Below are 115343 nucleotides of genomic sequence, written 5' to 3' on the forward strand. Positions count from 1 at the left end.
TTCGAGAAGACGTGCAGCGACTTCGCGTTCGCGGCCCGTGAGCTCGGCCTTGACGGGGCGGTGGGCCGAGAGGTCCTCGAAGCTCCAGATGCCCGAGGCATGGGGATCGTTGCGGTCCAGCGTGCGGCCGCTGACATGACACCAGAACACCTCGCCATTGGCGCGCTTCATGATGCGGTTGTCGGAATAGATGCCTGTGGTGTTGAGAATCGGGGCAATGCGCGCGCCCAGGCGCTCGTATTCGTCAACGCTGGGGTATAGCACCTGAAAGGTCTGTCCTATGAGTACTTCGCGCGATGCATGGAACATTTCACACAATTGCCGATTACAGTCAATCATGATGCGGTTGCGCGAGATGACGAGACCTACAGGGGCGGCGTCGAACGCCAGCCGGTAATCCACAACCATGGTACTGCTCTTTACGAAAAACTACTTACTCAAGTACGTAGTATCGTAGCGCATCCAATTTCAAGGAGACATGTGTGAAAAAGCTCTACCCATCCGCAGAAGCGGCACTGCAGGGCGTGGTGGCCGACGGGCAATTGATGGCCGTTGGCGGCTTCGGCCTGTGCGGCATCCCCGAGGCCCTGATCGATGCGGTTTGCGCCAGCGGCGTCAAGAACCTCACGGTGGCATCCAACAACGCCGGCGTGGACGGCTTTGGTCTGGGCAAGCTGCTGGACACCCGCCAGGTCAAGAAGATGATCTCCAGCTATGTGGGCGAGAACAAGGAGTTCGAGCGCCAGTACCTGGCTGGTGAGCTGGAGCTGGAATTCACGCCTCAGGGCACGCTGGCCGAGAAGATGCGCGCCGGCGGTGCGGGCATTCCCGCCTTCTTCACCAAGACCGGTGTGGGCACGCTGGTGGCCGAGGGCAAGGAATTGCGCGAGTTCGACGGCGAGACCTATGTGATGGAGCACGCCATCGTGGCCGATGTGTCCCTGGTCAAGGCCTGGCGCGCGGACAAGAGCGGCAATCTGCAGTTCCGCCTGACGGCGCGCAACTTCAACCCTGCGGCAGCCACCTGCGGCAAGGTCTGCGTGGTGGAGGTCGAAGAACTGGTGGAAGTGGGCGAGATCGCCCCCGACGACATCCATCTGCCCGGCATCTATGTGCACCGCATCGTGCACAACGCCAATCCCGAAAAGCGCATCGAAAAGCGCACCGTGCGCGAAGCCTGAACCATGGTGGATTCGTCCCATTCGCCCGAGGCTGCCGCCCAGGCCGACCTGCCAATCTTTCGTGCGCTGGCTGCGCAGGAGCTGGAGCAACTGGACCGCGAGCGCTTGCTGGTGTGCCAGGTCGCGGCCCGTGAACTGGGGCTGAGCGACTGGAGCATGGACCGCTCTGGCCTGGCGCAGTTGCAGCAGTTGCTCGATCGAGGCCTGGTATCGGCCGACAACCTGTTGCTGGCCCGAGGACTGGGCGTGGTGCTGGGGGACGCGCTGAGCTGCGAAATGGACGATATGGACTGGCATATGGTGAGCGACGAGTGGGGAACCGACCCCGTTGTGCGCTACCGCGAAACCAGCATCCAGGTGGGGGCTCGCGACATGGTCCTCAAACGGCTCGAAGACGGCCAGAGCGTCGATCTGCTGCACTTGCTCGATGGTGTGATTTCGCACCTGCAGCCCATGATCGATTCCGGCGACTACCAATAACGTCAATCAAGATTTATTCAGGAGGCTCTTATGCCCTGGACCCAAGACCAGATGGCCGCGCGCGCGGCCCAAGAACTCGAAGACGGTTTCTACGTCAACCTCGGTATCGGCATTCCCACACTGGTGGCCAACCACACGGGCGACAAGGAAGTGTGGCTGCAGTCCGAAAACGGCATGCTGGGCATCGGCCCCTTCCCGACCGAAGACCAGGTCGACGCCGACCTGATCAATGCCGGCAAGCAGACCGTGACCACGCTTCCCGGCTCGGCCATCTTCGGCTCCGACCAGTCGTTTGCCATGATCCGCGGCGGCAAGATCAATCTGTCCATTCTGGGCGCCATGCAGGTGTCCGAAAAAGGCGATCTGGCCAACTGGATGATTCCCGGCAAGATGGTCAAGGGCATGGGCGGAGCCATGGACCTGGTGGCAGGCGTCAAGCGCGTCATCGTGCTCATGGAACATGTGGCCAAGAAAAAGGACGGCACGACCGACCTGAAGATCCTGCCCAGCTGCACCCTGCCGCTGACGGGTCTGGGCGTGGTGGATCGCATCATCACCGATCTGGGCGTGATGGACGTGACACCCGAAGGCCTGAAGCTGGTGGAGCTGGCCGAGGGCGTGAGCTTTGACGAGATCCAGTCCAAGACGGGTGTCACGCTGCTGAAATAAGCGGCGCTGCGCTCCCGGGCAAGAACCGCTGCGGCGGTTCTTTTTTTATGCCTTTTCTGCGAAATCAGCAGAATTAATAGCTGCCAGGGTTGATGAGACAAGCGATGTAAGCTGTTTTTGCTTTAATTGTGGCCCACAAATTATTGCAATCTGCAACAATTGAGTTTGATTGAGCAGACAGAAAAAGAGCGCTTTGATGAGTGAGAACGCTGGTGCGCAGGGGCACGAGACCGATGTACATTTTTTGCGCGCGGTCACCGATATGGCCGAGCATACGGAGGTCATGACAGGCGATGCAATCTATACCGACAAGGGCATGAAATTGGTGGACAAAGGCACACGTGTTGACAGCCGTCTCTATGACCGTCTGGTCATGCACAAGCTGCGTGACCCCATCGATGCCAACCTGATCACGGGCGACCTGGTCGACGTGGCATCCCTGGTCGCTCTGGCGCGCCAGCAATGCGAGCAGGTCGATCTGCTGCACCGCATGGTGGCGTCCATCGGTGATATCGAGCGTCTGCTCGCGCCGCTCAAGAGTTTGCTGTTGCCTCAGGCCATTGCCTTCAAGCTCACCGTCATGCGCGAGCAGCGCTCCGACCTCTACCACCACAGCCTGCAGATGACGTTGGTGGCGATCTTTCTGGCGCTCAAGAACGGCTGGACCGAGCGCGAATGCGTGCCACTGGCCACGGCTGCGCTGCTGCACGATGTGGGCATGCTCTATATGGACCCGGTCTGGACCGACCCGGACCATCGCTTGAGCGGCGAGGAACGCAAGCATCTGGTCGCGCACTCCGTCACCGCCATGCTGGTGGTGCGCAGCACCGAACTGTATTCGCGCGCCGTGGAAATCGCCGTGCTCGAGCACCATGAGCGCATGGATGGCTCCGGCTATCCGCGCGGCATCAAGGGCAACGCCATTTCGCCCATGGGGCAGGTGCTGCTGCTGGCCGAGGTGGTCTCGGCCTTCTTCGAGAAATTCACGGACATGCCGGGTCAGCGCCTGTCGCTCATGCTGCGGATGAACCACAAGAGCTATCCGGCCGATCTGGTGCACCTGATTTTGCCGCTGCTCTACGACGAAATCAGTCCCGGCAAGCCGCTGGCGCCGCTTCAGGCTGAGTTCTCTCACAGCATTGCGGCCCTGGAGGCTGCGCTGCGCAAATGGAGCGAACTCAGGCGTGACTTTCCCGAGCACTGGCAGCAAATGCCCGACGCACAGGCGGCGGTGGCCGTGGAGGCCAGTCTTGCGCAATTGCAGAAACAGCTGGCCGAGGCAGGCTCCCACCCCAGCCAGCAGCTGGATGTGTTGAGATTCTTCAAGGATGATGCGATGGGCATGAGCGAGCTGGCCCTGGTCAACCGCGAGGCCCTGTGGCAGCTGCAGGCGATCATGAACGACTGCCTGCGCCGTTGGCCCACGCTGGGGCAGGGTGGCTCCACGCTGGAAGTCGCCGTGGCCGAATGGTGCGAGGCCTGTGCTCAGCTGATGCCGCAGGCAGGCCGCACTTCGGCCATGAATGTCGACACGCAGTCGCTCAATTGACGGCATTGACCACGAGCTTCGCTCGAAACGGCTGTCCTCAAGTTTGATAGCTGCAGGCGCTTTATCGACGGGCGCTACATGGGTATTTCTTCAATATTCTGTGCATCACGCCGCGGCGCGGCGTGCTTTGCCGTGTCTGCTGGCGGCATTTTGAAAAAGTATTTTTAATAGCGTGCGATGCCCGATCAACAAAGGCTGGCAGCATCTTCTACCAGTCTTAGGGCTTTGTTTTGCGCAGAAACTCAGATAACTGTATATTTGTACAGTATCAAAGAGTTTTCGCATGCACATCCAGTCCCAGACATCCTTGGCCCGCCCTGGCTCACAGCCAGGCATGACGGCGTCCGTCCGGCAGCAGGTTGGTGCAGAGCAGGGCGTGCAGCGGGGTCTGCAAGCTGTGGGCCACCCGCATTTGTCCGCCATACAGATTCCCGGTGTCTGGCGCGGCACGGACTGGCAGCAGGATGCCTGCGGCAATGTCTGGCCCAGCGGTCATGCAGCGCTGGATTGCGAGCTGCCCGGTGGTGGCTGGCCCGGCAACGCCTTGATTCAGCTGCAGCAACCCGCGCACTGCCATGCGGAGTGGGCCTTGCTGTTGCCCGCGCTGGCCGCAGGAGTGCGGCAGCATGCGGCTTCTCGCGGGGATGCGCGGATGGGGCAACTGGTGCTGGTGGCTCCGCCCTATCTGCCCTTCGCCCCGGCCTTGCAGGCCGCCGGCATTGACGCAAAGCGGCTGTGCGCGGTGCAGCCGGGGCGCAGTGCCCAGGATCTGGCCTGGGCCTGCGAGCAGGCGCTGCATTGCCGGGATGTGCTGGCGGTGCTGGCCTGGTTGCCTGAACTTCCAACGTCCACGCTACGCCGCTTGCAGCTGGCTGCCGCGTCGCAGGGCCGGCCTCTGTGGCTATGGCAGGAGTTGCAGGCCGAGCCGTGCAGCTCTCCCGCCGCATTGCGGTTGAGACTGGAGAGAGTCACGGCAGACTCCGCTGCCCAGCAGGCGCCGGGTTTGCAGATACAGATACTCAAGCGCCGTGGGCCTTTGCTGGAGCGCCCCATACAGCTCCCGCTTTCAAAGTGGGCCTGGCAGCCCGTGCTGCAGGCACAGGCACAAAGACATGCGCGCCAGAGCGAAGAGGCCGCCATGCTCATGCAAGGGCGCATGACAGCCGCAGCTCCTGCAGCGGCCTCGCCTTGGATGACGGAGGCATGAGATGGACAGTGCAGAGCACTGGATGGCCTGGCCTCTGGCCTGCCTGAGCAAGTCAAGCCCGGTGCCCGAGAGTGCCTGCTGGTGGGCGCTGGAGTTTTCGCCGCGTGTGGCCTTGCTCGAAGACGCCTTGCTCATGGAGACCAGTATGGTGCAGCGTCTTTGGGGCGGGAGAGAGGTCTTGCTGACACGGCTGGACAGTGCTTTTGCCCAGGCCTGTCAGGCCGCTGTGTCCGGCCCGCCGGAGACCGGGGGCGGCGATGCGGCAGTGCAGCCGCTGCGCGGACAGGGCGGCACGGCCTGGCAGGCGTTGGCACGGCTGCGGCTGCAGCAGGGGCGACCTTGTGGCTCCATCCCTGTTTCCTTGACCATGCCTGAGACATCGCTGCATGCCGATGCGCTGCCGCTATGGACGCTGAGCGCTCTGGAGCAGAACAGCGCCGTGCTGCTGCGCCTGGGCTGCCGGTGCTGGGGAGATGTGCGCGCACTGCCGCGCGCGGGACTGTCGCGCCGTATTGGAGCCAAGGCCTTGCGTGCGCTCGACGAAGCCTATGGTCTGCTGCCCCAGCCACTTGACTGGCTGCAACTGCCTCAGCAATTCGAGCTGCGCCACGACCTGGGTTATCCGGCCCACCATGCCGATGCCGTGCTCCATGCCGCGCAGCCGCTGTTGCGCGCGCTGCAGTGCTGGCTGCAGGCCCGTCACCATGCGGTGCTGGCACTGCAATTGCGCTGGCACCATGATCTGCGCCGTATCGACGGCCAGGAGCTGCCGGCCTGGGAAGCGCTGGTCATCCGCACGGCCCAGCCCACGCAGGGCATGGCGCATCTGCAGCGCCTGCTGCGTGAGCACCTGGGCCAGCAGCGCTGGCGCGCACCCGTGGACATGCTGGAGTTGCAGGCGCTGGAGACGGCTGCCTGGGCGGCCGAGCCGCTGAGCTGCCTGCCTGCCGCCCAGGGCCAGAGCCCGTCGGACAGTCTGGCCTGGCATGAATGGGTGGAACGGCTGAGCGCCCGCTGGGGTGAGGAGGCCGTGCAGATGGTGCAGCCGCTGGCCGACCACCGCCCCGAGCGCATGCAGCGCTGGCAAGCTGCTGCGCCCTTGCTGCAGAGCAAGAATCCGGCTGCGGCAAGAGACGCTACCCAGGCTGGAGCGGGAGCGCAGCTCAGGCAGCAAGGCACGCAACGCGGCCGTCAGCCCGGATGTGCCGACCCCTGGCAAGCCCTGTGGCCGCCCTGGCTGCTGCCCCAGCCCCAGGCCTTGCCCGTGCAGGGCAATCGTCCCCAATGGCATGGGCCGCTGCAGCTCAGGGCTGGTCCCTACAGGCTGGAGTCCGGCTGGTGGGATGCTGCTGGCGATGCCCAGGCTGCTGCACCGAGCGGCCTCGCCGAGCGTGACTATTTCGTGGCCTATAACGCCGTCGTCGGACATGTCTGGATCTACCGCGAGCGCGTCCGTAGCGAACACCTGATGGGCATGACCGCCAGCCCTGCCAGCTGGTTCGCGCAAGGCATGTATGGCTGAGCTGATCATGGCCGAGCCGCCCGCTCCCTCTCTGCGGTTGGCGGGGCCGCCGCCTGCCGCGATACCGGCCAGTCCCGTGGCTCAGGGCATGGGCAGAGGGCCGCTGGCCTATGCCGAGCTGCACTGTCTCTCGCATTTCAGCTTCCTGCGCGGTGCTTCATCGCCTGCAGAGCTGGTGCACCGGGCCAAAAGCCTGGGCTATGCGGCGCTGGCGCTGACCGACGAATGCTCGGTAGCCGGTGCCGTGCGCGCCTTTGAAGCGGCGCGGGACTGCGGCCTGCATCTGATCCATGGCAGCGAATTCGCCTGGGGCCCGCTCAGGATCGTGGTGCTGGTGCGTGATCTGCCAGGCTGGGGCAATCTCTGTGAATTCATCACCGCTGCACGCAGCCGGGCTGACAAAGGGAAGTACCTGGTCGACGAGTCCAGCCCCTGGCAGCTGCTGAATCAAGGCTGCGAGTGCCTGCTGCTGCCGCAGCGTGGGAAGCTGGATGCATCGGATTTGATAGCTGTAACCGCTTGCTTGGAAGGCGTTTCAGGCTATCTTGATGCTGAAAACCTCTGGCTGGGTGTGGAGCTGCACCTGGCGCCCGACGACAGCCTGTGGCTGCAGACCCTGCAGCAGGCGGGCGCGGCGCTGGGGTTGCGCTTGCTGGCCTGCGGGGATGTCCATATGCATGCGCGCTCGCGCAAGCCGCTGCAGGATGTGGTCACGGCGATCCGCATGGGGCGCACCGTGGCCGAATGCGGCTTTGCGCTGCAGCCCAATGCCGAGCGGCATCTGCGTTCGCGTCTGCGGCTGGCTTCGCTCTATCCCACGGCCATGCTGGAGGCAACACTGGAGCTGGCCGGGCGCTGCTGCTTCACTCTGGACGAGATCCGCTACCGCTATCCGAAGGAGAGCGTGCTGCCCGGCATGACGGCGACGCAGACCCTGGCATGGTTGACCTGGGAGGGCGCGGCGGGACGCTATCCCCAGGGCATTCCCGAGAAGGTGCGCGATCAGCTGCACAAAGAGCTGGCGTTGATCGAGGATCAGAAGTACGAGATGTACTTTCTCACCGTGCATGACATCGTGCGCTATGCGCGCAGCGTCGGTATTCTCTGCCAGGGGCGCGGCTCGGCGGCCAATTCTGCGGTCTGCTACTACTTGGGCATCACCGCGGTAAACCCGGATGGTGGCAATCTGCTGTTCGAGCGCTTTATCAGCAAGGAGCGCAGCGAGCCACCCGATATCGATGTGGACTTTGAGCACGCGCGGCGCGAAGAGGTCATCCAGTACATCTACGGCAAGTACGGGCGCGACCGCGCCGCGCTCACGGCCGTGGTCAGCTGCTGGCGCAGCCGCAGCGCGCTGCGCGATGTGGGCAAGGCGCTGGGCCTGCCGGCCGATCTGATCGATGCCCTGGCCAAGGGGCAGTATTGGTTCAGCGAGCATGCCCAGGCGCAAGCACAGACGCATGCAGAGGCGGCCGATTCGGTAGAGGAGGATCAGGCGCCCGAAGCCTTGCCCGAAGACTGGGTGCAGCGCAAGCTACAGGAAGCCGAGGTGCTGGCACGCGAAATGCATTGCGCTGTGGGCGCGCACCGGCTGCGCCTCTGGATAGAGCTGGCCTGGCAGCTCAAGGACAGCCCGCGTCATCTCAGCCAGCATGTGGGTGGTTTTGTGCTGACCGAGGGCAAGCTCACGCGCTTGGTGCCCGTGGAGCCTGCCACGATGGCCAGGCGCTCCGTCATACAGTGGGACAAGGACGATCTCGATGTCGTGGGTCTGCTCAAGGTCGATGTGCTGGCCCTGGGCATGCTCACCATGTTGCGCAATGCCTTGAACGAGCGTGCCCGCTGGCGTGGCGAGCCATGGGAGCTGCACCAGATTCCGCAGGAGGATGCCGCGACCTACGAGATGATCTGCCAGGCCGATACCGTGGGTACTTTCCAGATCGAAAGCCGTGCCCAGATGAGCATGCTGCCGCGTCTGCAGCCGCGCACCTTCTATGACCTGGTGGTGGAGGTCGCCATTGTGCGCCCCGGCCCGATTCAGGGCGGCATGGTCCATCCCTATCTGCTTGCGCGCGAGCGTGCACGCCGGAAGCTGCCACTCAAGCTTGAAAAACCGGAGCTTGAAAATGCCTTGCTGAGAACCCTGGGTGTGCCCATTTTTCAGGAGCAGGTGATGCAGATCGCCATGGATGCTGCCAAGTTTTCGGCCGGCAAGGCTGATGAGCTGCGCCGCTCCATGGCGGCCTGGAAGCGCAAGGGCGGCGTACACAAGTTCGAGCGCCCGTTGATCGACGGTATGGTGGCGCGTGGTTACAAGCTGGAATTCGCTCAGGCCATTTTTGCGCAGATGCTGGGTTTTGGCGAATATGGCTTCCCCGAAAGCCATGCCTACAGCTTTGCGCTGCTGGCCTATGCCAGCGCCTGGCTCAAGCGCCACGAGCCGGCCATTTTTCTGCAGGCTCTGCTCAACGCCCAGCCCATGGGTTTTTACTCACCCTCGCAACTGGTGCAGGATGCGCGCCGCCATGGCGTGCGTGTGCTGCCGGTCGATGTCTGCCATAGCCACTGGCATTGCACCTTGGAAGCTCCTTTGCAAGCCATGCGCGGCGTGGCCCAGCCTCAGCCGGCCGTGCGCCTGGGGCTGAACCGGGTTGCCAGGCTGGGCAAGGCCGCAGCGCTGCGGATCGAAGGTGAAGCTTCGCAGGCTCCGTGGAAGGACGCGAGCGATCTGGCGATCCGGGCCCGGCTGGACAAGGCAGATATGGAAGCCCTGGCCGCAGCCGATGCGCTGCGCAGCCTGGCCGGTCACCGCCGCCAGCAGATGTGGGCTGCTGCTGCGCAGGCCAGCCTGCCGCCCATTTTTGCGCAGGCCGCCATTCATGAGCCGAGGCTTGAGCTGCCCCAGGCTGCCGAGGGCGAGGAAATCATGTTCGACTATGCCGCCACCGGCCTGAGCCTGCGCCGCCATCCGCTGGCCTTGCTGCGCCCAAGGCTGGCGCGCCATGGCCTGAAAACCGCAGCCGAGCTGCGTCAGATGCTGCCAGGCCAGAAGGTACGTGCCTGCGGCATCGTGACCGTGCGCCAGCGCCCGCCTACCGCCAACGGCACGCTGTTCATCACGCTGGAAGACGAAACCGGCGTCATCAACCTGGTGGTCTGGAGCCAGACCTTTGCGCGCTGGCGCTCTGCATTGCTGGCCTCGCGTCTGCTGGCCGTGGAGGGCATCTGGCAGCGCAGCACGGCCCCGCAACTGGAGGCGTCGGAGTCAGAGGGGGATATGCCTGCGGCCCAGACAGGGCAGGAACCTGCGGTTCGTCATCTGGTCGTGATGAAGGCCAGGGATGTGACTCGTTGGCTGGGGCGGTTTGCCGAGGTCGGACTGAACAGCCGGGATTTTCATTGAACGTCAAGGGGGCTGCGTCGGTCGTATTGCAGAGTCCGTGCTGCAGAAAACGCAATCTCATTTTATTGATATGTCATAACGGATTCACGATCGCTTACCAAGATTGCGAGCTTTTCCGTCCTTTGAGATTGGCTTGCGTATGCAGACACCCGTTCATTTTTCCGCACACAAGAAAACATTTGTGCTTCGTGCCGTCGCCCTGGCAACAATATTGACTCTGGCTGGCTGTGGCGGCGGTGACAGCGGCAATCAAGACCAGGTGGCCGATTACGTGATTCCCGGCCCGCCCGCGGGGCTGGGCACCGAGACGTTCAACGTTACAGCGCAAGGTGCGACCAGCATGCCGGTGTCGCGCACTGATGTACCCAGATACCGCGAAGATGCCACCGTCTTCAACTCCGGCAGGCATGATGCAACGGCCAATGGCAACAACTCCTGCTACGCCGATCACACCACCAACAGCACGCTGCGTATTCTTTCGGGCTTCCTCGATATCTGGGAGCCTTCCGAGCGAAAGATGAACGGCTTCAAGAAATCCGATTTCGCTGGCATCTTCGCGCCTGGTGCGACCACACCGGATACCAATGTCGCCGGAAAGCAGGGATGTGAGGCTTTCGCTCTGACCACATGGAACGGTGTCTGGCATGTGCTTACAGCAGACAACACCAATAGCACGCCAGGCCAGGCGCCGGCCGCAGGGACCACGGGAACGATCAGGAAGAGCGAGCTATTCCTGCAGAACATGGCGTACTCGTCCAAGCTGACCACACAGACGATTTACACCGATGCGCAAAAGGAGGACATCAAGCTCGACGATACCGGCAACAAGGTCACGCGCACGGTTATGGGAGGCTCGCTGGGGCCGCTGGGCCAGGCCTGGGATGATCTTGCAAAGAATCCCAGCGCTGGCTGGGGCGACACCAATATCCAGACCAACCCCGAGTTCGGCGCGGTGCTTCAGTTCGTTGACAATGCCACGGTCGGCAATATTGCCTCGGACAACGGGCCCAAAGGCTTTTACAAATTCGCCCGTCCGTACCGCTGGTCGGCTGCCGACAGCAGCCTGCCGGTCGTCAAAGTGCTCCCAGAGCTGATGTCGCGTCGCGCAGCAGGTGATGATGCGGCTGCTGCGCAGGTCAAGGCACAGCAGGACTCCGACTTCCCCAGCGGCCATACCGCCGAATTCGTGCGCTATTCAATGGCTATTGCCTACATGGCACCGCAGCGTTTCCATGAAGCCATGGCGCGCGGACTTGAGGCCGGTGAAAACCGCATTCGTGCCGGCATGCACTCGGCGTTGGGCGTCATGGGCGGGCGCATGCTGGGCTCGTCCGTATGGATGCCTTTCCTGAAGGGCGCTGGCGATCGAGGTCTGAGCTATACCGAAGCACAGCGTCAGCTCGTGTTTCAGCAAGCACAGGCGCAGTTGCGCAGCAAACTGGGCGTGAATACCGGCGTGGAGCTTTGGAACGTTGCGCACTCGGCCAAACCCGGCGAAGACCGCTTTGCGGATTTCGCGACCACCAAGGCTGAATATCTCAGGCGGCTGACATTCGGTTTTGCACAAGACAAGGCCAAGGCTGGCAAGCCTGCCGTTGTACCTAAAGGAATGGAAACCCTGCTGGAGACCCGCTTTCCCTATCTGACAGCAGACCAGCGGCGAGCAGTGCTCAAAACCACGGCCATCGATTCCGGCTACCCAGTGCTTGACGATGAAGAAGGCTTTGGACGGCTGAACCTGTTCGACGCGGCCAGCGGCTACGGCAGACTGGAGGCAGATGTGACCGTCACCATGAACGGCAGCATCGAAGGCTTCTGTGCTTCGGGCTTCTGCACTTTTGACCGTTGGCGCAACGACATCAGCGGCGCAGGCAAGCTGACCAAGCGTGGAAGCGGCACTCTGGCATTGACAGGCGCGAATACATATAGCGGCGGCACCGTGGTTTCCGCAGGCACCTTGCGTGCCGACTCTTCCACTGCGATAGGCATCGGCGCTGTATACGTCGATGGCGGTACTTTGGCGACCAACGGCAACCAGCTCCAGGTGAGAGGCTCTTACACCCAGAAGTCGGGGGAGTTGAACTTGGCGCTTTCCAGCAGCACTGCCGGTACGTTGGCGGTGGCCGACCATGCTGCACTGGCCGGTGCTTTGAACGTGAGCTTTATCGGCGACTACAAACCCAAGGCGGGTGACAAGATTGTGGTGCTGACCGCCAAAGGCGTGCACAACAAGTTCACCAATGTGGTGGTGGACGGTTATGCAAAATCCACCGTGAGCTATGGCGATACCAGTGTGACCATCACATTGGCCAGTTGATCGGGCTTGGGGTAGAAGGCCTGCGCGATTTTGTGGCGCAGGCCTTTTTGCGTTAGCAAAAGAGGCCCGGACTTTCCAGGATGAAATGACTCAGCAGCCTTTCCGGGCCGTGGCAGTGATTCATCGATGTGACGAGATTTCGGCCAGTGGTCTGCTCGAAAGCAATGGTCTTGCTACTTGCTGATACGAGTAGTTGAGCCGCCGAGGTGATTTCTACAAAGCCTCTTCAGTCGTTGGTCAGCTAGCTCAATCCAACGACGTAATCCCTTGATAATACCAATTACATTGTGTTGCGATTTGCGCTATGCGAGTGACGCAGCAAGCGGCTTTGCCGGGTCGGCCCCATTTCATGTATCGGAGTGGCCGCTTTGCCGGCTATTTACTTTTATATGGAATGGATGAAAGCGATGAGATTGACCAAGCTGAACATTGGTGCCCGACTGGGCCTGGGGTTCGCAGTGGTGTTGGCATTTGCCGTGGTGATCACGGTTATCGGCATCTGGCAACTGCACTCGGTGGGCAAGGCCACGCAGCAGATGATGCAGGAGCCGCTGACCAAGGAGCGCTTGATCAGCGACTGGAACAGTAATGTCAGCGTGGCCGTGGCACGCACCACGGCCATCGCCAAGAGCAGCGACGCAAGTCTTGTGCAGTTTCTGGCAGCGGATGCGGCCGCCACTACCAAGAGCACGGCCAATGTGCTCAAGCAGATCGAGCCCCTGATCTCCGAGCCTGCGGAGCGCGAGATCCTGGACAGGATCATGCAGGTGCGCAAGACCTATCTCGCCAGCCGCGACAAGGTCAGTCAGCTCAAGGCCGAAGGCATGGCCGAAGAGGCGGAGTCCACGCTGATCAACAGCTATGTGCCAGCCGCCCAGGGCTATCTGAAGCTGCTCGGCGAGCTGCTGAACCTGCAGCGCGCCAGCTTGGATGCCAAGGCGGCAGAGGTGGAGCAGATCGAGAGCAGCAGCCGGACTTACTTCCTGGTTCTGGCCTTGCTGGCTCTGGCCATCGGCACTGTCAGCGCCTGGCGCCTGACGCAAGGCATCACCGCTCCGCTCAAGCATGCTGTCGGCGTGGCCCGCCGCGTGGCCGATGGTGATCTCACGGCACAGATCCATGTGAACAGCAGCGATGAAACCGGGCAGCTCATGCAGGCCTTGCACGATATGAATACCAGCCTGGATAGGCTGGTGGGGCAGGTGCGTCAGGGCACGGACAGCATTGCCACAGCGTCGGGTCAGATTGCAGCGGGCAACCATGACCTGTCTGCGCGCACGGAAGAGCAGGCCAGCTCCCTGCAGCAGACGGCTGCATCCATGGAGCAACTGACTTCTACCGTCAAGCAAAATGCCGATAACGCCAGTCAGGCCAATCAGCTGGCGCTGTCGGCCTCAGATGTGGCCGTCAAGGGCGGCATGGTGGTGTCGCAGGTGGTGGAGACCATGGGGGCCATCAGTCAGTCTTCGCGCAAGATATCCGACATCATCGGCGTGATCGACAGCATTGCTTTCCAGACCAATATCCTGGCGCTGAACGCAGCCGTGGAAGCGGCACGCGCAGGCGAGCAAGGCCGCGGCTTTGCCGTCGTGGCATCGGAAGTGCGCTCGCTGGCTGGCCGCAGCGCTGAAGCGGCCAAGGAAATCAAGCAGCTGATTCAGGCCTCGGTCACCAAGGTGGAGGAGGGCAGCGAGCAGGTCAGTCAGGCTGGCCAGACCATGGATGAAATCGTCAGCAGCGTGCAGCGCGTGACTGACATCATGGGTGAGATCACTGCCGCCAGCCATGAGCAGACCAGCGGCATCGAGCAGATCAACCGCGCGGTGGCCGAGATGGATCTGGTGACCCAGCAGAATGCTGCCCTCGTGGAAGAGTCCACCGCTGCTGCGCAATCCATGCAGCAGCAGACCAGCGACCTGTCGCAGATGGTCAGCGTCTTCCGCCTCAAGAGCGTCTGATTCTGTAGAGCGATCAGGACTGAAGCCGAAAGGTTTATCCGCGGCAGTGCAGGAGGCTGTATGCCTTCTGGCTGCCGTCGATTCCCGGCATGCAAGACATGGCTGGAACAGTCCGGCACCATCTCGCCTGAAAGCATGCATGAAGCTTTCAATATTGGCACTCAAACAGATTTCTGGTCGCAGTACTGGACACAGCAAGACCCAGGGAGGCCGGACAGCGAGACTCGCCAAAGCAGTCAGAAAGCTCAACGGCAGCAATCGAGCCAAAAACAGAGCTTGCTTACGTCGATGGATGCTGCAGCAGCACACCGATTGCTGTCGTTCGAGATCCTGTAGTGAAGGTCAGCTTTTCCTGAAACCTCTCATTCCGGACAGGTCTATTGATCATTTCAGGCCGGCTGCTGCTGTGTGGTGCAGTGGATTCCGCCACCGCCAGCTGCGATCGCGTCAATGTTGAGTTGCACGATGTCGCGTCCGGGAAATTGCTCACGCAGGATCGCTTTCGTGTTGCGATCGGCTTGCACATGACCAAATTCAGGGCATAGCACCGCGCCATTGCATACATAAAAGTTGATGTAGCCGGCAGCAAAGTCCTTGTTTTCATACTGCGGCCGAACATGGTCAGGCCCTGGCAGGGTCACAACTTTTAGCGGAAGGCCACGTGCGTCCGTGGCTTTGCGCAGGATGTCGAGATGGCGACGTGTGACCGCATGCTCAGGCGACGATGAATCGCTTTCGAAACCGGCCACCACCACACCAGGAGCGCAGAAGCGGGCATAAAAGTCGGTATGACCATCGGTGATGTCTTGGCCGGCAATACCTGGCAACCAGATGACTTTCTCGATACCCAGCACTCGGTACAGCTCTTTTTCACACTGCGCCTTGCTTACGCCAGGGTTGCGATTGACATTCAGTACACAGCTTTCCGTAATGATCGCCGTTCCGCGACCATCGACTTCGATACCGCCCCCTTCCAGAACGAGGGAGCTTTCAATAACGGGAACACCCGCGCGCCCGGCGACGAAGCTGGCCACCAGCGCATCGTCCTCGTAGTCCTGCTTTTCACCCCAACCATTGAAATTGAAGCTCACACCGGCTAACGCTCCGCCAGCCCCTTTCACGAAGACTGGCCCGGTGTCGCGCATCCAGAGGTCGTCGATGGGTTGCACCACCAGCTTGACCTTATTGCCGCACAACCGCGCCGCAAGGTCGTAGTCTTCCTCGTTGACCAGCATGTGAACGGGTTCAACACTGGCAATCGCTTGTGCGATGCGTGCCAGGTTTGCCTGCGCGCCCGATTTCAGACGTTTTCCCCACACATCGTCATTGGCGCCAAAGGCCATCCAGGTGGCCGAGTGGCGCTCCCCTTCGTCAGGCATGCGCCAGCTACCGGCTGCCTGAGCTGGCAATCCATGCATGCCAGCGGTTGTGCCGGCTGTCAGGCCAATAGCGGCATTCAGGAAATGTCGTCGTTGCATATGGCTCATCCGGTCTTAGATGATTTCCTGTTGCGTGGTGCAATGGATGCCCCCGCCGCCGGCAGCGATAGGGTCGATATTGATCTGGACCACTGCGCGTCCTGGGTACAGCTGCGCATATATTTCCTTGGCAATCGAATCAGCTTTCGCATCCCCGAATTCGGGCAAGAAAATGGCGCGGCTGCTTGCATAGTAGTTGATGTAGCCAGCGGCGAAGGTGTCCGGATTATTTCCCGGGCGAATCTGGCTGGGTCCATCGACAACGACGATTTTCAGCGGCTGATTGTCGACATCGGTGGCGCTTCGCAAGATCTCCAGGTGTTGCCTGGTCAGCGAATACTCATAGGAGTCAGGGTTCATGTCGCGGTGAGCAACCACCACGCCGGAACGTACAAAGCGAGCATAGAAGTCCGTGTGAGCATCAGTGATGTCCTTGTTCTTGATGCCGGGCAACCAGATGACCTTGCGAATACCCAGCAAACGGCGTAACTCTGCTTCGCAATCGGCCTTGCTCCAGCCTGGATTGCGATTGCTGTTCAGCACACAGCTTTCCGTGATGATGGCCGTTCCCTTGCCATCAACCTCCAATGCTCCGCCTTCAAGGACCAGGCGTGTGGCAAGCAGTGGCAATTTCACATGAGCACTGACCACATCGGCTACCAGGCCGTCATGGTCAAACTGCTGCTTTTTTCCCCAGCCATTGAAATTGAACTTCACACACGCCCGCTCGCCATTGGGCTTGCGTATAAAGACGGGGCCGGTGTCGCGCATCCACAGATCGTCAAGTCTGGCGGGAATCTGCGTGACACGCGGATCAAGCAACTGCCGCGCATTTTCGAGTTCACTCTGGCGAACCAGCATGTTGACGGGTTCGTAAGCTGCAATGGCGTTGGCGATGCGCGCCAGTGCCAGTTGAACCTGCGGTACTTGCGCACGTGTCCAGATCGCGCTCGAGGCGCCATACGCCATCCATGTTGCCTTATGTGCTTCGGCCTCGTCGGGCATATGCCAGTCCTGGCCCTGATTGCTGGTGCTGCCGTTGTCCAGGGGCGGAGTGACCGGTTTTGTGTCTGGGCCGCTATCACCACCTCCGCCACACGCTGCCAGCAAACCCAGCACAGCCATCGCGCCGCCACCTGACGCACAACCACGCATGAAATATCGACGTGTATTCATCACTCAACCCTATCAATCCAAAGAATCAATGCGGGGAAATTGCCACCGCATTGCAATGGACGGCATTGTGGTAGGAGAGTCGTATGAGGGCAAATGATATGATTTCGGTAAATATATTAAGTTTTCTCATATGTCAGAGCATCGCATTCCTTCTCTGAAGTTGTTGATGGGGTTTGAGGCTGCAGCCCGACATGGCAGTTTCTCGCGTGCGGCTGACGAACTGCATGTGACACAGTCGGCAATCAGCCATCAGGTGCAGCAGTTGGAAGAGCAGGTCATGCAGCCTTTGTTCCGGCGGGCAGGGCGGGGAGTGGAACTGACCGTCGCTGGTGAAGTGCTGCTGCGCAGCGTTCAACGTACGCTGACCGTTTTGCGAAGTGGCCTCGGAAGAATCGCCACTTATCTGGATCCGGGATTGGTGGTGCTGGTATGCCCGGCACCCTTGCTGCATGGCTGGCTGCAGCCAAGATTGCGAGAACTTCAAGCTCAACTGCCCGAGCTGTGTCTGCTGCTGTCCGTGGACGAAAGTGCCCGTTTTGTTGACGAAATTGATGTCGATATCGCTATCGGCAACAGGCCTCTTTTGCAGCCTGGTTTGCAGGAAATACCACTATTTCAGGATGAGTGGGTACTCGTGGCGAACACCGATCTGGCACGGAAGTTGGCCATAGTGCCGCAGACACAGCACCATTTGCATGCGGATCTGACGTGTCTGGAAGAAAGCCTGACGAGTGACGTAACTGCTCCGCTGTTCCTGGGGCCGCTGGCACGCTTCAGGAAGCGAGCCATTTATGACGACGCTCGCCTCTTGATCGAGGCTGTTCTGGAAGGAGGCTGTATCGCTTGTCTACCGCGCCTATTGGTAGACGCCAGCCTCGCACGCGGTCAACTGCAAATACTTTCGGAATATCCGCGCTTGCCTGGCTCTACCTGGTGGTTGTCGGGGATGGAGAAGCAGGCGCGTTCGGAAATCGTCCTGCAGGTATTCAATTGGCTGCGTGCCCAGAGTACCGAGCTTCATTCCTAGGCCTGGGCATTCGAGATTTGATACATCCGTTCATTTCTTGATGACCTTCCACAATGAAGGCCGTCACTGACTCCAAGTGCGTTGACGACCGAATTGGGTCGTGCGCAGACAAGCAGGTACCAATGAGCTCCGGTTGGGAAGGCGAGAATCGGCGGCCTGCCCTTGCCTTCGTCTACCGGCTGCGTACTTGAGTCAGCAACTGCTTGCAGTTCACATCGTCGTCGGCGGCAGGCACGGTTAGCGGCACCAGAGCCAGTGCCGCTGGCGCAAAAACGGCAGCAGCCACTGCAGCACCAGCACGGGCTGCCAAGGGGCCCGGCTCCAGGCCCACATCGGGTTTGGCAAAGCTGCCGCGCACATAAAGCGGTGTGCGCAGTGAGAAAAACTTCCACTTCAGTGATTCGGGGACGATGCGCAGATTGAGCTGTTCCTGCGCCAGGTTGATCTCGCCCGTGGCTTCAACAACGGCTTCAGTCGTGGCCAGCTTCGCCATGCGTGGGCGGGCAATGCCTTGTTGCACATTGAAGTCGGCCACGGCACAACGCAGCTGCACTTCCTTGTCGCTGCCAAATAGCTTGGCGATGACGATGGAGCCAACGTTCAGTCCGGCGAGGTCCAGCAGTTGCGAGCTGAAAGTGCCGTCGCGCACAAACAGGCGTAGCGAGCCATTGCCCGTGCCCAGCCACTGTGCCAGTGACTCGCCTTGCCCGGTGAGCGCAACTGCGCCATCGAGCCGGCCCAGGCTTTTCTTCATCTTTTCAATCGTGGGAAACAGCGCGGAGAGCTTGAGAGATTGCACCTGTGTGTTGAGTTTTGCTGCAACGGGCCTGGCGTGGCTGTCCACGCTGGCGTCGATATTCAGCGTGCCTTCGGCGAGGCCGAACTTCAGTGGCGATAGGGTGAGTTTGCCGTTGTCCAGCAGCGCATGCACGCTGAGGTTTTGCAGGGGCAGAGCTTCGGGCCGCAGGATATGGCTGCTTTCATAGCGCAGGTCGAGATCCATCTTGTCCCAGTTCTCGGTCTGGAACCGAATTTGCGGCAGTACCTTGCCGTTGACGGGCTGGGGTTTGTCGGGGCTGTCGGACGGGGCTGCGCCGATGACCGGACCCAGATCCACCAGTCGCAGTTGTTTGGAGTGCAGCTGTGCTGTCAGTTTTGGCCGGGGCTGGGCGGAGCGGTATTGGAGGTCGCCGCTCAAATCACTCTGACCCAACTTGCCCTGAAACTTCTCGTATTGCCAGACGGCCTTGCCTGGCGCTAGGCTGCCGATCAGACGGCCACTGGTCTCGAACGGCGGTGTGGCGGGCAGCAGCAAGCCGCTGAGCTCGAACAGGTCGGCCATGCTCTTGCCGCGCACCTGAACTTGAAAGTCCAGTCCGTCCAGTGTCTTGGGATTGTCGAGAATCCCCTTGGCAAATGCTTGCAGGCTGCCAGCCTTGGCCGAAATGAGCAACGGAAAGCGCAGCCTGTCCTGGCGCAGATCCAGTACAGGCCCCGCCAGACCCTGGGCCTGAATTTGCGCGCGGGTCTTGCCTTGGTGCAGATAGCCAGCGAGGCCAAAGCGCACGCCATAAGGTTGATCGGCACTGACCGGTCTACGCAGCGTGTCGATACGGGCGCGCACGGCCATGTTCTTGACAGCGTCGGACCAGCCCAGAACGCCGTCGCTGATGCGCAGCTGGCCTATTTCAAAACTCCACTTCGGGCCGCTGCTTGCGGGCTTGTCAAATGTCCAGTTGCTCTCGCCCTTGTCGTTGCGGGCCAGCACCATATCTGGAGCCTGCAACAGCAAGGAGTCGAGCTGCACATGGTGCGCCAATAGTGGCCAAAGGCGCAGGCTGGCCGTGGCATTTGCTGCGGTGATCATGGTGCGGGCATCGCGTTCGGGCGGTTGCCGGCCGGCATCAGCTATGGCGTCATCGTCATCTGCGGCCGTCTTTTTCTCGTTAGCTGCCTGGCCTTGCTCGGGCAGGCGACCGGTGTTGAGCTCCTTGGGCGTCGCAGGTAATGCCGGCTGTTTGTCATCGAATTTTTCAGGCGCCTGTTGAACCAGCCAGCCCTGGGGCTGCGAAAGTGTCAGATCGCTGGCGTGCACCACCACGCCGGGCACCCAGTGACGCCAGCCCGTATCGAGAGGCTGTGGCCAGGTCCACTGCAGCTGCAGATCGCCATTGATGGCGAATTCGCGGCCCGTGGAAGTGCTGACTTTTTCATTGATCCATGGCTTGAGCTTGTTCCAGTCCATGAAGGCAATCAGCAGTGACGCCGCCAGAATCAAAGCCAGCAGCAGCGCCATCGCAAGGGCTGACCAGCGCAGCCAGTGACGTGTCAGGCGCGAATGTGCAGGAGCGGATTCAGGGGCTGAAGTGCTGGTGGGATCGACCATGGCTGTTGCATCCTTTTTTGCCACATGCTATTGCGCATACGTGAAATGCCTCGTCATCCAATTGCCTGATGCATGTATGCCCGCATGCAATGAGCTCAGACTTTGCGACCGAGCCGGGAAACGATGCTGCAGCTGGAAGAGTGCTGTTGCTGCGAATGCAAACATCTGCAGCAATGACTGCGGTGCTTCATGAAGTGCTGCGAAGTGTTGCTCCATTGTGCAAAGTCATTCCGCTCGGCGTTGAGGTGCCAGTGCCTATCCGGTGCCTGCCGATTCCATGCTGTCAAACGGCAAGATTGCCGATGGACCAGGAAACACCGGTATCAAAGTTTGCCTTCAATTCGTCCGCTGCATGTTCCAGCTCGGTCAGAAACATCTCCATGGCTGCTGCCATCGCGTAGCCGGTGCGCTGATAAGCGCAGCTGTGCAGCAGCGAACCGGCATCGTGCAACGCACGCCAGCTAAGACGCTCAGTGGCGATGTCTTCCGCCACATTGTCCGGCAGCATGAAGGCCAGTGCCTGGCCGCTTGCCACCAGGCGCCGGGCCATGGGGATGCTGCTGGTTTCCACCAGCGGCTGGATCCGGTTCAGTGCACCGTCGCCCAGACGCTCGAGCATGCTGCGCAACTCCATGTCGGGAGTCATCATGATCAGCGGATAGGCCAGGCAGTCACGCAGACGCAGCAGTCGAGGCCGCATGCGCAGAGGGTGATCAGGAGTCATCACCACGCCCAAGGGTTGTGCCCAGGAGCGCATTTCCTCGACACCGGCAGGAGGTGTTCGGCGCAGGCAATAGGCCACATCGATCTCGCCTTGCGCTACATGACGCAGAAGCTCTTCACCGATGCCGGCACGCACGCTGAAAGTGATGTCCGGATAGCGATGATGCATTGCCGCAATTACCTGGGGCACGAGGTATTCGGCCGTCGCGTGGGGTACACCCACGCTTACATGCCCGTGCCGCAAGGCATTCAGGTCTTCGACCTGGGCTAGGGCATTGTCAAAGTCGCGCTGGCTTCGCCTGACTGCTGCCAGCACGATCTCGCCGGCCACCGTCAGCTGCATGCCTCTGGGCAGTCGGTCGAACAGTGGCTGACCCACCTGCGCTTCGAGATTGAGGATTTGCTGGTTGACCGCTGCTGCGGTCAGGTGCAGGGTCGCCGAGGCCTTGCGCACCGAACCTCGGCGCGCCACCTCGTCAAAGCATCGAAAAGCCTGAGAAATTGCTGGCATGTCCTGAGTGTAAAGTTTTATCTGACACCTCTTAAAAAACAAACAGCTATTCCTGACGCTGACGAACTTCTAGAGTGGCAGCCATCAATCCCTTCTGTCACAGAAAGAACCCCATGGCTACCACCGTTGACCAGGTCACCCAACGCCGACGCGGCACAGGTCTTATCGCTCATGACAGCGCTCTGAGCGCAGGCGGCTACACATTGATCGCCCCCCAGACGGCGGATGGGCATGTCTACCTCATAGATATCCACGGCCAGGTGGCTCACGAGTGGAAGCTGCCGGTGCGCGCCGGCCGCCATGCTGTCATCCTGCCTAACGGCAATCTGGGCTACAACGGCAACCACCGTGGATCGCCGGACCTCTATGCGCCATGGTCCATGTGGCACGGCGGCGATTTCTACGAGGTCAGACCCGATGGAGAGGTGGTCTGGCGCTATGAAGATCCGGCCCATCACCATGATGCACAGTGGTTGCCCAATGGCCATTTGCTCTACGCCGCTTGCGCCCCTGTCCCCCAGGGCTTTGCAGAACGCGTGCCGGGCGGCAGCTCCCAAGGGCCGGATGAGGTGATGTATGGCGATGTGATCCGGGAAGTGGACCGCACAGGTCGATTGGTCTGGGAGTGGAAGGCCTGGGAGCATCTGGAGCCCGAGCACTTTCCCATTCACCCGGGCTTTGGCCGCTATCACTGGCCTTTGGTCAACGGCCTTGGGCTTGCGGTCGATGGAACGGTGTTCATGAGCTTGCGCACGACCTCGGGAATCATTGGCGTGGACAAGGCCAGTGGCAGCGTGAAGCTGCATATCCCGCCATCGGTGGTCTCGCACCAGCATGCTCCGGTTCCTCTGGCAAACGGCCATATCCTGACCTTTGACAACGGCAACTTCCGCACGGGAGCCCATGTCGCTTTCTCGCGTGTGCTGGAAATAGATCCTGTCTCGCATGAGATCGCGTGGAGCTACCAGGACGAGATGGTCAATGCCTTCTACACCGCCTTCATGGGCAGCGCGCAGCGGCTTTGGAACGGCAACACGCACATCACGGAGTCAGCCACGGGACGCCTGTTTGAAGTGACGCCGCAAGGCGAGGTGGTCTGGGAGTTCATCCTGCCCTGGTTTGGCGAGTATCCCGATGCCGCTGCACGACGCACAGGCCCGGGCCGTTTGAACACGGTGTTCCAGACATGGCGTTACCAGGCAGCGCAACTGCCTTGGTTGTCCCGCTGAGCCATTCCAGATCCAGCAGAAAGATCATCATGCAAATACGACGCAGACAGTTTGCAGCCTGGGCGCTGGGCGCTCCGCTGCTGCAGCAGCTATCACCGGCAAGCCAGGCTGCTGTCCAGCTCTGGCCTGCCCAGGCACTGACGGTGGTAGTTCCCTTCGCGCCTGGAGGCAGTGTGGATGTAGCCGCCAGGCTGGTAGTGCCGCGTCTGGCAGAGCGCCTGGGCCAGCCCGTGATCATCGAGAACATGGTTGGGGCATCGGGGACCATTGCAACGCAGCGTGTCATCAAAGCCAGACCCGATGGCTATACCTTGCTCTTCGGTGTGGCCAGCTCGGTGCTGGTTGCTCCCTTGATCTCGCCGGCAAAGTTTCGCTATGACGGCTTGCACGAGTTGAAGCCCGTGGCACCGGTTGCCTCTTCGGTGTTTGCGCTGCTCGCCCGCCCGGGACTTGCTGCAGGCAGTGCGGACGATCTCATTGAACTTGCGCGCCAGAAACCGGGGCGACTGACCCTGGGCACCGATGGTATCGGTACCAGCCTGCACCTGACGGGGGAGCTGATTCAGCAGATGTCCGGTATCGATCTGGTGCATGTTCCCTACAGGTCTGGCCCGCAGGTGCTGACCGAGCTGGCAGGTGGTCAGATCGACCTTGCCGTGCTGCCTGTAGCGCTGGCTCAGCCGTTTGTGCTGGAGGGCAAGGTCAAGGCACTGGGCATGACATCCCGCCAGCGTCTGGCCGCGCTGCCCCAAACGCCAAGTCTTTCGGAGACACCGGCCCTTCGCAATCTGGAGGTTGAGGCCTGGCAAGGCTTGCTGGCTCCCGCTCATACGGATGCCCGTATCGTCAAGCGTCTGGCCGATGAAATCGCGGTCTTGCAAGCGGACCTCGAGATGAGCAGAAAACTGACGGAAGCCGGCTTCAAGCCCATGCGAATGGGGCATCTCCAGTTCCTGGCCTATCTGGAGCAGGAGAAAAGAGTTCTGGAGAACACCATTCGCAAAGCCAATATCCGAACGGATTAGCCAGCGCCAAGTCGCATCGTTGTCTGGCGAGGGCGCAGGCGGTCGCTGATCCGGCAGCAGCTGGTCGGAGCATTCATGACGCCCCGAGCTCAGGGGGCCATGCCGCCATGAGGTCCAGGAATCGGGTCAGCCACTAAAATTCCGCGCCATGCATAACTCCCACGATCCCAAGGTTCTGCCCGTGCGCGATGGCGTCAGCCCTAGTTGTGTGGTGTTGCCATCCCAGGGCGGGGGGCTGTTGATCGACTTCTTGTGCGAACGCCTGCCCGCCGTCGGGCGCGCAGACTGGCTGCGTCGCATGGCAGCCGGTCAAGTGGTCAGCGAAACCGGAGAGATGGCCGGCCCGGACGCTGCATTCATGCCGGGGCTGCGCTATTACTACTATCGCGAGCAGGACGGCGAGCCAGAGATTCCGTTTGCGGCTGAAGTCATCCATCGCGATGCGCATCTGCTCGTCGCCGACAAGCCGCATTTTCTGCCTGTGGTGCCCGCAGGCCAGTATCTGCAGAACACGCTGCTGGTACGGCTCAAGCGCGAGTTCGATCTGCCCGAGCTGTCGCCGATTCATCGCATCGACCGCGACACCGCGGGGCTGGTGGTGTTTTCGGTGCAGCGCGCTACACGCGGCATCTATCAGGGGATGTTCAGGGACAGGGCCATTCACAAGGTCTACGAGGCCGTGGCACCTTACCGTGCCGAGTTGAGCTTTCCGCGCGAGCACGTGAGCCGCATGGAGGAGAGCGGGCATTTCTTTCGCATGCATGAGGTCGCGGGCGAGCCCAATAGCCGCACCTTGATGGAAATCATTGAGCACAACAGTGCCTGGGCACGCTATCGGCTCAGTCCTGTTTCGGGCAAGCGCCATCAGCTGCGTGTGCATATGGCGGCGCTGGGTCTGCCGCTCAGGGGTGATGCCTTCTATCCCGTGGTCAATGACCCGGAGCCGGGCGACTATTCCAATCCCTTGCAGTTGCTGGCACGCAGCCTGGCCTTTGACGATCCTCTGACCGGACAACGCCGCGAATTCGCCAGCCGGCGCGGCCTGCAGGCGCTGCCGCAAGACTGAGTCCGGCAGCGCATTGCCCGACCCTTACCAGGGAAGGGGGAACGTTGGGTGTTGTCAATTATCGGACAAAACTGTCCGATAATTGATGACATGTCCACCACCCGTCCTCCATCCGCCGAACGCCGCGCCCAGTTGCTGGACGCGGCCGATGCCGTGTTTGCCGAGCATGGCGTGACCGCTCCCCTGGATCTCATCGTCGAGCGTGCCCAGGTAGGCCGCGCCACGCTGTACCGTCAGTTCCCGGACCGTCGCGCCATCATGGTGGCGCTGCTGGAGCGCTCGGTCGAGAAGACCCGGGCCGCTGCCATCGCCTGGCGCGACGACGACCAGGCCTTCTTCAAGCTGCTGGCTCTGGTGGGCGAGCGCATCGCTGTCTCCGCCACGCTGGTGGACTACTGGCGTACGGTGGACCAGAGTGATGCAGAGGTCATCCATGCGCGCCAGCAGATGTGGCTGGTTTTCGAAGAGCCCATGAAGCGTGCTGTGGCCAAGGGCCTGTGCAAGCAGGCCTTGAATGCCAAGGATCTGTCCCTGGTGTTCGGCATGCTGGGCGGCGCCCTGCGTGGTGAAACTCCTGCGCAACGCAAACAACTGGCGCGTCGCGCCCTGCAAATCATTCTGGACGGAATCAAGGCCTGAGGTTTATGAGTCAAGCTGCAGCACAAGCCACGGAGGCTCAAGCCAATCAAGAAGGCCCGAAATCTCCCAGCAGTCAGGCTTCAGCATCTCCCGCCATTCCTCAGGGGCCCGTCATCCTGCTGCGCCGCCCGCCGGACTGGGCCGAGCATGAAAAGCCGGCGCTGCCCGGCTCGCCGGCCATGCCCCATCACGAGCCCTGGATTCGCGTCTGCTACGGGCTGATTGCTGTGCTGGTCGGGTTGACCGGTGGCTTGGGCAATGCCTTGTTCACAGCCAATCTGCCCACGATTCAGGGACAGATGGGGCTGACCTCGGTCGAGGCCGCCTGGCTGACGGGCGCCTACGTCATGTTCAATATGACGGCCAATCTGCTGGTCTATAAATTCCGCCAGCAGTTCGGCATGCGCCTGTTCACCGAGATCGGCCTGGGTTGCTACGCGGCGCTCAGCGTGCTGCATCTGCTGCTGGGCAGCTACGACAGCCTGATTCTGCTGCGCGCGGCCAGTGGCCTGGCAGCAGCGACCTGCTCGTCGCTGAGCACGCTCTACATGCTGCAGGCCGCACCACGCACCTATGTGCTCAAGATGCTGGTGATCGGCGTGGGCGTGGGCCAACTGGCCACGCCGCTGGCCTGGATTCTGTCGCCGGGTCTGCTCTACAACAGCGAGTGGCACAACCTCTATCTGTTTGAAGCCGGCCTGGCACTGATGTCCTTTGCCGCCGTGGTGCTGCTCAAGCTGCCATCGGGCTTGTACATCAGGACCTTCGAGAAGCTGGACTTCGTCACTTTCAGCCTGATGGTGCCGGGCCTGGGTCTGTTGATCGCGGTGCTGGTCCAGGGCTATTCGCGCTGGTGGTTCGATACGCCGGGGCTGGCCTGGATGCTGGTGGCAGCGATCGCGTTGCTCAGCGTCGCGCTTTACATCGAGCACCATCGCGTCAACCCCATGTTCCACACGCGCTGGTTCGCGCAGATGCCGACGATACGTTTCGTGATCGGTGCCATTTTGCTGCGCTTCCTCACGGCCGAGCAAAGCTACGGCGTGGTGGGATTGATGCGCACGCTGGGCATGACATCCGACCAGATGCAGCCGCTATTCATGGTGATTTTGCTTGGAACGCTTATAGGTATTGCATTGTCTGCCACTACTTTCGGTGTCCCCAATATGGGCAAGCAGATTGTGGTGGCGATTGCGCTGTTCGCCGTGGCCGCGTTTCTCGATCACCACCGCAGCAGCGTGGACCGTCCTTCGGACTTTTTCTTCAGCCAGTTCCTGCTGGCGGTGGGCTCGGGCGTCTTCATGGGCCCGCTGATGCTGACCGGCATCATCCAGGGGCTCAAGTTCGGAGCCAATCACATGCTCACCGCCGTGGTCACGATTTCCATGACGCAGGCTATGGGCGGTTTGCTCGGTTCGGCCTTGCTGAGCACTTACCAGACCTACCGCGAGCAGATCTACTCCGTGGCCCTGGTGGCGCAGATGGACCCGACCGACCCCGTGGTGGCCGAGCGGCTCAAGATACAGAACCAGATCTACGGCAAGGTGACGCCCGATCCCGCCATGCGCGCCAACCAGGGAACGCTGCAGCTGTCGCAGATCGTGCGGCGTGAAGCCAATGTCAGGGCCTATAACGATGTGTTTGCGCTGACGGCCGCCATCGCCTTGCTGTATCTGCTCTGGAGTCTGGGAGCCTCGGCGCGAGTGCGCCAGGCTGCCGCCATGGTGCGCGCCATGACACGGCAAAGCGGCAACCAGGTGGCGGCAGCCGCCGGGACCGACGGTACGCCCCAGCGCGCACCTTCGGTGGCGCCGCTCGCAGAGCCTGAGGCAGCGAACGCCCATGAGCCCGATGTATCGCAGCGTGTCACGGTGGTGGTGCAGCCCACGGCCACCGATGCCTATGGCGATGTGGAAGAGGGCGCTCAGGCCGGGCCCGCCAGTCCGGCGCGGACCGTGGTGATCGAAGGCGCGCAGGCCACGCACCTGGCTGCCGCCGCGCAGGCGGCCGAGACTCGCGAGCAGGCCGTGCTGGCCAGCCGCGACCCCCTGCAGGACAACGCCCAGGCGCTCGAACTCGAGGCCGAACTGGAGCAGGAAATCGACACAAACGCCCGCAGCAGCCCTGCGGCCGACGATGGCGGCCGGGATGGCTCCGGCCCCCAGGCAAGGAACTCAAACCGATAACAGCAAGAGATTGAGCATGAGCGACAGTCAACAACCCCATTCCCCCGCAGCCTCTGCGGCGACAGCTGCCCCTTCACCCGCTGCAGCCTTGCCTCCCACGCCAAAAAAGATCAAGCCTTCTTTGCGCAGCGTGCTCATCATGCTGGTCGTGGCCCTGGCAGGCATGCTGCTCGTGTTGCGGGCCTGGAATCTGTGGCCCTTCAACAGCTCGGTGGTGACCACGGACAATGCCTATGTGCGTGGTGCCGTCACCGTGCTGGCTCCGCAGGTCAATGGCTACGTGACGGAGGTGCTGGTCAAGGATTATGAGCAGGTCAAGGCCGGCCAGCCGCTGGTGCGCATCGATAGCCGCAGCTATGAAGCGGCCGTCGCCCAGGCCCAGGCGCAACTGGCCAATGCCCAGGCGCAGCTGAGCAATTCGGAACAGACACAGGCCCAGAACCGTGCCACGCTGAGTGCCAGCCGCGCCGGTCTGGCTGCCGTGGAGGCAGAGGCCCAGCGCTCGCAGGCGGAGCTCAAGCGTGTGCAGGAGCTGGCCGAGCGAGGCTCTGTGTCTCTGAACGAACGCGACAAGGTGCGCGCCACCTCGCGCCTGGCCGCGACCAACGTGGCCAAGGCCCAGGCCGACATCGCGATCAACCAGGAAAAGATCAAGGCCACGACCGTGGGCCGTGACTCTCTCAAGGCCCAGGTGCAGATGGCTGAAGCGCTGCTGCGTCAGGCCCAGATCAATCTGGACAACACCGTGGTCCATGCTCCCAGCGATGGACAGGTCAGCGAGGTATCGGTGCGCAAGGGCCAGTACGTGGCGGCCGGTACGCAGCTCATGTATGTGGTGCCGCCCACTTACTGGGTGGTGGCCAACTACAAGGAAACCCAGACCGCTCGGGTGCAGATCGGCCAGCTCGTGAGCTTCAGCGTGGACGCACTGGGCGGCTTGCGCCTCACGGGCCATGTGCTGGAGATTGCGCCAGCCACGGGTTCGGAGTTCAGCGTGCTCAAGGCCGACAACGCCACGGGTAATTTCACCAAGGTCGTCCAGCGTCTGCCCATCAAGATAGCCATCGATGAGGGTCAGGCCGATGCGGCGCGTCTGCGCCCCGGCATGTCGGTCATCGTGCGCCTCGATACTGCACAAAAAGTAGAGCATTCAGCGCATACCCAGCAGGCGATTGATGCCGATTTGGCTCAAAAATCTCAAGCGCCCGCAGCTTCTGCATCCGAACAGGCCAAGCCATGAAGAACGCCCTTCATACCGTGCGTGCCTTGCCCCTGGCGCTGGCATTCCTCGTGGCTGGTTGCAGCGTGCCCAGTCTGACCCGGGCCCCGGACAGCGCTCAGCCTGCGGTGCCGGCCAGCTGGAGCACGGATCAGGCCGCAGGTGGTGCCAGCGTAGTCCAGACCGGTTGGTGGCAGGCCTTTGGTGATGCGCAGCTGAGTCGCTGGGTGGAACTGGCGCTTGCGCGCAACAACGATGTACTCACAGCCCTGGCCAGGGTGGAGGAGGCACGCGCGAATCTCGATGTGACGGGCTCGGCGGCTGCACCGCAGCTGTCGCTCAGCGCAACGGGCTCGGCCAACCGCAGCTTGAGCGCGAGAACCGGCCAGATGGTGCATGTGCGTTCGGCCCAGCCCGTGCTGCAAGCGAGCTGGGAGCTGGATCTCTGGGACCGCCTGGGCAGTATGAGCCGGGCCGCCGATCAGCGCCTGCAGGCCAGCCAGGCGGATCGCGACGCAGTACATTTGACGGTGGCCGCGACCGTGGCGCAGGCCTATATCGCTCTGCGCTCGCTGCAGGCCCAGCTGGCCGTGGCCGAGGATACGGTGAAGTCGCGCGAGGAAGCGGTGCGCCTGCTCACCGACCAGGTGCGTGTGGGCTATATCTCGCAGCTGCAGCAAAGCCAGGCGCTGGCCGAGCTGGAAAGCGTGCGGCAATCGGTGCAGCAGCTGTCTCTGGCGCTGCAGCGCCAGCGCATAGTGCTGATGCAGTTGGTGGGCGGCAGCGGTGACGACCAGGCACAGGCCTTGGCCCGTACCACATTGAGCGACCATGCCAGGCTCGAGTCCATGAGCTTGCCTGCCATGCCTGCACCTGGCTTGCCATCGGGCTTGCTGGAGCGCCGCCCCGATATTGCACGTGCCCAGCTGCTGCTGGCGGCCAGCGACAGCAATCTTGCGGCACAGCGCGCGTCCTTTTTGCCGCAGGTGAGCCTGAGTGCGAACTTCGGCAGCCTGTTCATCAACGCGCTGAATTACAACCCGGCCCGGGTCTGGTCGTTGGGCGGCAGCATTCTGGCCCCGCTGTTCAACGGCGGTCGCCTGCAGGGCCAGTTCGATGCGGCATCTGCCCAGCGCGATCAGGCCGCCTATGCCTATCGCGGTGTGGTCATCAAGGCCTTTGGCGATGTGGAAACAGCCCTGGTCAGTTCCCAGCAGCTGCAAGCCCAGTGGGAGCATGCCAAGGAACGCGAAAAAGTGCTTGGTCGTACCCTGGGTTTTGCCAAGGATCGGTATGAGGCCGGCTACGCCAGCTATCTGGAGGAGCTGGATGCCCAGCGCAATCTGTTTGCCGTGCAGCAGGAAGTGCTGCGCCTGCGTCAGAGCCAGCTGGAAAACGCCGTGGCGCTGTACCAGGCACTGGGTGGCGGCTGGCAGTTGGCCGATGCAACTGCCCCGCAACCTTGAATCTGAGCCGAAAGCTCCTGGAAAGTGAGCCTTCTCCGCCTGTGTTTTATGGGTTTAAAGCATCTTGAAGTAATACCAAAGGCCGACGGCAGCCAGTGCCAGCACCAGCAGCCACAGATACCGGCCTTGCCCTCTGGGGACTTCTCCCGGCGATGGCGCTCCGGGCTGAAAGCGGTTTGGTACGCTGGCCTGCACCGATTGCCGTTGCAGGATCTGCCAGTCCAGCGCAATCCCATCCATGGCCGCATCGATATGGTCCTTGGCCTGGGCAAGACCCAGGCCCGTGGCATCGCGCAGCAGCTTGATGGCCTCGATCTTGTTGCCGCGTGCCATGGCGTCTTCCACCTCGGCCCTGGTTTCTGCGGGCACTGTGTTCGCGCCGGACATCAACGCCTCTATGGCCTCTGCATGATCGCCGCTCACGGTGACGCTGGTGGTGGTCTTGCCATTGACGGTCGTGGTGGTGGTCTTGATGGAAGAGAAGGAGCTGCCGGGCACGGTGTCGGCCCGATTCAGCTGATCCAGCAGCAAAGTGGCATCCTTCATGCCCAGTTTGTCCAGCTGCTCGCGCAACTGCTGCATGGCCTGCGTCCGCTCTGCTGCGCCATGTTGGACAAAGTCCGGCTCGTCGCTGGCTTCCAGCAGGTCTTTGGCCTCCTTCAAACCCAGCCCGCTTTGCTCGCGCAGCTGTTTGATGGCTTCGATCTTGTGACCGTTTTGCCAGTGCCTGAGGATCTCTGCTGAAATTTGTGTGGGCATGAACTGCTCTTTATGGTTGTGGCTGTTGAACCCGGCGTCAGCCGCAGTCCACCTGCAAATGGCTGAAGTCCCTGGCGCGTAGCCTGGCATCCTCGATAAAGGCCATGAGGCGTGCGCCGTCCTGCCAGCACCAGTGGAACTGCTCATGCGACTGCAGCGTCAGTAGAGAGCGCCAGTGCGAGCTGCCGGGGTGTTCCTCGGCCTCGGGCGTGGGGTCGTAGCCCAGGCTGTCCCAGGAGGGGCGGCCCAGCAGATAGTCGCGAGGCAGATCGCCGCTTTCCTCAAGCCCATGGAGCCAGTCCTGGAGTTCATCGAACTCCACTGGCCAGTCCTTGCGCAGCTCCTCGTGACGAGGAAGGTCGATGCCGTTCTCAAACTGAAGCGCACGGCTGTCCGTGACCCACTGGTGGGGAGCCTGGATCTCATGCATGTCGCTGATGTCCGGCCAGTAGAAGGCCTTGAGATAGTCCTGGTCGCGCCAGAAGATGGCGTCGTCCTCGTCAAAGCCGTAGAACAGCGACAGCAGGCCGCTGGCCGGCAGCTCTGCAGGGCGGCCGGGCCCGCCCGGGAGCTCGGCAAAGTTGACCTGTCCGACAAACAGGTAGTGGCCGTCCGGATGCTCGGGCCAGGCAAAGCCCGCAGGCACCATGGGCTGGCCGCCAAAGCGGCTTTGCAGGGGCGTGCCCATTGTGTGGCCCAGGCGAATGGCCACGGCGGGCTGGGCCAGATTCAGAAAGTATTGCTTGTGCGCCTTCAGCAGTGGCGAGGCATCCAGGTGTTTTTCAAGCGTTGTGAAGTCCATGAAGCTTGGAGCAGTGAGTTTGCAGGCTATTCTGACCCAGACAGCGGCCGTGCCTTGCCAGAGACCGTCCGCCAGATGCAAAAAAACGTCTGTTCATTGCATTCCTGGACTCTGATGCTTGCAAATTCATAGCTGCATGCGAAGGTATGCATTGGACTTAAGGCGAAATCGGCTCAAAGCTTCCGAGGAATTGCTGCACGAAACCGACACCGGCCTGTCCAACTGATCGGTCCATGCCTTGTAGGTGCGCAGAGCCATGGCATGCAGCCGGTCTATGTGTTGCGGCAGCCGGTTCAGGATCTGGGCCTCGCTCTGAACGGCCGGTCCCCGGGCCTGCAGCAGCTCATCGTGGCCCTCGCCGCACCATTGGCGCACGCTGTCTGCGGTCACTTCCAGATGGCCTTGAAACGCCCATTGCCGGCCATGGACAAAGCCCTTGTTCAGGCAATGCTGTCCGTACATGGTGCGCCTGGCGGCCATCGGAATGTCGAATGTGTCGTAATGCCAGTTGAAGATGGTGGCTTGCGCGGGCAGGTTCATCAGTTGCTGGGCGCTGGGGGTGATACGGACTTCGCTCCAGCCTATGTTCGGGCAGGGGTTGCGCCATACGCGTGCGCCCATGGCGCGGGCCAGCATTTGCGCGCCGAAGCAGTGGCCCAGCACGGGGATGTCGTACTGCAGGGCACTTTGCAGCAGGCAGCGCTCTTCATCGATCCAGAGCAACTGCTCGTTGGCGCAATGGTTGCTGCCCAGCACGATGATGCCGCGATAGTCGCGCGCATTGGCCGGGGCCGCGCCTTCGGCACAGGGATCTAGCAGCACATGGGCAATGTCTTGCTGACGCAGATGGTCGAGCAGGATGCCGGGACCTTGCGATGCTTCGTGCTGGAGGATGGCGACAGGCTTCATGGGAGACGGGCTTGAAGGGCAAGCCGGTTGTTGTGAAGCCTTGAATCTAGAAAATCAGGCCTCAAGCCCTAGTATGGATTGTGGCTGCTGCTATCAAGATTGCATAAAGAAAGACAGCTCGGTCCGGCGTCATCCAGGCTTCTCAATTTCCGTCAGCGTGCCATACTGGGCTGCCGCCGCCCGGCTGCGGTGGCCTTTATCACTGCAAAAGCATGGCTATGTCACAAAGCAAACACGGGCTTCATGGGGCTGGGAGTACGGGGCAGGGCAGCAGCCAGTCGGCACTGACATTGGCGGCTTTGGGCGTGGTTTTTGGCGATATCGGCACCAGCCCGCTCTATGCCTTCAAGGAGGCTTTTACAGGCACACATGGGCTGACGGTGGGTCCCGAAAATGTGCTGGCCGCGCTCTCGGCCCTGCTGTGGGCTGTGATCGTCATCGTCGCTATCAAGTATGTGTGGGTGGTGCTCAGCCACGATAACGATGGAGAGGGCGGCGTGCTGGCGCTGACGGCGCTGGCCCACCGCGTGATGGGCGATCAGTCGCGCCGCTCCCGCTTTGTGGTCGGGGCCGGCGTGTTTGCGGCTGCACTGTTCTATGGTGATGCCATCATCACGCCGGCGATTTCTGTGCTCTCTGCCGTGGAGGGCATGAGCATTGCCACGCCAGAGTTCGAGCATTTCATCGTACCTATCACGATAGGTATTCTGATCGGACTGTTTTCCATTCAGATGAAGGGCACCAGTGTGGTGGGGAGGCTGTTCGGCCCGGTCACCATTGTCTGGTTCCTATGCATTGCCTGGGCAGGTGTGGCCAGCATTGTGCAGACGCCCATGGTGCTGGAGGCCGTCAACCCGCTGCATGCGCTTCGCTTCGCCGTGCAACACACGGACAAGGCCTTCTTCCTGCTATCGGCCGTGTTTCTGGCCATGACAGGTGCAGAGGCCCTCTATGCCGATATGGGTCACTTCGGCAGCCGGGCCGTGCGTCTGGGCTGGTATGGGTTGGTGTTCCCGGCTCTGATGCTCAATTACTTCGGCCAGGGCGCGTTGCTGTTGCGCGATGCGACTGCGGCCAGCAATCCCTTTTTCTTGCTGGCTTCGCCGTCCTGGTTGCTGATTTTTGTGGTGCTGGCCACGGCTGCCACGGTGATTGCCTCGCAGGCGACCATCTCGGGGGCTTATTCCATGACGCTGCAGGCCAGCCGTCTGGGGTATCTGCCGCGTGTGCGTGTGTTGCATACCTCCGATCAGGAGCAGGGGCAGATCTATATCCCCAGCGTGAACTGGTTGATGCTGCTGGCCGTGATCGCGCTGGTGCTGGCCTTCAAGTCCTCGGGGGCATTGGCGGCGGCCTATGGCATTGCCGTGTCGGGCACCATGCTGATCACCACCATGCTGGTGGGCTTTGTGGTCTATCTGGGGCGCAGCCGCGCAAGAGTCGCCACATTGGCAGCACTGGCCTGTTTTGCGGTGCTGGAGATAGGTTTTTTTGCCTCCAACCTGACCAAGCTGGAGCAGGGCGGCTGGCTGCCGCTGACGCTGGGCGCCATCATCTTCATTGCGCTGACGACATGGCGCGACGGCACCCAACTGGTGGCCGAACATCGCCGTCGCCTTGATATTCCCATGAGCGATCTGATGAGCTCGCCCATGAGCGGCGTGCCGGTAGTGTCCGGCACGGCCGTCTATCTGACTTCCGACCCCAAGCTGGTGCCGAACGCGCTGTTCCACAATCTCAAGCATTTCAAGGTCATGCATGAGCAGACGGTATTTCTCCACGTGATCAACGAGAACACGCCGTATGTGCATGATGGCGAGCGCCTGCAACTGAAGCCCATGTGCAATGGGGTCTGGGCACTGGACATGCATTTCGGCTTTCGCGAGCAGCCTGATATTCCGGCGGCGCTCCAGCGGATTGCACCGGATGTCGATGGCGAGATACCGAATCTGGACCCCATGACGACCAGCTTTTTCGTGGCCAGGGTGCAGGTGGTGGACGGGCCCGGCGGTCTTTCCGCCTGGCGCTGCGCTCTGTTTGGCTGGATGTCCCGACAGTCGGCCAGCGCGGCGACTTATTACAAGTTGCCAGCCAACCAGGTGGTGGAGCTGGGCACGCAGGTCGTGCTTTGAATGGTAGGGAGGCAAGCCAGCCAAGCACTGGCTACCATGTTTTTAGAGTCTTATTCGTCCAAAGCGTCCAGGGCCCGCGCCGAGTAGACCATGGCGGCGCCCGCATTCAAGGCCACAGCCACACCCAGAGCTTCGGCAATTTCCTCCCGGCTGGCACCGGCTGCCTTGGCAGCCTTGGTATGCACGGCAATGCAGCCGTCGCAGCGCGTGGTAACGCCCACGGCAATCGCAATCAGCTCGCGAGTCTTGGCATCAAGATGAGCGGTCTTCTTGCCCGCGCTGGACAGGGCCTTGTAGCCCTCCATGGTGCCTGGGCTCAACTCGGAAAACTCTCCCAGGCTGCCTGCCAATTCCTTGCGGTATTCGTTCCAGTCCAGCATTGCCTGCTCCTTGTTGAATGAAGCTTTGATTGTGTGCCACTGTCATCGGGCATTCAAGCTACAAGCGTTTCGTCCGCTGAGCAGCAATCGTTGAGTGGGTGAATCTGCAGGGATTTTCGAACTGTATGAAAATACAGGTCCCATCGTTGGCATCCACCCATCTTCTCGCCAAGCATTTTGTAATGCGTCATCGTGACCGAATCCCAAGCCGCCATTCTTCCGCCGCACCGCTTCTACTATCTGCACAACTTCCAGCAGGCGCTGGACTGGTTGGCGCAGCGCTATGGCGATCTGCTCAGCGAGCAGGAGGTTGATTTCATCGCCGGCTTTGCACGCCTGCCACAGAGCTCCAGGGCGCTGCTGGTACGCATGCTGATGCGGCGCGGGCCCTGGTTTCGCGCCAGCAAGCTGGCCTACGAGGAGATTCCAGTGACGGTTGATGCCGCAGCGCCCCTGCTTGAGCGTGGCTGGCTCAGTGCCACCGAGCCCATGGAGGTGGTCGAGCTGTTCGGCCTGCACACCAAACCCGAGCTATTGCGGATCTTGACTGGTTTTGAACTGTGTTCTTCCATGCGTAAGGCCGAGATGCTGCAGCTGCTGGCCGAGAGGCAACCCGAGCCCCGGTCTTATGCCGTCTGGTACCCAGGGGCCGTGGAGCCAGTCTGGCGCGTCATGGTGGGCGAGCTGGGAGAGCGTCTGAGGCTGATGTTCTTTGGCAATCTCTATCAGGACTGGTCGGAGTTCGTGCTGGCCGACCTCGGTATTTTCCGCTATGAGCCGGTGGCGCTGGATGCTGACTCGCGCGCATTTCAGCGCCGCGAAGATCTGGACTTCTATCTGGAGATATCGGCCCGGCGCCAGGCTCTCGATGAAGGCGTGGAGCCCGCACAACTGCTGCCTGCACTTGTTGAAAACCATAGCGAAAACCCGTGGCTGGACATGCGCAGGGCCAAGGTCCTGCTGAAGCTTGGCCAGGAGTGCGAGAGGCTGCAGGACTGGCCGCTGGCAGCTCAGGCCTATGGGGCCAGCCGCTATGCGGGTGCACGTCACCGTCATATTCGCGTGCTGGAGCGCATGCAATGCTTCGACCAGGCGCTGGCTCTTGCCAGCCAGGCGCAAGCCGCGCCTGAAAGTGAAGAGGAGCGTCAGCGCGTGGCGCGCATGTTGCCGCGTCTGAGCCGCAGCCTGGGGCTGGTGGCTGCGGGGCGCCAGCCTGCTCTGGCCCCGGCCGTGGCGGCCCTGCGCAGCGATGTGCTGCTGGACCGACCCACCCAGCCCATGGCGGTGGAGTTCGCGCTTCAATTCCATTGGCATAGAGACGATGCGCCGGTGTTCTATGTGGAGAACGCGTTGGTCAACTCGCTATTCGGTCTGCTGTGCTGGCCCGCCATCTTTGCGCCGCTGCCGGGGGCGTTTTTTCATCCCTTCCAGAGTGGGCCGTCCGATCTGGGCGCACCGGATTTTGTGCTGCGCCGCCAGCCCATGTTTGACGCCTGTCTGGCCGAGCTGGAGGACGGTCGCTATCGGGCCTCGATTTGCCGGCGTTTTGCCGACAAGCAAGGGGTCCAGTCGCCGTTCGTGTTTTGGGGCACATTGACGCAAGAACTGCTGGAGCTGGCGCTCGATTGCATGCCTGCAGTCCATCTGCGGATTTTGTTCACACGGCTGCTGCTGGATGTGAAAGCCAACCGCACCGGCTTTCCCGATCTGGTGCGCTTCTGGCCCCGGCGGTCCGATTCCGGTTCACGCTATGAGCTGGTGGAAGTCAAAGCGCCGGGTGACAAGCTGCAGGACAACCAGATTCGCTGGCTGGCCTATTGCACGGAGCAGGGCATTCCCGTGAGCGTCTGCCATGTACAGTGGCGTGACGAAGGTGGCGCGCCATGAAGCCTGCGCTTAGCGTGGCAGTACGCACACTGTGCGAGTTCACGGCGCGCGGCGGCGATCTGGATCTGCGCTTCACGCCTGCGCCCAGTGCGCTGGAGGGTATGGAAGGCCATGCCGTGGTGCAGAAACGGCGTAAAAACATCAGTGGCTACGAAACGGAGCTGGCGCTCAGCGGCCGGTTCGAAGAGCTGCAGGTTCGCGGCCGGGCCGATGGCTTCGATGCCGTCAAGCAGCAACTCGAAGAGATCAAGACGTACCGGGGCCGGCTCGACGGCGTGCGCCCTCATCACCGGGCCTTGCACTGGGCCCAGGCCAGGGTCTATGGTCATTTGCTGTGTCAGGAGCGCGGCCTTGAGCGGATCAAGCTGGCGCTGGTTTATTTCCAGATCGGCAGCGCAGAGGAGACCGTGCTGGTGGAAGAGTGCTCTGCCACCGAACTGCAAGCCTTTTTCGAGTTGCAATGTGCCCGTTATCTCGAATGGGCACGTCGCGAGGACGCCCACCGTCAGGCGCGCGATGGGGCCATGGCGCAGCTGAAATTTCCCATGCCGGCTTTCAGATCCGGGCAGCGGGAGCTGGCCGTGGCCGTCTATCGTACGGCCCATGCCATCGAAGGCGGTCGTTGCCTGATGGCCCAGGCCCCGACCGGCATCGGAAAGACCCTGGCTACGATTTTTCCCATGCTCAAGAGCATGGCAGCAGTCATGGCCAAGGGGGCCTCGGAGGCTGATGCAGCCGGTCTGGACAAGCTGTTCTTTCTCACTGCCAAGGGCACTGGCCATGGACTGGCCCTGCATGCGCTGGGCCAGCTGCAGCAAGCCTTGCCGGCATCGACATCGGCATCGGCATCGGCATCGGCATCGGCATCGGCATCGGCATCGGCATCGTTTGCGCCACTGCGTGTCCTGGACATGAAGGCGCGCGAAAAGACCTGTGAGCATCCCGACAAGGCCTGCCATGGAGAGTCCTGTCCGTTAGCGCGTGGCTTCTTTGACCGACTGCCTGCGGCCAGGCAACAGGCGCTGCAACTGCCGCTCTGGGATGGACCGGCGTTGCGGACTCTGGCCTTGGAGCATGGCATCTGTCCCTATTATCTGTCGCAAGAGTTGGTGCGCTGGGCCGATGTGGTGGTGGCCGACTACCACTATTACTACGACAGTGCCGCCATGCTCTATGCGCTGGCCTTGCAGCAGGACTGGCGTGTGGGTGTGCTGGTGGACGAGGCGCACAATCTGCTGGAGCGCGCACGCAGCATGTATACGGCACCGCTGTCTCAGCTTGATCTGGCGCAGGCTCGCCAGGGCGCGACAGGTGCTGTCAAAAAGGCACTCGATGCACTGCAGCGCCAGTGGCAGGCGCTGAACAAGGCCCAGGATCAGACCAGTTACCAAAGCTACGAGAGCATTCCTGGTGTGCTGCTGGGCGCCATGCAACGGGCCGCAGGCGCAATAGCGGATCAGCTGGCTGAGCAGGAGATAGTCGGTCATGCGGCCACAGGAGGGCAGCCTGCACTTGCCGACCATGCCTTGCTGGATTTTTACTGGGAATTGCTGCATTTTCAGGCGCTGGCTGATCAGTTCGGGCCGCATGCGCTGTTTGATATTCAACTGGCCACGCCGCTGCAGCGTGCGAGCAGAGTGCGTACGCCGACATCCACGCTGTGCATTCGCAATGTGGTGCCCGCGCCGCATTTGGCGGCACGCCATGAGGCGGCACAGGCCACGGTGCTGTTTTCGGGTACGCTGAGTCCGCCACAGTTCTATCGCGATCTACTGGGGCTGCCTGCGGATACGGCCTGGCTGGATGTTCCGGCGCCGTTCGCAGCCCGGCAGCTGCAGGTGCATATCGCACGCCATATTTCGACACGTTGGCGAGATCGCGATGCATCGCTGACCCCCATGGCCGAGCTGATCGCGCAGCAATACGCACGACTGCCTGGCAACTATCTGTGTTTTGTCAGCAGTTTTGACTATCTTCAGCAGGTTGCCGCCACTCTGGAACGTCTGCACCCGCAGCTGCCGCTATGGCTGCAGCAGCGCCGCATGGACGAAGCCGCGCGTGCCGAATTCCTGGCCCGCTTTGTCGAGGGCGGTCGGGGCCTGGGTCTGGCCGTGCTGGGCGGGGCGTTCTCCGAAGGCGTGGATCTGCCCGGCAGCCGTCTGATCGGTGCTTTTGTTGCCACGCTGGGTCTGCCCCAGCTCAATCCTGTCAACGAAGCCATGCAGCGAGCCATGGATCAGGCCATGGGAGTGGGGCTGGGCTATGACTATACCTATCTCTACCCTGGCCTGCGCAAGGTGGTGCAGGCAGCTGGCCGGGTCATACGCAGCGAGTACGATCGTGGCGTTCTGGTGCTGATGGACGACCGCTTCGCGCGCGCCGAGGTGCGTGCACTGCTGCCAGCCTGGTGGCAGATTGAAGTGGGCGGCCGAGGTTTTTGAACGCATGGTTGCAAGAAACGCTCGCTCACATCTCCGTTTGTAATCCTGCTCGAACGGCTTTCGCCTGCCTTGATACTTGGGGCAAAGGAGAAAAAGGCCATGAATTCCCGCGAAACCTACGACTCTCAAACCCACGCTAACGGGCAAGAGGGCAGCCAGGGATGGGATGCAATTGATGGGGTGCTGCAGACGGTTTATGGCGATCAGCAGCCCGTGCATTTCGGGACGCTGATCAAGTTTCGTCTAGGGGGAGAAGAGCCGCTGGACGGGGTCAGCGTCTATCGCAGCGAGCAGGGTGCGCCGCACTGGCACTATGTCAGCTATGGTTTCAGCGACCTGTATGGCGATCTGGATGATAGCTACGACATCGCTCCAGGCAAGCCCAGTGGTTATGGTTTCGAGCTGAGCTTCAGACTGATGCGTGCCGCCAGTGAGCAGGAGCCACCTAGTTGGCCTGTTAACTTTTTGCAAAATATTGCTCGATATGTATTTCGCACTGGCAATGTGCTGGCTCCCGGCCACTGGATGACGGCCAACGGTCCTATCAAGGCTGACGCCGACACGCTGCTGACCGAAATGGGCTTTGCGCTGGATCCGGAGTTGCCGGCCATTCATACGCCCTATGGCGACCTGATGTTTTTGCAGCTGGTGGGGCTGACCAGTGACGAGTTGCGCGAGGTACGCCGCTGGAATGTGCAGGGAGCGCTGCATTCCCTGCAGAGTTATATGCCGCTGTGGATCACCGACCTGGCGCGGCCCAGCCTGCATGATCTGCCCGATGTCCAGGCCGCCATTGATGCTGGTGCGGCGCGTGAAGGCTCCAAGACGGGTGTGCTCTACAACGATGTGCTTGGCTTCAGTCACCGCAAGCGCCTGCTGCGCAGCCCGCAGACAGTGATACGTCTGGGAAGCCTGGGCGTGCGCGACCTCAAGGCCATGCTGCCGGCTCGCCTGCCCCATGGCCGTCCGCTGATTCTGGCAGGTGATGGTTCCACCCTGGAGCTGGTGCCTGCCGGCGACAGCGAAGGCGGGATGTTGGACTGGCATAGCGACCATGAGCTCAAGCTTAGCCTGACCCAGGCTCAGATGCAGGCCTGGAAGCAGGCCGTCAAGGGGCGCGACGGCGAGTACACCGTGCCAGGACTCGATGGTCTGGTCTGGCAGGTCAAGAGCAGTGTGGTGACGGATAGCCAGGGGCGCGTGACCGGCAGATACGAAGAGCGCTAAGTGCCATGCCATGCATCAATTAGCTGCATGCGCTTTGGGGATGGACGCATCGGCTGTTCCAGCTCGGAAAATAAATAGCTCTTAACGCATACGCTCGTCGGAGAGTCTGCCCGGCAACTGATCCAGCCCTCTGGCAAACCAGCCTATGCGTTCTGTCTCGCGCACATCCAGCTGGGGCACATAGGGTTTGATGTCGAGCACGGGCGTGCCATCCAGCATGTCGTTACCGCGGAAATGCAGCCAGCATCCGTCCATGCCAAGCAGCTCGACAATGGACAGACCAATGCGGTTGGGCCTCGCAGGTGCCCTTGTGGCAAACACGCCGTGACTGCTGGTGTCCATGAAGGGCACGACTTCAAGCTTTTCCGTGGCTTCATGCAGGTGCGTGAGCAGGATCAGGTATTGAAACTCCTGCACATCGCGCAAGCCCGCGGCAAAAGGCGCAAAAACCTCTATCTTTCCCTCATGCTGCTGGGCAGCAATGGTCTGTATGGGCATGCCCACGGCATGCTTGAACGGGCTGTGTATGCGGCCTATCGGCTGCAGAACAATAGATTCGTTAATCAAGGCAGCACCGCAAGCACGACCTGAGAAGCCTTGAACAAGGCGGTGGCCGTCTTGCCCACGGCAAGGCCCAGGTTTTCGGTGCTCTCCTGCGTGATCATGGCCACTACCTGCAGACCCTGGGCGTCTATGGTCACTTCGGCATTCACCGCGCCGGGCTTGATTCGGGTGATCTTGCCGTTGAGCTGGTTGCGCGCCGAAAAGCGCACGCCTTCGCAATTCGTCACCACCATCACGGACGGCGCCTTGACCATGGCGATCACGGCGCTTCCGGCCTTCAGGCCCAGGCTGACGGCGCTGCCATGCGTGATGGTCGCCACCAGCTCAGCATTGTGTTCAGTACGGATCTGGACTTCATCGGTAACGATGCCGTGGCTGATATGGGAGACACTGCCCTTGAACTGGTTGCGTGCGCTGCTTTGCATGAGGGTTTCCTGAAAATCCCGGCGGGAAGGAAGCCGGATCTATTCTTATAGCACCCAGGCCTGTGCAGTTAAACGCTGCGCAGGCCACGACTGCTTGGTCCTTGCCCATAATACCGTCTCTAATTTGGGTGCCTGAGGCCAAGAAATGAGTGATCTGAACATCGTGCAATGCACGCACGAACGCCACGCCGCTGCGATTCTGGACATTTTCAACGATGCCATCGTCAACTCCACGGCGCTCTACGACTACCAGCCGCGCACGACACAAAACATGGCCAGCTGGTTTGAGGCCAAGCGTGCAGGCGGTTTCCCCGTCATCGGCATTGAGGATGCGCAAGGCCGGTTGCTGGGCTTTTGCAGCTGGGGTGGTTTTCGCGCCTACCCCGCCTATAAGTACACGGTCGAGCATTCGGTCTATGTCCATCCACAGCACCGGGGCCGAGGTTTGGGGCAGCAACTGATGGAGCTGCTGATTGCCGAGGCTAGGCAGCGTGGAGATGTGCACGTGCTCGTTGGTGCCATCGACGCCGCCAACTCGGGCAGCATTGCACTACACAAGCGTCTGGGCTTTGAGTCCGTGGGCCTGATGCCGCAGGTGGGCTTCAAGTTCGGGCGCTGGCTGGATCTGGCCTTCTATCAACTCACGCTGCAGACGCCGCTGAATCCGGTGGATGGTTGAGTTGCTCCGAAAAAGATAACTTTCAGCGGCTGCCTACAAGGCGCCGCAGTGAGTATGTCCTGAATGGATCGGGTTCCTGGATACATTTTGTGCCGCCAGAAAATGGCTGCTCCCTTGTTTTTCCTGAGAGCAGTCGCAAGCTAAGGGCTGGTGTTTTGTCGCTTTGAAGGGGTCACCGCCATGTGGAAACTGGGTCGTCTGCTGACAAGCTTTCGCAAGGAACTGCTGCTCGCATGGGCCGTGTTGCGTGACCCGCGCTCGCCCCGGACGGCCAAGTTGTTCACCGTGCTGGCGGCGCTCTATATTGTCAGCCCCATAGACTTCGTACCCGACACCATCCCCATTCTGGGCTGGCTGGACGATGGCCTGATCGGCTTTTTGCTGCTGCAACTGGCTTTCAGGTTTCTCCCGGCCGGGCTTCTGGCATCACTGCGCGAACGCGTGGGCACCAAGCTCGGTTAGGTCGCAATCACTACAACCGTAGCGACCAGCGCTGATGCATCAGGCGCTGGCCGTTTTTTCAAGTCCGCTAGACCTTGTGCCCAGAAATTGAAGCGCTGCCAAGAGCGGGAGTTCTGCCGTGGCATTACCCGAAGAGAAATGGCTCTGGTCTGCACCCAGCTCAAGCTTCATGACCTTGTCGGTTTTCAGGTCGAAGCCCAATGCCTTGAGACTCGCCCGGAAGGCATGAGACGTGGGGCAGATTTGAAAAAACACAGCTTGCGCTGGTGGTCTGACACCGTGCTCCAGGGGGCGATATGGTGGGGTGGTCGCGCGCTGATGCAGTAGGGCATGAAGATATCGCGGATCACAGGAAACACAGGCTGACTGCTCTGGTTTTCCAAAACGATTTCAGTCGTGGCGATTGCAGGCAACTGGCATACTGGGCTCTCATGATCGCAAAGCCCTTGTTTTCCTTTCTGTTACTGGCGCTGACAGGTCTGTCGGGCTGCAACTCTGGCGAAGCCCAAGCACCTCTGAGCAAGCAGGCGCAGGCCACGCGTGATGCAACGCCGGAGCAGGTCTTCAAGGGCGTGCTGGCAGGCCAGCCGGTATTCCTGTTGGTCCACGATTGCGAGGTCTTTCTTGTGGAGCCTTTGGAGAAGGGCGAAGTTCGCTGGGAAAAGGTGCTGGCACCCGAGCCATACCCGTTCTTCACCTCCTGCCAGCGTCAATCCATCCGTTATGAGGCCGGCGTGCTTCGGGTCACACTGGGGCGAATGGCCTTTGGTGCAGGCGGTTGCTGTGCCACGGGTGGTGACTATCGCTCCACTGACGGAAGAAGCTGGAAAAAGACTTCCTGAACCTCTGAAACCGAAAACAGGGGCAAGCGCGTGAATGGTCGGGGAGCTCGGAAACATGGTGTGCACAGGTGCCTCGTGGGATTGCCGAACTACGGGCAGGATGCGCGGCGCTGCTCAACCGAGAGCTGACCCTGCCAGTCGGCAATGACCGTGACAGTGCCGACTGCAGCGATCAGAGCGTTGTCAATGTCCATGTTTCAGCGGCAAAGCTCAGCTGGTGCGTCAACTTCAGCGCCCGGAGCAGCATGCTGTCGTGCGAGACGATAATCAGCGTGCCCGCGTATTGGCACAACATGTTCTCCAGCGCCTGAAGGGATGGCAGATCCAGGTGGTTGTCAGGCTCGTCCAGCAGCAGTAATTGCGCTGGCTCGTCACGGTAAAGTGCACAGGCCATGGCAGCCTTGAGGCGCTCGCCACCGCTGAGTTGTCCGCTAGGCTGATCGATATGGCGCGCATCCAGCCCGACCTGTGCCAGTCGCATACGTTGCAGCGACTCGGGCGTGCGCGGACTGGCGGCCAGCAACTGGCTCAGAACCGGTGATTCGGATTGCAACAGGCTCTGGTGCTGGTCCAGCAGCGCAAACGGCGTATTCAGGCAGCACTCGCCCGTCAGCGGCTGCAACTGCCTTGCCAGCAGTTGCAACAGCATGGACTTGCCGCAGCCATTGGGGCCGCTGACGGCCATGCGCTGGCCGGCGCGCAGCACCAGATTCAGAGGAGGGTGCGGCCCAACGTGAGGCAGTTGCACATCACGCAGCTCGGCAACGATGTGGTCTCCCTGGCTCCTCAGCTCTTGAGGCGGATGCCAGTGGATGCTGTCGGCCTGCCAGTCCACCTGGCGCTGCAGTGCCAGGGCGGCCTCGCGCACGTTTTGGTTCAGGGTTTCGCGCGCTGCGGCCTGCTGGGTCGCCAGCTTGCCGCCCGAACTCTGGGCGCGTTCCTTGCCAGCGTCCAGCAGAATCTTGGCCTGATTGCCGTTCTTTCCCAGCTTTTCACCGCGTGCCTGCCTGCGACTCTGGCGCTGCTGCAGCGTGTGCAAGGCCTGCTCGGTGCGGCTGCGCTCCAGCTTGAGGCGGGCCAGTTCGTCTTGTGCACTCTGGGTTTTCTGGCGTTGGACTTCTCTGTAAAAAGAGTAGTTTCCGCCATAGATGGTGATTGCGCTGGGGGTCAGTTCCGCAACAGAGTCCATGACCTCCAGCAAGACTCTGTCATGGCTGATCAGCAGCAGGCCGCTGCGCCATTGTTGCAGCTGCTGTGCCAGGGCAGAGCGGCTGGCAGCGTCCAGATGATTGCTGGGCTCATCCAGAATCAGAAAGTCGGCCTGGGCCAGTTGTGCACCCAGCAGCGCCACGCGCATGGCCTGGCCACCACTGAGCTGGCTGGCAGGTGTTTGCGGTGCCAGCTGAGGCAGGCCGATCCGCTCGAGCTGCATCTGAAACTGCTGACGTATGTCCCAGCGCTCGGCTAGCAGTTCGTAGTCGCTGGCTTCGCAGCTGCCCTGTTCAATACGCTCCAGTGCCAGCAGCATGTTGCTCAGGCCTGCCAGTGCAGCGATGCTCAGGTCTGGATGGGATGCCAGAGGGTTCTGTGGCAGATAGTGAATGCGGCCCGCACGGGTTACGCCGCCGCTGCCGGGAGGCAACTCGCCGGCCAGAATGCGTGCCAGCACGGTTTTGCCCACTCCATTGCGACCCACCATCGCCGTGCGCTGTGAGCCGAAGTTGCAGCAAAGATTGGAAAAGAGTGGCCGCCCATTGGGCAGTGTGTAAGAGACGCCATGCAGCGTCAGGCGAGCTTCTGTCATAAGACCATGCGATGGGTTGATGCCTAACATCCCCAGGCTGCACATGTGGACGGCAGCGATTGGGAGGAGGGGAGGTGGCCGTCAAGCAGACGGCGGCATCAATGGCGCATGGGTGAAGAGTCTCGTTGGAAAGCGAAAGTGCTCAATTCTAGGCAGTCCAGCGCTGAGGTCAAGCGAGCTGTGGCGCGCACGCCGCTGCCTGATTGCCGAACTCCGCCAGCACCGTCAGCACGCTGGCGGTCGCAGGGTTCAGCGTTGGCAATTGGCGATGGGCGATGGCCATGGGGCGCATCAAGGTGGGTGACAGATGCCGTATCTGCACGCTGCTCTGTTGCTGCTGCTCTTCCATGGCTTCCAGCGGCAGCAGGGCTGCAGCCTGACCGGCGGCTGCCAGGCTTTTTAGCGCCTCGGTATAGGTCAGTGCAATGAATGGGCGGGGACTCAGGCCTGCCTGGCCGAACCAGCCGGCAATCAGGCCGTGCATCTGCGTGGCGGAAGCAAAGCAGGCCCAGGGGCGGCTTGCCAGCCATTCGGGGCTGACCTGTTCGGGGACCTCCCAGGCTGCGGGCAACAGGGCCACCATGGGGTCGTTACGCCAGGGCGTGAGCATGATCTCAGCCGTCTCCGCCTGCGGGCTGGCGACCAGGGCGATATCGAGCGTTCCGGCCTTGAGGCGTTGCATGGAGTCGGCCGAGCCAACAGCCTCCAACTTGATGTCAATGCCCGGGCTGCGGCGACTCAGGGCGTCGAGCATCAACGGAAACAGCCGGATGTTGACCCCGGCTGATACGCCTACCTTGACCAGGCCGGCGCGACCGCTTGCATGGCGCTGAACCTGATCGATCAGGTCGTCTCCGGCCTCCAGCAGCTTGCGTCCCTTCTGCACCAGCACCAGGCCGGCCGATGTCAGTCCCGCCTGGCGCCTGCCGCGCAGCAGCAGCGTGGCATTCATGCGCGCCTCCAGTTCCTTGATGTGCAGGCTGACCGTGGGTGGAGCCAGATGCAGCGCCTGGGCCGCTGCGGCGAAGGTGCCGAGATCGGCAATGGCAATCAGCGTCTGCAACTGGTCGAGATTGAGGTTTCGCATGATTTATTCTTCAGATTTTCTGAATTAAATGGTCAGATCATTCAACTTTACAGATGTTAGGTGTCTGTAGACCATTGGCCGACCATGAAAAATCATCAAATTGAAGACCACGGCGGGGAATATGGGGTCTTGAGTGACAGGGCTGCGGCTCCGAGCCTCAACTCGCTTGAAGTGGCAAAGTCCGGGGAACTCCGCGCGTTGCAGTGGCTGGCACGAGTCCGAAACTGGCTGGAGCGTGCCGAGGCACGAGTAGGGGCAGGCTTCAGAGTGCCACCCAATGGGGGGTGAGAAGGAGGCTGCAGACATTCTCGGGAATCGATGGCTCCTGGCTGCTGCGCGGCATGCTTCCCAGGCGATTGCAGCTTCTGCATATCGGTTGCTTTTCAGCACCAGGTCAGCGCTACATTTGTGGGCCGCTGTTTTGCAGAGTCATTGAACGCTTATGTTGCTGAAGCAAATTGAATCCATCGTGCTGTTTGTGCAAGATATTGATGCCGCTGCTATCTGGTATGCCGAATTGTTTCAGTCCCAGGTGCAATACGAGAATCATCACTACGCTTTTATCCGGACGTCGGGATGTCTGATCGGTTTCCATCCGCAGGACAGCAAGTGTCCGGGGGGAGCCGGTGGGGCGACAGTCTATTGGGAGGTGGCTGATCTGCAGGAAGCGATACAGGAACTTGAACAAAGAGGGGCGGTTTTGTACCGAGGTCCCATCGTCACAAGCCTTGGTGCGGCTGCGGCAATGCTGCTTGATCCCTTTGGTTGCACCTTAGGGCTGCATCAGGCGCACCCTCATTCCGTGCGAGCGGTCCAGACACTGCCAGATGCCAGCCAGCCACCGGAGCCGATGCCTAGCGAATGAGCCATCACGTCAATGTAGAGTCATGCAGCGATTGGAGGTCTTTCACGAGGCTTCCGGATACCAGGATCAAATGTCAGAATTCCGACATTATTGACTTTTGCATCAAGGAGGATCGATGCGTGCACTGGCAGAACTTTTGGAGCGCGACGAGCCGGCCTTGCCACTGATACAAGCCTGGGCGCAGGACGCGAGCATTCCTGTCGAATGCCTTCCTCCCTCGGCTCAGAGAGACTCCGTGTTGCTTGCATTGCAGGTCACGACACGCTCGCCGCTGGGGGCCATGGCTCATGGAACCGGTGGAATTCTCATTGATGGGGGCTGGCTCAGAATGCTGGGCTCGGGGCATCCCAGGCTTACACGCGATCTCGCAGCGTGGAATCGCGCGCGCAGCAGCGGATTTTTGCTGATTGCCGACGATGCCGTTGGGGGATTCTTTGCCATCAATGGCGGGGCCCTGGGCGAGGATCTGGGGGCCGTCCATTATCTGGCTCCAGACACCTGGGCCTGGGAGTCGCTGGAGATGAGGCATACGGCTTTTGTGCAATGGGCTTTCACGGGTGGGCTGCGCGACTTCTACCGTGATTTGCGTTGGGAAGGCTGGGAAGCCGAGGTGGCCGGCATGGGCAATGATGCTTGCATGAGCTTCTATCCTTTTCTCTTCACGGAGCAGGGCTCCGTACTTTCGAGTGCGCGCAAGCCGGTACCGGCAGCAGAACACTACGCATTCATGAGCAAGGGTGGATAGAAAGAGCCTGCCTGAGCCAAGACAAAGGATGAGATATCAGGTGGCTGTGCCGCTTTCACCGCCTGCGTGCGACCGGCTCAAGCGGGTATCAGCGCTTTTCCCGTGTCGCAACCTCATGGCGTGCTGTCGCCATTTCAACCAATTGGGCAATCGTGTTGATATTTCTGGCCGTACCTTGGGCTGCTGCTGGAATCCTGAGCTTGGAACTGCCCATTCCTGCACCATAAGCCACATAGATCTCGCGCCGTCCCAACTGCAGTTGTTCGTCCTTGCGACCCTTGATCTGGGTTAGTGCGTCCGCAGGTGGTGCTTCATCGAGAAAGATGGCAACAGTGCGGTTGCCCGGGGATTCGGGAAAGGGGTTGTTGGCCAGCACCTCCTCCATTTCCCGGGCCGTGCGCACGATGACATCCACGGGCTTGCCGGCGTAACTGGCCAGGCATCGTTCCAATGCGGACTTGAGCTGCTGCTCTGTGCAATGTGCATCCAGTACTACATTGCCGCTGGCAATATAGGTCTGTACCTGTGCAAACCCTTCGGCCTCGCACATGGACTTCAACTCGGCCATGGGGAGTTTGCCGGTTCCGCCGACATTGACGGCCCGCAGCAGAGCGACATAGATGGGCATGACGGATAAATGGGCTGGATCTCGAAGGGGCTAGGCGGAGAAATCCCGCACAATGCGACGGAGCGCCAAGGCGCACAAGAGGATGCTAGCGTATCGCATCAGCCCGCGAGATTGGGGTGGCCGGGATAGTGTGGATTCAGGAGGACTTGCAGTCCACTCCACAGCGGCACCAACCGTGCTTGGCTTGGGCCAAAGCCCTAGTCTTTGCAAGGATTGCTCCTGCATTTCACAGAATCCGCCAAGGCTCAGGCTGCCCTTGTGCCACCCGCCAGGACTGCCCCGAGCGCTTGTCAGTTCGGATAGAGGCTTGCCGTTTGTCTGGACTCGATTGCCTGCCCGAGGCTGGTGCCAGAAATCGCCTGGGCGGTAGAAGGTGCAGGACTGCCCTGTGCCGAAGCATCCGGCCCGTAGTTGTTCCGACGCTCTTCTACGGTCATGGATTGAGGGCATTTAGAACCCGTGATCTCCAGTGCCATGCGAGCGGCAGGATCCATGCAGTCCATTGCCAGCGAGGCTGCCTTCATGCCCTTGTTCCAGAGCTCACGGCTCATTTTCAGGCGTTTGCAATGCTCGTCCGTCCAGGTTGTGCCGAAGCTCACGCCAAAGCCAGGGCCGTTGGCACTTCCACTGCTGCTGCCCATGCAGGTGTCATTGCTGGTCGTGAGGTTGGGGCCGTTCACGCTGGGAACGTTCTTCACGGTGTATGTGCCGCTGTACTCGACGATGTTCCTGGATGTCCCGGATACCGTGCTGTTCAGATTCTGGGTGGTGGTTCCGTTGGTTGTTATGTTTTGATCCGAGCTTGAGGTCGACCTGCTTTCGATGCTGGATACCGATCGGCTGTCCGCCGCAGCAACCGGATTCACGATGGTGATGGATTGATTCTGTTGTGCACCCACTGACGAGGAGCTGGAGAGGCTTTGTGCACTGCTATCGGCATTCTGCGCAAAGCTGCACAAAGGGACACAAAGGCTTAGCAAGGCTATTGAGGCTTTCATGCTGTTTCTCCCTTGTCCCCGAGTCTTGACTTGGGAGGCCTCAACTCGGGGGCAATACAACTGAGTTCGCGGAACTTATCTAGTTGGCGGCCGAGTTCGCCCATCCATAAGCATTGCCCGAAGTTCCGCCACCATTGGAGCCTCCGAAGGCTGTACCCAGGCTGAAGCCGGTAGTTGTCGCATTGCCGACAGAGGAGGCGCCAGAGTTATTGCTGGTCGAGGTTCCTCCCGGACCCGAGATCGCCTGCGAGTTCGCACCAAAGTAGGAGTTGGTATGGGCAGTGCTGTTCACCACTGCAATGCCGTTGCCGATTGACGCGGTTCCAGCCACATTGTTGGTGCTCGAGTTTGCGTAGCCTCCGGCGCCACCGCTGACCAACTTACCGGGAGCGTGGCCGAGGTAATTGCTACCTACATCCGAATGTGCGTTGGCGTTGGTGGTTCCGTAGCCGCCGGCAACGCCGCCCCCGCTGGTCGCCGCAAGACTGGTGACGGTTCCTGTGGTGGAGGCGCTTCCGCCGACACTCGATTGGCCCGAGGCCACAGGTCCCCAGGAACCGGTGGTGCCGGTGCTGGTTCCAAAGCCGCTTGCTTGAGCGCTGGCCTTCGCACTATTGAAGCTCACAGCGCTGCCCGTGCCGGAGCTTGCAACCGAGGAATAGGTTCCCGAGGATGCATTGGTCCCCGTGTTGGTTGCAGCAGATGCCACACCAGCCAAGGCAGCAACCGCCATGACAATCAAAGACTTTTTCATGATCATTCCTTTGAATAGCGAGTTCTCAGACCACCGGGATGAATTCAGGCGAAAGACCATTTGCCATTGCGCAATGATCAATGCCAACCGGAGTTGCGTTTTGGCTTCGCAGATGCCTGTGCCAAAACGTTCTTTCGGTTAATGTCAGTTTCAATAAGCCAGATGAAAACAGAAATACCTTGTTTGGGCACGGAATAGGATTCTGCGGATCTGCTGTTGTTATTTGTACAATTTATTGAAGTCTAGAACTACATTGCTATCAACAATGAAGTGAAATCAGATAATTTAGATATTGTTTTTAAGTGTAATTTTCAAAACAATATAATCATCTATATTCTGATGGCTGTATGCGAAATTTTCCTGAGAAGAAAGAAGCTTTGTTTTCTTCGGCTTTAAATACCAATATTGAGTGGTTTTTAATTGTAAATAATGTGCTGTTTTATTTGATGGAATAGTGCTTCATGAATTGATTACTATCTTTTTGAATTTCCATGAAAGTTGAAAACCTGTCATCCGGGAGTAGAGCTTGCGGTTTGCCACGTCCAATGTCGCGGCGAACCTAATCTCTAATCCGGCCAGGATTTTTGTTGCAAGCCAATGATCGGCAATGCGGTTGCTTCTCGGCAGGTTCAAGATATCGCAGCGGGTTGTTGGCGGTCGTTTCAGGGCCATCCCTCGCAGACGCGAGCGACGGGATTTTCTGCCCCGATCGCCCGCCAGAGCTTCAGGCTCTTATCAAGCTTTTCGGACTCTTACTGGTAACCCTTGCCTGACCACTGCCCCCGATACCCAGTCGATCCATACATTGTCTTTTTGAGGTCGGGTCGGATCGGTAAAGCCCAGAGCATTGAGGTTCACGCCATTGCCGTGTTGGGGGTTGGCATGGGTGGGCTGGCCGTCGACCTTGTGGGACACGGTGCCCAGTTGCTTGTGACCGTAGCCGTGCTCAATGGCGATCGCACTGGGCGCGATACCCGCGCGTACCAAGGCTACGCCTTGGAGTTTGCCGCCGGGGGTGCTGAGTTCGATGTGGTCGCCATTGGCTATGCCCAGCCTTGCCGCGTCGGCCTTGTTGATGCTCACAGGATTGTGCGGGTGCACCTGGCGCAGCCGTGAGGCGGCGATGGACATGCTGCTCATCAAGTTGGACTTGTAGCTGGTCATGGTCAGCGGCCAGTCTTGCTCGGAAAACACTTGGCGCATGTCCGAGCCATCGGCCAGACGCGTGGGGTACCAGGTGGGGCAGCCGCTGTAACGCTCGCCGGTCATGGAGTGGCGCATTCTGGACAGACCTTCGTGCCAGAACGTGGCCGGGAACTTGGCCTGCAGCTTGAGCTGGTCGCCCTTCCAGGCGTCTTCGACCTTGTCGAAGCGACCGCCACGGCTCATGACCATGGCGACGCGGCGCACTTCCTCAGGGGCGACACGCTTTTGCAGCGAGGGCATCCACTTCTCGAGGCCGGTGATTGCGATGTCGTCATCGCTGGCTTCGGGCACGGACTTGCCCGCCTGGTAGGCGATATTGCAGATGCCGCGCAGATAGAAGTCTTCGGCGTTTTCCAGATCGAGCGGCTCGCCGTCTTTGGTGGACATGGCGTTCTTGCCAAAACCAGGCAGACCCAGTTGCTTGGCAACGGCAAAGACAAAGCTCTCGAAGCTGATGGGCTGACCGTCGGCAGTTTTGGCGGTAGCGGCATCGACGGTGGGCCAGCGCACCGTGCTGCTCTTGGCCACCACGTCGGCCCATGGTGCGCCAATGCCCCAGCTCTCATAGGTGACGGTGTCTGGCACGATGTAGTCGGCCAGCGCAGAGGTTTCGTTGATGAAGGGATCCACCGAGACAAACAGCGGCAGCTTTTTCACGTCCTTGACCGAGTCGGCCAGCGCATTCTCGAAACCGCACATAGCGTAGATGGGGTTGCTGATGTGGTTGATCCAGGCCTTGACCGGGTAGGGGTAGCCCAGCATTCCGGCGGCCAGCATCTCGCTGGAAAGGCCGCCGGGCGCGGGGTACCAGGGGGCCTTGGCGGGGTAGGGGTTCTGGCCCGCTTCTTTCTTGCGTCGGAACTCGCTGGTCTTCTCGTAGGGGAACTTGGTGCGAGACAGGGCCACGCCCTTGGGTTTGACGGCACCTTCAAACTGCGCAAAGTTGTAGCGTGGGCCGGGGCCGAAGGGGCCAAATGGCCCTGCGTCCATCACCCAGCCGCCGCGTACGTTCAAGTTGCCGATCAGATTGTTGAGCATGGCGATGGCGTAGGCGGTGTAAAAGCCGGAGCCATTCATGGTGCCGCCGTGGGAGTTGGCCACGGCCTGTTTGCCATGACTGGTGAACTCGCGCGCCAGGTCTTCGATCTCCTTTACTGGCACGGCGCAAAGAGCAGCGTATTCCTCCAGCGTCTTTTTGTGCGCTTCAGTGCGCAGTTTGACGAAGGCGGTGCAGACAGCAATCGGAGTGGGTTCATCGGTCGCATCCGCAGCCTTGCGGGGAGTGAATTCACGCTCCACGATCAGCTCGGCGCTCTGGGCCACGGTGTGCGCGGCCAGCGATCCATCGGCCAGTTGCACCACATACACGTCTTCGGCGGGTGTTTTTTCGTCCACTGGTTCCGGCATGTGCAGGCCAATGTCCGCGCCGCGCAAGAACTGGCCAAAGCGGGGGTGCTTGGGTTCGTTGATGAGCAAGTGCGTGGCGTTACTCCACGATGCCTCGCCCACTGCTGCCATGGCGGCGGGGCCGGGCTGGGTCAGAAACTGCTTGTCATAGCGCTCGTTGTCGATGATCCAGCGGATCAGACCCATGGCCAGCGCCAGGTCGCTGCCGGGTTTGACGGGCAGCCAGCGGTTGTTGTCACCTGCCGCATGGCTGGACGAAGTGGGCAGCATGGGTGAGACCACCACATATTTGTAGGTGTTCTCGCTACGCGAACGGGCCTCGGCCAGCTCGCGCCCCACGCGCTGAAAAGGGTTGCCGGACTGCGCTGGCGAGGTGCCGATGAACAGGCCGAAGCGCGAATTCTTCCAGTCCGGCTTGCCGTGGGGCATGCCGGCCATATCGCCCAGCGCCGCGCCCGTGCCCACCCGGTAGGTCTGACCGCAGTAAGAGCCGTGATTGGACACATTGATGGTGCCGAACGATTGTTTGGCAAAGCGGTTGACCAGTGGGGTGCGACCTTCGTTGGCGGCCTCCGTCACCAGCAGCTGGTTGGACTTGGGGCCGTATTCGGGATTGGCTTCATCGATCAGCGTGTTGACGTCGCGGATGGCGCGCAGACCGTTCACATGGCCTTCGCCGAAGAGATCGCCGCCTTCGCAGATTTCCTGAACCAGCTCTTCGAGCGTGATGCTCTTCCACTGGCCGGAGCCACGTGGGCCCACGCGCTTGAGCGGCTTGAGAACGCGGTGGGGAGCTTTTTGGTGCTCGAGCATGGCCGAGCCGCGGGCGCAACTGGTGGCGCGGCCTTCCAGGCCGTTGTCACCGCCCAGCATGGCATAGACCTCGCGCACCGGCGTTTCCATGGGCGCGGGGTGGGTTGTGGCCAGCGGGTGATAGGGGTTGCCGGCGATACGGATGATACGGTTGTCGGCGGTGTCGACGCGCACACGCACGCCACACTGTGTCCAGCAGCCCAGGCACGAGGAGGGGCTGACCACCTGGCCGGGCTGGGTTGTCAGCTTGCCGCTGGCGGGGTCGATACGGAATTCGGGCGTCAGCGAGTTGCCTCGCGTGGCGCTTTGAGTGGTTTTGCCCGAGCTGCCGGTGATCAGTCCCTTGGCTCCCTTGGCCACAGTTTCGCCATAGCCTGCGGCAAAAGCGGCCAGGCCGCCCGCTACGGCGCCGCCGCGCAGCAGCATGCGGCGGCGGCCGGCATCGGTGTGGCCGGTCTCGGCGCCTTGGGATTGTTCGGGGGGGAATTTCTTGTCAGTCATGGTCTTGCCCTTTGTGTGAGGGAAGGGCAAGCGCTGCAGCATTTCTATGGTTTTGATAGCTGCTGGCGCCTGCGGGTATTGCGTTGTATACGTACTTGGCTTGATTTCTAGGCGGCGCTAGCGGGCTTGCGAGCCGGGAACAGCTCCAGCGCCCAGGTGGCCAGCCCAACCAGTGCCACGCACAGGCCAGCCATGCCCAGCATGCCCATCAGTCCTTCACCGCCCAGAGGCATGCTGTACAGATACAGGCCTGCGCCAAACTTGGGCACGCCCTGCACGCCCATGAACAGTGCCCAGCGGAAGGCCCATGCCGATGCTGTCAGGCCGGCGCCCAGCACCAGGGTGTAGCCCTTGGCTGCCAGACGATGCTCGCCGCGCAGCAGGGCGATCACCACGGCTGCGCCAAACATGGCCGAGCCCAGCATGGAGATGCGCCAGACAGGGAATTCATTGAACAGGCGCACCGCCATGTCAAATGAAGGGCTCTGGCCTGCGATCCCGGCAATCCCCCAGGTCAGGGCGCTGGCAATCAGGCCGGTGGCCAGCCACAGGCCCAGATGGCGCAGCCCATGCAGGGCTGCTGCATCAGGCTGCAAGGCTCGGGGCAGAAAGCGGTAGAGCACAAAGCCCATGCCCACGGTGGCCAGCCAGCCGCTGAGTGCCAGATTGATCGGTACCCACAGCGTGTTCCACAGCGGGCGCGAGCGGATTACCATGATTTCGGCGCCCGTGTAGACCACGATGCTGAGTGTGGACAGCACCAGTACAGGCACCAGAAGGCGCATCAACCTGTGCTTGCCCAGCCACCACAGCGCGCACATCAACACGCATAGCCCGACAAACGTGGGCATGAGCACGGCACCCAGGCTCATCCACGACCAGGGTGTGAGGTGGGCATAGAAATGCCAGAAGCGCGCTGGTTGGTGCAGGTCGGCCAGTAGGGCGATAGGTGCGGCAATTGCGCTCACGGCCAGCACCAGTACGGCAGTGGGCAGCAGACGCTGGAGCAAGCCTCGGGCCGGGCCGAACGTACAGGCAGAAGTCAGCAGTGCGGCCCCCGTGGCCATGCCGACCAGAAAGAAATACTGCACGGCCCATGGCAGCCATGCCGCTTCGTAGGCTGGGGTCAGGAGTTCAATGATTTGCATGAGGGCACTCCTTTCACAGATGTTCGGCAACAAGGCGAACCGTGGCCTGACCATCGACACCGTTCACAAACTCATCGGGCAGGCCGATGTAGAAGACATGCGGCTTGGTCTTCATGCCGGGTTTGAGGACCTTGATCTCGTCCTTGTGAGCATTGATGCGCTGGTTGATTTCGCTGTGTGCGTCGTTCAGGTCGCCAATCACGCGCGCACCACCCACGCAGCTTTCCACGCAGGCGGGCAGAAGACCGGCTTCCAGGCGGTGTTCGCAGAAGGTGCATTTGTCAGCGGTCTGCGTTTCGTGATTGATGAAGCGTGCGTCGTAAGGGCAGGCCTGTACGCAATAGCCGCAGCCTACGCAGCGCTCGTTGTCGACAAGAACGATTCCGTCGGTGCGCTGAAATGTGGCTTGTACCGGGCAGACGGGCACGCAAGGCGGTTCATCGCAGTGGTTGCACAGTCGCGGCAGACTGACCATAGCGGCAGCCGTGTCGCCGGCCTGGTCGATTTCGTACTGCAGCACCGTGGTGCGGAACTGGCCGATGGGGGGCTGGTTTTCGACAGAGCAGCTCACTGTGCAGGCCTGGCATCCAATGCACTTGCGCATATCGACCAGCATGCCGAAGCGCTTGCCTTCCATGCCGGGTCGGCGTAGAGGCTGGAAGCTGGGGTCGCCAGGCAGCGCCGCGCGGGCGCTGCCCGCAACGCCGAAGCTGGCGGCCATGGCAATCAAGTCCTGCAAAAAACCGCGCTTGGTGGGCGCTGTCACTGCCTGCTGAGGTGTCCGGGCAATGGATGGGGTGCTGCAGGTGCAGGCCGAGCTGCTGGTTGAGCAGTCGGAGAGTTCTCGTTTCTGAAGTGGCATGGCCCTTCCTTTCATCGTCGCACTGGCACCAGAAAACCCCGATGCCTTAAACACAAAAGAGTATTAAATTAACATCTTTTATGTCTAATTGACTATATGAAAGTTGCAGTTTGTGTCACTTGATTTGAGTCAAGTCTTCGCTTGCCCAGGAGTTTTTTTGAATGGAAATCTCGCGGGAAGGTGACTTGCCGCCGAGCATGCAGTCACTTTATTAATGAACTGTTAAGCAATCGGTGTGTTGCCGTATGTAATCGGCTTTACTTGGTGGCAAGTGCTGGAGATCAAGCTGATGCATACATGGCGTGCCTGAGCGCAGGCTGAATTCGATCTGCTGCGCCACCGCAACGGCTGCTGCAGAAAACAGATCGGTTTGGAGCCTTGGGCGGCTTTATATGTCCTTGACACAAGGCAGTTTTGCCGCTGTCCGACAGTGCTGCAGGCCCGCGAGTTTCTTGGAGGCGGTGCGTTTTCTGTAAGATGTTCACATGCTGCAGGTTTTATGAGCGGCCGGCCCTGATGCTTGCTGTCTCGCAGCTATCTTGGTGCACTGCCAAGTGCATGCGATATTCCAATTTCGTCACATTGAAAGGATCGATATGTCACGCTCTGTTTCCGACGCCGTTTCCACCGCCCAAGACGATCTGGAAAAACTGGTCAGCGATCTGCGTGGTCTGCTGTCTGCCCGTGAACTGGACAAGCTTCCTGAAATCGGCGTGCTTCGTCAGCGCATTGACGACGGCATGGCCAACGTGCGCGAGTCTGCCGTGCGTGCGGCTCAGGACGCCGCTCGCCAGGCACGTGAAGCTGCCGATGTGGCGGATCGTTACGCTCACGACGAACCCTGGCGCGTCGCCGGTGCCGCGCTGGCAGTGGGTGCACTGCTGGGTTTCATGCTGGGTCGTCGCTAAGCATTGCTGAGCTGCAAAAGGACAAGTGCCTGTGAATTTGATTTCACTACTAGGTCTTGATTCCCTGCTGGAGCGCTGGCGTGCCAATCTGAACGAGGCCGCGATCGCGGCCGAAGATCGGGTTGATCTTGCCCAGCTTGAGTGGCAGCAGCACAAGCGCAGCATGCAAGTGCTGGCGGTGCTGGCCATTGTGCTGGGTGCACTCACCGTGGTCGTGCTCATCGTCCTGTCCATGGCTGTGCTCGTGCAGTTCTGGGACAGCGAGCATCGTCGGCTGGTGGCATGGCTGCTGGTCGGTGGCTGGGTTCTGGTCTGGGGCCTGGGGCTGTGGCGACTGCTGGCAGCTGTCAATCAACTCTCCAGTCCTTTCAGGCTCACGCGGCGCGAGCTCAAATCGGATTGGCAAGCGCTGAAGGAGAGGATTTAGCATGAGCAGGATCTCTCCCGATTCGCGATCCACAGAGCTGGAGCCCATCAAGCCCGCAGACATGGATGCTCTGCTCTGGGATGAAGCGACCGCCGAGCAAAAGCTGGTGCTGTCGCGCATTGCCAAGCAACGCGCGCGCGTCAAGGCCCGAGCCACGGCCAAGGCGCAGGCACTCGCCTTGCGCACTACGCAAACTCCGCATGTAGACGCGGAGGCTCCCTTGCCTGAGCGACTGCTGTCTTTTGTTCGCCTGCATCCACTGGCAACTGCGGCAGCGGGTGGCTTGCTCATGGTTCTGGGACCACGCAAGCTGATTCGCTGGGGTAGCGCAGCACTGCCCTGGATCCTCAAACTGCAGCAACGTACACGCGGCTGAAGGGGCATGAAAAAACAGCCCGTCAGGCTCAGGCATGACGGGCTGTTTCTTTTGGCGCGGCCAGGCCATGCGTCAAACTCAGTGCATATGAGCGATGGCCTGGGCTGCTTCGGTGACCAGGTCGGGGCCGCGATAGATCAGGCCGCTGTAGATCTGCACCACATCGGCGCCCGCGCGGATCTTGCTCACGGCGTCGGCACCGCTGAGGATGCCGCCCACGCCAATGATGGGAAAGCGGCTGCCAAGGGCTGAGCGCAGCTGGCGAATGATCTGGTTGCTGGCTTCGAGCACGGGCGCGCCGGACAGGCCGCCGGCTTCTTCGGCATGCGGCAGCCCCTTGACGGCGTCGCGGCTGATGGTGGTGTTGGTGGCAATCACGCCATCCATGCCGTGGCGCTCCAGCGTCGCCGCAATCACGCCGACTTGCTCTTCATCGAGGTCGGGAGCGATCTTCACGAACACCGGCGTGCGCTTGCCATGCTGGCTGGAAAGCTGTTCGCGGCGATTGGCGACAGCACCCAGCAGAGCATCCAGCGCTTCGTCGCTTTGCAGCGCACGCAGATTCTTGGTGTTGGGCGAGCTGATGTTGACCGTCACGTAGTCGGCATGAGGGTAAACACCGTCCAGCGCCTTGATGTAGTCGCTGGTGGCCTCTTCGATGGGGGTTGTGGCGTTCTTGCCGATGTTCAGGCCCAGCAGCATGGCGCCGCCATTGTTTCCTGCTTTTGCACGCACTTGCGAGCGACGCACATTGGCCAGGAAAGCATCCAGGCCTTCGTTGTTGAAGCCCAGACGGTTGATCAGCGCGTTCTTTTCCGGAATGCGGAACATGCGGGGCTTGGGGTTGCCGGGCTGGGGGCGGGGCGTGACGGTACCCACTTCCACAAAGCCGAACCCCATGGCGGCCAGCGCATCGATGCAGCGTGCATTCTTATCCAGGCCGGCGGCCATGCCGACGCGGTTCGGGAACTTGAGGCCCGCCAGCTCGATGGGGTCGCTGATCAGAGGGCGCGCCCAGGCTTTCTGGAGCAAGGTATTTTGACCCTTGGCCATGAAGTTCATGGTGAGGTCGTGGGCCGCTTCGGGGTCCATGCCGAAAAGAATAGGACGCGTCAGTGAGTAAGGAATAAGAGACATGGAGATAATCGCTGGATTACCTGGATTTTCCCTCATGACGACATCTGCTGCACCTCTTTCTCAAGATGAACTGAAAACTTTGGTCGGACAAGCTGCCCTGAAATATGTGGTCGCTGGTGAAATTGTGGGCGTGGGCACAGGCTCCACGGTCAACAAATTCATTGATGCACTGGCCACCATCAAGGATCAGATTCCTGGCGCCGTTTCCAGCTCCGTGGCCAGTACCGAGCGCCTGAAGGCCCTGGGCATCAAGGTATTCGATGCCAATGAAGTCACCAGCCTGGCTGTCTATATCGACGGTGCCGACGAGATCGACGGCAAGGGCCATATGGTCAAGGGCGGCGGTGCGGCGCTGACGCGCGAGAAGATTGTGGCGGCGCTGGCTCAGCGTTTTGTCTGCATTGCCGATGAATCCAAGCGCGTGCCGGTGCTGGGAAATTTTCCGCTGCCCGTGGAAGTCATTCCCATGGCAGCTGCCCAGATTGCCCGTCGCTTCGAAGCCATGGGCGCTGACGTGACGGCGCAAATTCGCATGAAGGATGGAGCGCCGCTGGTGACCGACAATGGCCAGCATATTCTGGATGTCCGCGGCCTGAAGATCGCCGAGCCGCTGGCCTTCGAGTCCGAAGTCAACCAGTGGCCAGGCGTGGTGACCGTCGGCGTGTTTGCCCATCAGAAGGCTGCGGTTTGCCTGCTGGGAACCGCGCAAGGCGTGCAGACGCTGGAATACTAAGCAGCAAGCAGCAAGCAGCAAGCAGCAAGCAGCAAGCAGCAAGCAGCAAGCAGCAAGCAGCAAGCAGCAAGCAGCAAGCAGCTGCCCGAAAGCCACCTGCTTGTGCAGGTGGCTTTTTTATGAAATTGATAGCTGCTAGCGCTTGATGGGTAAGCGTTAGAGCCTGATTTTATTGAAATTCATGAATTCTAGAAGCGCAGGCCTGCGGGGTTGTCGGGTGTGGGTGCGCCCGGGGCGGGGGCTGCGGGCGCCGTGATGCGTGCAGCGGGGCGCTCTGCAGGCTTGACCGCATCGGTCGCGGCTGGCACCGGTACGGTCAAGGGCTTGGCAGCGGGGGCTTTGTAGTTCTTCGGCAGCTGGGGCTGCTTGGGGTAGCCTGCGGCGCTCAGGTATTGGTCCCAGCTGTCGGCGCCAAAGCCCTTGAGGTGCTGGTTGCCGATGGTGGCAAAGGGCAGGTTGTCCTGTCCGCTGAGCTTGCGCAGCGCTGCAACATCGCTGCTGGTATCTATGGTGCGCTCGTTGAACGGGATTCCGCGGTTCTGCAGATGCGACCGAGCCTCGTCGCACGGGCCGCAGTCCTTGCCCGTATAGATCGTGACGGGGTAACGGTTGGCCGTCTGGCGCAAGTCGTAAGGCAGCTGCGCGTTGGCCGTAGACGCCGGGCCATCGGCGTTGCTCACGGCTTCGGCGCTGGGCTTGGCGTTGGGGCTGATGGCCCGGTCGGAATAGGTGACTCGCCCATCGGGGCCTACACTGCGATAAAGGTTCTGGGCCTGGCTGACTCCGCTCGCCAACGCGGCAAAGGCGGCTACAAGCATCGTCAGCAGCAGGGCGTTGCGTGAAGTCGGTTTCTCGGCCGAAGGCCGGGCAATGAAAGATCGTGGCATCTCAATCTTGATCAATGAAGTGCAATGAAGAGGTCTGAGGGCGCGAACGCCAATGGGCAGAGCATAGCCTGCATGAAGGTCTGTCTGCAGCCAGACTCCGGTTTGTCTTGATCTGGTCCCGGTGCGCAAGTCAGCCAGTGTCAGTCTATGCCTTCTGCTCGCAGTCGCGGGCATGAAAAAGCGCCCTGGAGGGGCGCTTTTTTGAGAGGCCGCACAAGAACTTAGGCGGCCTGGCTCATGCCTTGGTGGCGCAGCAGGGCGTCAATCTGTGGTTCGCGACCACGGAAAGCCTTGAAGGATTCCATGGCAGGGCGGCTGCCGCCGGCCTCCAGGATCGACTCGCGGTACTTGCGGCCGGTCTCGGGGTTGGGCGAGCCATCGGCCAGCATGGTTTCTTCGAAAGCCGCATAGGCGTCCGCGCTCAGCACCTCGGCCCATTTGTAGCTGTAATAACCGGCGGCATAGCCACCGGCAAAGATATGGCTGAAGGTGTGGGCCATGCGGTTGTAGGCTGGCGATTGCAGCACGGACACCTCGGCGCGCACCTGGTTCAGCAGCGCCATGAAGTCGTCTGCCGGGTTGTGCTCGGTGTGCAGCAACATGTCGAACAGCGCGAACTCGATCTGGCGCAGGGTCTGCATGCCGGACTGGAAGTTCTTGGCGGCAATCATCTTGTCGTACAGCGTGCGGGGCAGGGCCTCGCCCGTGTCCACATGGGCGGTCATGTGCTTGAGCACATCCCATTCCCAGCAAAAGTTTTCCATGAACTGGCTGGGCAGTTCGACCGCATCCCATTCCACGCCAGCAATGCCCGAGACATCGCGTTCGTTGACCTGCGTGAGCATGTGGTGCAGTCCGTGGCCGGTTTCGTGGAATAGGGTGATCACGTCATCGTGCGTGAGCAGCGCGGGCTTGCCGTCCACGCCGGACGCGAAATTGCAGACCAGATGGGCCACAGGTGTTTGCAGCTTATGGGTGTCGGGGCGCAGCCAGCGCGTGCGCACATCATCCATCCAGGCGCCGCCGCGCTTGCCCTTGCGCGCCTGAGGGTCCAGATAGAACTGGCCGACCAGCTGAGGGCCTTGTGCGGTGGAGCGCTCGATCCGGTAGAACTCCACGCAGGGGTTCCAGACCGGAGCTTCATCGCGGCGGATGGAGACTTCGAACAGGGTTTCGACAATCTTGAACAGGCCGGCCAGCACCTTGGGGGCCGGAAAGTACTGCTTGAGCTCCTGTTCGCTGAAGGAGTAGCGGGCTTCCTTGAGCTTTTCGCCGATGAAGGCCCAGTCCCAGGGCTGCGGGTCGGCAATGCCGAGTTCAGCCTTGGCAAAGGCACGCAGATCGGCTGCATCCTTTTCGGCATAGGGACGGGCACGTTTCGCCAGATCGCGCAGAAAGTCAATGACCTGCTGGGGCGAATCGGCCATCTTGGGCACGATCGAGACTTCGCCGAAGTTCCTGTAACCCAGCAACTGGGATTCTTCTAGGCGCAGCGCGAGGATTTCCTTCATCACGGCAGTGTTGTCAAAGCGTTTGCCATCGCCCTCGGCCTGATCAGAAGCTCGGGTCACATATGCCTGATAAATTTTCTCGCGCAGTGCGCTGCTCTTGGCAAACTGCATCACCGGCAGATAGCTGGGCATCTTAAGCGTCAGCTTGTAGCCTTCCTTGCCATCGGCCTCGGCGCCAGCCTTGGCCGCGGCGATCACATCGGCCGGAACGCCGTCCAGCTCGTCGAGCCTGGCGTAGTAGGCAAAGGCATCGGTGGCGTCGAGCGCGTTCTCGCTGAATTTCTGGGCCAGCTCGGCAGAGCGTGCCTGAATCTGCGCAAAGCGTTCCTTGGCAGCGCCCTGCAGTTCGGCACCGGAGAGCACAAAGCCGCGCATGGCATGGTCCCAGGCGGCGCGCTGTTCCTTGTTGAGGCTGGCCGGGTCAATGGCCTTGTACTTGGCATACAGGCGCTCATCGGCGCCCAGATTGGTCCAGAACTCGGTGACTTTTGGCAGGGCTTCGTTATAGGCTGCGCGCAACTCGGGGGTGTCGGCCACGCTGTTGAGATGGTTGATGGCCGACCAGGCGGTGCCAAGCTTTTCGGTCGCCACGTCCAGCACGGCAGAGATGGCTTCCCACTGTGCGGGGAAGTCCGGTGCAACCACGGTCTCCAGCGCCTCGCTGGCACGTGCCAGCAAAGTGTCGATGGCGGGTGCCACATCCGCAGGCTGAATGCGGTCAAACAAGGGCAGGGAGGAGGATTCGAGAAGTGGATTGCTCATGCTGTATTAGGTGCCGGCAAGGTCGGGAAAATCAAGCACTGCCACGGCAATATTTGCTATGGCAGTCATAGCGTCAGCCATTGGTCAGAAGCGCGCTGTGCTGGTTTTAAGCCAGAGACAGCAAGCAAGGGCCGCCCCGCAGCGATGCTGTCGTCCCCCTCCCGAATAGAGAGGGGGAAGGCGCGAAAGCGCCTCAGGGGGTGTCAGCGCGTAGCGCGTTCCGCAGATTCCATGGTGTTGACCAGCAGCATGGTAATCGTCATGGGGCCGACACCACCGGGCACAGGGGTGATGTAGCCGGCAACTTCCTTGACGCCGTTGAAGTCAACATCGCCGCAGAGCTTGCCTTCGGCGTTGCGGTTCATGCCCACGTCGATGACCACGGCACCGGGCTTGACCATGTCGGCGGTCAGCACGTCGACCTTGCCCACGGCCGCGACGATGATGTCGGCCTGGCGAGTCATGGCAGCCAGATCGGCGGTGCCGCTATGGGTGACGGTGACCGTGGCGTTGGCGGCCAGCAGCATCATGGCCATGGGCTTGCCCACGATGTTGGAGCGGCCGATGACCACGGCGTGCTTGCCGCGCAGATCCTTCATACCGATGGATTCGAGCATCTTCATGCAGCCATAGGGCGTGCAGGCCTTGAAGCCGACTTCGCCGACCATCAGCGCGCCGGCGCTGGCCACGTGGAAGCCATCCACATCCTTGGCTGGGGAGATGGTTTCGATGACCTTGTGGTCGTCGATGTGCTTGGGCAGGGGCAACTGCACCAGAATGCCGTGAATGCTGGGGTCGTTGTTCAGCGCTTCGACACGTGCCAGCAGTTCGGCTTCGGTCATGGAGGCATCGTACTTTTCCAGCACCGAGTGGAAGCCCACGTCTTCGCAGGCCTTGACCTTGTTGCGCACATAGACCTGGGAGGCCTGGTTGTCGCCCACCAGAACTACGGCCAGACCGGGCGTGATGCCCTTGGCCTTGAGTGCTGCCGCGCGTGTGGCGACGTCCTTGCGCAGTTGTTCGGAGAGTGCTTTGCCGTCGATGAGTTGGGCTGTCATTGCTGGAGTACCAATAAAAAATGCTGCTAGCCCTTGATGTACAAGCACTAGCAGCTATCAGAATAGGAGTTGGCTAAAGCGCGAGGCTTGGCCAGTGCTCCTAGGATTATCTCGCGATTGGAATGGCTTCCAATTTCGCGGGGAGCACTTAATTGACGGCAGCTGCCGCCTTGGCCGCAGCGCTGGTCTGGCCCTGGCCCAGTGCAATCTTGAGCAGATCGGCCACAGTGTTGGCGTTGAGCTTTTCCATGATGTTCGCGCGGTGGGCCTCCACGGTCTTGATGGAGATGCCCAGATCGTCGGCGATCTGCTTGTTCAGGCGGCCGGCGACGATGCGCTCGAGCACCTGGGCTTCGCGGCCCGTGAGCTTGGCCAGCAACGCATCGCGGCTGGCGGCCTGCTGGTGGCCGGTAAAGGCTTCGCGGGCGTGATCCAGCATGCGCTCGACCAGACCCAGCAGTTCTTCCTCGTTGAAAGGCTTCTGGATGAAGTCCAGTGCGCCTTTCTTCATGGTGTTCACAGCCATGGGCACATCACCATGACCGGTGATGAAGACGATGGGTAGAGGAGACTTGCGCTCGATCAGTCGGTCCTGCAGTTCCAGGCCGGTCATGCCGCCCATGCGGATGTCGACGATCAGGCAGGCCACTTCACGCGGGTCATAGCGCGACAAAAAGGTCTCGGCTGAGTCAAAGCAACGTACGCGGTAGTCCTTGCCTTCCAGCAGCCATTGCAGCGAATCACGGACTGCTTCGTCGTCGTCAACTACGTAAACAGTGCCTTTTTTGGGAATCAAACTCATGCAATCGTCCTCTTTATGGGTTCGCTTGTCGTGGTGAGTGTTGTCGTCTCCACACCCGTTGCCAACGGTAGCCAGAATGAGAACCGGCAACCAGTGACTTCGCTTCCATTGTAGAGGTTCTCGGCATGCATTCGGCCCTGATGTGATTCGACAATCGAGCGGCAAAGGTTCAGGCCTATGCCCATGCCTTCGCTCTTGGTGGAGAAGAAGGCTTCGAACAAGTGTTCCAACACTTCCGGCGGCAGGCCCTTGCCCGTGTCTTCCACGGTGAACTCCACCCCCGGCAGGCTTTCAAAGACCTGGGGGCGCACGCGCAATTCCACATTGCGCTGACCCAGCGGGCGGTCGGACATATCAATTGACTCAGCACTGTTTTTCATCAAATTGATGAGAACCTGCTCGATGAGGATGGCATCGGCCATTACCGGCGGCATGCGTTCGGCAATATGCGAGGTCAGCTGCACATTGCGGCGGCGCAACTCGATACCGGCCAGCTCCAGCGCCTCGCTCACCATCTCGCCTACCTGGGCCAGCATGCGATTGGGCTCGCTCTTTTTCACGAAGGAGCGGATGCGCTGAATGATCTGTCCGGCGCGCTGGGCCTGGTGTGCCGTCTTTTCCAGTGCGAACTTCATCTGCTCGGGTGTAAGCGTGCCGTTTTCGAGGCGTGTCAGCATGCCGGAGCTGTAATTGCTGATGGCGGTCAGGGGCTGGTTGAGCTCGTGGGCCACGCTGGATGCCATCTCGCCCATGGTGATGAGGCGGCTGGCGGTCTGGGCCTTTTCGGCCTGGGCCGCAGCCTGTTCCTCGGCCAGGCGGCGCTGGGTGATGTCGGTGGCAATCACCATCTGGGCCAGACGGCCGTCCACCCAGCTCAGATAGCGCGAACGGACTTCCAGCCATTTGCCAAGGCTAGGCACGAAGATCTCGGCATTCTCGCTGCGTGCGGCAGTCAGCGTATCCGTGGGCAAGCCCATGAGGCCGTCCTCGTTCTCGGCTTCGGGCTGGTGGCGAATCGGCAGTTTGCCGGCCTGGGCGACCAGCTGCAGATGCCCTTCGGTGTGCGAACCAAACCACTGGCGGTACAGCTTGTTGGCAAACAGCAGCTCGGCACTGCCAAGCGGTGCCACGGAAACGGAGGCATCCAGCGCTTCCAGCACGATGGTGAAGCGCTCGTACGAGGCAGAAAGCTGTTCGCGAATCCGGTTGGGCTCGGTAATGTCCGTCATGGACGACATCCACCCCGTATGCTGGCCATGGGCATCAATCAGCGGCGATACATACAGGCGCGCGTCGAACAGGCTGCCGTTCTTGCGCTTCACACGTACCTGGAAACCGCCAACGATGGTCTTGCCCGACAGCTCTTCGCGCAGCTGCGAATGCAGATTGTCGTAGTCGTTATCGGGCCAGTAGGAATAGGGCGGAACCTGGCCGACCAGATCCTTCTCGCTCCAGCCCGTCATCTGGCAGAAGGCCGCGTTCACATAGGTGATGCGGCCGTGCAGATCCAGTGCTCGCATGCCGGTCAACACGGAGTTTTCCATGGCACGGCGGAAGTTGGTCTCGGCCACCAGGGCCTCCTGGGCACGCTGACGGCGGCGCGTGTGGCGCCATGTGGCCAGCAGCAGCCAGGCCGTCATGGCCGACAAGGTGCCCACCAGCCAGAACAGGCCGCTGCCGACTACGCCCAGCGAGGTCTGATAGGCCTGGGCGCGCATCATCAGCGCCGTGCCCACAGGGGAGACTGGCACTTCGTATTCATTCGCAATGGCACGCCAGTGCAGCAGCTCGGTAGGCGTCTTGCGCGGTGCCAGCGGAGTGCCGGCCAGCACATGGTTGTCGGCGTCGCGCATGGTGATGGCGTAACGCGCCATCACTTCCGTGGGCGTGCCATAGCGCAGCAGACTGTCCACCGAAAATTCGGCCAGCAACTCGCCCTGGTAGCGGCTGTTGGAGCTGATGGGGACATGCAGCTGCAGCAGTGGCGGCAACTCGTTGGGCTGGGCTCTTTCTTGCACGTAAATGGGCTGCAGCATTTCGCGGGCCTGCTCATAGGCTTGCAGGGTTTCGCCCTGATGCAGGCCTTCGCCAACGGCACGCAACTGGTCTGTGGCCACTGTCGGGGCGGACTGGCTGTACAAAACCTGACGCTTGTCGTTGATCCAGGTGATGGATTGCAGCTCGGGGTACTGGCTGATCAGCGCTTCGGTGCGGCCGTCGAAGTCGGCCTTGCGCATTTCGCGGGTGCCGATGTCGCGGGCCATGCGCATCAGCTGCTCCTGGCGCTCCAGCAGTCGCAGCCGAACGCGCTGCTGGGCGTATTCCACATCGCGGCGCAGCGCCTCCTGCTCGCGATCCACTTCTTCCGTGCGCAAATACCAGAACGACGCAATGATTGCAGCCATGAACATAAGCACGGATGCCAGCGGCGCAAGAGCTGCGTAACGGTCCTGACGGGTTGGCGACAGGCTACGCCACCAGCTACGCCACCAGCGCACAGGGGATGCAACGGATTGCGCGCTTTTTGCATCCTCTTTTTCTCGTTCGTGATTGCTTGTTTGCATGCCTCCAGTGTAGGGGAGAGACCCAGTGGAATCTGCGACTATTTCTGTCGCGTAAAAGACAATCTATAGAGGCTTCACTGTATGTGCATTTGCAGCATTTTTTTATATAGTGAAATCACAAAGCACAATTTGAAATTCAAAAAAAATGTGCGAAACTTGCCAGCGATCGACACAGTGAATCGGTTTAATCCGGGGAGCACCCGAAGGTGCTGTGCCATGCGGTGTGGCGCTTGCCGCACCCGGTTGACGCTGCACTCACTGCTTCGTGATAAAGCTACCCCCTCTCGAAGGAGACACTCACAATGACAGCTCAGACTGATCCCAAAGGCGCTGGCTTGCCTGCCGGCCTGGACCAACAAGAATCGCGCGAGTGGATGGACGCCCTCTCTGCGGTGATCGACCGCGAAGGTGCGGACTATGCCCACAAGCTGATTGAGGATCTGCTTGAACACGCTCGCCAGAACAGCGTGGACATGCCTTTCTCGGCCAATACCGGCTATGTGAACACCATCGAGGCTGACCAGGAAGCCAAGTGCCCTGGCAACCTCGAAATCGAAGGCCGTCTGCGCGCCTACATGCGCTGGAACGCCATGGCGATGGTGGTCAAGGCCAACCGCCTGCACCCCGCTGACGGTGGCGACCTGGGTGGTCACATCGGCTCCTTCGCATCGCTGGCCAATATGTTTGCGGCCGGCTTCAACCATTTCTGGCACGCCGAGAATGAAAACCACGGTGGTGACTGCCTGTACATCCAGGGTCACGTCTCGCCCGGCATCTACGCCCGCGCTTACCTGGAAGGTCGTATCTCCGAAGAGCAGCTGCTGAACTTCCGCCAGGAAGTGGACGGCAAGGGCCTGTCGAGCTACCCTCACCCCAAGTTGATGCCCGACTTCTGGCAGTTCCCTACGGTGTCCATGGGCCTGGGCCCACTGATGGCCATCTACCAGGCTCGCTTCCTGAAGTATCTGCACGCCCGCGGCATTGCCAACACCGAAAACCGCAAGGTCTGGGTGTTCTGCGGCGACGGTGAAATGGACGAAGTTGAATCGCTGGGTGCGATCGGTCTGGCCGCTCGTGAAAAGCTGGACAACCTGGTCTTCGTCATCAACTGCAATCTGCAGCGCCTGGACGGCCCGGTGCGCGGCAACGGCAAGATCATCCAGGAACTGGAAGGCGAATTCCGCGGTTCCGGCTGGAACGTGATCAAGCTGATCTGGGGCAAGGGCTGGGACGAGCTGCTGGCCAAGGACAAGGACGGCGTGCTCAAGAAGATCATGATGGAGTGCAACGACGGCGACTATCAGGCCATGAAGGCCAACGATGGTGCCTACGTGCGCAAGCATTTCTTCGGCCGCGATCCCCGCGCTCTGAAGCTGGTCGAGCACATGAGCGACGACGAAATCTGGAATCTGCGCCGCGGTGGCCACGATTCCCAGAAGGTCTACGCTGCTTTCGCCGCTGCCAACACTGCCCAAGGTCAGCCTACCGTGCTGCTGGTCAAGACCGTCAAGGGCTTTGGCATGGGCAAGATTGGTGAAGGCAAGAACAACGTTCACCAGACCAAGAAGCTGAGCGACGAGGACATCAAGGCCTTCCGCGACCGTTTCAACATCCCAATTCCTGACAGCCAGATCGCTGACATCCCCTTCTACAAGCCGGCCGACGATACGCCGGAAATGAAGTACCTGCACGAGCGCCGCAAGGCTCTGGGGGGCTACCTGCCACACCGCCGTCAGGAAGCCGACGAGAAGTTCACTGCTCCTTCGCTGGACACCTTCAAGGCGATTCTGGAGCCCACACCCGAAGGCCGTGAAATCTCCACGACCCAGGCTTATGTGCGTTTCCTGACGCAGCTGCTGCGCGACAAGAACATCGGCCCCCGCGTGGTGCCAATCCTGGTGGACGAAGCCCGTACCTTCGGTATGGAAGGCCTGTTCCGTCAGATCGGTATCTACAACCCCGCTGGTCAGCAATACACGCCGGTCGACAAGGACCAGGTGATGTACTACCGCGAAGACAAGGCCGGTCAGATCCTGCAGGAAGGCATCAACGAAGCCGGCGGCATGTCCAGCTGGATCGCTGCCGCCACCAGCTACAGCCATAGCAACCGGGTCATGATCCCGTTCTATGTGTACTACTCGATGTTCGGCTTCCAGCGCATTGGCGATCTGGCCTGGGCAGCGGGCGACCTGCAAGCGCGCGGCTTCCTGCTGGGCGGCACTTCCGGTCGTACCACGCTGAACGGCGAAGGTCTGCAGCACGAAGACGGTCACAGCCACATCCTGGCCAACACCATCCCCAACTGCGTGTCCTATGACCCCACCTTCGCTCACGAAGTGGCAGTCATCATGCAAGACGGCCTGCGCCGCATGGTGCAGAACCAGGAAAACATCTTCTACTACATCACCCTGCTGAACGAGAACTATCCCATGCCTGGTCTGGAAGCCGGCACGGAAGAGCAGATTCTCAAGGGCATGTACATGGTCAAGCCTGGTCAGAAGGTTCCCGAGAGCGGTCTGCGCGTGCAACTGCTGGGTTCGGGCACCATCCTGCGCGAATCGTTTGCGGCGCAAGAGCTGCTGGAGCAGGACTGGGGCGTTGCTGCCGACGTCTGGAGCTGCCCATCGTTCAACGAACTGACCCGCGAAGGACAGGACGTGGAGCGCTTCAACATGCTGCACCCCCTGGAAGCCGCCAAGGTTCCTTTCGTGACGCAACAGCTGGCTGGTCATGCAGGTCCGGTGGTCGCATCGACCGACTACATGAAGGCCTACGCCGAGCAGATCCGTCCTTTCATGCCCAAGGGCCGTACCTACAAGGTGCTGGGTACCGACGGCTTCGGCCGTTCGGACTTCCGCTCCAAGCTGCGCGAGCACTTCGAAGTCAACCGTCACTACATCGTCGTGGCTGCACTGCGCGGTCTGGCTGATGAAGGCAAGATCAACGCCACGACAGTGGCCGAAGCGATCAAGAAGTACGGTATCAACACCGACAAGATCAACCCGCTGTACGCCTAAGAACGGGAGATATCGAACATGGCATTGACAGACATCAAAGTCCCCGACATCGGCGACTTCTCCGAAGTTGGCGTGATCGAAGTGCTGGTCCAGGTGGGTGACACCATCAAGGTCGAGCAGTCCCTGCTGACCGTGGAGTCCGACAAGGCTTCCATGGAGATCCCTTCCAGCCACGCTGGCGTGGTCAAAGAGATCAAGGTCGCTCTGGGCGACAAGGTCAAGGAAGGCTCCGTGATCGTGGTGCTGGAAACCGCTGACGCGGCCCCCGCACCGGCAGCGGCTGCTCCAGCTCCCGTGGCTGCAGCACCTGCGCCCGTGGCCGCCGCTCCTGTGGCTGCTGCACCGGTTGCTTCTGTTGCATCCGCGCCTGCTGCCTCGTCGACCGTGGACCTGAAGATCCCCGATATCGGTGACTTCAAGGACGTGGCTGTGATTGAAATGCTGGTCAAGGTGGGCGACACCGTGGCCGTTGAGCAATCGCTGTTCACTGTCGAGTCCGACAAGGCTTCGATGGAAATTCCATCGCCCTCAGCCGGCACCATCACCGCGCTGAGCATCAAGCTCGGCGACACCGTCAACATCGGTGACGTGGTCGGTCAGATCACGGTGCAGGGCGCTGCGCCCGCTGCCGCTCCTGTGCAAGCTGCCGCCCCCGTGGCTGCACCCGCTCAGGCCGCTGCACCTGTGGCAGCTGCTCCTGTTGCCTCCGCCCCCGTGGCATCGGCTTCTGTGGCTGCTCCGGCGCACAATCCCACCGTGGCTCCCTCGGGTCAACTGCCCCACGCATCACCTTCGGTGCGCAAGTTCGCTCGTGAACTGGGCGTGCCTCTGGCAGAAGTCAAGGGTTCAGGCAACAAGGGCCGCATCACGGCAGAAGACATCCAGTCCTTCACCAAGTCGGTGATGGCTGGCGCCGTGCAGACCCTGGCTCAGCAGGCTGTGGCTCCCAAGTCTTCCGGCGGCAACGTCGGCGGTCTGGAAGTGCTGGCCTGGCCCAAGGTCGACTTCGCCAAGTTTGGCGCTGTCGAGCGCAAGGAACTGTCGCGCATCAAGAAGATCTCAGGCGCCAACCTGCACCGCAACTGGGTGGTCATCCCTCACGTCACCAACAATGACGAGGCCGACATCACCGAGCTGGAAGCCTTCCGCGTTTCGACCAATGCCGAAAGCGCCAAGGCCAAGAGTGATGTCAAGGTGACGATGCTGGCTTTCGTGATCAAGGCCGTGGTGGCTGCGCTGAAGAAGTTCCCCGAGTTCAATGCCTCTCTGGACGGCGACACTCTGGTCTACAAGCAGTACTTCAACATCGGTTTTGCCGCCGACACGCCGAACGGCCTGGTCGTTCCCGTGCTCAAGGACGCCGACAAGAAGGGCATTCTGCAGATCAGCCAGGAAATGGGCGAGTTGGCCAAGAAGGCCCGTGACGGAAAGCTGGGCGCTGCAGACATGCAAGGCGGCTGCTTCTCGATTTCGTCTCTGGGCGGTATCGGCGGCACCAACTTCACGCCCATCATCAATGCGCCTGAAGTCGCCATCCTGGGTCTGTCCAAGGGCGCCATGAAGCCTGTGTGGGACGGCAAGCAGTTCGTGCCGCGCCTGATGCTGCCTCTGAGCCTGTCGTACGACCACCGTGTCATTGACGGCGCAGCCGCCGCGCGTTTCAACGCCTATCTGGGTGCCGTGCTGGCCGACTACCGTCGCATCCTGCTGTAAGGTAGTCACAGGGCAGGCCGGTTTTGAATGAAATCGGCCTGCAGCGCTTATCTGAATTGCGCGAGAAGCTATCTTTTTTGATGCTCTTGCGCTTCACCTTGCGAGCCCACCTTGCCAGTCTGTGAGTGACATGAGTGAGATGAAGAACCTTCGACAGTACCCCATTGAGCATCTGCGTGGCGTCATCCCCGGCATCCGGCCTTTTCCGGAAGCTGCTGACGTCTTCGCAGAGCCGGTCGAGAAATACGCGCGGCACCTTCTGCCGCTCGTCACCATCGATCTGGCGCTGCTTGACGATAGCTGGAGTGGGCCGATTCATCTTCTGGCACCTTGTGAGCCCTATGACGGGCGCGTGGGGGAGTGGGGAGGTGAGGAGTTTGGAAATGCGCTGCTCAAGCCCGACTGGCTGGCCTTCAGGCTGAACGACGCAGGCAAGTACGAGCTGCTGGGCGATTGGCGCTACTTCATGCTCGAGCAACACCGTGCGGAGTGGGCGGAAAAAAATTCCAGTTGGCGCGAGGTTCGGGACATGCACCGTGAGCTGGTCAAACTGGGCGCACAGCCCCCGTTTGAGCTGCATCACGAAGCCAAATACTCGTGGAACGACGTCATGGAGTTGCATTACGCGCTTCAGCATGCGATCTATGAGCAGGCCAAGCAAGACTTTCTGACCCACGGCTGGAATGCAGCCAAGCCCTGGGACGACGCTGCTGAGGTCGCCAAGCTGCCTTTGTACGAGCCGGGCACAGACTGCTATGACTCGATGAGTGGCCGTTATCTGCTCGGCGTACTGGGCGGGCCCGCGTGGGGCGGTAACTGGAGCAACCTCACCAACGAGCTGCTCAGCGACACCGGCACCGACGATGGCATTCACCCCATCCACCCGGAAACCGGCGCGCCCTTTGAATTCATTTCCAGCACCTATGCCAGTGAATTCACCGGTAGCGACTGCGAAATTCTGCTGTTCTACGAGCCCCAAAGCCGCACCGTGCTGCAGACCTTTGACTGGAGCTGAAGGCTCAGTTTCAAAGACCGAATAAACCGTTTGAGCGGCCTGAGCGATCAGGCGGCACAGAGACAAAAACCAAGATAGGAGCGCATATGAGCCTCATCGATATCAAGGTACCCAATATCGGCGACTTCGCCGAAGTGGGCGTGATCGAACTGCTGGTCAACCCCGGTGATACCGTGGCCGTGGACCAGTCCCTCATCACAGTGGAGAGCGACAAGGCCTCCATGGAGATTCCTTCCAGCCACGCCGGCGTCGTGAAGGAAATCAAGGTCAAGGTCGGCGACAAGGTTGCCGAAGGCTCGCTGGTGCTGACACTGGAAGCCGCAGCAGCCGCTGCAGCTCCTGCACAGGCCGCAGCGCCTGCGCCCGCCGCAGCCGCTCCAGCACCTGTGGCAGCCCCCGTGGCTGCCGCTCCAGCTCCTGTGGCCAGCAACTTTGCCGGCACCGTGGACATGGACTGCGACGTCGTCGTTATCGGCGGTGGACCTGGCGGCTACTCCGCAGCCTTCCGTGCTGCCGACCTGGGTCTGAAGGTCGTGCTGGTCGAGCGCTACGCCACCCTGGGCGGCGTCTGCCTGAACGTGGGTTGCATTCCTTCCAAGGCGCTGCTGCATGTGGCTGCCGTGATGGACGAAGTCAAGCACCTGGAAGTGGCCGGCGTGAAGTTTGCCGCTCCTGAAGTGAACATCGACCAGCTGCGCGGCCACAAGGAAAAGGTCATCGGCAAGCTGACCGGCGGTCTGGGCCAGATGGCCAAGATGCGCAAGGTCACCGTCGTGCGCGGCTACGGCAACTTCGTGTCGGCCAACCACATCGAAGTGGAAGAAACCACTGGTTCTGGCCAAGAGAAGACAGGCAGCAAGAAGATCGTTCAGTTCAAGAACGCCATCATCGCTGCAGGCTCGCAAGCCGTGCATCTGCCCTTCATGCCCAAGGACCCCCGCGTGGTCGATTCCACCGGCGCCCTGGACCTGAAGGAAGTGCCCAAGCGCATGCTGATTCTGGGCGGCGGCATCATCGGCCTGGAAATGGGCACCGTTTACTCCACCCTGGGCGCGCGCCTGGACGTGGTGGAAATGATGGACGGCCTGATGCAGGGCGCCGACCGCGATCTGGTCAAGGTCTGGCAAAAGATGAACGCGCCACGCTTCGACAACATCATGGTCAACACCAAGACCGTGGGTGCCGAAGCCACGCCCGAAGGCATCAAAGTCACGTTTGCTCCTGCCAAGGACGGCGTCACCGTGCCTGAACCCCAGACCTATGACCTGGTTCTGCAAGCCGTGGGCCGCACGCCCAATGGCAAGAAGATCAGCGCCGAAAAAGCTGGCGTGGCCGTGACAGACCGCGGCTTTATCGACGTCGACATCCAGATGCGCACCAACGTGCCCAACATCTTCGCGATCGGCGACATCGTGGGTCAGCCCATGCTGGCGCACAAGGCCGTGCACGAAGCGCACGTGGCCGCTGAAGTCATCGCAGGCGAGTTGCAAGGCAACAAGGAACTGGCTTCCGCTGCATTCAACGCCCGCGTGATTCCTTCGGTCGCCTATACCGACCCCGAAGTGGCGTGGGTGGGTCTGACCGAAGACCAGGCCAAGGCACAAGGCATCAAGGTCAAGAAGGGCCTGTTCCCCTGGGCCGCCTCCGGCCGCGCAATCGCCAACGGCCGCGACGAAGGCTTCACCAAGCTGTTGTTTGACGACTCCCCTGAAGCCCACGGCCATGGCCGCATCCTGGGCGGCGGCATGGTCGGCACGCACGCCGGCGACATGATCGGTGAGATCGCCCTGGCCATCGAAATGGGCGCGGATACCGTGGATATCGGCAAGACCATCCACCCCCATCCCACGCTGGGCGAAAGCATCGGCATGGCTGCGGAAGTGGCGCATGGTTCCTGCACGGACGTGCCACCAGTGCGTAAGTAAGCGCAGCGATCAAGCGTTATCGCTTGATCAAAACAAAGGCAGCCTTCGGGCTGCCTTTTTTACTTTGATGGCTGCTTGCGCTGAATTGGCAAGCGCTGGAGGCATATCTGATTTTTATATTTATCTATGCCTGCTGAGCTTCAATGCGCTGATTGGCAACCATGATGTGCATGGCAAGAGTCTTTCGCTGCTGTACGGGGTAGGAGTTCTGTGCTGGCACCGTTCTACGATCTGTTGGCGACAGCGATTTATCCCCAGCTGACGCCCAAGATCGCCATGAAGATGGGCAGCAAATACAAGTTCCGCGAGCTGGAGGCCTGGCACTGGGAGCCGTTTGCCGAAGAATCAGGCCTGGCCAAGGCTGCGACGCGCAAGCGTTTGCAGCAGTTGGCGAACGATCTACCCGCTGCCGCGGGCAAGCAGCAGGCCGCGCCACAGCATGGCTTTGCTGGCAATGCCGTGGTGGAGCAGATCGTGCAATTGATTGAGCAGCGCTGCACCTTGACGCTGCGGCGTTTGGTCTGAACGCGCGGGTGATTTCACTCTAAAACGGAAAGCGGCGATATCAATTAAATTTCCCGAACGGGAAATATGTATTTAGATCAGCTGCAACAAGTCGAAAAATTCCTGATCGGGAAATTTAAAAACTTCATAGCTGCTTGCGCCTGATAAATAAGCGCTTGAGTCTGATTTGGCCGATATTGGATGCCATTGATTTCAGTGCTCGCCACAAAACTGCCACTTGATGGAGACAACCATGCTCAGTACCAGCCTTGATTTTTCCCGTCCGCTCCAAGCTGCCTGCCACTGCGGTGCAGTGCGTTTTACCGTTCTGCTAAGCGACGGACTGAACACCGCGCGGCGCTGCAATTGCTCGTTTTGCCGCATGCGCGGGGCCGTGGCGGTGTCGGCTGATTTGAGCGGAATCGAGGTGCTGCAAGGGCAGGACGCGCTGACGCTCTACCAGTTCAACACCGGGCAGGCCAGGCACTTCTTCTGCAAGCACTGCGGCATCTATACCTTTCACCAGCGGCGCTCGTCGCCGCATCAGTACGGAGTGAATGTGGCTTGTATTGAAGGCATGAGCCCGTTTGACTTTGCCGAAGTGGTGGTGAGCGAGGGACGCTCGCATCCCAATGACCGCCGCGCAGGCGCTTCTGGAGGCAAGTCTGTGGCGGCAGGCTGGCTGAGTTACAAGGCGAATCCCTTGGCCGAAGTGCAGCTGGAAGAATGATTTTGATAGCTACTAACGATTTGCAGGAAAGCGTTAGCGGTCGTTTTTAATGAAATTTTCTGCGTTCCGCATCGAAACAGCCAGCCAGATAGACTGGCGGGAGGTACAGGCGGGGCGCAGCCCGGCAAGCGCGCCCGGCATGGGTCAGGCGCGCCTGGTCTTGGCGCTGCGCACTGCCACCATCAGCACCAGTGCCGAGAGGACCAGCATGACCAGCACCAGATAGATGCTGTAGTGCTTGTTGCCTGTGTACTGGGTCAGCAGGCCGGCCAGCGTGGGGCTGGCGGCCGAGCCCAAGTTGCCCAGGCTGCTGATGAGCGCTATGCCGCCGGCGGCCACGGCAGGTGACAGATAGTCGCTGACCAGGGCAAAGAACAGCGGGGGAAGGGCCGCAAGGCCGATCAGCGTGAAGGCCAGTGCAATCAGCGAGCCTTCGAGATGGCCGTGCATCTGCAGGGTGACGATCAGGCCAGCAATGGCCATGCCGGTGGCGATGAACAGATGCCAGCGGCGGTCGCGGAACCGGTCGGAGCTGGCACCGAAGGCAATCATGCCGAAGAAGCCTGCGACAAAGGGAATGGCCGAGTAGATGCCGACATGCAGCACGTCCTGCACGCCCAGGCCCTGAATCACGGTAGGCATCCAGAAGACAAACAGATAGGTGGCACCGTGCATCATGAAATACACCAGTGACAGGGCATAGACCTTGGGGTCGCGCAGCAGCTGGCCCAGAGTGGCGCTGCTGTGGGCCGCCTTGTGCCCGTGGCCGCCATGATGAGCAACTTGGCCGCCGTCGTTGGCGATGTTGTGTTGCAGGCGCGCTTTTTCGGCGTCTGTCAGCCATTTTGCGTCGGCTGGCCTGTCCTGGAGATAGAAGTAGAGGATCAGGCCCAGCATGCAGGCGGGAGGGCCCTGGATGAGAAACAGCCATTGCCAGCCATGCAGGCCGTCGATGCCATCCATATATTTGAGGATGGCGCCGCACAGCGGTCCGGCCACGATGGCCATGGCCATGACGGCTGAGAGAAAGATGGAGATCACACGGCCACGGCGGGCCGAGGGGTACCAGTAGGTGAAGTAGAGAATGACGCCGGGAAAGAAGCCGGCTTCGAAGGCGCCCAGCAGAAAACGCGCCACATAGAACTGCATGGGAGTGGAGACCCAGGCCATGGCCGTGGCGATGACGCCCCAGACCAGCATGATGCGCATCAGCGTCTTGCGCGTGCCTATCTTCTCCAGCAGCAGATTGCTGGGCACTTCGAACAGAAAGTAGCCGATGAAGAACAGACCCGCGCCAAAGCCGTAGGCGGCGTCGCCGAAATCCAGCGTCTGCTTCATCTGGATCTGGGCGTAGCCGATGTTGATGCGGTCCAGGTAGGCGACCATATAGCAGATCAGCAGCAGGGGCAGCAGCCGCCAGCTGACCTTGGCATACAGCGCGTTGTCTGCATCGATGTCATGGCTGGTGTCCTGCCTGGGCGTTGCACCCGAAATGGTCGTCGCGCTTGGGGTCATGCTTGTCTCTTGGAAGTTGGTATGGGGCGATGGGCGGATCCCTGCTGCACGAGTTGCAAGCATCACGACGTAGACGCTGCAAGCCGCAGTGCTAGGGCTAGGCAGGGCTTTTAGTTGTTGTCTTGATGCAGGGGGGAACTGCGCAGGCCCAGAGCGTCAAGTCTGTGAGGCATAGGCTGCCAAGTCTTTGTGCCAGGACCTCTCCAGGCCAGTGCGGTGACTGTGACCAGTGATTGGGTTGCTTGCCTTCGAGTTCCCGGTTCATTTCCTGCTATTGCCCTTCATGGCCTGGACCTGGCTGCGCACGAGGTATGCATCAGCCTGTCCTGACCTCTGCAGGGGCAGAAATCAAGGAGTTCGAGGGGCAATGTAGGGCCGGTGCCCTGAATGGACTTAACGCATGCCGCAATTTAATTGCCAGATCATGACATCCGAGGGTAAGCCTTAGGGTCGGCCTTGCCGCAGCGAGGCGGTGGAAGAAGCGGCAGTTTTGCGCGGCGATGGCGTGTGCCATCGAGAGCCATGTTGCCCTGAGCTTGTACTTGCGCGGAGACAGGCAGCCGTTTCATTTGCGGATGGCTGATGTGGCTGAGTCTGTTTTTTGATAACGGCCAGCGCTTTGAATATCAGGGCAGGGACCGGTTGGGCTTCTGTTTGTACCAGCGGGCTGCCAGAACTGTTGAGCCGCCACATGGTGCTTGAAGGAACGCCCGGCATGGCTCCGGGCGTTGGGTGCATCGCGGTGGGCAGCGATGGGGAGGGCTGCGTCAGGCCTTTTTCAGAAACTCGGATTTGAGAATGAATGGACCCTGATCCGTCTTGCAGTCCACGTCATGGTCGCCGTTGTCATAGACCAGGCGAATGCCTTTGATCTTGGTGCCTTTTTTGATGACGGTAGAGGAACCCTTGACCTTCAGGTCCTTGACCAGCAGCACGCTGTCGCCGTCGGCCAGTGGCGTGCCGTTGGCATCCTTGATGATGCGGGGGCCGTTGTCTTCATCGGCAATGGTTTCTGCATGGGCCGACCATTCATGGGCGCAATCGGGGCAGATCAGCAGATCGCCATCGGGATAGGTGTTGTCCAGACCGCATTGGGGGCAAGAGGGGAGGGTGGCTGTGCTCAAGGATTCGCTTCCGTTCAAAGAGTAAGAACCAAGCCTAGCTGCTAAACAGTAGTGTCCCGGATTGGTGCGGATTGCAAGACGGCCATGCCCGAGGCTAGGGCGCAGCCGCATGGCATGAATTTTATGTTTTTGATAGCTGCTGGCGCTTTCTGGGTAAGCGCCAGAGCTTGTTTTGTCTTGAGTTTTTTTTGTGGGAAATCAACGCACCAGATGCTCGGCCAGAAAGTCGATGAACACCCGTGTCTTGCGCGGCAGGTGGCGGCTGCCGTGGAAGACCAGATGAATCGGCTGGTTGGGCAGGGCGTACTCGGGCAGCACGCGCTGCAGCTGGCCGCTGCGCACATCGCCCTGCACCAGCCAGTCGGGCAGCACGGCTACACCCAGGCCCGCCAGCGCCAGCGCACGAATCGCGCTCGATGAATTGGACTGGTGGGCGGCGCGGCCCTGCACCTCGGTTTGCTGGCCCTGGGCGCTTTCCAGCACCCAGTGCGTGGGGCTGTCCAGATTGCTGTTGGCAATCCAGGGCAGATCGGCCAGGTCTTGCGGCTGCTGCACGGCTTGCAGACCAGTCAACCGGGGCGATGCGACCAGCCAGATTTCATAATCTGCCAGCTTGCGGCTTTTGAGGCTGGAATCGGCCAGGCTGCCCAGGCGCACAACCAGGTCGAGCTTTTCGGCCACCAGATCACTGAGCGAGGAATTGGCATCGTGGCTGATGGCAATGCCTGGGTAGCGCTGCACAAACTGCGGGATCAGCGGCAGCACATAGCGCTCGCCGAACTCGGCCGTGGTGCTGATGCGTAACTGTCCGCGCAGGCGGCGGCTGCCGTGCTGGGCATTGTCAAAGGCAGTTTCGATATGGCCGAAGATCTGCTTGAACTCGTCATAGAACTGCTGGCCGCTTTCCGTCAACGCCACCGACCGCGTGCTGCGCACCAGCAAGGTAATGGACAGGGCTTCTTCCAGCGCCTTTACATGCAGGCTGGCCATGGCTTTGCTGATGTTCAGGTAGTCGGCGGCCTTGGTGTAGCTGCTCAGTTCCACCACGGCCAGAAAAGTCTGCACGCGGTGAAGCTGGGTGTGGATGGCAGTGCTTGTGGTGGCGGCCATTGTTCAGTTTGGTCAAACAAAGTATCAAGCATAGCGGTATCGACGCGGGCAACTGCGCTGCCTATCATGCGCAGCTCAAAGGACAGACATGAGCTACCGTTACCGCATTGCCCTGGTGTTTTTGACCGGATTTTTTATCGACTGCATCAATATCTTCATGCCTACAGTCGCCTTGCCACGCCTGGCTGCCGAGTTCGAGACAGCCAGCCTGGACACCGCCTGGGTGGGCAATGCCTACATCCTGGGCCTGACCTTGGTGATTCCCATCAGCACTTGGCTGGCCGGCCGCTGGGGCGCGCGGCGTTTGCTGGCAGCTTCCATGCTGGTGTTTGCACTGGCTGTGGCCGCTTGCGGCATGGCGGGCAGCTTTACGGCCGTGGTGGTTTGGCGCTTCGTGCAGGGGATGGCCGGCGGGCTGTTGATTCCCGTCGGGCAGGCCATGGCCTTTGCCTTGTTTCAGGGGGCGGAGCGTGCACGCATCTCCACCCTGGTCATGGCCGTGGCCCTGATTGCACCGGCTTTGTCACCGGGACTGGGTGGGCTGATTGTGGACAGCAGTTCCTGGCGCTGGGTGTTTTTTGCCAATATTCCGTTGGCTCTGGCAGCCGCGCTGCTGGCTTGGTGCTGGGTGCGCGATTCGGCAGAGTCATTCGAGCCGTCGGTTGCAGCCAAGCCGGATATGACCGGACTGCTGCTGATCAGCACGGCACTGACTGCTGTGCTCATGGGCATGTCGCTGTACGGTGCAGGCCGTGGTCGGGTTGGGGCGCTGCTGTGTCTTGCGCTGGGTCTGGCCGCCAGCGCGCTCTATCTGCGCCACTGGCGCAACGCGGCAGACCCAGTGGTCGAGCTGCGCCTGCTGCGCAGCCAACGCCTGCGGGTGTCCATGGCCGTGTACTACGCCGTGCCCGGCGTGTTTACCGGCGTCAATCTACTGAGCCTGTTTTTTCTGCAGGACCTGCTGGCACTGAGCGCCCAGCGCTCGGGCATGTTCATGCTGGTCTATGCCGGCGGCGCGCTGCTGGCCATGCTGATGTGCGGCCGAATCTACAACCGCGTGGGGGCGAGGCCGCTGTTTGTGGTCAGTCTGCTGCTGCACAGCCAGGGTATTGCCTGCCTGATGGCGGTGAACAGCGCGGGCGATCTGCTAACCCTGGTGCTCGCCTATGCCCTGATGGGCCTGGGCGGCGGTCTGGCTGCCAATGCCGCACAAACCACGGCGCTGATGGATTTTCACGGCTCGGAACTGCCCCAGGCCAGCGTGGTCTGGAACATCAACCGCCAGATGGCATTCAGCGTGGGCGCGGCCCTGTTTTTGATGATCTTCAACCTGCTGCAGCCGCATACCGGTGCGCTGTCGGCCTATCACGCAAGCTTTGCCGTTGCCGCCCTGGTTGGGCTGCTGCCGCTGACCTGTTTACACACATTGAGCAAGAGCCAGGAATGAACGACCAGAACCTCAAAGCCGCCGCACAAAGCATTAACGATGTGCATGCGCTGATCCAGACCGTTTTTACTCAAAATGGCGATGCCGCCCAGGCCGCTACCAAGGCGCTGATGCAGGTGTTTGCCGAAGGCTTCAGCATGGTCACCACAGGCGGCCGGATCGTGACGCGTGCCCAGGTACAGCAGATGTTTGAGAGCGCTGCTGGCGGCAGGCCCGGTTTGCAGATGGCGGTGGATGAGCTGACAACCATCTGGCAGGCGGGCTCACATATCGCGCTGCGCTACCGCGAAGCACATATGCTGGCCGGCCATAGCCATGCGCGCTATTCCACGGCCATTCTGGAAGTCGCAGCTGGCGGCGTGCTGTGGCATGCGCTGCACGAGACAGCTATTGCTTGATCTTGAATCTCAGCCCATCGCAAAGATGGGCGCAGCTGTGCGAAACGGCAGCCTGCGTCCCGCAGGCAGCAGATAGGCATGCTCGCGTGGCACGCGCAGTGGGTCACACTGGCCATCGGTGATGATGAGGATGGGGCCGTCGTTGGGAAAGTCGTCGGCCTCAAGCAGCAGATCCACGCCCGGTTGCAGCACGGTGCCGCCACGACCTTTGAGGGCAATGCGCTGAGCAATGTCGGTGACTGGAAGATAACCCAGGTCGTAGGCGGCAGCGTCGCAGCAGATCAGGCGCGCAGCGGGCACATCCTTGGCCTCGGCATAGCTGGCGATGGCACCCAGTGCTTTGGCCAGCACATGGCGCTCCATGGAGCCCGAGGTGTCCAGCACCACGCCGAAGGTGCGACCTTCCAGCCAGCGGCTGTCGGCCTGAATGCGGGGCCTGGGTATATCAGGCGTGGCGCTCTGACGGCGGCTGATGCGGGCATAGCTGTGCCGCGTCTCTATGGGCGGAAAGTGGTGATCGAACCAGCGTGCCAGTTCCACCTGCCAGTCAATCGGCGGCTGCAGCAGAGCGCGGATTTCCTCGATCAATCCCGCGGGCAGCAGCCCGCGTGCGCTTTGCTCGTGGCGCAGCAGGCCTTTGCCCAGTTGGGTGCGGCAGAACTCGTCGATATCGGTGTAGTCGCCCGCGTTGCGCTGACCTCGCACATTGCGCTCCAGCATGTCGCCTTGGCCACCGGCCAGGGTGCGCAGCTTGCGCATGCGGCGCAGATCGCTCGCGATGCGGTCGTAGACCTCTTCAGCTGCCAGCCCGCGCAGCTCCGGGTCGTAGAGCAGGCCAATGCCCGGCGGTTGACCCACGTCCATCTGGATCAGCCAGTCGTTGATGACAAAGTCGCAGGCCACATTCCACAGAAACGGCTCGCGCCCGCGCCGGCGCGGCAGATGGCGCAGGGCGACGTGCAGAACTTCGTGGGCGATGACGAAACGCAGCTCAAGCTCGGACAGGCGCGGTCCGGGGTTGATGTAGATGGTGCGCAGCACTTCGTCGACGGCAGCGACGGAGATGTCCTCGCGCTCGCAGATGCTGGCGTCCTCAATCATGTCAAACGCCGCGACCATGCTGCCCAGCAGCGGAAAGCTGTCCATGAACCAGTGGCGTGCGCGGTCCAGCGCGCTGCTGGCAGGGCGGCTCTGGCCAAACTCGCGGCGCACGCCTGCCGCTATTTCCACGGACTGGGTCACGGAGCGGGCCAGGCCCGCGGCAAACATTTCGGGCCAGTTGCCGTATCTGCGCCAATACGGCTGCGGCTTGCTGGTGGATGAGGCTGGCTCTGGCCATTGCTCCGGCAGGGCCAGGCTGGGGTGAGTGCCGCCATGGCAAGGACCGGCCAGGCTCAGCGACTGTGCCCAGGCGGGTATGCCTTGTTCGCAGAACTGCACATACCACTGGGCCTCGTCGCGCTGGGGCAGTCCGTCGGGCAGTTCCATGCCTTCGGGCGGACGGCCGAGCTTGATGGTCTGGATGAAGCGGGCCGTGACCACATCGCAGGCCGCGCTCCATTGGGCCCAATGACTGCGGTCGCGCTGAAACAGCTCCAGCGCGTAGCTGAGCGAGGCCCGCCCCAGGCAATACGCCCATTCCTCGGGACTGGCCATGCGCTTGGGGTGGATGTCGATCTGGCCGGTAAAGCGCTGGTGGTTGAGGCTGGCCTGCGCCCAGCCATGGGTCGGGCAGCCTGACTGGGCGCCGCGCACAAAGCCCAGGCTGCGGCTGAGTTCGCTAAAGATGGGGTGTGCCTGCAGCATGGCCAGGCCCTGCGTATAGGCCAGGGTGGCCGGCGTTTCGCGCGTTGGGGCTTTGGCCATCAGGCTCTGGCCGCTTCGCGCGCTTCCACCAGGCGTGGCAGGTCACGCACGATTTCCACCATATACCAGGCGGGCAGGGTCTGGCCGTCGCTTTCGGCGGTGACGATCTGGGCCATTTCCAGGCTGATCTGGGCCAGCTCCTTGAGCATGGCCTTGGAGCGGTGCACGGTTTGCTGCAACTCGCCGCCGCTTTGCTGCTTGTCGGCGGGCAGGATCTTGAGCAGACGCGCGCGGAAGGCCTGGGCCAGGAAATACAGCACATCTCTGTCCTGCGGCGCATGAGGCCAGTTGGCGTCGCCCTTGAAAATGGCGTCCAGACGGTGGCGGTCTTCGGCCAGCTTGTAGAAGGCTTTGAACTGCGCAGCATGCTGGGGCGTGAGGCAGCCGCTGCCAAGGGCTTCGAGCGTATGCAGGTTCAGCGCATCGCCATAGGACTGCAAGGCGTCGCTCAGCATATGCCAGGAGCGCGGCGTGGAAAACGCCTCTTCATGCTTGGGCGGCTGGCTCCACAGATGGTCGGGACGCTGAGCCAGGTATTCGAGTACCAGCGTATGCAGCTGGGCCTGCTGCGCCCATTGCAGCCACTCGCTGGCGCTGACCTTGAGCTGCACATGAATCATGCGGTTGACCAGGGCCGAGGACATGGTGCGCACAATCGCGGAATCCTGAGCCCGGTTGCCAGCCGCGATCACGATGGAGCCCTCGGGCATCACATACTCGCCCACGCGGCGCTCCAGGATCAGGCTGTAGAAAGCTTTTTGCACATCCTGGCTGCAGGCATTGAGCTCGTCCAGGAACAGGCAATAAGGTTGCTCGCGCGCAATCATTGCGGGCGGGCAAAAGCGAGTCACGCCGTCAATGATCTGCGGCACGCCCAGCAGATCCTCTGGTGCGAGCTGGCTGCCTAGCAGGGACACGCAATCAAGCCCCACGCTTTGCGCAAAGTTCTGTACCAGTGCCGATTTGCCAATACCGGGTGGACCCCAGATGAACACGGGGCGCACGGTGGCGACGTTGAGAAGGAATTCGCTCAGTTGCGAAGGAGTGAGAGCCAGACTGGTTTGCATGCTGCCTGCAGTCTAAGGCAAGTGCAGCGGTGTTCTGAGTGTGCGCAGGCGGCCATGACTCAGAGTCTTGGCCTTATGGACGGCAAGTCGCTCATGGCTCCTGAAACGCCTGCATGCCTTGCATGCAGTAGAGCAGAAAGCGATTGGCGGCCGGGGATAGATGGCGGCCGGTGCGGGTGATGAGCTGCATCTCCGCGTCCTGAAATGCAGGGTTGTGAATGGGAATGGCGCGCAGGCGCCCGCTTGCCAGCTCGGCCGTGACGGAGCAGGGCGGCAGCAAGGTCACGCCCTGGCCGCTGGTGACAAAGGCCAGCAGCACGCTGATGAGATTGCTGGTCAGAGCAGGGCTGAGGTGGATCTTGTCCTTGTGTTCTGCATACTCCACGAGCTGGCGAATGCCATACACGCCTTGAAGCATGGCAACAGGCCATTGGCTGAGCTCCTGCAGCGAGGTTTGCTCAGCGCTGGCCAGCGGGTGCTGTGCATGCACGATGGCATGCATGGGCTGGCGCGCCGCACCGCGCGCGGTGATATGGCTGTCGGCTGGCGGGTAGTAGACCAGGCCGATCTCTGCAGCATCCTCGCGAATGCGGCGCATGATCTCGGTCGTGCCGTAGATTTCCAGCGAGATGCTGACGCCCGGATATTGCTGGCGAAAATTGCGAATGGGTCCGTCGATCAGCTCCTGCGCAAAGCCCTCGCCGCTGACCACGCTGACACTGCCGCTGTGCAGCCCGCGCAGCGCATCGACCTTGGCCAGCATGTCGTGGCGGTGGGCCGTGTGTTCGCGGTGATAGTCCAGCAGCAGCTGGCCGGCTTCGGTGGGCACCACGCCGCTGCGGTGGCGCTCCAGCAGGGCAACGCCCAGTTCCTCTTCGAGCAGGCTGATCTGGCGGCTGACGGCCGAGGGCACGATGCCCAGTTTTTCGGCTGCGGCACGGACAGAGCCGCAGTAGACGGCTTCAAACAGATAGCGGGCGCGGGAGTCTTGAAAGGCGGGCATGCTGTGATTGTCGTCGCCAAATTGCATCTGTATTCATACGTATGTTCACTTTTTTAGAACAGAAAAAGAATGCGTATGCAATAAATGCATTGTTATATTCAGCGCCCGCATGGGTGAGCGCCAGCTTGGGCTGGCCGTGCCCATTTTCAGGGTTCAAAGCTATTTCAGCGCGTCGGCAGCGGCCGTCGTGCGCAAGGAAAGTTGATGCGTACAGAGGTGCAGCCGGCCAAGGCCGCGTTGAATGTGGGCAGCGTGGTGCAGGTATTTGCGCTGGCGCTGGTGATTGCGGCATTGTCCGAGTGGCTGGGGCCGCTGCCCATTGCGCTGGGCGTGGGCAAGGTGGTGCTGCTGCCCATGATCTGGGCGCTGCTCATTGGCCTGGTGCTGGGTCTGCTGCGCAAGCGCATGCCCGGCCCGCTGCAACTGAGCCTGTACAGCCAGAATCTGGCCGCTGCCGTGTTGTCTTGCGCGCTGTTTCTGTTCATTGCCAAGCTGGGTCTGCTGGTCGGTGGCTCGCTGCCGAAGCTGGCGGAGGTCGGCTGGGGGCTGGTGCTGCAGGAGTTGGGCAATCTGGTCGGTTGCGTGGCCCTGGGCATGCCGGTGGCGCTGCTGCTGGGCATCAAGCGCGAAGCGATTGGCGCGACGTTCTCCATCGGTCGTGAACCGGGTCTGGCCATCATCGGCGAGCGCTTCGGCATGGATTCGCCCGAAGGTCGCGGCGTGCTGGCCGAGTACATTACCGGTACGCTGATCGGTGCCATCTTCATCTCGCTGCTGGCAGGCTTTGTCTCCAGCCTCAATATCTTCCACCCGCTGGCCCTGGGCATGGGCGCCGGTGTGGGCTCGGGCAGCATGACGGCAGCCGCCGTGGGCGCGATTGCCGCCCAGCATCCCGAGATGAGCGACCAGATTGCCACCTTTGCTGCTGCCGCCAATCTGATTGCGACGACGGTGGGCACTTATCTGACGCTGTTCATCTCGCTGCCCCTGGCCTTGCGTGCCTATCAATGGCTGGAGCCGATTCTGGGCCGCAAGCGCAAGCAGGCCGTCGTGGAGCAGGCCGTAGACCTTTCTGCCGCCAAGGATGAGGAACAGGCGCAGGTTCCGGCGCTGGGTCTGGGCATGCGCTTCGCTTCCTGGGTTTTGGTCGGCGCCATGGTGCTGATCGGCAACCGCATCGGCCATGGCGTTCCCGTGATGGATGCGCTGCCCGGCGTGCTGCTCATCATTGCCGCCGTGTTTGTCGGCGACCTGATTTATGTCGGCACGCGCCGCATGCTGCCCGCCGTGTGCTGGATTTCGTTCATCGCCATGGCCATGACCTTCCCGCTCACGCCTTATTCCGCCGAAGTGGCAGCTTTGACCGGCAAGGTCAACTTCCTGGCCATGATCACGCCCATGCTGACGTTTGCGGGCCTGTCACTGGCCAAGGACATCCCGGCCTTCCGCCGTCTGGGCTGGCGCATCGTTGTGGTTTCGCTGCTGGCCAATGCCGGTGTGTTCCTGGCCGCGACGCTGATCGCCCAGACCTTTGTCCACACGCTGTAAAAACGGAGCAAGACCATGATGAACACCATCAAATGGCCCGGTCAGCAGGAGCTGCAAGCCTGGCGCCATGACTTTCATCGTCACCCGGAAACTGCGTTTCAGGAGCACCGAACCAGCGCGCGCGTGGCCGAGCTGCTCAAGAGCTTCGGTCTGGAAGTGCACACCGGCCAGGCCGGTACGGGCGTGGTTGCCGTGCTCAAGGGTAATCTGGGCGCGGGTCCCTCCATCGGCCTGCGCGCCGATATGGATGCGCTGAATGTGACGGAGCTCAACCAGTGCGAGCATGCGTCCACGCACGCTGGCCGTATGCACGCCTGCGGCCATGACGGCCATACCAGCATGCTGCTGGGGGCGGCCCAGGCTTTGGCCTCGGCCCCCGACTTTGCCGGTATCGTGCATTTCATCTTCCAGCCTGCCGAGGAAAACGAAGGTGGCGCGCGCGCCATGATCGAGGAAGGGCTGTTCAAGCGCTTCCCCATGGACGCGGTATACAGCATGCACAACTGGCCGGGCCTGCCCATAGGTACGGCGGCAGTGCATTCCACGGCCGTGATGGCGGCCTTTGACATCTTCGATCTGACGCTGACCGGCAAGGGCTGCCATGCCGCCATGCCGCATCTGGGCAAAGACGCACTGCTGGCGGCCTGCCAGCTGGTGACGCAGCTGCCCGCGTTGATTGCGCGTGAGCAGGAGGTGCACAAGCCGGCCGTGCTGAGCGTGACCAGCTTCAACGCCGGCGATACCTATAACGTGATGCCCGAAGCCATCAAGCTGCGCGGCACTGTGCGCTGCTTCGACATGCCTCAGCGCGCGCGCATCGAGCAACGCTTTCGCGATGCGATTGCCGCGACCTGCGCGTTGCACGGCCTGGAGGCCCATCTCGACTACCGCGTCAGCTACCCTGCAACCATCAATAATCCCCAGCATGCCGAAGTCTGCGCCGAAGTGCTGACCGGCGTGCTGGGCGAAGGCAAGGTCCGCCGGGACATGGTGCCCAGCATGGCCTCGGAAGACTTTGCCTTCATGGCGCAGGAGTGCCCGGGTGTCTATATCTGGCTGGGAAATGGCGAGGACAGCGCTTCCCTGCACAACCCCAAGTACGACTTCAATGACGCCAATCTGCCGCTGGGCATGCGTTACTGGGTGGAACTGGTGGGCGCGCTGCTGAAGGGCGGCAAGCTGCCGGCCTGACAGAAGGGCTTTTTTACATGAATCAATGCCGGGGCAACGCAAGGTTGAGCCCGGCATTTTTTATGCCCGGACAATTTGCAAAACTCTAACATGCAATGCATTCGGACACAGAAATGTCGGAAGGCTGACACCCTGTAACGCCATTCGATCCGGCGCCCCTATGATGTTTGTAGCGCTCCTCGATAGTGCCTGTTGTGTTCCAAGCAGGCCACGGAGCGTGCGTGGCGACCGCCTTGATCCTCTGGAGAAGAGCAGGTCGCGCAATAGCAGGTGTTGCATTCCGGCGCATGTCCGGGCTTTCAAGCGGCGCTAACCGCATCTCTCGCAACGCTGCCTGCACCAACCCTGGTGCCGTGACTTTGTCGCACTGTACGGGTCTTGATACAGGAGGGCGCTTTATGCCGTTTGGCAAATTGGAGGCGGGCATCTGGCCTGCCGGTTTTCCGCCGCTGCTGAGCTGGTGCGTGCTGGTAGCGGCCGCAGCCTTGCTTGGCCATATGGTTCACCGTTTTTCCGGCTATCCGCGCATGCTGGGCTACACCCTGGTCGGCCTCGTGGCCGGCTGGGTGGGATTTGGCGATCTTCCCTGGCCGTTGCAGGGCAGCACGGCCTTGCTGCTGGAGGTGGCCGTGGGCGCCAGCCTGCTGCTGGCGGCCTCCCAGGTCTCCTTGCCCTGGCTGCTGCGCCAGCCCTGGTTGCTGCTGCAAAGCCTTGGCGAGTCCCTGGTCACGCTAGCCGTGGTCGCTGCGACCTTGCTGGCGCTGGGGTGGGGCTGGGCTGTGGCGCTGGCTGTTGGTGTGATTTCCATGGCGGCCTCGCCGGCCGTGCTGCTGCGTATTGCCGATGATCTGCGTGCCAGCGGTGCGGTGACCGATCGCAGCCTGCTTCTTGCCACTATCAGTACCTTGCTGGCGCTGCTGGGGGCGCTGGTGCTGACGGTAGTGTTTGTGCCGGTCGCCGAAGCGGCGGGCGGTGGCTTGCAATTCTCGACGGCGGGCCTTGGACGCTTGCTGCTGAGCTTGCTTCTGACTCTGTTCTGGGCCTTGCTGGTCACGGTTGCCTTCTGGCCGGTGCTGCGCTGGCAGTCATCGCGCAGCGACACCACGGCTCTGTATCTGCTGGCGGCCATGGCTGCGGTCTGTCTGCTGGCCGAACAATGGGGAGGCTCGGCTGCACTCGGCTTCGTGGTTGCTGGGCTGATGTTGCGCAATTTCAGCCCCATGCCCCTGGTCTGGCCCCAGGCCTTTCAGGCTGCCCATGCCATGCTCAATCTGCTGATGTTCGTGCTGGTGGCCAGCATGGCCTCTCAGGTGAACCTGTCTTGGGCCATGGTTTCGGTGGTCGCCAGCGTCGTCCTGGCGAGGATTCTGGGGAAGTTCGGCTCCATCTTGCTGCTGGGCCTGGGGACCGGGATAGGCTGGCGCAGGCAGTGGCCTGTGGCTTGCGGGCAATTGGCTTTGTCGGGTCTGGCTCTGCTGATGCTGTCCGGTATCGCGCTGCAATGGACCGCCTTCAACGCCAGCGTGGCCCAGCAGGTGGCTGCCATTGCCCTGCCGGTGATTGTAGTGTGCGAGGTATTGGGCGTGTTGCTGGCTGCTACCGCACTCTGGCGCAGCGGCGATGCCCATCGCGGTGTGGGCCGAGCGGCCTTGCAAAGAGGGGGGAAGCGCCATGACGCATGAGATAGAACAAAGTCAGCCGGCTGCGGCGGAGGTCGGCGGTCTGGGCGAATTCGCGCCATCACAGGCCTTGACGCTGGGCGTGGAGCTGGAGTTGCAGCTGCTCAACACCCATCACTACGATATGACGCCATATGCGCCCGATATGCTGGCTTTGCTCAAGAATGCCAAGGTGCCGGGCTCCATCGTGCCGGAGGTGACCTCCAGCATGATCGAGATCTCGACCGGCATCTGTCAGGATGCACAGGACGCCTATGAGCAGCTGGCTGTTACGCGCGATGCCTTGGTCAAGGCGGCCGACCGACTCAATATTGCGCTGGCCGGTGGCGGCACGCACCCGTTCCAGCAATGGCACCAGCAGCGCATCTACGACAAGCCGCGCTTCAAGGAGCTGACGGCGCTGTACGGCTATCTGACCAAGCAGTTCACCATCTTTGGTCAGCATGTGCATGTGGGCTGTCCCAGTGCCGACGATGCGTTGATGATGCTTCACCGGCTTTCACGCTATATCCCTCATTTCATCGCGCTGTCGGCATCAAGCCCCTTTGTGCAGGGGCAGGATACGGCGTTTGACTCTGCGCGCCTGAACTCGGTGTTCGCATTTCCGCTCTCGGGTCGTGCGCCGTTTGCTCTGCACTGGGAAGACTTCGAGCGCTACTTCGCCAAGATGGCGGCCACGGGCGTGATTCACAGCATGAAGGATTTTTACTGGGATATCCGTCCCAAGCCGGAGTTCGGCACTGTGGAAGTACGTGTCTTCGATACGCCGCTGTCCATCCACCGCGCGGCGCAACTGGCGGCCTATGTTCAGGCGCTGGGCGCCTGGTTCCTCAGCGAGCAGCCCTTCGTGCCCAGCGAGGACGACTATCTGGTCTATACCTATAACCGCTTCCAGGCCTGTCGCTTCGGCTTGGACGGCACTTATGTGGACCCCGCCACCAGCGAGCAACTGCCGCTGCGCGAGCATATTGAACAAACGCTGGAACGCATCACCAGCCATGCGCCGGCATCAGGCAAGAGCGCTTTGCGGGAGCTGGCCCAGGTGCTGCAGGGCGGCAACGATGCGAGCTGGCTGCGCGAGAGCTATGCCCGGGTGCAGCAGTTGCCGGAGGTGGTACGCCAGGCTTCGCTCAGATTCGCCGGCAGGCCCTGATTGGCGTTGACATTATCGGCTCGGCGCAAGGCATTAGAGTTGCCAACACTTAATTAAGAGTGCGGGTTGATAAGGCTTGAGTAAAGCCTGTGCCAGTCCTGCTTTGACCCGCAGGTCCGGCTTTTTCATTGCCTGAGCCAAGCGGCGCCTACCTTTATCGGAAATGAGCGATTTCATGGTTGCGACCGTTATCCTTGGCATGCTCTGCGTACATCTGTTGTGTTTTTGCGTGCTGTTCATGCTGATCAGTCGCAGGCTGCCCCGCAGAAAAATGGGCATGGAAGTCTTTGCTCTGGGCAATCTGCTGCTTGGCTGCGCGTATATATTGCAGCTGCTGGGCGGCAAGCCTGGCTGGAGTGTGATGAGCCTCGTCAATCACACGCTGTCGCTGTGTGCGCCGGTAGTGTATGTGCTGGGCGCGATGCGGTTTTTCAATCGGCCGACGCCGGTATGGCGTCCGTTGCTGGTTCTGGCGCTGGCCTACAGCGCGGCTCAGATGCTGGTGCAGTCTACGCTGGGTCCGGAGGCGCGTCATGCCATGTTGGCTGCAGTATGCGCTTTGCTGTTTCTCTGCATGACGATCACTTTGCTCTGGGGAGCGCGCAGCTTTGCCAGGAATATGGCCGTGGAGATGATGGTGTTTGCCATTCTGATCTGCGGCATCTGCATTCTCAATGTCATGAAGTTCGTGCTGATCCTACAGGGCGGCTTGCAGGCTTTGGACATGAACAGCCGTTTCCAGATGGTGTTCTATATTTATATGTCCTTCCTGGGCACGGTGATTCCGCCAGGTGCTGTCTGGTTGGCGTTGCGCCGCCTGACCGACGAACTCGGCAGCATGGCAGCGCAGGACCCGCTGACCAAACTGCTCAATCGTCGTGGTTTGCTGGATGGACTGGAGGCGCATTTCGCTGCCAGGAAAGTCGAACCTGTCCACCTCTTGATCGTGGACATTGACCATTTCAAGCGCATCAACGACAACTATGGGCACCAGTTTGGCGACAATGTGCTGTGTCGCGTGGCAGAAGCGATTCAGCAAAGCACGCGCAGAAGTGATCTGAAATGTCGTCTGGGCGGCGAGGAGTTTCTGGTCCTTTGCCCTGGCCTGAAGGGCGATGAAGTTCTGCAACTGGCCGAAAGAATACGTGCAGCGATTGCGGCAATCGCGCTACCTGGCATCAGCCTGCACGGCTCTGTCACTTGCACGGCGACGATTGGCATTTCCAATCCGTTCATCTCTACTCAGGCATTTGACATCACGCTGCAGCAGGCCGATGTCGCTCTTTATCGGGGCAAGAGCGCGGGGCGCAACCGCGTTCAGCGTGCGGACCCCGAATACTTTGTGCCTCGGGCGCCAGAAAGCAAGGCAAGAAGATCAAGCCTTTCTAACCGGGAAAGGGCCTGAGGGCTGTCAGGCTGCAATCACCGTCACGGCATAGCCCTTGTCGCTGGCAATCACGTCCAGAAGGCGATCGATATTGGGATGGGCACCGGGGCGTGCCTTGGCGTCTTCGGTGTGCTCGGCAAACAGCTGCAGGCCTTCTTCGGCAGCGGCGACATCGATGCTGCCATGTTTTGCGTAGAGTGCGTTGTAGACCGTGACCGAGCCGGCCTTGCCAGGCGCATTCGGAATGCTTGCGGCCAGCTTGCCGTCGGAGTCGATCAGCTGCAGCTCGGCGATATGGGCGATGGAGGGAAGTTGCTTGAGGTTGTCGGCAAAGGCCATGGTGTGCTCGCGATGGTCGCTGTGATGGAAGCCGCTATTGTGGGGCAGCCTGATGGCCTGTTCAGTTTCGGGCCTTGTTTTGCTCCAGCACCCGCAGTGCCTGCTGCATCTGCGCAAGCGTTGGTGCATATTCGGGCAACTCGGCAATTTCCTCCATTTCGCGCAGCATCAGCTGTTGCACCTGTGCTGCCAGGTCCTGCCACTGAGAGACGCTCATGAGGGCCTGGGCCGTCTGCAGCAAGTCGGCTTGTATTTCATATGACAGAGAGAGCTTGCGCACCACATTGAGGGCAAATGGGGGGCACAGCAGAATCTGAAACGCAGTGGAGCGCGCGAAGGAACGATTGCTGTGGCCCTGCTTGCCGTGGCGCAGGGCCAGCCAGCTCAGGCAGGCGGTGCTCAGATAGATCAGCGCGAGTGCGATCAACTGCAGCAGTTCGGAATGCAGCACCAGCAAGGCGGCGGGAAGACCGAGAAACAGCAGCGCGGCCAGCAGATACAGCGGCAGCGCAAACGCTTTGAAGCTGCGGGCATGTGCCTCCACCGCCTTTGAAAATGCCGCGTCACCGGGCAGATGAATCCGGGTGGTGCTCCAGTGCTGACGGTAGACGGGCCGGTGCAGTGCAAAGACAGGCAGCCATAGCAGGCGGTTCTGGCGCAGCTCGAAGCCTCGGCTGGCCAGCTGTGCCCGCCATCCCGACCTTAGCGGGCGCAGCAAACCCTCTTCTGGCTTGAGCAGCAAGGCCGTGTCATATAGATAGAACAGTACGATGGCCAGAACTACCTGCAACTGCGTGGAGATCGTGAAGTACAAGACGGCTTTCGGGACAAGACAAACCCCGCGATCTTAGCGATGCGCGGGGTGGGGTTAGAGGGGGTGAATCTGCGGCCGACCTAATGCTTTATTCAGCGGCTTTCTTGCGGCCAAGCAATTTGCCTATGCCAGCGAACAGCGCGACCGCTGCGGCGGCGATGATCTTCCAGCCTGCAGCCAGAAAGCCTGCAATCGCACCCCACAGGCCTTTCTTGGTGGCCACTGCGGCAGCGCCGCCGAGTACTAGTGCACCCAGGCCGATTGCGGCGACCTTGTCACCGTTCTTGAACTCGGCATAGGTCTGGCCGCTGTTGTAGTCGAAGCCGGCAAGTACCTTTTTGAACTCATCGGTGTTCTGGGCCAGTGTCGCGGTGTCGGATACCAGGGTGGCTGTCATCACGCCGCTGCGGCCCAGAATGCGCGAGGTGTAGTTGACATTTTTCTCGCCTGATTCTCCGCGCAGACGCAGGCCCCACTCCAGTCGCTTGGTGGCAGTGTCGTAATGGGGGGGAACCTGCCAGCCATCGGTGTACAGCGCTTCAAGACCCAGCTTCTTGCGTTGCTCGTTGCCGGCCTTGTCGCCTGATTGCATGGATTTGAGCAAGTCATCGGCATCGATCTTCTCGTCATCCTTCACGTAACCAGTTTCGTCATAGGAGAACACTGCAAACCAGTCCAGCGATTTGGGGGCTATCAGAAAGTGATCACTGCTGGGCGGGTTGCCAAATGCCTGCAACAGCTTGGAGGTGTCGGCCTCGCCGAGAAATGCATAGCCCGATGGAATCTTGACGCTGGCCTTGTCAGCGATTTCTCCCTTGCCGCTTTCCTGCCAGTGCAGGGCTTTGATTTCAGGGGGTAACTCCTGAGTGGCTTCCGTCTTGGCCCAGACGCCTAGAGAAAGTGACAGACCGAGAACGCCGGCCGCGATGGACTTGAACATTCAATGAACTCCCGTGTTATGAATTTATTGAGGATTGCTATTGGTAATAGCGAACTTGGTTTCAGATTCGCATTCGAATCATCGTCGTTGATTCGCACGCGAAGCATAACGCGGCTCAAACTGAGCTGACAAAATTAGCAGGATTGATAGCGTAAAGCGTCAGTAATATCGGACAAAAAGCATGTTTTAAAGATTTTTCATGGAGATCGGTCATATGCACAGTGCCATAGCTTTCTTGCAGGAACATGCCGGTCTGGGCATGGGCAGCTGGCATCTTGGCCAGGGGCGGCGCAGCCGGGACGAGGAGAAAGCGGCCTTGCTCACGGGGGCGCAGCTCGGCCTGAGCGTGATCGACACCGCCGAGATGTATGGCGATGGCCTATCCGAGGAACTGATTGGCGATGTGCTGCGTGAGTGGCCATCCGCCAAGCCCCGGCCCTTTCTGGTCAGCAAGGTGCTACCCATGCATGCCAGCCGCAAGGGAGTGATGCGCGCGTTTGAGGCGAGTGCCTACAAGCTGGGAGTGGACTGTATCGACCTTTATTTGCTGCACTGGCGCGGAAATACGCCGCTGGCCGAGACGGTAGCCGCATTTGAGGACCTGAAGGCGCAGGGCAAGATTCGCCATTGGGGAGTCTCCAATTTCGACACCGACGATATGCAGGAGCTGTGGCAAGTTCCGGGCGGAAGCAACTGCGTGGTCAATCAGGTGCTCTACAACGTTTTCAGCCGCGGCATCGAATATGACTTGCTGCCCTGGTGCCAGAACAACGGCGTGACCGTGATGGCGTATTGCCCGCTTGGACATGGTGAGCTGATCGAGCAAAGTTTGCTGGCCGAAATCGGTGGTCGCCATGGTGTCAGTGCCAGTGTGGTGGCTCTGGCCTGGGCGTTGCGCAGCGGCCATGTGCTGCCAATTCCCGAGAGCGGCTCGGCAGACCATATCCGAGACAACGTCTGCGCACTGCAGCTCAGGCTCAGTGCCGAGGAGCTGGCACTGATAGATGCTGCATCGCCCCCGCCGCGCTTCAAGCAGCCGCTGGACATTCTCTGAGCAAGGAGGGCGCCAGCGTCAGTCGAGTGGCGTTACTGACGGCGCCCCTACACGTGCCGGCATTCAGAACAGAACCCGGTCCGGCTCCCAGACCAATGCCCGTCGCTCCCATTCCTGCTCCCGGGTCGCTGGCGTCTGCGTCGCTACGGCCACCAGCACTCTGACCTTCGACAGCTTTGCAGATCCCTCCGGCTCCCCCATGCTCGGCCGTGTTCTGGCGCGATCCGGGCTAAGCGCTGCCTGCGTTGACATTACTTGCGAGCCCGCTTGTCGATCGGCCTCATGTTTTGTCATATGCTAGATAGTTGACATATCACCTAGCTGAGAAAAAGAGACAACGTGGTGGAGCCTGTGACTAGCCGGGGTCTGAACCCCTCATGGATCATCGTCGCTGCGGGCGTCAGTGCCTCGCTGCATGTGGGCAAGCTGCCGCCCGCCGTGCCCCTGCTGCAGCAGCAACTGGGCGTGTCCCTGGTGCAGGCGGGATTCTTGCTTTCCACCGTCCAGGTGGCGGGCATGGTGCTGGGCCTGGTGGTGGGCCTGGGCGCCGACAAATGGGGTCTGCGTCGCAGCCTGCTGACCGGGCTGGTGCTGATGGCTCTGTCCAGCGCGGTGGGCGCTGCGGCCACGGGCTTTGCCTGGCTGCTGGCGCTGCGCGCGTTTGAAGGCCTGGGATTCTTGCTGGTCGCCATGCCTGCTCCAGGGCTGATTCGTCGCAGCGTCAAGCCGTCAGAGCTGGGGGCGCGCATGGGCTGGTGGGGCTCTTATATGCCCATTGGCAGCGCCATGGGCTTGCTGCTTGGGCCTTGGGTGCTGCAGGCGACCAGTTGGCAGACCTGGTGGCTTGCACTGGGCTGTACCTCCGCCTTGGCGGCCTATGCCGTCTGGCGCATGGTGCCTGCGGATGCTGCTGCAACTGCAGCCGTCGCAGCCATTGTCGATGAGGGATGGCGCCCGCGTCTGGCGCTCACATTGCGCAGCCCCGGCCCCTGGCTGGTTTCACTGGGCTTCATGGTGTATTCAGGTCAGTGGATGGGCATTGTCGGCTTTCTGCCCACGCTTTATTCGGAAGCAGGGCTCAGTGCCAAGCTGGCAGGCCTGCTGACGGCCGTGGTCGCTGCCAGCAATATGCTGGGCAATGTGGCGGCAGGCCGGTTGTTGCACCGCGGCTGGAGTCCTGCGCGCTGCCTGCAGACCGGCTATGTGCTGATGGGCCTGACGGCGCTGCTGGCCTATGCGCAGGTCGGGGGCGAGTCGCTGGCTCCTCTGTGGCTGCGCTTTGTGGCCGTGGCGCTGTTCTCGGCGACGGGCGGCCTGATACCGGCGACCTTGTTCACAACGGCCATGCATCTGGCGCCCAGCCAGGCCACGGTGTCCACCACCGTGGGTTTCATGCAGCAATGGTCTTGCGTGGGGCAGTTCGCAGGTCCGCCGCTGGTGGCGGCCGTGGCCATGCAGATGGGCGGCTGGCAGTTCACCTGGATGGTGACGGGCAGCATGTGCGTGCTGGGCTGGTTGCTGGCGCTGGGAGTGGGCCGTTGCTGGAGCCGCCTCAGGCCCTGAGACCAGGGAATGATGCTCTGTATTTGTGAGCTTTCAGTTCTTGCCGGATAGGTGCGGTAGCCCGATTTGATGCATCGTTTTGAGTTGGCGCACAGGACTCAATTGCCAGCTCAAGCATGATTCGAGTCTGAACTGCGGTTACGCTGCAGTCTTGTGGAGGTCCATGATGCAAAAGCGCCAGTTTCTCGCCACCGCAGCTTCGCTGACGGCATTGTCATCAACGCCCTGGCTCGCGGGCTGTGCCTCGCGTCGTACCAAGACGGCGGTCAAGCCGGCCGAGCTGATCTATTACGGCGGCCCGATTCTCACCATGAATGACGCACAGCCTCAGGTGGAGGCCGTGGCCGTTAGCGCCGGGATGATTACTGCAATTGGCTCGGCTCAGGAGCTGGAGGCCTTGCGCGGCGCTGCCACGCGCATGGTGGACTTGCAGGGGCGCACGCTGATTCCGGGTTTTGTGGACCCGCACAGCCATATCGGCGGCGTGGGGCTGCAGGCAATTTCTGCCAATCTGCTGCCCCCGCCCGACGGCGGCAACGCCTCTATCGCCGACTTGCAGCAGACGCTGCGTGAATACATCCAGACTTCGCCCGAGGTCAAACAGCTGGGCATCGTGCTCGGCTTTGGTTATGACGATTCCCAGCTTCAGGAGCGACGCCATCCCACACGCGACGACCTTGATGCCGTTTCGCGTGATTTGCCGATTGCCGTGATTCACCAGTCCGGGCACTTCGGTGCACTCAATTCCGCGGCCCTGGCCCGTGCCGGCATCGGTCCCGGCACTCCCAATCCAGAGGGCGGCGTGATCCGCCGCCGTGCCGGCAGCCCGGTGCCCAACGGGGTGCTGGAGGAGAACGCCTTCTTCCACAGCCTGGGCAGGATCATGCCCAAGCTCACGCTGGAGCAATCCATGGACTGGCTGGAAAAAGCCCAGCAGCTCTATCTGGAGTTCGGCTATACCACGGTGCAGGACGGTCGCTCCGACGCAGGCGCCATTGCCTCGGCCATGGCGGCTGCCGAGTCGCGTCGGCTGGTCATCGACGTGGTGTCCTATCCCGACATACTGCAACTGGGCGACGGCGCGCTGGCCAACAAGCTCAAGTTCAGTCGCAGCTATACCAATCGCTTCCGCATTGGCGGTGTCAAGCTCACGCTTGATGGCTCGCCCCAGGGCAAGACCGCCTGGCTGACCGAGCCCTATCTGGTGCCGCCCGATGGCCAGCAGCCCGGCTATCGTGGCTACGGAGTGCTCAGCGATGTCAGGGCCAATGAGCAGGTGGCCAAGGCCATTCACAATGGCTGGCAGATTCTGGTGCATGGCAACGGTGACGCGGCGATCGATCAGTTCATCGCAGCTGTACGTGCCAGCGGCCCGGTGGAGCAGGCGCGTGCCGTTCGCCCTGTGCTGATCCACGGACAGACGCTGCGGCGGGACCAGGTGAGCCAGCTCAAGGAGCTGGGCATTTTCCCATCGCTGTTTCCCATGCATACCTTTTACTGGGGCGATTGGCACCATGATTCGGTGCTCGGCGATCCGCGCGCGCAGAACATTTCGCCGACAGGCTGGGTGCTGGGCGAGGGCATGGTGTTCACTTCTCACCACGATGCACCTGTTGCTCTGCCGTCATCGATGCGTGTGCTCGATGCCACCGTCAATCGCACCACGCGTTCGGGCCGCGTGCTGGGGCCTGAGCATCGCGTCTCGCCCTGGGTGGCGCTCAAGGCGCAGACCATCTGGTCGGCCTACCAGCATTTCGAGGAAGACCGCAAGGGTTCCATCGAAGTCGGCAAGCTGGCTGATCTGGTCGTGCTTTCGGACAACCCGCTGACCGTGGAGTCTCATCAGCTTGCCAGTCTCCAGGTGCTGGAGACCATCAAGGAAGGGCGCACGGTTTACAAGCGCGACGGGGCAAACTTCTGATTTGAGGGCTGCTTGCGATTGATAGGTGTTCGTTTGGGTGAATGTTTTTTCACGCATCGCGCGAGCCGATAAGGGCGCGCAATGCACGCTCCAGTTGCTGGGCGTTTTCATGCACCAGCAGCCATTCGGGCTGAAGTACTTCCATCGGTGCAGTTGATGCAGGGCAGCTATCCATGATCGCCAGTGGATCATCGGCCTTGAGCGCGACCACGGTTGGCTGGTTGGCCAGATCGAGACAGGCATGCGTCAGCCAGCGGCAGTAGTCGGCCATCGCCGCAGGCGGCGGCTTCCCGGTGTGGGCGGTGGCACGGTTCAGACTTTCGGCCAGCAGCAGAGCCGTGGCATAGACGCGCACGGCATGGCGGTCATAGCGGCGGGTGACAAAAGCCAGTCGCTCTGCATTGAGTCGTCCGCGCAGGGACCAGCGGCGCGAGGAATGGGCCTGGCCTACGGCGGCGCGCAGGGCTGCCAGCGATTCATGGGCCAGTGATAGCTGGCCGAGGGCGGTTTCGGCCGCATCGGCTTTTTGCTGCTGGCAGGCCTTGAGAATCAGATCCAGACCGTTGGCAAGCTGCTTGAGAAAGATCGAGGCGGCCCGGCCCATATCCTTGATGGGATTGGAGGTCAGCAACACCTGGCTGAAGATAAGCCCGACCGCAGCACCGACCGTGACGTCCAACAGACGCGCTCCGCCCGCCATGCTCGGGCCGAGCACCAGCACCAGAATCACCGAGACCCCGGCTTGAATAGGCACCACGGGTGCGGGGCCGATGATGGCGCCGAGCAGGATGGAGAGGAATGCGCCAAGACTCATGCGCAGCAACAGATGCTGCTCGGGCAACTGCCACAGCAGATCGCCGATCACGATGCCCAATGTGCAGCCTATGAGCAGACTACGCGCCTGTTTCAGATGGCTGGGCAGTCCCGGGGCGAGGCAGATCACGGCGGTGACCACGGCGAAGGCAGGCTTGGGATGGCCCCAAAGCTGCTGGGCGATGACCCAGGCCAGCATGCTGGCCAGTGCTGCAGCAATCGCATCACGCAGGGCCAGCCTGGCCCGCGATGGAAAAGTGGTCTTGGCACGACGCCAGGCCAGCATGAACGGGGTGCTCCAGCGCAATCTCAAACTCCTTGGCATGGCGGTCGATCAGACTCCGATTCAAGGATGTTAGAGGGCGCGGCGAGATTGCCCTGTGGGAAATACGCCACGCCATCCGAAAATGCAGGCCGGCGGATCAGTCCGCCGAGTCGTCGTACTGGGGTGGGGTCTTGCGAAAGCCACTGGTGATGATGGCCAGATAGACAAGGCCGATGCTGCCCCAGATAAGGCCCGAACTCAGCGAGCGGGGCTCCACCTCCAGCCACATGGCGCCTACGCTCATGAAGCCCAGCACCGGGGTGACAAGATAGCGCAGCAGGTCGCCTGGACTGTGCCAGCGGCCCTGGCGCCACATGTATTCAGCCAGCACCGACAGATTGACAAAACTGAAAGCCGTCAGCGCGCCGAAGCTGATCAGGGCGACCACATATTCCAGGCTCAGAAAGCCAGCGGTCAGTGCCACCGCGCCCACCAGCACAATGTTGTAGGAGGGCGTGAAGGACTTGGGGCTGATATGGCCGAAGAAGCGCTTGTGGATCACGCCGTCGCGGCCCATCACATACATCAGGCGCGATACACCCGCGTGAGCCGCGATGCCCGAGGCCATGACGGTGACGATGGCAAAGGACAGCACCACCGACTTGAACAGTGCTCCGCCCACCAGGTAGAGGATCTCGGGTTGGGTTTCGTCCACAGCCTCGAAGTACTGTTTCGGGTTGCCGGGGAAATAGAGCTGCAGAAAATAAGTGGCCGCGATGAAGATCAGGCCGGAAATCAGCGCCGTCAGAAAAATGGCCTTGGGCAAGGTGTTTCGGGTGTCGTGGGTCTCTTCGGCCAGTGAACTCAGCGAGTCAAAGCCCGTGAACGAAAAACAGAGAATGGTGGCTCCCGTAATCAGTGCGCCGATTTCGGCCTGGGAGCTCCAGAAGGGCGACAGCGTCCACAGGCCCTGGCCGCCATGTTCGGCAATCGCGCCCAGGGCATTGCGGCCTGCATGCAGATCGCGCCAGACCATGCAGGTGAAGATGGCGATGATGAGCAGTTGGAAGAAGACGATCAAGCCGTTGAAATGGGCGACAAAGCGAATGCCGCGCAGATTCACGCAGACCATCAGCGCGGTCAGGCCGAAGATCCAGACCCAGTGGTTGACCTCGGGGAACATGGAGGTCAGATAGATCCTTGCCAGCAAGATATTGACCATGGGCGAGAGCAGGTAGTCCAGCAACGACGACCAGCCCACCATGAAGCCCACATTGGGGTGAATGGCCTTTTGCGCATAGGTGTAGGCCGAGCCCGAGGAGGGGTAGCGCCGGATCATGTGGCCGTAGCTGAGCGAGGTCAGCAGCACTGCCAGCAAGGCAACGAAGTAGGAGGTGGGCACATGCTGCAGCGAATCGCGCGAGACCATGCCGAAAGTGTCCAGCAATGTCATCGGCTGGATATAGGCCAGGCCGATGATGACCACATGCCATAGCAGCAGAGTCTTTTGCAGGCGAGCGGGGGAGGTGGTCGAGGCTGCCAAGGGAGGGCGATCAGTCAGTGCAGTCATCTTCTACAAGAACAAGAGAGCCGGCACAAAACCCGCACCGGCCTGCGCGTGGCAATGCGCCGCAGAGATGAGTCTCAGCTTGTTTGCCACTGTGTTATCAATGGTTTGGACATACCCTGAAGCAGGGCGCCGTTCTTGGGTTCCGCTGAGCCTTGGGTCGGGCAGCAACGAAAAGCCGGCATTATCGGATTTTGTTACTCCCGAGATTGCTTATGATGAAAATCACATTAATTTCACGCCGGTATCAGCACAGCTTGCTATGACTGGAAGAGCATGCACATGCTCAGCCTCAACTCCCTTGCAGCAGAGACTGAATGCATTGCCATTCGGCTTCGGTCACGGGGGTAATGGAGAGACGATTGCCTTTTTGCAGCACGCGCATCTGCGCCAGTTGAGGTTGCTCGCGTAGCTCCGGCATCAGCAGTGGGCGGATCTTTTTCAGCGCCTGCACATCCAGCATAAGCCAGCGCGGTTTGTCTGTCTGGGACTTTGGGTCGTAATAGGGGTCCGCAGGGTCGAACTGGGAAGGGTCCACGCGCAGATTGCCGGCAATGCGGGCAATGCCGTAAATCCCGGGTTCGGCGCAACTGGAATGCCAATACAGCACGCCGTCACCCACCTGCATATCGTCACGCATGAAATTGCGTGCCTGGTAATTGCGCACGCCATTCCAGGCAATGGTCTGCTCGGGGGATGCCAGAGCATGGTCGATGGAGTACTCGTCGGGCTCGTTCTTCATGAGCCAGTAACGATGGGCTTGGGGGCTGCTGTCGTTCATAGGTGCATTGTCTGTGAGGAGGTTGCTGTCTCAGTCTTCACGGTCGCGCTGCCAGGGACCGCGGTCTTGCTGCCAATTGCGCACCAGATCGCTATTGCGTTGCAGCAGATTTCGGGTGTCCAGCCAGCGGCCTGGAATGTCCAACTCGGCTTCTTCCACCACCCGAATACAGTCCTGAATATGGCGCTCGCCCAGATAGCGCAGCGTCGCGTAGCCTATGGACGCAGCTGCGAGCTGGCCCAGTAGCGGCACATATTTGGCGGCCTGCCTGGTGCTCATGCGCAAACCCATGGCTTTGCCGAGGCGCAGCACCATGTCGCGGGTGATGAACTTGCCGATCAGCACGGAGCCAACCATGGCGATGGCTTTCTGGACTTGCTCGCGCTTTCCTGGCGTGAGTTGGTCGAGTTGCTCCGGCGTCAACCCGAACTCCTGGTTGATGCGCGGATAGAGCTGGGCGAGCAGGGCAGCATCTGCAGCCCAGTCCAGACCGGGTATGGGGATGGCACTGGCGGCAGCGCTGACGAGTGCCCGTCTTCTCAGTAGTTTGCGGGCCCGTTCAGCGGCTTGGGCAATGTCTTTGCGCTCCGCTCTGGTCGCACTAAGGTTTCTGAAGCTCGGGTCTTTTTTCCACATATTCGATAAGGAGATGACGGAAATAGAAAAAGGGGCTTGTCGGCCCCTTTTGGTCGGAATTCAGATTCAGTTGGCCTTACCGCGCACCATGCCATAAATAAACAAAAGAATCACGGCCCCAATGACCGATGCAATCCAGCCTGCGGCTTGTCCGGGCTGGTACCAGCCCATGGCCGAGCCGAGATAGGTAGCTACAAACGAGCCGACGATACCGAGAAGAATCGTCATGATCCAGCCCATGCTGTCATTGCCGGGCTTGATGGCCCGAGCAATCAAACCGACGATAAGGCCGACGATGATGGTTCCGATGATGGACATATTCTGTTCCCTGTTGGTGCTTTGACGAAAGTGACTCTACGCGGCCCGACGGTTCGACTCTGTCGGACGATTCTGAATGTAGGCGCGAGCGCGATTCTTGCGTGAAAACACACAGAGGCATGTGCTACATCGGGACCCAAGGGCGAAACAAAAACGCCTGCAGAAAGCAGGCGTTTTGGTCAAGCCCCGATTCGGAATCAGGGCTGCAATGGGCCCAGGGCGCTATATGCAGCAGCCGTGGTTGCCGAGGCGTCAGCGCCTTCGACGCGGCGGGCGCCGTCGAAGCGGCGCGCCCAGTAGGAGGTCTGCATGCTTTCCACGCGCACGCTGGCACCGGTGCGCGGTGCGTGGATGAATTTGCCGTCACCCACGTAGATGCCCACATGGCTGAATGTGCGGCGCATGGTGTTGAAGAACACCAGATCACCAGGCTTGAGGTCGCTGCGGTCGATCTGCTGGGTGGCATTGGCCTGTTCGGCAGAGACGCGAGGCAGAACCTTGCCCATGGTCTGGGAGTAGATGGCGCGCACGAAACCGCTGCAGTCGAAGCCGGTTTCGGCGTTGGTCCCACCCAGGCGATAGGGAACGCCAAGGAAGCCCATGGCCGTCACCACCAGATCGGAGGTTTTTTCGGCCACGTTCTGACGTGCTTCGCGCACGAAGTCAGTCGTCTTCTCGGCCACGGAGTGGCGAGCTTCACGCAACTGGGTGATGAGGCCGCGGTTGACCAGCAACTGGGCCATGTCGTCGTCACGCTGCTCGCTAGGCGCCGCGTGCGCTGAGGTAACGCCGACAAATAGAAGTGCAATAAGCCATCGGGACATGGGGCGTGAGGGTAACACGTTCATTTGTAGGATGGGGGCTCTATTTCCAATTTTTTCTCTTGGTTTTTGATGCGGCACAGCAAGTGAGCTGCGGGCATAAGCTTATTGCGTGAGCTGCTCTCAAATTTGCAGCGTATTGCAGTACGTAATTTCCCCATTCTGGTGAATGCGGGTCGGGAATGCGCCAATTCATGGTATTGACATGCGAAAGGCGTTGCATTGACGGACTTTCTGCCCTGGCATGCGCTTGCAGCGACAATAGCGCCATCGATTACAGCCGATGCGACGGGCTTCCTCAGCCCATCGCACGACGGTCTTGCGCAAGCGCTGCGCCTTTTTTTGCGTCAGGCTTGACACAGTTTTAAGAAAGATTTGCCATGTTGTTAGAAGCTTCCGAGTCGCAACTGGTTCTGGTGGACTACCAGGACAAGCTGATGCCCGTCATTCATGAAGGCGCGCAAGCGCTGGCCAATGCCGTCAAGCTGGCCAAGATGGCGCAGTTGCTGGAGGTGCCTGTCTGGGGAACGGAGCAGAACCCTTCGCGTCTTGGCGCCAACAATGCGGAGCTCAAGGCTCTGTGCCAGAAGACGCTGGAGAAACTGTACTTCAGCGCCGTTCCTGAGGGTCTGGGTGAATTGCTGCGTCCTCCCGCCAAGCCCCAGGGCGGCAATGCGCGCAGCCTGCCCAAGCATCTGCAAAAGCCCCAGCAGCAGGCGCCCGAGCGCAATATGGTGGTGATTGCCGGCTGTGAAACCCATGTCTGCCTGTTGCAGACGGCGCTGGAGCTGCTGGAAGACGAGTTCGATGTGTGGGTGGTGACGGATGCCTGCGGCTCGCGAACCGAGCGTAACCGGGATGCAGCATTTGACCGTCTGGCAGGTGCCGGCGCCGAGCTGGTGACCACCGAGATGGTGATGTTCGAGTGGCTGCGCACCTGCGAAGACCCTGCTTTCAAGGAGATGCTGGCTCTGGTCAAGTAATTGCTGGCGGCCATTCAGGAAATAAGCGCCTTCTGGGCGCTTTTTCTTTGGGCTGCGCATCGACCGTCACATTTTCGGCTTGTGGCACTCAGGTCCCAGGAGTTGCGGCCCGGCTTGGCACTCCGTCTTCATGGGATGTCCACCGAGGAGTCAGGAGCCATACGCTCTACACCATGGCGGGGCGGACACGACATCCGGGAAGAGGGCTTCAAGGAGGACCGAGGAACTGAGCGTGCTCGGGGCCTATGCTCTGACGCGGCGCGGGTGCGGCGTTGGTGCGATAGTCAAGTGCTGTCAGTTTTCGGCAAGCGCGTTATGAATAATTATGAATTCAGAAAGCTCTCTGCAAAAGACGGAGAGTCAAGGAGACATATTCATGACCACGCGTTTCGAAGATTTTTATCAGCGTTCCATTGATGACCGCGAGGGCTTCTGGGCAGAGCAGGCCGGTCTGATCGATTGGCAGCAGAAGCCGCAGCAGATCTGTGACTACAGCAACCCGCCATTTGCCAAATGGTTTGTGGGCGGCACAACGAATCTTTGCCATAACGCCATTGACCGCCATCTGGCAGCGCGCGGCGATCAGAATGCGTTGATCGCCATTTCCACCGAAACCCGCACCGAAAAGGTCTATAGCTATCGCGAGCTGCATGCGGAGGTCAATCGCATGGCTGCCGTGCTGCAGTCGCTGGGTGTGCAAAAAGGCGACCGCGTGCAGATCTATATGCCCATGGTTGCCGAGGCCTGCTTTGCCATGCTGGCCTGCGTGCGTCTGGGTGCCGTTCACTCCGTGGTGTTCGGCGGCTTTGCCTCGGGCGCGCTGGCGTCGCGCATCGATGATGCCGAACCCAAGGTCATCATCAGTGCCGATGCGGGCTCGCGCGGCGGCCGCGTCGTGGCCTACAAGCCTTTGCTGGATGAAGCGCTCAGGCATTCCAGTCACCAGCCCGCTGCCGTGCTGATGGTCAACCGCGGACTGGCCGAAATGCCCATGAAGGCGGGCCGCGACCATGACTGGTCGGCCTTGCGTGCCCGACACATGGATGCGCAGGTGGATTGCGTCTGGGTGGAATCAACCCATCCCAGCTACACCCTCTATACCAGCGGCACCACGGGCAAGCCCAAGGGCGTGCAGCGCGATACGGGCGGCTATACCGTGGCGCTGGCGGCCAGCATGCCGCACATCTTCGATGCCCAGGCCGGGCAGACCTTCTTCTGCACCAGCGATATCGGCTGGGTCGTGGGTCATAGCTACATCATCTATGCACCGCTGATTGCGGGCATGGCCACGGTGATGTACGAGGGTCTGCCGGTCAACCCCGATGCCGGCATCTGGTGGAGCATTGTCGAGAAATACAAGGTCACGCACATGTTCTCGGCGCCGACGGCGATTCGCGTGCTCAAAAAGCATGATGCGGATTACCTCAAGCGCTACGACATCTCCAGCCTCAAGGCCCTGTGGCTGGCTGGCGAGCCGCTGGACGAGCCCACGGCGACCTGGATCAGCCAGGCCATCAGCAAGCCCATCATCGACAACTACTGGCAGACCGAGACCGGCTGGCCCATCATGACGCTGTGCAACGGCGTGCAAAAGCAGGCCACGCGTTTTGGCAGCCCGGGACGGGCGGTCTATGGCTACAACGTCAAGCTCATCGATGACGCCAGCGGCGAGGAGTTGACCCAGGCGAATCAGAAGGGCGTGCTGGCGATCGAAGGTCCGCTGCCGCCCGGTTGCATGCAGACGGTCTGGCGTGACGACAACCGCTTTGTCAACACCTACTGGAAGAGCATTCCGGGTCGGCTGATCTACAGCACCTTCGACTGGGGTATCCGCGATGAGGATGGCTACTACTTCATCCTCGGCCGTACCGACGATGTGATCAATGTGGCGGGTCATCGCCTGGGCACGCGGGAGATCGAGGAGAGCATCTCTGCCCATGCCCAGATTGCCGAAGTGGCCGTGGTTGGCGTTGCCGACAATCTCAAGGGCCAGGCTGCACTGGCCTTTGCCGTGGTACGCGATGCGGCCTTGGTGGCAGACGAGGTCTCCAGCAAGGCCCTCGAAGCCGATGTGATGAAGCTGGTCGATTCGCGTCTGGGTGCGGTTGCGCGTCCGTCTCGTGTGATTTTCGTCACGGCTCTGCCCAAGACACGCAGCGGCAAGCTGCTGCGCCGGGCCTTGCAGGCCGTGGCCGAAGGTCGTGATCCCGGTGACCTGAGCACCATGGAAGATCCGGCGGCCCTGGCCCAGGTGCAACAGCGGCTGTAACTTCCGCAACGGTTGTTGCGCAGCTTCACTCCCGCAGCTAGCGCCGCAGGGGCGGCGTGTCGGGATTGCGGCGAATCGATAGTTCAAGGCCTGCGACCATCAAGGCGCAGGCCTTGCTGTTTGCAGCCTAAAATCGCCCGATCACGCCACGCGGTCCGTTGCCTGGCGCTATGAAATAGAAAAACTTCGAGAAAGAGCTGTCGTGCAAGTTGCATCCTCCATCTTCAAGGCTTACGACATTCGCGGCATCGTGCCGTCGACACTGACTGAAGAAGTCGCCCGTGGCATCGGCCGCGCATTCGGCATGGCAGCGCTGGTTGCCGGTGAAAAAGCCGTGGCGGTGGGTCGTGATGGTCGTCTGTCGGGTCCCGCGTTGTCGGCTGCGTTGATGCAGGGCCTGACCGAGGTGGGTGTGAATGTGATCGACATCGGCCTGGCCACCACGCCCATGCTGTACTTTGCCGCCGCCACCTTGTGCACCAGCGGCATTCAGGTGACGGGCAGTCACAACCCCAAGGATTACAACGGCTTCAAGATGGTGCTGGCAGGCCGAGCCATTTATGGCGAGGAAATCCAGGCCTTGCGCGCGCGCATGGAGTCCGAGGACTGGACGATTACCGGTGCCGGACAGATCAGCCGCGCCGATGTGCTGGCCGATTACACCGCCCGCATCGTGGGCGATGTGAAGCTGGCGCGGCCCATGAAGATTGTGGTGGACTGCGGCAACGGCGTGGCCGGTGCATCGGCTCCCGCCATCTTCCGTCAGCTGGGCTGCGAGGTGATCGAGCTGTTCTCCGAAGTCGACGGCAACTTCCCCAATCATCATCCCGATCCCAGCAAGCCCGAGAACCTGCGCGATGTGATCCAGGCCCTGCAGACAAGCGATGCCGAGCTGGGTCTGGCCTTTGACGGTGACGGCGACCGCCTGGGCATTGTGACCAAGGACGGCCAGAACATCTTCCCCGACCGTCAGATGATGCTGTTCGCCAAGGATGTGCTTTCACGCGTGCCTGGCGGCTCCATCGTGTTCGACGTCAAGTGCACCCAGCGTCTGGCCCCCGAGATCGAAGCTGCCGGCGGCAAGGCCGTGATGTACAAGACCGGCCATTCGCTGGTCAAGGCTCGCATGAAGGAGCTGGGCGCGCCGCTGGGTGGCGAGATGAGCGGCCATATCTTCTTCAAGGAGCGCTGGTTCGGCTTTGACGATGGCACTTATGCCGGCTGCCGTCTGCTCGAAATCGTCAGCCGCGAAACCGACCCCAGCGCACTGCTCAACGCATTGCCCACCAGCTTCTCTACACCAGAGCTCAATGTGGCCTGTGCCGAAGGCGAGCCCCATCGTCTGGCGGCCGAGCTGCAGGCGCTCGCTGCCACGGAGTTTGCTGAACCTGCCCGGGTCAGCACCATTGACGGCCTGCGCGTGGACTGGGCCGACGGTTTTGGTCTGATCCGTGCCAGCAATACCACGCCGGTGCTGGTGCTGCGCTTTGAAGGCCATACACAGCAAGCCTTGCAGCGCATAGAAGCGCAGATGCTGGCTTTGCTCAAGCGCGTCAAGCCTGACGCCCAGGTGGGCGCTTCTGCGCACTGATCGAAGCAGCCTCAAGCATGGCCAAACCGGCTCCCATGAGCTTTGCCCGTGCGCTGTTCAGTGCGTTGGCCTGGGCAGTGCAGCCGCTGCTGCGGCGCAAGCTGCGTCGCAGAGCGCTGGCTGAGCCAGGCTACGGCGTGGCCGTGCCTGAACGCTTCGGCCATTACCAGCCTGCAGATCTGGGGCGCGATGGACGCGGCCGATGGGTGTGGATTCATTCGGTGTCGCTGGGCGAGACCCGAGCTGCCGCCATTCTGATCAAGGCCTTGCGCGAGCGCATGCCGTCTATGCGTCTGCTGCTGACGCACAGCACTGCGACGGGGCGAGAAGAGGGCGCAAAGCTTCTCCAATCAGGCGATGTTCAAGTCTGGCTGCCTTGGGACACGTTGGGCGCAACGCAGCGCTTTATTGCGCAGTTTCACCCCGCCGTGGGTGTGCTGATGGAAACCGAGATCTGGCCCAATCTGATTGCAGGCTGTGCCAACGCAGGCATTCCCCTGGTGCTGGCCAATGCGCGGCTCAATGCCAAGTCCGAAGCGGGGGCGCTCAAGATGGGGGCGATTTCGCGCCCGACCTATGGTGCACTGGCAGCCGTCTGGGCACAGAGCGAGGAAGATGCGCGCCGCCTGCGTAATGTGGGCGCGCAGGTCAGCGCCGTGCTGGGCAATCTGAAATTTGATGTGCAGCCCGACGAGCATTTGCTGAGTCTGGCTGCGAGCTGGAAGCAGCGCTTGAGCAAGCCCGTCGTGCTCTTTGCCAGTAGCCGCGAGGGCGAAGAAGCCCAGCTGCTGGAGCAGCTTAAAAGCCAGCCGGAAGCAATGCAGGCTGTGCAATGGCTGATCGTGCCGCGCCATCCGCAGCGCTTTGAGGCAGTGGCGCAGCAGATTGCGGATGCGGGCTTTGCGGTATCAAGGCGCAGCCAGTGGCCAGCGCAGCCACCCGCGCTGGCCAACGCTATCTGGCTGGGTGATTCCTTGGGCGAGATGCCGCTGTACTACGCCATGTCGCATCTGGCGTTGATGGGTGGCAGTTTTGAGCCTCTGGGCGGGCAGAACCTGATTGAGTCGCTGGCCTGTGGCACGCCCGTGATTCTGGGGCCGCATACCTTTAATTTCAGCCAGGCGTCTGAGCTGGCCGTGCAGGCCGGTGCAGCCATTCGCAGTGCCGATATGGCCCAGGCCGTGCAGGATGCGCTGGCCTGGGTTCAGAACGGTGCCGACCTGGAAGCCGCCCGCGCCAAAGCACATGACTTCATGACGCAACATCGCGGCGCAGCCGGTGCTACGGCGGATGCGATTGTGCGGCTGATGAACTAGTGAAATAAGAGCTGCTTGCGCTGATTCAGCAAGTATTTCAGATAAGAAACAGCAAAATTATGGTTTGTATAAAGCGCTAACAGCTATTGTTTCAGTAGCGATTGCTTCACCGTTGTTCCAGCTGGCGGTTTCGCTACTTAACGTGCTTTACGCTGGTGCGCTACAGGTTGGGCAGGTACTGCGGGTGTTTGGGGCGTGGTTTTTTGAACGACCGGCGCTGGCAAAGTCAGGCTGTCAATGCTGCGAAGATCATCATCTGTCAGCACGCCCGCAGCCTGCCTGAGCTTGAGCTGGCCCAGCAGCACCTGATAGCGCGCATTGGCCAGATCGCGCTCGGTCTGGTAGACCTGACTCTGGGCGTTGAGCACATCGATATTGATGCGCACGCCAACCTCATAACCCATCTTGTTGGCTTCCAGCGCACTCTGGCTGGAAGCGAGCGCGGCTTCCAGCGCCTTGACCTGGGCCTGGCCGGACTGCACGCCGAGGAAGGCGGTGCGCGTGGCCTGCTCCACGCTGCGGCGGGCATCGTCGAGCTGAGCGCGGGCTTTTTCCTCCAGCGCCACGGTTTCCCGGATGCGGTTCTGCACCGCAAAGCCCGCAAACAGCGGCATGTTCATGACCACGCCGATCTGGGCCGCGTTGGTGCGATAGCTCAGGGGAATGGATGGAGTCATGGAGCCGTTGGGATAACGGTTGACCACATAGCCGGCCTGCAGGTCCACGGTGGGCTTGTGGCCGGCCTCGGCCTTCTGCGTGTCCAGTCGGGCGATGTCCAGGGCCAGTTGGGCCTGGCGCAACTGGGGCTGGGCGGCCAGGGCCTTGTCCACCCAGTCTTGCATATTGTCGGGCTCCACCCTTGGCAAGGTCAGCGGCGCAGCCAGCGGCGTGGGCTGAATGCCGACTCGGCCCACGAGCTGATCCAGGGCCACGCGCTTGACCTGCAGGTCATTTTGCGCAGCGATTTCCTGGGCCGTGACCAGATCGAAGCGTGACTGGGCTTCGCGTGAATCGGTGATGGTGGCCGTGCCGACTTCGAAATTGCGCTTGGCCATCTCGAGCTGGGTGCTGATGGCCTGCTTTTGCGATTGGGCCACCTGCACGCTGTCCTGTGCGGCCAGTACATCGAAGTAGGCCTGAGAGACTCGAACGATCAGGCTTTGAGCTGCGGCGTCCAGCTGAGCCTGGGCCACATCCACGCCGCGCTGCCCCTGCTCGTAGGCAATCTTGTTGGCAGGACGGTACAGCGGCTGCTGGGCGCTGAGCTGCACGTTCTGTTGCGTGTTGTTGAAGCTGCTGGCCATGCCGGGTAGGGGCACGGAGGTATGGATGTCCACATGGGTGCGGTTGGCACCCGCCGACAGACCCACGTTGGGCAGCAGCCCGGACAGGGCTTGATCGGCGCGGCTGGCCGCAGCCCTCGCATCGGCTTGCTGGGCCTGCCATGAAGCGTCATAGCCGCGGGCCTGGGCTACCAGCTCGGACAAGGTCTGCGCCTGTGTCTGAGCGCCGGCCCATGCCAGCAAAACTCCCAAGGAAATGGCACGCAGAGCGTGGGCGGAGGGGGCTTGCAGGGGCCTGGGCAGCTTGGTCATAGATGTCAGGGTTGGGCGGTCTCGATCACAACGGAAAACTCAACAAAGCTCTGGATTGTCCGAGCAATAGGCCCGGCAATCTTTCAATAACGGGGAACGCCCGGGTCGGCGCTGAGCGACCAGGCGTCAATGCCGCCGGTGATGTTGCTGACGTCCTCAAAGCCGTTGTTGAGCAGAAACGCGGCCACGCTCATGCTGCGTGCGCCATGGTGGCATAGGCAGGCGACGGGGTGGTCGGGGTCCAGCTCCTGCAGGCGGCCGGGGATATCGTGCATGGGAATGCAACGCAGCTCGAAGCCTTCACCGGGCTGAATGCTGGCCAGGGTGACTTCCCAGGGTTCGCGCACATCCAGCACAACGGGCTTGACGCCGTTCGCGGCATGAGAGGCCAGCCATTGCTGGAACTGGGCGGGCAAGACCTGGGTCAACATAAAAACTCCTGGCGGCCGGCCGTCGAATCTGCGGGCCGGCCCTGACACTGAAAGACAGGCCCTGCCGGATGCACCGAAGTGACGGTTGCATAAAGCAGGGCGAACGCAACAAGCGTTTAGAACGAGAAGCGCGAAGGCTCTTCAAAGCCCACGAGGCGTGTGGCAGCGGTATCCCAGGGTTGCTGGACTTCGAAGTTGTTGCCGTTCTTGGTCACCAGTGTGAAGCGCATCACGGGCATGTGACCGACGATGGCGGCAATGCGGCCGCCTTCGTTGAGCTGGGCGTAAAGGGCGTCGGGGACCTGAGCCACCGAGCCGCTGAGCACGATCACGTCAAACGCACCCTGAGCCAGGGAAGCTGTGGCACCGTTGGCCAGCTTGACTTCGACATTCTTGACGCCGGCGCTGAGCAGATTCTCACGGGCCATTTCGGCCAGCTCGGGGTCGATCTCCAGCGTCACGACTTCCTTGGCCTGGGCGGCCAGCAGGGCTGCCATGTAGCCGGAGCCGGTGCCGATCTCGAGCACGCGGTCGGTGGGCTTGATCTTCACGTCTTGCAGCATGCGCGCTTCGATCCTGGGGGCCAGCATGTGCCAGCCTTTGGCGGCAGCTTCTTCGGCAGTGCCCTTCAGGGGGACTTCAATGTCCATATAGGCCATGTTCGCGTATTCGGGCGACACATAGTCTTCACGGTGGACCTTGCCCATCAGCTCCAGCACGGACTCGTCCAGCACATTCCAGGGACGGATTTGCTGTTCGATCATGTTGAAACGAGCCTGCGCGTGCACATCGCGCGGGTCCACTTGGGCATTCATTGGCAGGGCCATGGTATCTCCGGGGAAAGACTTATCAGGACAAACCATCGATTCTACGAGCCTCGGAGGCTTCGTGCGGCGGCTCAGCGCTTTTTGAGGGGGCGCCAGACCATTTACGGCGTATCCAGTTGGCAAAATCATCGAGATAGCAGTACACCACGGGCACCACGACCAGAGTCAGCAGCGAGGAAGTGATGACGCCGCCGATCACGGCCTGGCCCATGGGGGCGCGCTGCTCGGAGCCTTCGGTGACGGCAAACGCCAGCGGCACCATGCCGAAGATCATGGCCAGCGTGGTCATCAGGATCGGGCGCAGGCGCACGCGGGCCGCCAGCAGCAGCGCTTCGTTGCGCGGCAGGCCCGGCTCGGTCTGGCCGCTGACCTCGTTGACGCGGGGTTCGCGGGCGCGGATGGCAAAGTCCACCAGCAAAATGGCATTCTTGGTCACCAGCCCCATGAGCATGACCACGCCGATGATGGAGAACATGGACAGGGCCGAGCCGAACATCATCAGGGCCAGCACCACGCCTATCAGTGTCAGGGGCAGCGAGGTCATGAGAGCCAGGGGCTGGAGAAAGCTCTTGAACTGGCTGGCCAGAATCATGTAGATGAAGATGATCGCCAGCATCAGCGCGGAAATCGCGTAGCCAAAGGATTCGGCCATGTTCTTGGCCGCGCCGCTGAACTGGTAGCTGTAGCCGGGCGGCATGGGAATGGTGGCCAGCGCCTGCTTGATATCGGCCGTGACCTCGCCTGTGCTGCGCAGATAGACATTGGCGTTGATGGCGACCTCGCGGTTGAGATTGCGGCGGTTGATCTGGCTGGGGCCGGTGCTGTCCACCACGCTGGCAACCTGGTTGAGGCGCACGATGCGCATGCCGCCATCTCCGGTGGCCAGTGCAAACGGCAGCCGCTCCAGGTCCTGCGGCGTGGTGCGCGCCTCGGGCTCGAGCCGCACATTCACGTCATAGGTCTGGTCGTCGCTGGCCCGCCAGTTGCCCACGGTCTGGCCGGCCACCCAGGTGCGCAGCGCGCCGGCCATATTGCCTATCGACAGGCCCAGATCTGCCGCGGCATCGCGATGGACCGCGATACTGACCATGGGCTTGTTGGGCTTGAGGCTGGAGTCCAGATCGACCAGGCCCGGAATGTCGGCTATGCGCTCCTGCACGATCTGGCTCAGGCGGGCCAGCTCGTCCAGATCCGGGCC

95 protein-coding genes (2 of these 95 cut by a window edge) are annotated in these 115343 nt (G+C 61.1%); 50 read left to right on the plus strand and 45 right to left on the minus strand.

Annotated features, from left to right (window positions below; genetic code table 11):
• On the minus strand, window positions 1-408 hold the 5' portion of the coding sequence (locus tag DFO48_RS02765; RefSeq protein WP_003055436.1) for a PAS and helix-turn-helix domain-containing protein. The gene continues 135 nt to the left of window position 1, outside the view; 408 of the gene's 543 nt are visible here — the first part of the coding sequence; its start codon is at window positions 406-408; the stop codon falls past the left edge of the window.
• Between the two features lie 74 nt (window positions 409-482).
• Between DFO48_RS02765 and DFO48_RS02770 the strand changes: the two genes are divergently transcribed.
• The 9 genes from DFO48_RS02770 to DFO48_RS02810 all read left to right on the plus strand — a co-directional run bounded on the left by DFO48_RS02770 (window position 483) and on the right by DFO48_RS02810 (window position 14286).
• Window positions 483-1181 carry a CoA transferase subunit A gene (locus tag DFO48_RS02770; RefSeq protein ID WP_034375901.1) on the plus strand — a complete coding sequence of 233 codons (699 nt, stop codon included), beginning with the start codon at window positions 483-485 and terminating at the stop codon, window positions 1179-1181.
• A 3-nt stretch (window positions 1182-1184) separates the two neighbouring features.
• The gene (locus DFO48_RS02775) at window positions 1185-1661 is read left to right on the plus strand and encodes a DUF3806 domain-containing protein (protein WP_003079438.1); all 477 of its coding nucleotides are present in this window, start codon (window positions 1185-1187) and stop codon (window positions 1659-1661) included.
• A gap of 30 nt (window positions 1662-1691) precedes the next feature.
• The gene (locus tag DFO48_RS02780; protein ID WP_003079436.1) at window positions 1692-2330 is read left to right on the plus strand and encodes a 3-oxoacid CoA-transferase subunit B; all 639 of its coding nucleotides are present in this window, start codon (window positions 1692-1694) and stop codon (window positions 2328-2330) included.
• 196 nt (window positions 2331-2526) lie between these two features.
• Window positions 2527-3879, plus strand: a complete 1353-nt coding sequence (locus DFO48_RS02785; protein WP_114862443.1) for an HD-GYP domain-containing protein — start codon at window positions 2527-2529, stop codon at window positions 3877-3879.
• A gap of 283 nt (window positions 3880-4162) precedes the next feature.
• Complete coding sequence (gene imuA, locus DFO48_RS02790) at window positions 4163-5086, plus strand: translesion DNA synthesis-associated protein ImuA (protein ID WP_114862444.1); 924 nt, start codon at window positions 4163-4165, stop codon at window positions 5084-5086.
• A gap of 1 nt (window position 5087) precedes the next feature.
• Window positions 5088-6608, plus strand: a complete 1521-nt coding sequence (locus tag DFO48_RS02795) for a hypothetical protein (RefSeq protein ID WP_114862445.1) — start codon at window positions 5088-5090, stop codon at window positions 6606-6608.
• Complete coding sequence (gene dnaE, locus DFO48_RS02800) at window positions 6601-10011, plus strand: DNA polymerase III subunit alpha (RefSeq protein WP_114862446.1); 3411 nt, start codon at window positions 6601-6603, stop codon at window positions 10009-10011. The genes DFO48_RS02795 and dnaE overlap by 8 nt, the downstream gene beginning before the upstream one ends.
• Window positions 10012-10192: 181 nt before the next feature.
• Complete coding sequence (locus DFO48_RS25825) at window positions 10193-12328, plus strand: autotransporter-associated beta strand repeat-containing protein (protein ID WP_304466281.1); 2136 nt, start codon at window positions 10193-10195, stop codon at window positions 12326-12328.
• A 407-nt stretch (window positions 12329-12735) separates the two neighbouring features.
• Window positions 12736-14286: a methyl-accepting chemotaxis protein gene (locus DFO48_RS02810; protein WP_114862448.1), complete on the plus strand. Its 1551-nt coding sequence runs from the start codon at window positions 12736-12738 to the stop codon at window positions 14284-14286.
• 389 nt (window positions 14287-14675) lie between these two features.
• On the opposite strand, the gene DFO48_RS02820 is transcribed toward DFO48_RS02810, so the two are convergent.
• Window positions 14676-15773: an agmatine/peptidylarginine deiminase gene (locus DFO48_RS02820; protein WP_114862449.1), complete on the minus strand. Its 1098-nt coding sequence runs from the start codon at window positions 15771-15773 to the stop codon at window positions 14676-14678.
• A gap of 6 nt (window positions 15774-15779) precedes the next feature.
• The gene (locus tag DFO48_RS02825) at window positions 15780-16769 is read right to left on the minus strand and encodes an agmatine/peptidylarginine deiminase (RefSeq protein WP_233506282.1); all 990 of its coding nucleotides are present in this window, start codon (window positions 16767-16769) and stop codon (window positions 15780-15782) included.
• A gap of 301 nt (window positions 16770-17070) precedes the next feature.
• Here DFO48_RS02825 and DFO48_RS02830 point away from each other — a divergent pair, with 301 nt between their 5' ends.
• Window positions 17071-17967 (plus strand): LysR family transcriptional regulator, encoded by an 897-nt coding sequence (locus DFO48_RS02830; RefSeq protein ID WP_114862451.1) that lies wholly within the window; start codon window positions 17071-17073, stop codon window positions 17965-17967.
• A 172-nt stretch (window positions 17968-18139) separates the two neighbouring features.
• Here DFO48_RS02830 and DFO48_RS02835 read toward each other — a convergent pair whose 3' ends face one another.
• Both DFO48_RS02835 and DFO48_RS02840 read right to left on the minus strand, forming a co-directional pair.
• Entirely contained in the window at window positions 18140-20353 is a 2214-nt protein-coding gene (locus DFO48_RS02835; protein WP_114862452.1) for an AsmA family protein, read from the minus strand.
• 283 nt (window positions 20354-20636) lie between these two features.
• A complete protein-coding gene (locus DFO48_RS02840; protein WP_114862453.1) occupies window positions 20637-21587 on the minus strand; it encodes a LysR family transcriptional regulator in 951 nt (316 codons plus the stop codon).
• A 113-nt stretch (window positions 21588-21700) separates the two neighbouring features.
• On the opposite strand from DFO48_RS02840, the gene DFO48_RS02845 reads away from it, so the two are divergent.
• The 7 genes from DFO48_RS02845 to DFO48_RS02875 all read left to right on the plus strand — a co-directional run bounded on the left by DFO48_RS02845 (window position 21701) and on the right by DFO48_RS02875 (window position 30417).
• Window positions 21701-22816: an aryl-sulfate sulfotransferase gene (locus DFO48_RS02845; protein WP_114862454.1), complete on the plus strand. Its 1116-nt coding sequence runs from the start codon at window positions 21701-21703 to the stop codon at window positions 22814-22816.
• A gap of 29 nt (window positions 22817-22845) precedes the next feature.
• Window positions 22846-23841 carry a tripartite tricarboxylate transporter substrate binding protein gene (locus tag DFO48_RS02850; protein WP_114862455.1) on the plus strand — a complete coding sequence of 332 codons (996 nt, stop codon included), beginning with the start codon at window positions 22846-22848 and terminating at the stop codon, window positions 23839-23841.
• 148 nt (window positions 23842-23989) lie between these two features.
• Window positions 23990-24907 carry a pseudouridine synthase gene (locus tag DFO48_RS02855; RefSeq protein ID WP_034349641.1) on the plus strand — a complete coding sequence of 306 codons (918 nt, stop codon included), beginning with the start codon at window positions 23990-23992 and terminating at the stop codon, window positions 24905-24907.
• A gap of 90 nt (window positions 24908-24997) precedes the next feature.
• Window positions 24998-25546 (plus strand): TetR/AcrR family transcriptional regulator, encoded by a 549-nt coding sequence (locus DFO48_RS02860; protein WP_003079372.1) that lies wholly within the window; start codon window positions 24998-25000, stop codon window positions 25544-25546.
• 5 nt (window positions 25547-25551) lie between these two features.
• Entirely contained in the window at window positions 25552-27732 is a 2181-nt protein-coding gene (locus tag DFO48_RS02865) for an MFS transporter (protein ID WP_114862456.1), read from the plus strand.
• Window positions 27733-27748: 16 nt separating this feature from the next.
• Window positions 27749-28972: an HlyD family secretion protein gene (locus DFO48_RS02870; RefSeq protein ID WP_034349638.1), complete on the plus strand. Its 1224-nt coding sequence runs from the start codon at window positions 27749-27751 to the stop codon at window positions 28970-28972.
• On the plus strand, window positions 28969-30417 hold the full coding sequence (locus DFO48_RS02875; RefSeq protein ID WP_114862457.1) for an efflux transporter outer membrane subunit: 1449 nt from the start codon (window positions 28969-28971) through the stop codon (window positions 30415-30417). The genes DFO48_RS02870 and DFO48_RS02875 overlap by 4 nt, the downstream gene beginning before the upstream one ends.
• 54 nt (window positions 30418-30471) lie before the next feature.
• Here the strand turns inward: DFO48_RS02875 and DFO48_RS02880 are convergent, their stop codons facing one another.
• The 3 genes from DFO48_RS02880 to DFO48_RS02890 form a co-directional block, all read right to left on the minus strand.
• Window positions 30472-31176: a ribosomal protein L7/L12 gene (locus DFO48_RS02880; protein ID WP_114862458.1), complete on the minus strand. Its 705-nt coding sequence runs from the start codon at window positions 31174-31176 to the stop codon at window positions 30472-30474.
• A 37-nt stretch (window positions 31177-31213) separates the two neighbouring features.
• Window positions 31214-31978: a YwqG family protein gene (locus DFO48_RS02885; protein WP_114862459.1), complete on the minus strand. Its 765-nt coding sequence runs from the start codon at window positions 31976-31978 to the stop codon at window positions 31214-31216.
• Window positions 31979-32104: 126 nt separating this feature from the next.
• Window positions 32105-32887 (minus strand): type 1 glutamine amidotransferase, encoded by a 783-nt coding sequence (locus DFO48_RS02890; RefSeq protein WP_003079356.1) that lies wholly within the window; start codon window positions 32885-32887, stop codon window positions 32105-32107.
• Between the two features lie 218 nt (window positions 32888-33105).
• Here DFO48_RS02890 and DFO48_RS02895 point away from each other — a divergent pair, with 218 nt between their 5' ends.
• A complete protein-coding gene (locus DFO48_RS02895; RefSeq protein WP_199406939.1) occupies window positions 33106-35019 on the plus strand; it encodes a potassium transporter Kup in 1914 nt (637 codons plus the stop codon).
• A 50-nt stretch (window positions 35020-35069) separates the two neighbouring features.
• Here the strand turns inward: DFO48_RS02895 and DFO48_RS02900 are convergent, their stop codons facing one another.
• Window positions 35070-35399 (minus strand): carboxymuconolactone decarboxylase family protein, encoded by a 330-nt coding sequence (locus DFO48_RS02900; RefSeq protein ID WP_114862461.1) that lies wholly within the window; start codon window positions 35397-35399, stop codon window positions 35070-35072.
• Window positions 35400-35612: 213 nt separating this feature from the next.
• Here DFO48_RS02900 and DFO48_RS02905 point away from each other — a divergent pair, with 213 nt between their 5' ends.
• From DFO48_RS02905 to DFO48_RS02915, 3 genes are all read left to right on the plus strand, one after another.
• Window positions 35613-37286, plus strand: coding sequence for a VRR-NUC domain-containing protein (locus tag DFO48_RS02905; protein ID WP_114862697.1), 1674 nt, complete (start codon window positions 35613-35615; stop codon window positions 37284-37286).
• Window positions 37283-39727 (plus strand): ATP-dependent DNA helicase, encoded by a 2445-nt coding sequence (locus DFO48_RS02910; protein WP_114862462.1) that lies wholly within the window; start codon window positions 37283-37285, stop codon window positions 39725-39727. Before DFO48_RS02905 ends, DFO48_RS02910 begins: the two co-directional genes overlap by 4 nt.
• Before the next feature lie 99 nt (window positions 39728-39826).
• Complete coding sequence (locus DFO48_RS02915) at window positions 39827-40954, plus strand: suppressor of fused domain protein (RefSeq protein ID WP_114862463.1); 1128 nt, start codon at window positions 39827-39829, stop codon at window positions 40952-40954.
• Window positions 40955-41035: 81 nt separating this feature from the next.
• Here the strand turns inward: DFO48_RS02915 and tsaA are convergent, their stop codons facing one another.
• Together tsaA and DFO48_RS02925 are read right to left on the minus strand one after the other, a co-directional pair.
• Window positions 41036-41518 carry a tRNA (N6-threonylcarbamoyladenosine(37)-N6)-methyltransferase TrmO gene (tsaA, locus tag DFO48_RS02920; protein WP_114862698.1) on the minus strand — a complete coding sequence of 161 codons (483 nt, stop codon included), beginning with the start codon at window positions 41516-41518 and terminating at the stop codon, window positions 41036-41038.
• On the minus strand, window positions 41518-41943 hold the full coding sequence (locus tag DFO48_RS02925) for a molybdopterin-binding protein (RefSeq protein ID WP_114862464.1): 426 nt from the start codon (window positions 41941-41943) through the stop codon (window positions 41518-41520). Before DFO48_RS02925 ends, tsaA begins: the two co-directional genes overlap by 1 nt.
• Window positions 41944-42088: 145 nt before the next feature.
• Between DFO48_RS02925 and DFO48_RS02930 the strand changes: the two genes are divergently transcribed.
• From DFO48_RS02930 to DFO48_RS02945, 3 genes are all read left to right on the plus strand, one after another.
• A complete protein-coding gene (locus DFO48_RS02930) occupies window positions 42089-42622 on the plus strand; it encodes a GNAT family N-acetyltransferase (protein WP_114862465.1) in 534 nt (177 codons plus the stop codon).
• Between the two features lie 180 nt (window positions 42623-42802).
• Window positions 42803-43084, plus strand: coding sequence for a YkvA family protein (locus tag DFO48_RS02935; protein WP_114862466.1), 282 nt, complete (start codon window positions 42803-42805; stop codon window positions 43082-43084).
• Between the two features lie 431 nt (window positions 43085-43515).
• Entirely contained in the window at window positions 43516-43926 is a 411-nt protein-coding gene (locus DFO48_RS02945) for a hypothetical protein (RefSeq protein ID WP_114862468.1), read from the plus strand.
• A 172-nt stretch (window positions 43927-44098) separates the two neighbouring features.
• On the opposite strand, the gene DFO48_RS02950 is transcribed toward DFO48_RS02945, so the two are convergent.
• Window positions 44099-45730 (minus strand): ATP-binding cassette domain-containing protein, encoded by a 1632-nt coding sequence (locus DFO48_RS02950; RefSeq protein WP_114862469.1) that lies wholly within the window; start codon window positions 45728-45730, stop codon window positions 44099-44101.
• A 169-nt stretch (window positions 45731-45899) separates the two neighbouring features.
• Entirely contained in the window at window positions 45900-46817 is a 918-nt protein-coding gene (locus DFO48_RS02955) for a LysR family transcriptional regulator (RefSeq protein ID WP_114862470.1), read from the minus strand.
• Between the two features lie 442 nt (window positions 46818-47259).
• On the opposite strand from DFO48_RS02955, the gene DFO48_RS02960 reads away from it, so the two are divergent.
• Window positions 47260-47682: a VOC family protein gene (locus DFO48_RS02960; protein WP_114862471.1), complete on the plus strand. Its 423-nt coding sequence runs from the start codon at window positions 47260-47262 to the stop codon at window positions 47680-47682.
• A gap of 115 nt (window positions 47683-47797) precedes the next feature.
• Window positions 47798-48427, plus strand: coding sequence for a DUF2625 domain-containing protein (locus DFO48_RS02965; RefSeq protein ID WP_114862472.1), 630 nt, complete (start codon window positions 47798-47800; stop codon window positions 48425-48427).
• Window positions 48428-48515: 88 nt separating this feature from the next.
• Here the strand turns inward: DFO48_RS02965 and DFO48_RS02970 are convergent, their stop codons facing one another.
• From DFO48_RS02970 to dsrO, 6 genes are all read right to left on the minus strand, one after another.
• Window positions 48516-49055: a DUF1697 domain-containing protein gene (locus tag DFO48_RS02970; RefSeq protein WP_114862473.1), complete on the minus strand. Its 540-nt coding sequence runs from the start codon at window positions 49053-49055 to the stop codon at window positions 48516-48518.
• Window positions 49056-49345: 290 nt separating this feature from the next.
• On the minus strand, window positions 49346-50053 hold the full coding sequence (locus tag DFO48_RS25370) for a hypothetical protein (protein ID WP_199406940.1): 708 nt from the start codon (window positions 50051-50053) through the stop codon (window positions 49346-49348).
• 79 nt (window positions 50054-50132) lie between these two features.
• Entirely contained in the window at window positions 50133-50807 is a 675-nt protein-coding gene (locus tag DFO48_RS02980; RefSeq protein WP_114862699.1) for a hypothetical protein, read from the minus strand.
• A 735-nt stretch (window positions 50808-51542) separates the two neighbouring features.
• Window positions 51543-54734: a tetrathionate reductase subunit A gene (locus DFO48_RS02985; RefSeq protein ID WP_114862700.1), complete on the minus strand. Its 3192-nt coding sequence runs from the start codon at window positions 54732-54734 to the stop codon at window positions 51543-51545.
• Window positions 54735-54841: 107 nt separating this feature from the next.
• Window positions 54842-55882: an NrfD/PsrC family molybdoenzyme membrane anchor subunit gene (gene nrfD, locus DFO48_RS02990; protein WP_114862475.1), complete on the minus strand. Its 1041-nt coding sequence runs from the start codon at window positions 55880-55882 to the stop codon at window positions 54842-54844.
• 13 nt (window positions 55883-55895) lie between these two features.
• Window positions 55896-56744, minus strand: coding sequence for a sulfate reduction electron transfer complex DsrMKJOP subunit DsrO (gene dsrO, locus DFO48_RS02995; RefSeq protein ID WP_114862476.1), 849 nt, complete (start codon window positions 56742-56744; stop codon window positions 55896-55898).
• A gap of 596 nt (window positions 56745-57340) precedes the next feature.
• On the opposite strand from dsrO, the gene DFO48_RS03000 reads away from it, so the two are divergent.
• The 3 genes from DFO48_RS03000 to DFO48_RS03010 are packed head-to-tail and all read left to right on the plus strand — an operon-like array spanning window position 57341 to window position 58455.
• On the plus strand, window positions 57341-57652 hold the full coding sequence (locus tag DFO48_RS03000) for a DUF883 domain-containing protein (protein ID WP_003079290.1): 312 nt from the start codon (window positions 57341-57343) through the stop codon (window positions 57650-57652).
• 25 nt (window positions 57653-57677) lie between these two features.
• A complete protein-coding gene (locus DFO48_RS03005) occupies window positions 57678-58079 on the plus strand; it encodes a phage holin family protein (protein ID WP_080569903.1) in 402 nt (133 codons plus the stop codon).
• Between the two features lies 1 nt (window position 58080).
• On the plus strand, window positions 58081-58455 hold the full coding sequence (locus tag DFO48_RS03010; protein ID WP_003079284.1) for a hypothetical protein: 375 nt from the start codon (window positions 58081-58083) through the stop codon (window positions 58453-58455).
• A gap of 78 nt (window positions 58456-58533) precedes the next feature.
• On the opposite strand, the gene DFO48_RS03015 is transcribed toward DFO48_RS03010, so the two are convergent.
• On the minus strand, window positions 58534-59592 hold the full coding sequence (locus tag DFO48_RS03015; RefSeq protein WP_003079281.1) for a quinone-dependent dihydroorotate dehydrogenase: 1059 nt from the start codon (window positions 59590-59592) through the stop codon (window positions 58534-58536).
• Between the two features lie 34 nt (window positions 59593-59626).
• On the opposite strand from DFO48_RS03015, the gene rpiA reads away from it, so the two are divergent.
• Complete coding sequence (rpiA, locus tag DFO48_RS03020; protein ID WP_012838302.1) at window positions 59627-60325, plus strand: ribose-5-phosphate isomerase RpiA; 699 nt, start codon at window positions 59627-59629, stop codon at window positions 60323-60325.
• 188 nt (window positions 60326-60513) lie between these two features.
• Here the strand turns inward: rpiA and DFO48_RS03030 are convergent, their stop codons facing one another.
• The 5 genes from DFO48_RS03030 to DFO48_RS03050 all read right to left on the minus strand — a co-directional run bounded on the left by DFO48_RS03030 (window position 60514) and on the right by DFO48_RS03050 (window position 67909).
• A complete protein-coding gene (locus DFO48_RS03030) occupies window positions 60514-61212 on the minus strand; it encodes a glutaredoxin domain-containing protein (protein WP_233506285.1) in 699 nt (232 codons plus the stop codon).
• Between the two features lie 221 nt (window positions 61213-61433).
• Window positions 61434-63485, minus strand: coding sequence for a M3 family metallopeptidase (locus tag DFO48_RS03035; protein WP_114862479.1), 2052 nt, complete (start codon window positions 63483-63485; stop codon window positions 61434-61436).
• 203 nt (window positions 63486-63688) lie between these two features.
• Window positions 63689-64543, minus strand: a complete 855-nt coding sequence (gene folD, locus DFO48_RS03040; RefSeq protein ID WP_114862480.1) for a bifunctional methylenetetrahydrofolate dehydrogenase/methenyltetrahydrofolate cyclohydrolase FolD — start codon at window positions 64541-64543, stop codon at window positions 63689-63691.
• A 148-nt stretch (window positions 64544-64691) separates the two neighbouring features.
• Window positions 64692-65345, minus strand: a complete 654-nt coding sequence (locus tag DFO48_RS03045) for a response regulator transcription factor (RefSeq protein WP_003055354.1) — start codon at window positions 65343-65345, stop codon at window positions 64692-64694.
• Window positions 65342-67909 carry a PAS domain-containing sensor histidine kinase gene (locus DFO48_RS03050; RefSeq protein ID WP_114862481.1) on the minus strand — a complete coding sequence of 856 codons (2568 nt, stop codon included), beginning with the start codon at window positions 67907-67909 and terminating at the stop codon, window positions 65342-65344. The genes DFO48_RS03045 and DFO48_RS03050 overlap by 4 nt, the downstream gene beginning before the upstream one ends.
• Window positions 67910-68211: 302 nt before the next feature.
• Between DFO48_RS03050 and aceE the strand changes: the two genes are divergently transcribed.
• From aceE to DFO48_RS03080, 6 genes are all read left to right on the plus strand, one after another.
• Window positions 68212-70926, plus strand: coding sequence for a pyruvate dehydrogenase (acetyl-transferring), homodimeric type (gene aceE / locus DFO48_RS03055; RefSeq protein WP_003079261.1), 2715 nt, complete (start codon window positions 68212-68214; stop codon window positions 70924-70926).
• Between the two features lie 18 nt (window positions 70927-70944).
• Entirely contained in the window at window positions 70945-72639 is a 1695-nt protein-coding gene (gene aceF / locus DFO48_RS03060) for a dihydrolipoyllysine-residue acetyltransferase (RefSeq protein ID WP_114862482.1), read from the plus strand.
• 139 nt (window positions 72640-72778) lie between these two features.
• Window positions 72779-73654: a hypothetical protein gene (locus DFO48_RS03065; RefSeq protein WP_114862483.1), complete on the plus strand. Its 876-nt coding sequence runs from the start codon at window positions 72779-72781 to the stop codon at window positions 73652-73654.
• 86 nt (window positions 73655-73740) lie between these two features.
• Window positions 73741-75579 carry a dihydrolipoyl dehydrogenase gene (gene lpdA, locus DFO48_RS03070; protein WP_114862484.1) on the plus strand — a complete coding sequence of 613 codons (1839 nt, stop codon included), beginning with the start codon at window positions 73741-73743 and terminating at the stop codon, window positions 75577-75579.
• 210 nt (window positions 75580-75789) lie between these two features.
• Complete coding sequence (locus DFO48_RS03075; protein ID WP_233506287.1) at window positions 75790-76104, plus strand: hypothetical protein; 315 nt, start codon at window positions 75790-75792, stop codon at window positions 76102-76104.
• 232 nt (window positions 76105-76336) lie between these two features.
• The gene (locus DFO48_RS03080; protein WP_080569917.1) at window positions 76337-76813 is read left to right on the plus strand and encodes a GFA family protein; all 477 of its coding nucleotides are present in this window, start codon (window positions 76337-76339) and stop codon (window positions 76811-76813) included.
• A 144-nt stretch (window positions 76814-76957) separates the two neighbouring features.
• Here DFO48_RS03080 and DFO48_RS03085 read toward each other — a convergent pair whose 3' ends face one another.
• From DFO48_RS03085 to DFO48_RS03095, 3 genes are all read right to left on the minus strand, one after another.
• On the minus strand, window positions 76958-78328 hold the full coding sequence (locus DFO48_RS03085; protein ID WP_114862485.1) for an MFS transporter: 1371 nt from the start codon (window positions 78326-78328) through the stop codon (window positions 76958-76960).
• A 767-nt stretch (window positions 78329-79095) separates the two neighbouring features.
• Window positions 79096-79452, minus strand: coding sequence for a zinc ribbon domain-containing protein YjdM (locus tag DFO48_RS03090; protein ID WP_046462443.1), 357 nt, complete (start codon window positions 79450-79452; stop codon window positions 79096-79098).
• 198 nt (window positions 79453-79650) lie between these two features.
• Window positions 79651-80562, minus strand: a complete 912-nt coding sequence (locus DFO48_RS03095; RefSeq protein ID WP_114862486.1) for a LysR family transcriptional regulator — start codon at window positions 80560-80562, stop codon at window positions 79651-79653.
• Window positions 80563-80650: 88 nt separating this feature from the next.
• On the opposite strand from DFO48_RS03095, the gene DFO48_RS03100 reads away from it, so the two are divergent.
• Window positions 80651-82009 carry an MFS transporter gene (locus tag DFO48_RS03100; RefSeq protein WP_114862487.1) on the plus strand — a complete coding sequence of 453 codons (1359 nt, stop codon included), beginning with the start codon at window positions 80651-80653 and terminating at the stop codon, window positions 82007-82009.
• A complete protein-coding gene (locus tag DFO48_RS03105) occupies window positions 82006-82407 on the plus strand; it encodes a DUF4440 domain-containing protein (RefSeq protein ID WP_114862488.1) in 402 nt (133 codons plus the stop codon). Before DFO48_RS03100 ends, DFO48_RS03105 begins: the two co-directional genes overlap by 4 nt.
• Before the next feature lie 9 nt (window positions 82408-82416).
• On the opposite strand, the gene DFO48_RS03110 is transcribed toward DFO48_RS03105, so the two are convergent.
• The 3 genes from DFO48_RS03110 to DFO48_RS03120 all read right to left on the minus strand — a co-directional run bounded on the left by DFO48_RS03110 (window position 82417) and on the right by DFO48_RS03120 (window position 86370).
• The gene (locus DFO48_RS03110) at window positions 82417-84273 is read right to left on the minus strand and encodes a hypothetical protein (RefSeq protein ID WP_114862489.1); all 1857 of its coding nucleotides are present in this window, start codon (window positions 84271-84273) and stop codon (window positions 82417-82419) included.
• Window positions 84273-85340 (minus strand): AAA family ATPase, encoded by a 1068-nt coding sequence (locus tag DFO48_RS03115; protein ID WP_114862490.1) that lies wholly within the window; start codon window positions 85338-85340, stop codon window positions 84273-84275. The genes DFO48_RS03110 and DFO48_RS03115 overlap by 1 nt, the downstream gene beginning before the upstream one ends.
• Before the next feature lie 91 nt (window positions 85341-85431).
• Window positions 85432-86370: a LysR family transcriptional regulator gene (locus DFO48_RS03120; protein ID WP_114862491.1), complete on the minus strand. Its 939-nt coding sequence runs from the start codon at window positions 86368-86370 to the stop codon at window positions 85432-85434.
• A gap of 177 nt (window positions 86371-86547) precedes the next feature.
• Here DFO48_RS03120 and DFO48_RS03125 point away from each other — a divergent pair, with 177 nt between their 5' ends.
• From DFO48_RS03125 to DFO48_RS03140, 4 genes are all read left to right on the plus strand, one after another.
• A complete protein-coding gene (locus DFO48_RS03125) occupies window positions 86548-87891 on the plus strand; it encodes a DUF3100 domain-containing protein (protein WP_114862492.1) in 1344 nt (447 codons plus the stop codon).
• Window positions 87892-87906: 15 nt separating this feature from the next.
• Window positions 87907-89082, plus strand: a complete 1176-nt coding sequence (locus DFO48_RS03130; RefSeq protein WP_114862493.1) for a M20 aminoacylase family protein — start codon at window positions 87907-87909, stop codon at window positions 89080-89082.
• Between the two features lie 398 nt (window positions 89083-89480).
• A complete protein-coding gene (locus tag DFO48_RS03135) occupies window positions 89481-90764 on the plus strand; it encodes a cation:proton antiporter (protein ID WP_114862494.1) in 1284 nt (427 codons plus the stop codon).
• On the plus strand, window positions 90754-91914 hold the full coding sequence (locus DFO48_RS03140; RefSeq protein ID WP_003079224.1) for a YbdK family carboxylate-amine ligase: 1161 nt from the start codon (window positions 90754-90756) through the stop codon (window positions 91912-91914). Before DFO48_RS03135 ends, DFO48_RS03140 begins: the two co-directional genes overlap by 11 nt.
• 33 nt (window positions 91915-91947) lie before the next feature.
• On the opposite strand, the gene DFO48_RS25375 is transcribed toward DFO48_RS03140, so the two are convergent.
• Window positions 91948-92193, minus strand: a complete 246-nt coding sequence (locus DFO48_RS25375; protein ID WP_199406951.1) for a hypothetical protein — start codon at window positions 92191-92193, stop codon at window positions 91948-91950.
• Here DFO48_RS25375 and DFO48_RS03145 point away from each other — a divergent pair.
• A complete protein-coding gene (locus DFO48_RS03145; RefSeq protein WP_114862701.1) occupies window positions 92090-93319 on the plus strand; it encodes a GGDEF domain-containing protein in 1230 nt (409 codons plus the stop codon). The two genes, DFO48_RS25375 and DFO48_RS03145, sit on opposite strands and share 104 nt — an antisense overlap.
• 6 nt (window positions 93320-93325) lie before the next feature.
• On the opposite strand, the gene DFO48_RS03150 is transcribed toward DFO48_RS03145, so the two are convergent.
• The 3 genes from DFO48_RS03150 to DFO48_RS03160 form a co-directional block, all read right to left on the minus strand.
• A complete protein-coding gene (locus DFO48_RS03150) occupies window positions 93326-93640 on the minus strand; it encodes a DUF2322 family protein (protein ID WP_114862495.1) in 315 nt (104 codons plus the stop codon).
• A gap of 61 nt (window positions 93641-93701) precedes the next feature.
• Entirely contained in the window at window positions 93702-94454 is a 753-nt protein-coding gene (locus tag DFO48_RS03155; protein WP_114862496.1) for a hypothetical protein, read from the minus strand.
• A gap of 88 nt (window positions 94455-94542) precedes the next feature.
• Window positions 94543-95394: a DUF2167 domain-containing protein gene (locus DFO48_RS03160; protein WP_114862497.1), complete on the minus strand. Its 852-nt coding sequence runs from the start codon at window positions 95392-95394 to the stop codon at window positions 94543-94545.
• A gap of 199 nt (window positions 95395-95593) precedes the next feature.
• Here DFO48_RS03160 and DFO48_RS03165 point away from each other — a divergent pair, with 199 nt between their 5' ends.
• The 3 genes from DFO48_RS03165 (at window position 95594) to DFO48_RS03180 (ending at window position 99932) form a co-directional block, all read left to right on the plus strand.
• Window positions 95594-96448: an aldo/keto reductase gene (locus DFO48_RS03165; protein ID WP_199406941.1), complete on the plus strand. Its 855-nt coding sequence runs from the start codon at window positions 95594-95596 to the stop codon at window positions 96446-96448.
• A gap of 342 nt (window positions 96449-96790) precedes the next feature.
• Entirely contained in the window at window positions 96791-98011 is a 1221-nt protein-coding gene (locus tag DFO48_RS03175; RefSeq protein ID WP_003079212.1) for a CynX/NimT family MFS transporter, read from the plus strand.
• A gap of 166 nt (window positions 98012-98177) precedes the next feature.
• On the plus strand, window positions 98178-99932 hold the full coding sequence (locus DFO48_RS03180; protein WP_114862702.1) for an amidohydrolase: 1755 nt from the start codon (window positions 98178-98180) through the stop codon (window positions 99930-99932).
• 49 nt (window positions 99933-99981) lie between these two features.
• Here DFO48_RS03180 and DFO48_RS03185 read toward each other — a convergent pair whose 3' ends face one another.
• From DFO48_RS03185 to DFO48_RS03210, 6 genes are all read right to left on the minus strand, one after another.
• Complete coding sequence (locus tag DFO48_RS03185) at window positions 99982-101052, minus strand: aromatic acid exporter family protein (RefSeq protein ID WP_233506291.1); 1071 nt, start codon at window positions 101050-101052, stop codon at window positions 99982-99984.
• A gap of 115 nt (window positions 101053-101167) precedes the next feature.
• On the minus strand, window positions 101168-102580 hold the full coding sequence (locus DFO48_RS03190; RefSeq protein WP_114862501.1) for an APC family permease: 1413 nt from the start codon (window positions 102578-102580) through the stop codon (window positions 101168-101170).
• Window positions 102581-102869: 289 nt separating this feature from the next.
• Entirely contained in the window at window positions 102870-103358 is a 489-nt protein-coding gene (locus DFO48_RS03195; protein ID WP_114862502.1) for an EVE domain-containing protein, read from the minus strand.
• Between the two features lie 30 nt (window positions 103359-103388).
• The gene (locus DFO48_RS03200) at window positions 103389-103994 is read right to left on the minus strand and encodes a hypothetical protein (RefSeq protein ID WP_114862503.1); all 606 of its coding nucleotides are present in this window, start codon (window positions 103992-103994) and stop codon (window positions 103389-103391) included.
• A gap of 66 nt (window positions 103995-104060) precedes the next feature.
• The gene (locus DFO48_RS03205; RefSeq protein WP_034376093.1) at window positions 104061-104312 is read right to left on the minus strand and encodes a GlsB/YeaQ/YmgE family stress response membrane protein; all 252 of its coding nucleotides are present in this window, start codon (window positions 104310-104312) and stop codon (window positions 104061-104063) included.
• A gap of 197 nt (window positions 104313-104509) precedes the next feature.
• Window positions 104510-105136, minus strand: coding sequence for a C40 family peptidase (locus tag DFO48_RS03210; protein WP_034349623.1), 627 nt, complete (start codon window positions 105134-105136; stop codon window positions 104510-104512).
• Window positions 105137-105513: 377 nt separating this feature from the next.
• On the opposite strand from DFO48_RS03210, the gene DFO48_RS03215 reads away from it, so the two are divergent.
• From DFO48_RS03215 to DFO48_RS03230, 4 genes are all read left to right on the plus strand, one after another.
• A complete protein-coding gene (locus DFO48_RS03215) occupies window positions 105514-106116 on the plus strand; it encodes an isochorismatase family protein (RefSeq protein ID WP_114862504.1) in 603 nt (200 codons plus the stop codon).
• 376 nt (window positions 106117-106492) lie between these two features.
• Complete coding sequence (locus tag DFO48_RS03220) at window positions 106493-108385, plus strand: propionate--CoA ligase (protein ID WP_114862505.1); 1893 nt, start codon at window positions 106493-106495, stop codon at window positions 108383-108385.
• A gap of 202 nt (window positions 108386-108587) precedes the next feature.
• The gene (locus DFO48_RS03225) at window positions 108588-109976 is read left to right on the plus strand and encodes a phosphomannomutase/phosphoglucomutase (RefSeq protein ID WP_003079192.1); all 1389 of its coding nucleotides are present in this window, start codon (window positions 108588-108590) and stop codon (window positions 109974-109976) included.
• Window positions 109977-109993: 17 nt separating this feature from the next.
• Window positions 109994-111292: a 3-deoxy-D-manno-octulosonic acid transferase gene (locus tag DFO48_RS03230; protein WP_114862506.1), complete on the plus strand. Its 1299-nt coding sequence runs from the start codon at window positions 109994-109996 to the stop codon at window positions 111290-111292.
• A 137-nt stretch (window positions 111293-111429) separates the two neighbouring features.
• Here DFO48_RS03230 and DFO48_RS03235 read toward each other — a convergent pair whose 3' ends face one another.
• From DFO48_RS03235 to DFO48_RS03250, 4 genes are all read right to left on the minus strand, one after another.
• Entirely contained in the window at window positions 111430-112887 is a 1458-nt protein-coding gene (locus DFO48_RS03235; RefSeq protein WP_114862507.1) for a TolC family outer membrane protein, read from the minus strand.
• A gap of 83 nt (window positions 112888-112970) precedes the next feature.
• On the minus strand, window positions 112971-113318 hold the full coding sequence (locus tag DFO48_RS03240; RefSeq protein WP_003079187.1) for a rhodanese-like domain-containing protein: 348 nt from the start codon (window positions 113316-113318) through the stop codon (window positions 112971-112973).
• A gap of 116 nt (window positions 113319-113434) precedes the next feature.
• Complete coding sequence (locus DFO48_RS03245; protein ID WP_114862508.1) at window positions 113435-114145, minus strand: protein-L-isoaspartate O-methyltransferase; 711 nt, start codon at window positions 114143-114145, stop codon at window positions 113435-113437.
• Between the two features lie 22 nt (window positions 114146-114167).
• A protein-coding gene (locus DFO48_RS03250; protein WP_114862509.1) for an efflux RND transporter permease subunit crosses the window boundary here: on the minus strand, window positions 114168-115343 show its 3' end. It continues 2079 nt past the right edge of the window; the window shows 1176 of its 3255 coding nt (coding positions 2080-3255); its start codon lies beyond the right edge, outside the window — the gene reads right to left on this strand; the stop codon is at window positions 114168-114170.

The organism is Comamonas sp. AG1104 (assembly GCF_003350425.1).
In the GTDB taxonomy this organism is placed as follows: Bacteria; Pseudomonadota; Gammaproteobacteria; order Burkholderiales; family Burkholderiaceae_C; genus Comamonas; species Comamonas testosteroni.

What these genes read in the sequence shown, in the direction of transcription:
- DFO48_RS02775 (WP_003079438.1), top strand. Translation starts at nt 1,185, where the DNA reads ATGGTGGATTCGTCCCATTCGCCCGAGGCTGCCGCCCAGGCCGACCTG.
- DFO48_RS02780 (WP_003079436.1), top strand. Translation starts at nt 1,692, where the DNA reads ATGCCCTGGACCCAAGACCAGATGGCCGCGCGCGCGGCCCAAGAACTC.
- DFO48_RS02785 (WP_114862443.1), top strand. Translation starts at nt 2,527, where the DNA reads ATGAGTGAGAACGCTGGTGCGCAGGGGCACGAGACCGATGTACATTTT.
- imuA (WP_114862444.1), top strand. Translation starts at nt 4,163, where the DNA reads ATGCACATCCAGTCCCAGACATCCTTGGCCCGCCCTGGCTCACAGCCA.
- DFO48_RS02795 (WP_114862445.1), top strand. Translation starts at nt 5,088, where the DNA reads ATGGACAGTGCAGAGCACTGGATGGCCTGGCCTCTGGCCTGCCTGAGC.
- dnaE (WP_114862446.1), top strand. Translation starts at nt 6,601, where the DNA reads ATGGCTGAGCTGATCATGGCCGAGCCGCCCGCTCCCTCTCTGCGGTTG.
- DFO48_RS02810 (WP_114862448.1), top strand. Translation starts at nt 12,736, where the DNA reads ATGAGATTGACCAAGCTGAACATTGGTGCCCGACTGGGCCTGGGGTTC.
- DFO48_RS02820 (WP_114862449.1), bottom strand. Translation starts at nt 15,773, where the DNA reads ATGAGCCATATGCAACGACGACATTTCCTGAATGCCGCTATTGGCCTG.
- DFO48_RS02825 (WP_233506282.1), bottom strand. Translation starts at nt 16,769, where the DNA reads ATGCCCGACGAGGCCGAAGCACATAAGGCAACATGGATGGCGTATGGC.
- DFO48_RS02830 (WP_114862451.1), top strand. Translation starts at nt 17,071, where the DNA reads ATGTCAGAGCATCGCATTCCTTCTCTGAAGTTGTTGATGGGGTTTGAG.
- DFO48_RS02835 (WP_114862452.1), bottom strand. Translation starts at nt 20,353, where the DNA reads ATGGTCGATCCCACCAGCACTTCAGCCCCTGAATCCGCTCCTGCACAT.
- DFO48_RS02840 (WP_114862453.1), bottom strand. Translation starts at nt 21,587, where the DNA reads ATGCCAGCAATTTCTCAGGCTTTTCGATGCTTTGACGAGGTGGCGCGC.
- DFO48_RS02845 (WP_114862454.1), top strand. Translation starts at nt 21,701, where the DNA reads ATGGCTACCACCGTTGACCAGGTCACCCAACGCCGACGCGGCACAGGT.
- DFO48_RS02850 (WP_114862455.1), top strand. Translation starts at nt 22,846, where the DNA reads ATGCAAATACGACGCAGACAGTTTGCAGCCTGGGCGCTGGGCGCTCCG.
- DFO48_RS02855 (WP_034349641.1), top strand. Translation starts at nt 23,990, where the DNA reads ATGCATAACTCCCACGATCCCAAGGTTCTGCCCGTGCGCGATGGCGTC.
- DFO48_RS02860 (WP_003079372.1), top strand. Translation starts at nt 24,998, where the DNA reads ATGTCCACCACCCGTCCTCCATCCGCCGAACGCCGCGCCCAGTTGCTG.
- DFO48_RS02865 (WP_114862456.1), top strand. Translation starts at nt 25,552, where the DNA reads ATGAGTCAAGCTGCAGCACAAGCCACGGAGGCTCAAGCCAATCAAGAA.
- DFO48_RS02870 (WP_034349638.1), top strand. Translation starts at nt 27,749, where the DNA reads ATGAGCGACAGTCAACAACCCCATTCCCCCGCAGCCTCTGCGGCGACA.
- DFO48_RS02875 (WP_114862457.1), top strand. Translation starts at nt 28,969, where the DNA reads ATGAAGAACGCCCTTCATACCGTGCGTGCCTTGCCCCTGGCGCTGGCA.
- DFO48_RS02880 (WP_114862458.1), bottom strand. Translation starts at nt 31,176, where the DNA reads ATGCCCACACAAATTTCAGCAGAGATCCTCAGGCACTGGCAAAACGGT.
- DFO48_RS02885 (WP_114862459.1), bottom strand. Translation starts at nt 31,978, where the DNA reads ATGGACTTCACAACGCTTGAAAAACACCTGGATGCCTCGCCACTGCTG.
- DFO48_RS02890 (WP_003079356.1), bottom strand. Translation starts at nt 32,887, where the DNA reads ATGAAGCCTGTCGCCATCCTCCAGCACGAAGCATCGCAAGGTCCCGGC.
- DFO48_RS02895 (WP_199406939.1), top strand. Translation starts at nt 33,106, where the DNA reads ATGTCACAAAGCAAACACGGGCTTCATGGGGCTGGGAGTACGGGGCAG.
- DFO48_RS02900 (WP_114862461.1), bottom strand. Translation starts at nt 35,399, where the DNA reads ATGCTGGACTGGAACGAATACCGCAAGGAATTGGCAGGCAGCCTGGGA.
- DFO48_RS02910 (WP_114862462.1), top strand. Translation starts at nt 37,283, where the DNA reads ATGAAGCCTGCGCTTAGCGTGGCAGTACGCACACTGTGCGAGTTCACG.
- DFO48_RS02915 (WP_114862463.1), top strand. Translation starts at nt 39,827, where the DNA reads ATGAATTCCCGCGAAACCTACGACTCTCAAACCCACGCTAACGGGCAA.
- DFO48_RS02925 (WP_114862464.1), bottom strand. Translation starts at nt 41,943, where the DNA reads ATGCAAAGCAGCGCACGCAACCAGTTCAAGGGCAGTGTCTCCCATATC.
- DFO48_RS02930 (WP_114862465.1), top strand. Translation starts at nt 42,089, where the DNA reads ATGAGTGATCTGAACATCGTGCAATGCACGCACGAACGCCACGCCGCT.
- DFO48_RS02935 (WP_114862466.1), top strand. Translation starts at nt 42,803, where the DNA reads ATGTGGAAACTGGGTCGTCTGCTGACAAGCTTTCGCAAGGAACTGCTG.
- DFO48_RS02945 (WP_114862468.1), top strand. Translation starts at nt 43,516, where the DNA reads ATGATCGCAAAGCCCTTGTTTTCCTTTCTGTTACTGGCGCTGACAGGT.
- DFO48_RS02950 (WP_114862469.1), bottom strand. Translation starts at nt 45,730, where the DNA reads ATGACAGAAGCTCGCCTGACGCTGCATGGCGTCTCTTACACACTGCCC.
- DFO48_RS02955 (WP_114862470.1), bottom strand. Translation starts at nt 46,817, where the DNA reads ATGCGAAACCTCAATCTCGACCAGTTGCAGACGCTGATTGCCATTGCC.
- DFO48_RS02960 (WP_114862471.1), top strand. Translation starts at nt 47,260, where the DNA reads ATGTTGCTGAAGCAAATTGAATCCATCGTGCTGTTTGTGCAAGATATT.
- DFO48_RS02965 (WP_114862472.1), top strand. Translation starts at nt 47,798, where the DNA reads ATGCGTGCACTGGCAGAACTTTTGGAGCGCGACGAGCCGGCCTTGCCA.
- DFO48_RS02970 (WP_114862473.1), bottom strand. Translation starts at nt 49,055, where the DNA reads ATGCCCATCTATGTCGCTCTGCTGCGGGCCGTCAATGTCGGCGGAACC.
- DFO48_RS25370 (WP_199406940.1), bottom strand. Translation starts at nt 50,053, where the DNA reads ATGAAAGCCTCAATAGCCTTGCTAAGCCTTTGTGTCCCTTTGTGCAGC.
- DFO48_RS02980 (WP_114862699.1), bottom strand. Translation starts at nt 50,807, where the DNA reads ATGAAAAAGTCTTTGATTGTCATGGCGGTTGCTGCCTTGGCTGGTGTG.
- DFO48_RS02985 (WP_114862700.1), bottom strand. Translation starts at nt 54,734, where the DNA reads ATGACTGACAAGAAATTCCCCCCCGAACAATCCCAAGGCGCCGAGACC.
- nrfD (WP_114862475.1), bottom strand. Translation starts at nt 55,882, where the DNA reads ATGCAAATCATTGAACTCCTGACCCCAGCCTACGAAGCGGCATGGCTG.
- dsrO (WP_114862476.1), bottom strand. Translation starts at nt 56,744, where the DNA reads ATGCCACTTCAGAAACGAGAACTCTCCGACTGCTCAACCAGCAGCTCG.
- DFO48_RS03000 (WP_003079290.1), top strand. Translation starts at nt 57,341, where the DNA reads ATGTCACGCTCTGTTTCCGACGCCGTTTCCACCGCCCAAGACGATCTG.
- DFO48_RS03010 (WP_003079284.1), top strand. Translation starts at nt 58,081, where the DNA reads ATGAGCAGGATCTCTCCCGATTCGCGATCCACAGAGCTGGAGCCCATC.
- DFO48_RS03015 (WP_003079281.1), bottom strand. Translation starts at nt 59,592, where the DNA reads ATGTCTCTTATTCCTTACTCACTGACGCGTCCTATTCTTTTCGGCATG.
- rpiA (WP_012838302.1), top strand. Translation starts at nt 59,627, where the DNA reads ATGACGACATCTGCTGCACCTCTTTCTCAAGATGAACTGAAAACTTTG.
- DFO48_RS03030 (WP_233506285.1), bottom strand. Translation starts at nt 61,212, where the DNA reads ATGCCACGATCTTTCATTGCCCGGCCTTCGGCCGAGAAACCGACTTCA.
- DFO48_RS03035 (WP_114862479.1), bottom strand. Translation starts at nt 63,485, where the DNA reads ATGAGCAATCCACTTCTCGAATCCTCCTCCCTGCCCTTGTTTGACCGC.
- folD (WP_114862480.1), bottom strand. Translation starts at nt 64,543, where the DNA reads ATGACAGCCCAACTCATCGACGGCAAAGCACTCTCCGAACAACTGCGC.
- DFO48_RS03045 (WP_003055354.1), bottom strand. Translation starts at nt 65,345, where the DNA reads ATGAGTTTGATTCCCAAAAAAGGCACTGTTTACGTAGTTGACGACGAC.
- DFO48_RS03050 (WP_114862481.1), bottom strand. Translation starts at nt 67,909, where the DNA reads ATGCAAACAAGCAATCACGAACGAGAAAAAGAGGATGCAAAAAGCGCG.
- aceE (WP_003079261.1), top strand. Translation starts at nt 68,212, where the DNA reads ATGACAGCTCAGACTGATCCCAAAGGCGCTGGCTTGCCTGCCGGCCTG.
- aceF (WP_114862482.1), top strand. Translation starts at nt 70,945, where the DNA reads ATGGCATTGACAGACATCAAAGTCCCCGACATCGGCGACTTCTCCGAA.
- DFO48_RS03065 (WP_114862483.1), top strand. Translation starts at nt 72,779, where the DNA reads ATGAAGAACCTTCGACAGTACCCCATTGAGCATCTGCGTGGCGTCATC.
- lpdA (WP_114862484.1), top strand. Translation starts at nt 73,741, where the DNA reads ATGAGCCTCATCGATATCAAGGTACCCAATATCGGCGACTTCGCCGAA.
- DFO48_RS03080 (WP_080569917.1), top strand. Translation starts at nt 76,337, where the DNA reads ATGCTCAGTACCAGCCTTGATTTTTCCCGTCCGCTCCAAGCTGCCTGC.
- DFO48_RS03085 (WP_114862485.1), bottom strand. Translation starts at nt 78,328, where the DNA reads ATGACCCCAAGCGCGACGACCATTTCGGGTGCAACGCCCAGGCAGGAC.
- DFO48_RS03095 (WP_114862486.1), bottom strand. Translation starts at nt 80,562, where the DNA reads ATGGCCGCCACCACAAGCACTGCCATCCACACCCAGCTTCACCGCGTG.
- DFO48_RS03100 (WP_114862487.1), top strand. Translation starts at nt 80,651, where the DNA reads ATGAGCTACCGTTACCGCATTGCCCTGGTGTTTTTGACCGGATTTTTT.
- DFO48_RS03105 (WP_114862488.1), top strand. Translation starts at nt 82,006, where the DNA reads ATGAACGACCAGAACCTCAAAGCCGCCGCACAAAGCATTAACGATGTG.
- DFO48_RS03110 (WP_114862489.1), bottom strand. Translation starts at nt 84,273, where the DNA reads ATGGCCAAAGCCCCAACGCGCGAAACGCCGGCCACCCTGGCCTATACG.
- DFO48_RS03115 (WP_114862490.1), bottom strand. Translation starts at nt 85,340, where the DNA reads ATGCAAACCAGTCTGGCTCTCACTCCTTCGCAACTGAGCGAATTCCTT.
- DFO48_RS03120 (WP_114862491.1), bottom strand. Translation starts at nt 86,370, where the DNA reads ATGCAATTTGGCGACGACAATCACAGCATGCCCGCCTTTCAAGACTCC.
- DFO48_RS03125 (WP_114862492.1), top strand. Translation starts at nt 86,548, where the DNA reads ATGCGTACAGAGGTGCAGCCGGCCAAGGCCGCGTTGAATGTGGGCAGC.
- DFO48_RS03130 (WP_114862493.1), top strand. Translation starts at nt 87,907, where the DNA reads ATGATGAACACCATCAAATGGCCCGGTCAGCAGGAGCTGCAAGCCTGG.
- DFO48_RS03135 (WP_114862494.1), top strand. Translation starts at nt 89,481, where the DNA reads ATGCCGTTTGGCAAATTGGAGGCGGGCATCTGGCCTGCCGGTTTTCCG.
- DFO48_RS03140 (WP_003079224.1), top strand. Translation starts at nt 90,754, where the DNA reads ATGACGCATGAGATAGAACAAAGTCAGCCGGCTGCGGCGGAGGTCGGC.
- DFO48_RS03145 (WP_114862701.1), top strand. Translation starts at nt 92,090, where the DNA reads ATGGTTGCGACCGTTATCCTTGGCATGCTCTGCGTACATCTGTTGTGT.
- DFO48_RS25375 (WP_199406951.1), bottom strand. Translation starts at nt 92,193, where the DNA reads ATGCCCATTTTTCTGCGGGGCAGCCTGCGACTGATCAGCATGAACAGC.
- DFO48_RS03150 (WP_114862495.1), bottom strand. Translation starts at nt 93,640, where the DNA reads ATGGCCTTTGCCGACAACCTCAAGCAACTTCCCTCCATCGCCCATATC.
- DFO48_RS03160 (WP_114862497.1), bottom strand. Translation starts at nt 95,394, where the DNA reads ATGTTCAAGTCCATCGCGGCCGGCGTTCTCGGTCTGTCACTTTCTCTA.
- DFO48_RS03165 (WP_199406941.1), top strand. Translation starts at nt 95,594, where the DNA reads ATGGAGATCGGTCATATGCACAGTGCCATAGCTTTCTTGCAGGAACAT.
- DFO48_RS03180 (WP_114862702.1), top strand. Translation starts at nt 98,178, where the DNA reads ATGCAAAAGCGCCAGTTTCTCGCCACCGCAGCTTCGCTGACGGCATTG.
- DFO48_RS03190 (WP_114862501.1), bottom strand. Translation starts at nt 102,580, where the DNA reads ATGACTGCACTGACTGATCGCCCTCCCTTGGCAGCCTCGACCACCTCC.
- DFO48_RS03195 (WP_114862502.1), bottom strand. Translation starts at nt 103,358, where the DNA reads ATGAACGACAGCAGCCCCCAAGCCCATCGTTACTGGCTCATGAAGAAC.
- DFO48_RS03200 (WP_114862503.1), bottom strand. Translation starts at nt 103,994, where the DNA reads ATGTGGAAAAAAGACCCGAGCTTCAGAAACCTTAGTGCGACCAGAGCG.
- DFO48_RS03205 (WP_034376093.1), bottom strand. Translation starts at nt 104,312, where the DNA reads ATGTCCATCATCGGAACCATCATCGTCGGCCTTATCGTCGGTTTGATT.
- DFO48_RS03210 (WP_034349623.1), bottom strand. Translation starts at nt 105,136, where the DNA reads ATGTCCCGATGGCTTATTGCACTTCTATTTGTCGGCGTTACCTCAGCG.
- DFO48_RS03215 (WP_114862504.1), top strand. Translation starts at nt 105,514, where the DNA reads ATGTTGTTAGAAGCTTCCGAGTCGCAACTGGTTCTGGTGGACTACCAG.
- DFO48_RS03220 (WP_114862505.1), top strand. Translation starts at nt 106,493, where the DNA reads ATGACCACGCGTTTCGAAGATTTTTATCAGCGTTCCATTGATGACCGC.
- DFO48_RS03230 (WP_114862506.1), top strand. Translation starts at nt 109,994, where the DNA reads ATGGCCAAACCGGCTCCCATGAGCTTTGCCCGTGCGCTGTTCAGTGCG.
- DFO48_RS03235 (WP_114862507.1), bottom strand. Translation starts at nt 112,887, where the DNA reads ATGACCAAGCTGCCCAGGCCCCTGCAAGCCCCCTCCGCCCACGCTCTG.
- DFO48_RS03240 (WP_003079187.1), bottom strand. Translation starts at nt 113,318, where the DNA reads ATGTTGACCCAGGTCTTGCCCGCCCAGTTCCAGCAATGGCTGGCCTCT.
- DFO48_RS03245 (WP_114862508.1), bottom strand. Translation starts at nt 114,145, where the DNA reads ATGGCCCTGCCAATGAATGCCCAAGTGGACCCGCGCGATGTGCACGCG.